This is a genomic window from Mesorhizobium sp. ORM8.1, assembly GCF_053005525.2.
In genome coordinates this window covers 2,464,714-2,580,056 of sequence record NZ_CM132600.1, presented here as the reverse complement: position 1 = coordinate 2,580,056, position 115,343 = coordinate 2,464,714, and the positions used below count along the sequence as shown (strand labels likewise).

General features: G+C 59.2%; 89 protein-coding genes and 25 pseudogenes (2 of these 114 only partly in view). 64 read left to right on the top strand and 50 right to left on the bottom strand.

Annotation, left to right across the window (positions count from 1 at the left end; genetic code table 11):
* Positions 1 to 1,162, bottom strand: the 5' portion of a protein-coding gene (gene nifS / locus ACVDG8_RS13215) for a cysteine desulfurase NifS (protein WP_447257328.1). 56 nt of this gene lie to the left of the window's left edge; the window shows 1,162 of its 1,218 coding nt (coding positions 1-1,162); it begins with the start codon at positions 1,160 to 1,162; its stop codon lies beyond the left edge, outside the window.
* Positions 1,163 to 1,329: 167 nt separating this feature from the next.
* Positions 1,330 to 1,650, bottom strand: a complete 321-nt coding sequence (locus ACVDG8_RS13210; RefSeq protein ID WP_447255048.1) for a HesB/IscA family protein — start codon at positions 1,648 to 1,650, stop codon at positions 1,330 to 1,332.
* Between the two features lie 316 nt (positions 1,651 to 1,966).
* Here ACVDG8_RS13210 and ACVDG8_RS13205 point away from each other — a divergent pair, with 316 nt between their 5' ends.
* Positions 1,967 to 3,028, top strand: a complete 1,062-nt coding sequence (locus ACVDG8_RS13205) for a hemin-degrading factor (protein ID WP_447255047.1) — start codon at positions 1,967 to 1,969, stop codon at positions 3,026 to 3,028.
* Between the two features lie 1,248 nt (positions 3,029 to 4,276).
* On the opposite strand, the gene ACVDG8_RS13200 is transcribed toward ACVDG8_RS13205, so the two are convergent.
* Positions 4,277 to 5,443, bottom strand: a complete 1,167-nt coding sequence (locus ACVDG8_RS13200) for an IS110 family RNA-guided transposase (RefSeq protein ID WP_447255046.1) — start codon at positions 5,441 to 5,443, stop codon at positions 4,277 to 4,279.
* 422 nt (positions 5,444 to 5,865) lie between these two features.
* Between ACVDG8_RS13200 and ACVDG8_RS13195 the strand changes: the two genes are divergently transcribed.
* From ACVDG8_RS13195 to ACVDG8_RS13180, 4 genes and pseudogenes are all read left to right on the top strand, one after another.
* On the top strand, positions 5,866 to 7,083 hold the full coding sequence (locus tag ACVDG8_RS13195) for a cytochrome P450 (RefSeq protein WP_447255045.1): 1,218 nt from the start codon (positions 5,866 to 5,868) through the stop codon (positions 7,081 to 7,083).
* A gap of 32 nt (positions 7,084 to 7,115) precedes the next feature.
* Positions 7,116 to 7,250 (top strand): annotated as a pseudogene (locus tag ACVDG8_RS13190) (ferredoxin); the annotation flags it as partial.
* 159 nt (positions 7,251 to 7,409) lie between these two features.
* Positions 7,410 to 7,979, top strand: coding sequence for a nuclear transport factor 2 family protein (locus ACVDG8_RS13185; RefSeq protein WP_447257327.1), 570 nt, complete (start codon positions 7,410 to 7,412; stop codon positions 7,977 to 7,979).
* A gap of 340 nt (positions 7,980 to 8,319) precedes the next feature.
* The gene (locus ACVDG8_RS13180) at positions 8,320 to 8,961 is read left to right on the top strand and encodes a nitrogen fixation protein NifQ (protein ID WP_447255044.1); all 642 of its coding nucleotides are present in this window, start codon (positions 8,320 to 8,322) and stop codon (positions 8,959 to 8,961) included.
* On the opposite strand, the gene rpoN is transcribed toward ACVDG8_RS13180, so the two are convergent.
* From rpoN to ACVDG8_RS13165, 3 genes and pseudogenes are all read right to left on the bottom strand, one after another.
* On the bottom strand, positions 8,940 to 10,349 hold the full coding sequence (gene rpoN, locus ACVDG8_RS13175) for an RNA polymerase factor sigma-54 (RefSeq protein WP_447257326.1): 1,410 nt from the start codon (positions 10,347 to 10,349) through the stop codon (positions 8,940 to 8,942). The two genes, ACVDG8_RS13180 and rpoN, sit on opposite strands and share 22 nt — an antisense overlap.
* A gap of 181 nt (positions 10,350 to 10,530) precedes the next feature.
* Positions 10,531 to 11,064, bottom strand: coding sequence for a redoxin family protein (locus ACVDG8_RS13170; protein ID WP_447255043.1), 534 nt, complete (start codon positions 11,062 to 11,064; stop codon positions 10,531 to 10,533).
* A 737-nt stretch (positions 11,065 to 11,801) separates the two neighbouring features.
* Positions 11,802 to 13,027, bottom strand: a pseudogene (locus ACVDG8_RS13165) (MFS transporter).
* 623 nt (positions 13,028 to 13,650) lie between these two features.
* Between ACVDG8_RS13165 and nifH the strand changes: the two are divergent.
* The 10 genes from nifH to ACVDG8_RS13115 all read left to right on the top strand — a co-directional run bounded on the left by nifH (position 13,651) and on the right by ACVDG8_RS13115 (position 23,491).
* On the top strand, positions 13,651 to 14,544 hold the full coding sequence (gene nifH / locus ACVDG8_RS13160; protein ID WP_404926324.1) for a nitrogenase iron protein: 894 nt from the start codon (positions 13,651 to 13,653) through the stop codon (positions 14,542 to 14,544).
* 92 nt (positions 14,545 to 14,636) lie between these two features.
* Positions 14,637 to 16,139 carry a nitrogenase molybdenum-iron protein alpha chain gene (gene nifD / locus ACVDG8_RS13155; RefSeq protein WP_447255041.1) on the top strand — a complete coding sequence of 501 codons (1,503 nt, stop codon included), beginning with the start codon at positions 14,637 to 14,639 and terminating at the stop codon, positions 16,137 to 16,139.
* A gap of 125 nt (positions 16,140 to 16,264) precedes the next feature.
* On the top strand, positions 16,265 to 17,806 hold the full coding sequence (gene nifK / locus ACVDG8_RS13150; RefSeq protein WP_447255040.1) for a nitrogenase molybdenum-iron protein subunit beta: 1,542 nt from the start codon (positions 16,265 to 16,267) through the stop codon (positions 17,804 to 17,806).
* 62 nt (positions 17,807 to 17,868) lie between these two features.
* Entirely contained in the window at positions 17,869 to 19,371 is a 1,503-nt protein-coding gene (nifE, locus tag ACVDG8_RS13145; protein ID WP_447255039.1) for a nitrogenase iron-molybdenum cofactor biosynthesis protein NifE, read from the top strand.
* Positions 19,368 to 20,750 carry a nitrogenase iron-molybdenum cofactor biosynthesis protein NifN gene (gene nifN / locus ACVDG8_RS13140; protein WP_455707743.1) on the top strand — a complete coding sequence of 461 codons (1,383 nt, stop codon included), beginning with the start codon at positions 19,368 to 19,370 and terminating at the stop codon, positions 20,748 to 20,750. The genes nifE and nifN overlap by 4 nt, the downstream gene beginning before the upstream one ends.
* Complete coding sequence (gene nifX / locus ACVDG8_RS13135) at positions 20,716 to 21,207, top strand: nitrogen fixation protein NifX (protein ID WP_455707742.1); 492 nt, start codon at positions 20,716 to 20,718, stop codon at positions 21,205 to 21,207. Before nifN ends, nifX begins: the two co-directional genes overlap by 35 nt.
* 14 nt (positions 21,208 to 21,221) lie before the next feature.
* Positions 21,222 to 21,701 carry a NifX-associated nitrogen fixation protein gene (locus ACVDG8_RS13130; RefSeq protein WP_447255037.1) on the top strand — a complete coding sequence of 160 codons (480 nt, stop codon included), beginning with the start codon at positions 21,222 to 21,224 and terminating at the stop codon, positions 21,699 to 21,701.
* Positions 21,701 to 22,051, top strand: coding sequence for a hypothetical protein (locus ACVDG8_RS13125; protein ID WP_455707741.1), 351 nt, complete (start codon positions 21,701 to 21,703; stop codon positions 22,049 to 22,051). Before ACVDG8_RS13130 ends, ACVDG8_RS13125 begins: the two co-directional genes overlap by 1 nt.
* A 62-nt stretch (positions 22,052 to 22,113) precedes the next feature.
* Positions 22,114 to 22,509 carry a winged helix-turn-helix domain-containing protein gene (locus ACVDG8_RS13120; protein ID WP_455707740.1) on the top strand — a complete coding sequence of 132 codons (396 nt, stop codon included), beginning with the start codon at positions 22,114 to 22,116 and terminating at the stop codon, positions 22,507 to 22,509.
* Between the two features lie 97 nt (positions 22,510 to 22,606).
* Entirely contained in the window at positions 22,607 to 23,491 is an 885-nt protein-coding gene (locus ACVDG8_RS13115; protein WP_455707836.1) for a universal stress protein, read from the top strand.
* A 757-nt stretch (positions 23,492 to 24,248) separates the two neighbouring features.
* Here the strand turns inward: ACVDG8_RS13115 and ACVDG8_RS13110 are convergent.
* The 5 genes and pseudogenes from ACVDG8_RS13110 to ACVDG8_RS13090 form a co-directional block, all read right to left on the bottom strand.
* Positions 24,249 to 24,611 carry an SGNH hydrolase domain-containing protein gene (locus ACVDG8_RS13110; RefSeq protein ID WP_447257323.1) on the bottom strand — a complete coding sequence of 121 codons (363 nt, stop codon included), beginning with the start codon at positions 24,609 to 24,611 and terminating at the stop codon, positions 24,249 to 24,251.
* Positions 24,499 to 25,782, bottom strand: a complete 1,284-nt coding sequence (locus ACVDG8_RS13105; protein WP_455707835.1) for an acyltransferase family protein — start codon at positions 25,780 to 25,782, stop codon at positions 24,499 to 24,501. Before ACVDG8_RS13105 ends, ACVDG8_RS13110 begins: the two co-directional genes overlap by 113 nt.
* Positions 25,728 to 26,189 (bottom strand): acyltransferase family protein, encoded by a 462-nt coding sequence (locus ACVDG8_RS13100; protein WP_455707739.1) that lies wholly within the window; start codon positions 26,187 to 26,189, stop codon positions 25,728 to 25,730. Before ACVDG8_RS13100 ends, ACVDG8_RS13105 begins: the two co-directional genes overlap by 55 nt.
* 534 nt (positions 26,190 to 26,723) lie before the next feature.
* Positions 26,724 to 28,879 (bottom strand): annotated as a pseudogene (locus ACVDG8_RS13095) (peptidase domain-containing ABC transporter).
* A 31-nt stretch (positions 28,880 to 28,910) separates the two neighbouring features.
* Positions 28,911 to 29,996, bottom strand: a complete 1,086-nt coding sequence (locus ACVDG8_RS13090) for an HlyD family secretion protein (RefSeq protein WP_447255035.1) — start codon at positions 29,994 to 29,996, stop codon at positions 28,911 to 28,913.
* On the opposite strand from ACVDG8_RS13090, the gene ACVDG8_RS13085 reads away from it, so the two are divergent.
* Complete coding sequence (locus ACVDG8_RS13085; protein ID WP_447255034.1) at positions 29,989 to 30,354, top strand: hypothetical protein; 366 nt, start codon at positions 29,989 to 29,991, stop codon at positions 30,352 to 30,354. The genes ACVDG8_RS13090 and ACVDG8_RS13085 overlap by 8 nt on opposite strands.
* Positions 30,355 to 30,505: 151 nt before the next feature.
* On the opposite strand, the gene ACVDG8_RS13080 is transcribed toward ACVDG8_RS13085, so the two are convergent.
* Complete coding sequence (locus ACVDG8_RS13080) at positions 30,506 to 30,664, bottom strand: hypothetical protein (protein ID WP_447255033.1); 159 nt, start codon at positions 30,662 to 30,664, stop codon at positions 30,506 to 30,508.
* 1,337 nt (positions 30,665 to 32,001) lie between these two features.
* Between ACVDG8_RS13080 and ACVDG8_RS13075 the strand changes: the two genes are divergently transcribed.
* The 9 genes and pseudogenes from ACVDG8_RS13075 to ACVDG8_RS13035 all read left to right on the top strand — a co-directional run bounded on the left by ACVDG8_RS13075 (position 32,002) and on the right by ACVDG8_RS13035 (position 39,869).
* On the top strand, positions 32,002 to 33,306 hold the full coding sequence (locus ACVDG8_RS13075; protein WP_447255032.1) for a lysine N(6)-hydroxylase/L-ornithine N(5)-oxygenase family protein: 1,305 nt from the start codon (positions 32,002 to 32,004) through the stop codon (positions 33,304 to 33,306).
* Between the two features lie 916 nt (positions 33,307 to 34,222).
* Positions 34,223 to 34,540 (top strand): TlpA disulfide reductase family protein, encoded by a 318-nt coding sequence (locus ACVDG8_RS13070; RefSeq protein ID WP_455707738.1) that lies wholly within the window; start codon positions 34,223 to 34,225, stop codon positions 34,538 to 34,540.
* Positions 34,537 to 34,806, top strand: coding sequence for a hypothetical protein (locus ACVDG8_RS13065; RefSeq protein WP_455707737.1), 270 nt, complete (start codon positions 34,537 to 34,539; stop codon positions 34,804 to 34,806). Before ACVDG8_RS13070 ends, ACVDG8_RS13065 begins: the two co-directional genes overlap by 4 nt.
* Entirely contained in the window at positions 34,803 to 35,375 is a 573-nt protein-coding gene (locus ACVDG8_RS13060; protein ID WP_455707736.1) for a hypothetical protein, read from the top strand. Before ACVDG8_RS13065 ends, ACVDG8_RS13060 begins: the two co-directional genes overlap by 4 nt.
* A 799-nt stretch (positions 35,376 to 36,174) precedes the next feature.
* Positions 36,175 to 36,378, top strand: a complete 204-nt coding sequence (locus ACVDG8_RS13055) for a CCE_0567 family metalloprotein (RefSeq protein WP_447255031.1) — start codon at positions 36,175 to 36,177, stop codon at positions 36,376 to 36,378.
* Positions 36,375 to 36,692, top strand: a complete 318-nt coding sequence (fdxB, locus tag ACVDG8_RS13050; RefSeq protein WP_447255030.1) for a ferredoxin III, nif-specific — start codon at positions 36,375 to 36,377, stop codon at positions 36,690 to 36,692. The genes ACVDG8_RS13055 and fdxB overlap by 4 nt, the downstream gene beginning before the upstream one ends.
* Positions 36,693 to 36,739: 47 nt before the next feature.
* Positions 36,740 to 36,841: pseudogene (locus ACVDG8_RS13045) on the top strand (exopolysaccharide production repressor protein); the annotation flags it as partial.
* Positions 36,842 to 37,051: 210 nt separating this feature from the next.
* Positions 37,052 to 37,304, top strand: a pseudogene (locus ACVDG8_RS13040) (ATP-binding protein); the annotation flags it as partial.
* Between the two features lie 1,701 nt (positions 37,305 to 39,005).
* Positions 39,006 to 39,869, top strand: coding sequence for a hypothetical protein (locus ACVDG8_RS13035; RefSeq protein ID WP_447255029.1), 864 nt, complete (start codon positions 39,006 to 39,008; stop codon positions 39,867 to 39,869).
* Here ACVDG8_RS13035 and tnpC (ACVDG8_RS13030) read toward each other — a convergent pair.
* Both tnpC (ACVDG8_RS13030) and tnpB (ACVDG8_RS13025) read right to left on the bottom strand, forming a co-directional pair.
* Positions 39,852 to 41,438, bottom strand: coding sequence for an IS66 family transposase (tnpC, locus tag ACVDG8_RS13030; protein ID WP_447254985.1), 1,587 nt, complete (start codon positions 41,436 to 41,438; stop codon positions 39,852 to 39,854). The genes ACVDG8_RS13035 and tnpC (ACVDG8_RS13030) overlap by 18 nt on opposite strands.
* An 8-nt stretch (positions 41,439 to 41,446) precedes the next feature.
* Positions 41,447 to 41,689: an IS66 family insertion sequence element accessory protein TnpB gene (gene tnpB, locus ACVDG8_RS13025; protein WP_447257321.1), complete on the bottom strand. Its 243-nt coding sequence runs from the start codon at positions 41,687 to 41,689 to the stop codon at positions 41,447 to 41,449.
* A 221-nt stretch (positions 41,690 to 41,910) separates the two neighbouring features.
* Between tnpB (ACVDG8_RS13025) and ACVDG8_RS13020 the strand changes: the two genes are divergently transcribed.
* The 5 genes from ACVDG8_RS13020 to ACVDG8_RS13000 all read left to right on the top strand — a co-directional run bounded on the left by ACVDG8_RS13020 (position 41,911) and on the right by ACVDG8_RS13000 (position 45,081).
* Entirely contained in the window at positions 41,911 to 42,237 is a 327-nt protein-coding gene (locus tag ACVDG8_RS13020) for a hypothetical protein (protein WP_455707735.1), read from the top strand.
* Entirely contained in the window at positions 42,212 to 43,150 is a 939-nt protein-coding gene (locus ACVDG8_RS13015; RefSeq protein WP_455707734.1) for a site-specific integrase, read from the top strand. Before ACVDG8_RS13020 ends, ACVDG8_RS13015 begins: the two co-directional genes overlap by 26 nt.
* On the top strand, positions 43,147 to 44,079 hold the full coding sequence (locus ACVDG8_RS13010) for a tyrosine-type recombinase/integrase (protein ID WP_447255007.1): 933 nt from the start codon (positions 43,147 to 43,149) through the stop codon (positions 44,077 to 44,079). Before ACVDG8_RS13015 ends, ACVDG8_RS13010 begins: the two co-directional genes overlap by 4 nt.
* Positions 44,080 to 44,188: 109 nt before the next feature.
* The gene (locus tag ACVDG8_RS13005; protein ID WP_455707733.1) at positions 44,189 to 44,884 is read left to right on the top strand and encodes a tyrosine-type recombinase/integrase; all 696 of its coding nucleotides are present in this window, start codon (positions 44,189 to 44,191) and stop codon (positions 44,882 to 44,884) included.
* On the top strand, positions 44,881 to 45,081 hold the full coding sequence (locus ACVDG8_RS13000; RefSeq protein ID WP_455707732.1) for a hypothetical protein: 201 nt from the start codon (positions 44,881 to 44,883) through the stop codon (positions 45,079 to 45,081). The genes ACVDG8_RS13005 and ACVDG8_RS13000 overlap by 4 nt, the downstream gene beginning before the upstream one ends.
* A 46-nt stretch (positions 45,082 to 45,127) precedes the next feature.
* Here ACVDG8_RS13000 and ACVDG8_RS12995 read toward each other — a convergent pair whose 3' ends face one another.
* Positions 45,128 to 45,217, bottom strand: coding sequence for a hypothetical protein (locus tag ACVDG8_RS12995; RefSeq protein WP_455707834.1), 90 nt, complete (start codon positions 45,215 to 45,217; stop codon positions 45,128 to 45,130).
* Positions 45,218 to 45,279: 62 nt separating this feature from the next.
* Complete coding sequence (gene tnpA / locus ACVDG8_RS12990) at positions 45,280 to 45,708, bottom strand: IS66-like element accessory protein TnpA (protein ID WP_455707731.1); 429 nt, start codon at positions 45,706 to 45,708, stop codon at positions 45,280 to 45,282.
* On the opposite strand from tnpA (ACVDG8_RS12990), the gene ACVDG8_RS12985 reads away from it, so the two are divergent.
* Together ACVDG8_RS12985 and ACVDG8_RS12980 are read left to right on the top strand one after the other, a co-directional pair.
* Positions 45,679 to 46,341, top strand: a complete 663-nt coding sequence (locus ACVDG8_RS12985; RefSeq protein ID WP_447255025.1) for a S8/S53 family peptidase — start codon at positions 45,679 to 45,681, stop codon at positions 46,339 to 46,341. The genes tnpA (ACVDG8_RS12990) and ACVDG8_RS12985 overlap by 30 nt on opposite strands.
* Before the next feature lie 402 nt (positions 46,342 to 46,743).
* On the top strand, positions 46,744 to 47,757 hold the full coding sequence (locus tag ACVDG8_RS12980; RefSeq protein ID WP_447255024.1) for a 1-aminocyclopropane-1-carboxylate deaminase: 1,014 nt from the start codon (positions 46,744 to 46,746) through the stop codon (positions 47,755 to 47,757).
* Positions 47,758 to 48,674: 917 nt separating this feature from the next.
* On the opposite strand, the gene ACVDG8_RS12975 is transcribed toward ACVDG8_RS12980, so the two are convergent.
* Both ACVDG8_RS12975 and ACVDG8_RS12970 read right to left on the bottom strand, forming a co-directional pair.
* The gene (locus ACVDG8_RS12975) at positions 48,675 to 48,905 is read right to left on the bottom strand and encodes a hypothetical protein (protein WP_455707895.1); all 231 of its coding nucleotides are present in this window, start codon (positions 48,903 to 48,905) and stop codon (positions 48,675 to 48,677) included.
* Between the two features lie 30 nt (positions 48,906 to 48,935).
* Positions 48,936 to 49,379 (bottom strand): substrate-binding domain-containing protein, encoded by a 444-nt coding sequence (locus tag ACVDG8_RS12970; RefSeq protein ID WP_455707730.1) that lies wholly within the window; start codon positions 49,377 to 49,379, stop codon positions 48,936 to 48,938.
* A 111-nt stretch (positions 49,380 to 49,490) separates the two neighbouring features.
* Between ACVDG8_RS12970 and ACVDG8_RS12965 the strand changes: the two genes are divergently transcribed.
* Positions 49,491 to 50,507: a hypothetical protein gene (locus ACVDG8_RS12965; RefSeq protein WP_455707729.1), complete on the top strand. Its 1,017-nt coding sequence runs from the start codon at positions 49,491 to 49,493 to the stop codon at positions 50,505 to 50,507.
* 189 nt (positions 50,508 to 50,696) lie between these two features.
* Here the strand turns inward: ACVDG8_RS12965 and queC are convergent, their stop codons facing one another.
* The 5 genes and pseudogenes from queC to ACVDG8_RS12940 form a co-directional block, all read right to left on the bottom strand.
* Complete coding sequence (queC, locus tag ACVDG8_RS12960) at positions 50,697 to 51,434, bottom strand: 7-cyano-7-deazaguanine synthase QueC (RefSeq protein WP_447255021.1); 738 nt, start codon at positions 51,432 to 51,434, stop codon at positions 50,697 to 50,699.
* Positions 51,435 to 51,438: 4 nt separating this feature from the next.
* A complete protein-coding gene (gene queD / locus ACVDG8_RS12955) occupies positions 51,439 to 51,792 on the bottom strand; it encodes a 6-carboxytetrahydropterin synthase QueD (protein ID WP_447255020.1) in 354 nt (117 codons plus the stop codon).
* Positions 51,789 to 52,424: a 7-carboxy-7-deazaguanine synthase gene (gene queE / locus ACVDG8_RS12950; RefSeq protein ID WP_447255019.1), complete on the bottom strand. Its 636-nt coding sequence runs from the start codon at positions 52,422 to 52,424 to the stop codon at positions 51,789 to 51,791. Before queE ends, queD begins: the two co-directional genes overlap by 4 nt.
* Before the next feature lie 236 nt (positions 52,425 to 52,660).
* Positions 52,661 to 53,122, bottom strand: coding sequence for an iron-sulfur cluster assembly scaffold protein (locus ACVDG8_RS12945; RefSeq protein ID WP_447255018.1), 462 nt, complete (start codon positions 53,120 to 53,122; stop codon positions 52,661 to 52,663).
* 23 nt (positions 53,123 to 53,145) lie between these two features.
* Positions 53,146 to 53,465 (bottom strand): annotated as a pseudogene (locus tag ACVDG8_RS12940) (iron-sulfur cluster assembly accessory protein).
* A 990-nt stretch (positions 53,466 to 54,455) separates the two neighbouring features.
* Here ACVDG8_RS12940 and ectB point away from each other — a divergent pair.
* The 3 genes from ectB to ACVDG8_RS12925 all read left to right on the top strand — a co-directional run bounded on the left by ectB (position 54,456) and on the right by ACVDG8_RS12925 (position 57,961).
* Entirely contained in the window at positions 54,456 to 55,715 is a 1,260-nt protein-coding gene (gene ectB / locus ACVDG8_RS12935) for a diaminobutyrate--2-oxoglutarate transaminase (RefSeq protein WP_447255017.1), read from the top strand.
* On the top strand, positions 55,705 to 56,547 hold the full coding sequence (locus tag ACVDG8_RS12930; protein ID WP_447255016.1) for a 2OG-Fe(II)-dependent halogenase WelO5 family protein: 843 nt from the start codon (positions 55,705 to 55,707) through the stop codon (positions 56,545 to 56,547). Before ectB ends, ACVDG8_RS12930 begins: the two co-directional genes overlap by 11 nt.
* 304 nt (positions 56,548 to 56,851) lie before the next feature.
* Complete coding sequence (locus ACVDG8_RS12925) at positions 56,852 to 57,961, top strand: IS110 family RNA-guided transposase (RefSeq protein ID WP_455707728.1); 1,110 nt, start codon at positions 56,852 to 56,854, stop codon at positions 57,959 to 57,961.
* 32 nt (positions 57,962 to 57,993) lie between these two features.
* Here ACVDG8_RS12925 and ACVDG8_RS12920 read toward each other — a convergent pair whose 3' ends face one another.
* Positions 57,994 to 58,416: a hypothetical protein gene (locus ACVDG8_RS12920; RefSeq protein ID WP_447255015.1), complete on the bottom strand. Its 423-nt coding sequence runs from the start codon at positions 58,414 to 58,416 to the stop codon at positions 57,994 to 57,996.
* A 6-nt stretch (positions 58,417 to 58,422) separates the two neighbouring features.
* On the opposite strand from ACVDG8_RS12920, the gene tnpA (ACVDG8_RS12915) reads away from it, so the two are divergent.
* The 7 genes and pseudogenes from tnpA (ACVDG8_RS12915) to tnpC (ACVDG8_RS12885) all read left to right on the top strand — a co-directional run.
* The gene (gene tnpA / locus ACVDG8_RS12915) at positions 58,423 to 58,767 is read left to right on the top strand and encodes an IS66-like element accessory protein TnpA (protein WP_447255014.1); all 345 of its coding nucleotides are present in this window, start codon (positions 58,423 to 58,425) and stop codon (positions 58,765 to 58,767) included.
* A 26-nt stretch (positions 58,768 to 58,793) separates the two neighbouring features.
* Positions 58,794 to 58,880 (top strand): annotated as a pseudogene (tnpB, locus tag ACVDG8_RS12910) (IS66 family insertion sequence element accessory protein TnpB); the annotation flags it as partial.
* Between the two features lie 141 nt (positions 58,881 to 59,021).
* Positions 59,022 to 60,260: a site-specific integrase gene (locus ACVDG8_RS12905; protein WP_447255008.1), complete on the top strand. Its 1,239-nt coding sequence runs from the start codon at positions 59,022 to 59,024 to the stop codon at positions 60,258 to 60,260.
* A complete protein-coding gene (locus tag ACVDG8_RS12900; protein ID WP_447255007.1) occupies positions 60,257 to 61,189 on the top strand; it encodes a tyrosine-type recombinase/integrase in 933 nt (310 codons plus the stop codon). The genes ACVDG8_RS12905 and ACVDG8_RS12900 overlap by 4 nt, the downstream gene beginning before the upstream one ends.
* Positions 61,186 to 62,193 carry a tyrosine-type recombinase/integrase gene (locus ACVDG8_RS12895; RefSeq protein WP_447255006.1) on the top strand — a complete coding sequence of 336 codons (1,008 nt, stop codon included), beginning with the start codon at positions 61,186 to 61,188 and terminating at the stop codon, positions 62,191 to 62,193. Before ACVDG8_RS12900 ends, ACVDG8_RS12895 begins: the two co-directional genes overlap by 4 nt.
* Positions 62,194 to 62,352: 159 nt before the next feature.
* A complete protein-coding gene (gene tnpB / locus ACVDG8_RS12890; RefSeq protein ID WP_455707833.1) occupies positions 62,353 to 62,550 on the top strand; it encodes an IS66 family insertion sequence element accessory protein TnpB in 198 nt (65 codons plus the stop codon).
* A 69-nt stretch (positions 62,551 to 62,619) separates the two neighbouring features.
* Positions 62,620 to 63,976 (top strand): annotated as a pseudogene (gene tnpC, locus ACVDG8_RS12885) (IS66 family transposase); the annotation flags it as partial.
* Here the strand turns inward: tnpC (ACVDG8_RS12885) and ACVDG8_RS12880 are convergent.
* A pseudogene (locus tag ACVDG8_RS12880) lies at positions 63,956 to 66,024 on the bottom strand (recombinase family protein). The pseudogenes tnpC (ACVDG8_RS12885) and ACVDG8_RS12880 overlap by 21 nt on opposite strands.
* On the bottom strand, positions 66,011 to 66,190 hold the full coding sequence (locus tag ACVDG8_RS12875; RefSeq protein ID WP_447255013.1) for a hypothetical protein: 180 nt from the start codon (positions 66,188 to 66,190) through the stop codon (positions 66,011 to 66,013). Before ACVDG8_RS12875 ends, ACVDG8_RS12880 begins: the two are co-directional and overlap by 14 nt.
* A gap of 302 nt (positions 66,191 to 66,492) precedes the next feature.
* Between ACVDG8_RS12875 and ACVDG8_RS12870 the strand changes: the two are divergent.
* Positions 66,493 to 66,723: pseudogene (locus ACVDG8_RS12870) on the top strand (transposase domain-containing protein); the annotation flags it as partial.
* A 322-nt stretch (positions 66,724 to 67,045) separates the two neighbouring features.
* Here ACVDG8_RS12870 and ACVDG8_RS12865 read toward each other — a convergent pair.
* The 5 genes and pseudogenes from ACVDG8_RS12865 to ACVDG8_RS12845 all read right to left on the bottom strand — a co-directional run.
* Positions 67,046 to 67,816 carry a class I SAM-dependent methyltransferase gene (locus tag ACVDG8_RS12865; RefSeq protein WP_447255012.1) on the bottom strand — a complete coding sequence of 257 codons (771 nt, stop codon included), beginning with the start codon at positions 67,814 to 67,816 and terminating at the stop codon, positions 67,046 to 67,048.
* A 570-nt stretch (positions 67,817 to 68,386) separates the two neighbouring features.
* Complete coding sequence (locus tag ACVDG8_RS12860; RefSeq protein WP_447255011.1) at positions 68,387 to 68,848, bottom strand: Lrp/AsnC family transcriptional regulator; 462 nt, start codon at positions 68,846 to 68,848, stop codon at positions 68,387 to 68,389.
* A gap of 623 nt (positions 68,849 to 69,471) precedes the next feature.
* The gene (locus ACVDG8_RS12855) at positions 69,472 to 70,398 is read right to left on the bottom strand and encodes a 2-oxoglutarate and iron-dependent oxygenase domain-containing protein (protein ID WP_447255001.1); all 927 of its coding nucleotides are present in this window, start codon (positions 70,396 to 70,398) and stop codon (positions 69,472 to 69,474) included.
* 1,050 nt (positions 70,399 to 71,448) lie between these two features.
* A pseudogene (locus ACVDG8_RS12850) lies at positions 71,449 to 71,629 on the bottom strand (IS110 family transposase); the annotation flags it as partial.
* Positions 71,630 to 71,933: 304 nt separating this feature from the next.
* Positions 71,934 to 72,200 (bottom strand): annotated as a pseudogene (locus ACVDG8_RS12845) (helix-turn-helix domain-containing protein); the annotation flags it as partial.
* A 287-nt stretch (positions 72,201 to 72,487) separates the two neighbouring features.
* Between ACVDG8_RS12845 and ACVDG8_RS12840 the strand changes: the two are divergent.
* Positions 72,488 to 73,642 carry an MmgE/PrpD family protein gene (locus tag ACVDG8_RS12840; protein WP_455707727.1) on the top strand — a complete coding sequence of 385 codons (1,155 nt, stop codon included), beginning with the start codon at positions 72,488 to 72,490 and terminating at the stop codon, positions 73,640 to 73,642.
* Positions 73,643 to 74,015: 373 nt separating this feature from the next.
* Positions 74,016 to 75,329: an MmgE/PrpD family protein gene (locus ACVDG8_RS12835; RefSeq protein WP_455707722.1), complete on the top strand. Its 1,314-nt coding sequence runs from the start codon at positions 74,016 to 74,018 to the stop codon at positions 75,327 to 75,329.
* A 187-nt stretch (positions 75,330 to 75,516) separates the two neighbouring features.
* Here ACVDG8_RS12835 and ACVDG8_RS12830 read toward each other — a convergent pair whose 3' ends face one another.
* Together ACVDG8_RS12830 and ACVDG8_RS12825 are read right to left on the bottom strand one after the other, a co-directional pair.
* Entirely contained in the window at positions 75,517 to 75,750 is a 234-nt protein-coding gene (locus ACVDG8_RS12830) for a hypothetical protein (RefSeq protein ID WP_447255009.1), read from the bottom strand.
* A 2-nt stretch (positions 75,751 to 75,752) separates the two neighbouring features.
* Positions 75,753 to 75,989 (bottom strand): annotated as a pseudogene (locus tag ACVDG8_RS12825) (transposase domain-containing protein); the annotation flags it as partial.
* Between the two features lie 306 nt (positions 75,990 to 76,295).
* Here ACVDG8_RS12825 and ACVDG8_RS12820 point away from each other — a divergent pair.
* Both ACVDG8_RS12820 and ACVDG8_RS12815 read left to right on the top strand, forming a co-directional pair.
* Positions 76,296 to 76,475, top strand: a complete 180-nt coding sequence (locus tag ACVDG8_RS12820) for a hypothetical protein (protein ID WP_023703238.1) — start codon at positions 76,296 to 76,298, stop codon at positions 76,473 to 76,475.
* A complete protein-coding gene (locus ACVDG8_RS12815; RefSeq protein WP_455707726.1) occupies positions 76,462 to 78,534 on the top strand; it encodes a recombinase family protein in 2,073 nt (690 codons plus the stop codon). Before ACVDG8_RS12820 ends, ACVDG8_RS12815 begins: the two co-directional genes overlap by 14 nt.
* 24 nt (positions 78,535 to 78,558) lie before the next feature.
* Here ACVDG8_RS12815 and tnpC (ACVDG8_RS12810) read toward each other — a convergent pair.
* Positions 78,559 to 79,919: pseudogene (tnpC, locus tag ACVDG8_RS12810) on the bottom strand (IS66 family transposase); the annotation flags it as partial.
* A 66-nt stretch (positions 79,920 to 79,985) separates the two neighbouring features.
* On the bottom strand, positions 79,986 to 80,165 hold the full coding sequence (gene tnpB, locus ACVDG8_RS12805; RefSeq protein WP_455707832.1) for an IS66 family insertion sequence element accessory protein TnpB: 180 nt from the start codon (positions 80,163 to 80,165) through the stop codon (positions 79,986 to 79,988).
* A 224-nt stretch (positions 80,166 to 80,389) separates the two neighbouring features.
* Between tnpB (ACVDG8_RS12805) and ACVDG8_RS12800 the strand changes: the two genes are divergently transcribed.
* From ACVDG8_RS12800 to ACVDG8_RS12790, 3 genes are read left to right on the top strand one after another with little or no spacing between them, the layout of a single operon-like run.
* On the top strand, positions 80,390 to 81,628 hold the full coding sequence (locus ACVDG8_RS12800) for a site-specific integrase (RefSeq protein WP_447255008.1): 1,239 nt from the start codon (positions 80,390 to 80,392) through the stop codon (positions 81,626 to 81,628).
* Positions 81,625 to 82,557, top strand: coding sequence for a tyrosine-type recombinase/integrase (locus ACVDG8_RS12795; protein ID WP_447255007.1), 933 nt, complete (start codon positions 81,625 to 81,627; stop codon positions 82,555 to 82,557). Before ACVDG8_RS12800 ends, ACVDG8_RS12795 begins: the two co-directional genes overlap by 4 nt.
* Positions 82,554 to 83,561 carry a tyrosine-type recombinase/integrase gene (locus ACVDG8_RS12790; protein ID WP_455707725.1) on the top strand — a complete coding sequence of 336 codons (1,008 nt, stop codon included), beginning with the start codon at positions 82,554 to 82,556 and terminating at the stop codon, positions 83,559 to 83,561. The genes ACVDG8_RS12795 and ACVDG8_RS12790 overlap by 4 nt, the downstream gene beginning before the upstream one ends.
* A 46-nt stretch (positions 83,562 to 83,607) precedes the next feature.
* Here the strand turns inward: ACVDG8_RS12790 and ACVDG8_RS12785 are convergent, their stop codons facing one another.
* The 3 genes from ACVDG8_RS12785 to ACVDG8_RS12775 form a co-directional block, all read right to left on the bottom strand.
* Positions 83,608 to 83,697, bottom strand: a complete 90-nt coding sequence (locus ACVDG8_RS12785; RefSeq protein WP_455707831.1) for a hypothetical protein — start codon at positions 83,695 to 83,697, stop codon at positions 83,608 to 83,610.
* A 62-nt stretch (positions 83,698 to 83,759) separates the two neighbouring features.
* Positions 83,760 to 83,912: a hypothetical protein gene (locus ACVDG8_RS12780; protein WP_447255005.1), complete on the bottom strand. Its 153-nt coding sequence runs from the start codon at positions 83,910 to 83,912 to the stop codon at positions 83,760 to 83,762.
* Between the two features lie 75 nt (positions 83,913 to 83,987).
* Positions 83,988 to 84,113 (bottom strand): transposase, encoded by a 126-nt coding sequence (locus tag ACVDG8_RS12775; protein ID WP_447255004.1) that lies wholly within the window; start codon positions 84,111 to 84,113, stop codon positions 83,988 to 83,990.
* Between the two features lie 107 nt (positions 84,114 to 84,220).
* On the opposite strand from ACVDG8_RS12775, the pseudogene ACVDG8_RS12770 reads away from it, so the two are divergent.
* Together ACVDG8_RS12770 and ACVDG8_RS12765 are read left to right on the top strand one after the other, a co-directional pair.
* Positions 84,221 to 84,545: pseudogene (locus tag ACVDG8_RS12770) on the top strand (IS110 family transposase); the annotation flags it as partial.
* 451 nt (positions 84,546 to 84,996) lie between these two features.
* Complete coding sequence (locus tag ACVDG8_RS12765) at positions 84,997 to 86,241, top strand: ATP-grasp domain-containing protein (RefSeq protein ID WP_447255003.1); 1,245 nt, start codon at positions 84,997 to 84,999, stop codon at positions 86,239 to 86,241.
* Between the two features lie 669 nt (positions 86,242 to 86,910).
* Here ACVDG8_RS12765 and ACVDG8_RS12760 read toward each other — a convergent pair.
* On the bottom strand, positions 86,911 to 88,080 hold the full coding sequence (locus tag ACVDG8_RS12760) for a M24 family metallopeptidase (RefSeq protein WP_447255002.1): 1,170 nt from the start codon (positions 88,078 to 88,080) through the stop codon (positions 86,911 to 86,913).
* A gap of 833 nt (positions 88,081 to 88,913) precedes the next feature.
* On the opposite strand from ACVDG8_RS12760, the gene ACVDG8_RS12755 reads away from it, so the two are divergent.
* The 5 genes and pseudogenes from ACVDG8_RS12755 to ACVDG8_RS12735 all read left to right on the top strand — a co-directional run.
* Positions 88,914 to 89,840, top strand: coding sequence for a 2-oxoglutarate and iron-dependent oxygenase domain-containing protein (locus ACVDG8_RS12755; protein WP_447255001.1), 927 nt, complete (start codon positions 88,914 to 88,916; stop codon positions 89,838 to 89,840).
* 200 nt (positions 89,841 to 90,040) lie between these two features.
* Positions 90,041 to 91,735, top strand: a complete 1,695-nt coding sequence (locus ACVDG8_RS12750; protein WP_447255000.1) for a GMC family oxidoreductase — start codon at positions 90,041 to 90,043, stop codon at positions 91,733 to 91,735.
* Positions 91,736 to 92,259: 524 nt separating this feature from the next.
* A pseudogene (istA, locus tag ACVDG8_RS12745) lies at positions 92,260 to 93,871 on the top strand (IS21 family transposase).
* Between the two features lie 16 nt (positions 93,872 to 93,887).
* Positions 93,888 to 94,670 carry an IS21-like element helper ATPase IstB gene (gene istB, locus ACVDG8_RS12740; RefSeq protein ID WP_447254999.1) on the top strand — a complete coding sequence of 261 codons (783 nt, stop codon included), beginning with the start codon at positions 93,888 to 93,890 and terminating at the stop codon, positions 94,668 to 94,670.
* Positions 94,671 to 94,822: 152 nt separating this feature from the next.
* Positions 94,823 to 95,383, top strand: a pseudogene (locus ACVDG8_RS12735) (transposase); the annotation flags it as partial.
* 181 nt (positions 95,384 to 95,564) lie between these two features.
* Here the strand turns inward: ACVDG8_RS12735 and ACVDG8_RS12730 are convergent.
* From ACVDG8_RS12730 to ACVDG8_RS12715, 4 genes and pseudogenes are all read right to left on the bottom strand, one after another.
* A pseudogene (locus ACVDG8_RS12730) lies at positions 95,565 to 96,215 on the bottom strand (ISNCY family transposase); the annotation flags it as partial.
* Positions 96,189 to 97,133: pseudogene (locus ACVDG8_RS12725) on the bottom strand (IS481 family transposase); the annotation flags it as partial. The pseudogenes ACVDG8_RS12725 and ACVDG8_RS12730, both read right to left, overlap by 27 nt.
* Before the next feature lie 887 nt (positions 97,134 to 98,020).
* Positions 98,021 to 98,626: an amidase family protein gene (locus tag ACVDG8_RS12720; protein ID WP_455707724.1), complete on the bottom strand. Its 606-nt coding sequence runs from the start codon at positions 98,624 to 98,626 to the stop codon at positions 98,021 to 98,023.
* A pseudogene (locus ACVDG8_RS12715) lies at positions 98,614 to 99,523 on the bottom strand (amidase family protein). Before ACVDG8_RS12715 ends, ACVDG8_RS12720 begins: the two are co-directional and overlap by 13 nt.
* 39 nt (positions 99,524 to 99,562) lie before the next feature.
* Here ACVDG8_RS12715 and ACVDG8_RS12710 point away from each other — a divergent pair.
* The gene (locus tag ACVDG8_RS12710; protein ID WP_447257320.1) at positions 99,563 to 100,507 is read left to right on the top strand and encodes a LysR family transcriptional regulator; all 945 of its coding nucleotides are present in this window, start codon (positions 99,563 to 99,565) and stop codon (positions 100,505 to 100,507) included.
* Positions 100,508 to 100,842: 335 nt separating this feature from the next.
* Here the strand turns inward: ACVDG8_RS12710 and ACVDG8_RS12705 are convergent, their stop codons facing one another.
* The 7 genes and pseudogenes from ACVDG8_RS12705 to ACVDG8_RS12675 form a co-directional block, all read right to left on the bottom strand.
* Positions 100,843 to 101,184, bottom strand: coding sequence for a helix-turn-helix domain-containing protein (locus ACVDG8_RS12705; protein ID WP_447254997.1), 342 nt, complete (start codon positions 101,182 to 101,184; stop codon positions 100,843 to 100,845).
* 181 nt (positions 101,185 to 101,365) lie between these two features.
* Positions 101,366 to 101,863, bottom strand: a complete 498-nt coding sequence (locus ACVDG8_RS12700; protein ID WP_447254996.1) for an AraC family transcriptional regulator — start codon at positions 101,861 to 101,863, stop codon at positions 101,366 to 101,368.
* Between the two features lie 327 nt (positions 101,864 to 102,190).
* Positions 102,191 to 103,593, bottom strand: a pseudogene (locus ACVDG8_RS12695) (aminotransferase).
* Positions 103,594 to 103,605: 12 nt separating this feature from the next.
* Positions 103,606 to 105,083: pseudogene (locus ACVDG8_RS12690) on the bottom strand (NAD-dependent succinate-semialdehyde dehydrogenase).
* A gap of 732 nt (positions 105,084 to 105,815) precedes the next feature.
* Positions 105,816 to 106,002 (bottom strand): annotated as a pseudogene (locus ACVDG8_RS12685) (IS110 family transposase); the annotation flags it as partial.
* A gap of 274 nt (positions 106,003 to 106,276) precedes the next feature.
* Complete coding sequence (locus ACVDG8_RS12680) at positions 106,277 to 107,305, bottom strand: IS110 family RNA-guided transposase (protein WP_447254993.1); 1,029 nt, start codon at positions 107,303 to 107,305, stop codon at positions 106,277 to 106,279.
* 40 nt (positions 107,306 to 107,345) lie between these two features.
* A pseudogene (locus tag ACVDG8_RS12675) lies at positions 107,346 to 107,653 on the bottom strand (IS110 family transposase); the annotation flags it as partial.
* Between the two features lie 986 nt (positions 107,654 to 108,639).
* Between ACVDG8_RS12675 and ACVDG8_RS12670 the strand changes: the two are divergent.
* From ACVDG8_RS12670 to ACVDG8_RS12650, 5 genes and pseudogenes are all read left to right on the top strand, one after another.
* Positions 108,640 to 110,693: pseudogene (locus ACVDG8_RS12670) on the top strand (GcvT family protein); the annotation flags it as partial.
* A gap of 177 nt (positions 110,694 to 110,870) precedes the next feature.
* The gene (locus tag ACVDG8_RS12665; protein ID WP_455707830.1) at positions 110,871 to 111,113 is read left to right on the top strand and encodes a glycine cleavage T C-terminal barrel domain-containing protein; all 243 of its coding nucleotides are present in this window, start codon (positions 110,871 to 110,873) and stop codon (positions 111,111 to 111,113) included.
* Between the two features lie 890 nt (positions 111,114 to 112,003).
* A complete protein-coding gene (locus tag ACVDG8_RS12660) occupies positions 112,004 to 113,590 on the top strand; it encodes an ABC transporter substrate-binding protein (protein WP_447254991.1) in 1,587 nt (528 codons plus the stop codon).
* A gap of 287 nt (positions 113,591 to 113,877) precedes the next feature.
* Positions 113,878 to 114,774 carry an alpha/beta fold hydrolase gene (locus tag ACVDG8_RS12655; RefSeq protein WP_447254990.1) on the top strand — a complete coding sequence of 299 codons (897 nt, stop codon included), beginning with the start codon at positions 113,878 to 113,880 and terminating at the stop codon, positions 114,772 to 114,774.
* A 443-nt stretch (positions 114,775 to 115,217) separates the two neighbouring features.
* On the top strand, positions 115,218 to 115,343 hold the beginning of the coding sequence (locus ACVDG8_RS12650; RefSeq protein ID WP_455707723.1) for an aminotransferase class V-fold PLP-dependent enzyme. The gene runs 627 nt beyond the window's last position; the window shows 126 of its 753 coding nt (coding positions 1-126); its start codon is at positions 115,218 to 115,220; the stop codon falls past the right edge of the window.

Sequence of the window (115,343 nt, the reverse complement as noted above, 5' to 3'; positions counted from 1 at the left end):
CGGCGCTCCATCCATTCGACCCGGAACTGTGGGCGTGCCGCAGCCTCTCCACGATCGAAGGCAAGACCTCGAGCACGCGGTCCACGTCTTCTTGTCCGTTGTCACGCGCGAAAGAGAAGCGGACCGCCCCATGTGGCATTTTCATCGCCCTCAGCACATGGCTTGGCTCCGCACCGCCCGATGTGCACGCGGACCCCGAGGAACAGACGACACCCTCGCGGTCCAGGAGATGCAGGATCCCATGGCCGCCCTCAATGTCCTCGAAGGCGATGTTTGCGGTGTTGGGCAAGCGCTCCAGAGGATCGCCGTTGACGAAGCTGTTTGGGACACGCTGGACAAGCCCGTTCTCCAGCCTGTCGCGGAGCCACTTTATCCGCGTGGTCTCACAATCCATGAATTTCAAGGCGAGTTCGGCGGCCGCGCCGAGCCCGACTATGCCGGGCGTGTTTTCGGTGCCGGCGCGCCGATCGCTCTCCTGGTGCCCCCCCTTGATCAGCGGTTGGAACGGCACGCCGCGCTTGACGAAAAGTGCGCCGACCCCTTTTGGCCCATGAAATTTATGGCTGGAGAGCGACAGCATGTCGATGGCGGTGGATTTCAAGTTGATCGGGAGCTTGCCGACCGCCTGCACGGCATCAGTGTGGAAAACCGCGCCGACTTCCTTGGCCAATTCGGCGAGTTTGGCAACGGGGAAGATCGTACCAGTCTCGTTGTTGGCCCACATGATCGAGACGACTGCCACGTTTGGGGTGAGCGCCGCCCGGTAAGCGTCGACGTTCAGCCGGCCATGGCGGTCCACCGGAATCCTGTGCACCTTAGCGCGGCGCGTCTCTTCAAGATGAGCGCACAGGGTCAGCACAGCCGGATGTTCGACAGCGGAAATCACGATCTCTGTTCGGTCAGACATCACCTCAAGCGCCGAGAGAATGGCGGCATTGTCGCTTTCCGTTCCACCCGAGGTGAAGATGATCTCATCGTCGAACTCCGCGCCGACCAGCGCCTGCAACTGGCGCCGAGCCTTTGCCAACGCAGTGCCGGCAAAGGCGCCAAAACCGTGGGCCGACGAAGGGTTGCCGAATTGATCGGTAAGAAACGGCAACATCGCCTTGACGACCGCGGGGTCGACCCGGGTCGTTGCGTTGTTGTCGAGATAGACTGCCATGGGTGGTCTCCAATCGAGCGGGATGACGTTAAGCGGGACTTGGTCTCATCGAGCCTGCGCCGTTGAGAGCGCGATGGTCCCGAGTGGCGCAAGTGCTCCGCAGGTTGGCCCGCACCGGGCGACGGCCGGCCAAGCTCGCTCGCGGCGCCCTCTCTCCTCCTTCGCGATCAGCCGAACGACTTACCGCAGGAGCACTTTTCTCGCGCGTTGGGATTGTCGAAAACAAAGCCGGAGGATTCGATACCGGTGACGAAGTCGACGGCCATGCCGGCAACATGCGGTTGGGAGTCGGCGTCCACGAACACCTTGATCCCATCTGTCTCGACAACGGCGTCGCCCTCGCGCGGTACGCTCTCCAGGCCCATTGAGTATTTGAAGCCGGAGCAACCGCCGGCCTCAACCATGATGCGAAAGCCTTCCGCGGGCTGACTGGCGGCGGACAGAGCGGTCTTGACGGCGGCAACGGCCTTGTCGGTGAGCGTGATCATGGCTCGCTTCTCCTCGATGCGGACTGCGGATGCCCGTGCATGGACCGTGCCAACGGGAAAAAGCCGTTTTCGACCAGTGCGACATCCCCAACACTTCTAAAATTCCGGTTCGGAATTGCCGCAGAAGCGTCGACAATCGACGCGTATTGTCGGGTTCGTCGGGTCCGCGACACCTGGGTGGGCCCGAATTCTCTCTCGGACTGCAGGCAAGCCAGGTTCCCGGATAGGTCCAGGAAATTGGCACGCCTTTTGAGGCTCCTCTTGGCGAGGGCTAAGGCTCCCAACCACACAATATGCGCAAAGCAGGGGTTAAGACATGCACCAGCGCGAGAAACCTTCGCCGGAGACCATCCGGCGAGCACGCGAAGACTGTCCCACCATCCTCAGCCGCGATCTCGCCGGCAAATTGGGCATTTCGGAAGCCGAGCTTTACGCGGCACATTGCGGTTTTGGCGCGCTGCGCATCGAGGCGCGCGTGAATGATGTGCTTACCGGTCTCGAGGCGGTCGGCGAGGTCATAGCGCTGACCCGCAATGACAGTGCCATGCATGAGAAGATAGGCGTCTACGACAAGGTGTTCACCGGCAACCATCGCGCCATGGTGCTCGGCAATGACATTGATTTGCGCATCTTCCCGAAGGAGTGGACGCATGGTTTTGCCGTGGAGACACGCGAAGCCGACGAGATCCGCCGCGGGCTGCTGTTCTTCGACGCGGCAGGCGAGGCCGTGCACAAGATACATCTGAGACCGCGCTCAAACCTCAATGCATATCGAAAACTGATAGACGAGCTCCAATCCTCCAACCAGGAGCCGATCATCTCGGTTGAGACGAGGTCGGCCGAAAACGAGGCAAAGATTTCGGACCAAGCGGCCACGGTCGACGACCTGCGCGAGCACTGGAGTCAGCTGACCGACGTGCACCAGTTCTACGGCATGCTGAAGGCGCTCAACCTCAGCCGCCGCCAGGCGGTGCGCATGGTCGGGGACGACTACGCCTGGCTGCTCGACCATGCTGCGCTTGGATCCATGTTGCAGCGTGCGGCCGAAGACGAGATGCCGATCATGTGTTTCGTCGGCAACCGAGGCTGCATCCAGATCCATTCAGGCCCAATCAAGACGGTCAAGCAGATCGGGCCTTGGATCAATGTGGTCGACGAGACCTTCGGCCTCCATCTCAGGACCCACCACATCCGCGAGGTTTGGGCCGTGCGCAAGCCTACCAGGGACGGCCACGTCACGTCACTTGAAGCCTATGGCGCCGACGGCAAGATGATCATCCAGTTCTTCGGATTGCGCGAGGAAGGCGCACCCGAGCGTGACGACTGGCGGCTCCTGGCCGAGAACCTGCCGCGCATTCCCCGTTCAACCGCTGCTTGAGGCAACGCCGATGCATGTTGATTTCCGTTCTCGGGCGGCGTGCGGGCCGCTACTTTGGACTTTGTTGACCATCGCTTTGCCCGCGGAGGCCAACCAGGGCACAGCTGTCCTCTGCGCCTCACCGCCGATCGCCTCGAGCGTAGGCTCCCCAGGAGCGCTTCCGCGCTTGTCGAGGATCGCCGCCGCTGTTGCGGTGAGCCCCAACCTGAATCCGGCGGTAAAGTTGCTCAATGCAGGCAAACGCGTCCGTTGGCCGCCGGCGGGTATGGTGTCAGTCAATTGTCCGGGGTTACCGCCGTATTACGGGCGGGAGGAATTGGTCCAGGTGAAGTCGATTGGCGGCACCGTAAAAATTCCAGAGGACGGACTCCACAAAGGGCATCCTCGAATTTTCCACGGAGGCAGGGCGCTCGGTGTCTAATACGGAGGAAAGCCCGCGTCCAACACGGATGTAAAGCGCTGTCGCGGCCCAAGGCGCGTCAAAGACGCTATCGCATCCTGTTCGGCGCAATCCGCAATGCGGCTAGATTCTTGCCACGAACAGCAGCACAGCAAGGGTCGGGCTGATGGTGCCACCAGGGCGGTCGAGAATTTCTGCGATTACCAGCAGATCATGGCGAGGCCATCGCCATCGCAGGCCAATGGTGATCTTGTACGCAGACCTGGTGGGGCTGCCGATCCCCGGATTGAGCTATTTGCAGCGCCTTGATGGCGTAGGCGCGGCAGGTCTTCTTCTTGCCGTAGCCGCTTCCGGTCGCGGCCCTGATCTCGGGCCCGCCCAACCGTAGGACGGCAAAGGCAATTATCTCGCACAAGCGATGGCCATCAGAAGGCTTTTCCATGTGCGCACAGGTTCACTATGTCATTGGTCATATAGCCTCCGCCGGATTGGTCTCAGCAACCCGACTTTATGAGCAAGTGTCGATGAAGAGCGCAAAGCCGCTCGCTCGCTTGTATGGGGTGATGTTTGTCAACTTGATCTTTCAGTCGTTCCGTCTCCTTGTTCGTTCAACTGTGGCGCCCATATGTTCCTGCTTTGGCTTCGGGGTCCATTGGGGCGCCGCGCGCAGTGACGGTCAAGGGTGGGCCTTTGGCCCATCGCGAAGCGACTTGCCCTTGATGGTCACGAGCACGGCGGCAGGAAGCCATGTGAGCGACCGGGATCACCACCACCTCGGATCGTTATCGGCAGACGCTATTGCAGCTGCCAAACTTCAATGCTCGTCCTGTCGAACGTTCCTCCATGCTTTATACCGGACGCAGGGCTACTCCCGTCGGGATCTCGCCGGTCGTGACAAGTCGCCAGAATGCAATCAGTAGCTTGCGCGCCAAAGCCACGATCATTGTCTTGCGCGTACCGCCACGGCCATCGGCCGTTCTCGCGCAAAACCAGTGCGCCAGGGCGCTGTCTTTTTGGAATTGGAGGAACCGCCAAGCCAACAGGATCATGCCGTAGCGGACGCGAGCGTTGCCGGCCCGCGCAAGACCTTTCTCGCGCCTGCGTTGGCCGCTCTCATCTGGCGCCCCGGTAAGTCCGGCATAGCGCGCGACGGCTCTCCGATCACGCAGGCCGCGTGACAGAATCTCATGCACCAGCATGTCCGCAGTCTCGATACCGACACCGATGATCCGCGCAAGAAGGCGAACCATCGCGAGCGGACCCTTCTCCGTGTCCAGAGCCACCGAGAGCTGCCGCAGCCGCTCCTGTTCGATCTCGTGGATTTGTTCACGCAACAGGTGAAGCCGTCCGAGATTACGGCGCAACTCGGCTCGGCTTCGTTCTGGCAGGGGCATACCTTCCGCCGTATGCAGAGCTTCCAGTTTCTCGGCAGCCTTGCGCAGATTGGGTTTGAAGGTGCGAATGCCGAAACGAGCGAGGATTGCCTTGATGCGGTTGACGATCCGTGTACGTTCGCGGACGAGATTGTCTCGTTCACGGTTCGGACGGCGGGCCTCCTCCTCATCGATGGTTGGGATGGCTGCCATGCTGCAGTGGCGCTTCTCGCCCCGCAGCCAGCCAAGAAAGGCGCGCATCAGCAGTTCGGTATCGAGGCGATCGGTCTTGGCACGCCGATGTTCGCGGGAAACCGCGACGCTCGATGGATGTATGACATAAGCCTCGACAGCGTGCGCCTGGAGCCAGCGCGCCAACCAAAAGCCGTCGCGTCCAGCCTCATAGGCGACAACCATGCGCCGGACTTCGCGCCCGGCTTCGATGGCTTCGCTGCGCCAGCGGCGCAACAGCCTGAGCACCGAATCCGGGTCGGCATCGAGCTTCTTGAGAGGATTACGTTCAAAGCCAGGGACCGTCGCAGCAATGAGCCACTTTGTCTGGCTCATCTCAATCACTGCGACCAACGTGCTGTCCTGATCAAGGGCGGTAAGGGATTTGCTTGCATCAAAGGATGGTGACATGGGGGCGCTCCTTAGGTAGCTGCTCAACAGCGCCGAGGGTGCCACACGCTCGCCGCCGCCCATAGCATCTACAGCGCTTGTGGAGAGCGCGCAGCGAGCGGCTTTGCTGCCGCCGAGCTGTGTCCGGAGTGGCAGGTGACCTCGGTTCCATACTTGGCCTGCGTGCCAGGCTCCCCATTCGATCTTCATGCAGTGTGTCGTGTCTGGAACGGACAAGAATGTCTGAGGCCTGCCAAAAGGGTAGCCTCATGCGGACCGCTGCAACGCAGAATGACTGGGCCGCCAATGGTGCGCTTGCTCGGCACGCAACTTGCTCGGTTTTATCATCAGAGGCGTGTCGGCGGTGCGTTGCGGAGCCCAGCGGTGACGAACAGCTCAGCGATCTCAGCCGAGCGCGTAAACGCCTGACCCAGGAGAACCAAATGACGACCCACCCGGTTCCAGATCATGTCCCGCCGGAAATGGTGCGCGACTTCAGCCTCTTTTCGTCGCCAGGCATGTCACCGACGCCCAACGGCGACCCGCACGCAGCAGTCGCATGCGTGCATGACGGACCGCGAGTCTTTTATTCGCCCTGGAACACGCGTACGGGGCAAGGTGCTTGGGTCATCACTCGCGCCGCAGATCAGCGCCGGGTGCTGCAGGAGACGGAAAACTTTTCCAGTCATCGCAACATCTTCGCATCCGCACTGGGCGAAGACTGGCCGACGATCCCGCTCGAAATCGATCCCCCTTCGCATGCCGTCTTTCGCTCATTGCTCAATCCGCTCTTTTCGCCCAAGCGCGTAACGGAACTTGAGCCCGCCATCCGCGAGCGGGCGATAGCGCTTATCACGAGGATCGCCTCGTCGGGAACAAGCTGCGATGTCATGAAGGATTTCGCCTTTCCTTTCGCGGTCAGCATCTTCCTTCGTTTCATCGGACTGCCGGAGCACCGTCTTGAGACGTTTGTTGCTTGGGCGAGAGATCTGCTCCACGGCGATGAGGTGAGACGGCCGGCGGCGGCACGGACGATTGTAGCGTTCATAGACGAGCTGGCGGCGAAGCGCCGCAAAAAGCCCGTCGACGATTTCATGAGCTTGATTGTGCAGGCGCAGGTCGAGGGCCGCGGGCTGACAGACCTGGAGGTCCGTGGCATTGGCGTGCTCGTTTTGGTGGCAGGGCTCGACACGGTCGCTACAGCCATCGGCTTTGACTTGGCCTATCTCGCGCGAAACCTGGACGATCAGGAATTGCTCCGAAAAGAACCGGACCGGATCGTGCGCGCAGCCGAAGAACTGCTGCGCGCCTTTCCGACCGTCCATCTGGTCCGCGTCGCACGGAAGGATATCGACTTCGAAGGCGCGCCGATCCGCAAGGGGGACTTTGTTTCCTGCGCCACAATGATTGCAAATCGTGACCCAACGGAATTCGAAGACCCCAACACCGTCGACCTGACCCGAGAAGGCATCCGCCACGCCGCCTTTGGCTATGGCCCCCACCGTTGCCTTGGCTCACATCTTGCCCGCCTCGAAATTGTCATTGGCCTGGAGGAGTGGCTGGCGCGCCTGCCGCCCTTTCGGATCCAGGAGGGAACAGCTCCCATCACCCATGGCGGCCAATTGTTCGGCATTGAAAATCTGATCCTGGACTGGGCCTAAACCTAGCCCGGCCTGAGCCGGGGGCACAGACGTTGGAGGTCGCCTTGCGCATCATCGTTCACAAAGCCAGATGTCAGGGTCATGCGCAATGCTGGGCGCGGGCGCCGGCAGTCTTCAAGCTGGATGAGGCGGGCTACATTCTACCCGGTGACATCGAGGTGGCGGAGGGGGAGCAACTGCTTGCGTCGGATGGCGTGCGATCCTGCCCCGAACTTGCGTTGGAAATCGACGATCCACCCGCTGTGCGACTTGTTTCGGAGGGCGCTTTCAAACCGAAGAGAGCGGTCCCGGAACACGTCAGCACCACGGAGTTTGCGACTGACCCGATCGGACAAGCAAAAATTGCTGAACTGCTCGACCGCGAGGCGATCCGCGACTGCCTTTATCGGTATTGCCGCGGGACAGACCGCGCCGATGAGGCGGTGCTGCGCAGTGCATATTGGCCTGACGCCCACGACAGCCACGGAGCGTATCGCGGCACGGCCGAGGGCTTCATTCGGTTCGCGCTCGATATCTTCAAGACGCGACCGCGCAACATCCATCAGATCACCAACATTCTGATCGAATTCATTGATGCGGCGGAGGCCACGGTCGAGAGCTATTTCACCGCGCTGCAACGTGGACCGGACAAAGACGGAGAGGTACGCCAGACATTTCTATGCGGGCGCTACTGCGATCTGTTTCAAAAGCGGGAAGGGGAATGGCGAATTGCCGAACGGACCGTTGTCTATGATTGGCTCGAGGAGCAGATCCCATCCTCGGTGCTGGAGGCAGAACGCTTCGGCACGCGACAGCCGATTGGGGCGCCGTATCCGGACGATCCGGTCTATGCGTTGGGCAAGCGTTCCATTGCTTCTCACAACACGGATTTCACCGATTCCGAACCGCATCAGTAGGAATACGGACTATGACAACTTTCCAACGCCACTGCGACACCTGCAAGGGAAAGATGGCCGGCAGAGAGCTCGCTACAGCGTGACCGCCACAACTCTCTGCTGCGACCCAGGAGCGCACCGAGGACGCCAGTGTGGGGGCGCATTCCCTTCATTGGTCAATCTTCAACGCCTAGTGATTGCGACGGGTAGCGCGGTCACTTGGAAGGCGAGTTCAACGCGTGCTCATGTCGGTCGAACCACCGCCCGATTACGGTTGAGCCGGCGCGTGCCCAGGGTCGGTCACCATGTTGCTCGCGGGCAGGGCGCCTGCGTCGCGAAAACAAGCCGGGAGAACGGGACCATGTCCGCCGATAAAGACGCATCTGTCGGCGCCGCCCAATGCACCTCTATCGAGCCGGAGAGGAGTTTCGACGAGCATGTCCTTAGCTGCGTTCTGTCGTGTGCGCTCAAGGAGGTCCAGGCTGGCGAAACGACAGCGACGGAGTCGACAGGCCTTTCCCTCGCCGAGCTGCACCAGGTCCTGCCCCCGGCTTTGTCCGCAACCGCTATGGCAGTCTTAGCCTTGGAAGACGTCACCGATCCTGAGCCAGGCATGGAGGAAGAACTTCTGCGCGGGCTGCTGCTGGCGCATGCCCGGCCGAGTGACCCGGCGAGCGCGCGCTTCGCCAAGATCGTCGCCCGGCGCGCCATGCGCGATGACCATCTGTGGCAGGATCTTGGTCTTCTCAATCGGGGCGAGCTCAACCGCCTGCTTGCCACGCATTTTCCGATGCTTGCGGCCGGCAATACCCAGAACATGAAATGGAAGAAGTATTTTTACCGCAAGCTCTGTGAGGCCGAAGGGTTTTCGCTATGCACTGCGCCCAATTGCCGGGAATGCAGCGATTTCGACAGTTGCTTCGGCCCGGAGGAGAGCGAATCTGAAGAAGGCGTCATATTTGATTTGGGGGCCGCTCTTGGTCACGAGGCCTTGAGGCCTTGATCGCCGTCGCGCCACAAGCGCTTTTCCCGGCGCCGCTGTATGGAGGAGGGGATGTTCATCGCCTCGCGATATTTGGCGACCGTGCGGCGAGCGAGATCTATGCCGCATTCCTTGAGCCGGTCAGCGATGTCATCGTCAGAAAGCATGTTATCAAGCGATTCTTCGGCGACCATCGCCTTGATCCGATGGCGGACAGCTTCAGCCGAGTGCGCGTCACCCCCTTCGCAAGAGGCGATCGCGACGGTGAAGAAATATTTGAGTTCGAACACGCCGCGTGGGGTGACCATGTACTTGTTCGACGTCACCCGGCTCACGGTCGACTCGTGCATGTTGATCGCATCAGCGACGGTCCTGAGATTGAGCGGCCGTAGATGGGCGACGCCGTACTCCAGAAAGGCATCCTGTTGGCGCACGATTTCGGTGGCCACCTTAAGGATCGTCTTGGCGCGCTGGTCGAGGCTGCGGATCAACCAGTTCGCGTTTTGCAAGCATTCATTGACAAAATTCATGTCCTTCGATTTTTTGGCGGCTCGGCTCGAAACCTCCGCAACATAGCTTTGATTGATCAGCACCTTGGGCAGCGTGTTCGGATCAAGTTCGATCTGCCATCCACCTCCGGGCGAGCGCAGCACCCATACGTCCGGTATCACGCATTCCGGCGTTCCCGACTGGAATGTGTTTCCAGGCTTTGGGTCGAGCGCACGGATTTCCTGCAGCATCTCGAGAAGATCTTCTTCATCGACGCCGCAACGCTGCTTCAATGTCTGAAAATCGCGTCGCGCAAGCGTCTCAAGGTTAGCAACCAAAACCGCCATTGCCGGGTCGAAGCGGTTTCGCTCGCGCAACTGTATCTCAAGACATTCGCTGAGCGATCGTGCGAAGATTCCAGGAGGATCCAGGCGCTGCAAAACGCCGAGCACCCGTTCCACATGGACCAGCCCGACGTTTAGGGTATCAGCCAAGTCCGAAGGACTTACCCGAACATAGCCGGTGTCATCCAGATGACCGGCCAGCTGATGAGCGATCAGCCGCTCGTGCGGTGTGAAGGGGGTAAGGGAGATCTGACGAGCGACATGGTCGTGCAACGTTTCGGGTAAGGCGACAAACTCCTCGTAGGCAGGTCGCTCGCCCGGCGCGGTGCTGGTTGCATTCGGCAGGGACTTGCCTTGCCTGGGCAGGTCCGGCGGCCCTGCCCAGGCCGGTCCTTCGATCTCGCCATTCAGCCCTTCGTCTTTTGGCGCATGCTCCAGAAGCGGATTTTTCTCGAGCTCCTGGTCCACGAACTGGTGCAGTTCGGCATGCGTCAGCTGCAGCAGGCGAATTGACTCGATGAGTTGAGGCGATGCTGCAAGCGCCTGTTTCTGAAGGAGGCTGAAGGACGATTTCATGGTCAGTCCGGTATTCCTGTCAAACCAGCCCTTGGCCGTGGCCAATTGGATCTCTCACAGGTCGAAGGTTCCAAGCCGCGTCGCGTTCGACCGACCTCAGGGGGCGCGCACGTCAGAGGCTCCCCCTTTGCGTCGCATAGCGTCGTCAAAACGCAGTTGCGCATGGCCGATCTGAACCAGCTCACGCCGCGTCCTTCAACGATTGAAGGACGTTCTGCGGGGATGAGACGCCATAGGGGTCGGTCTCGCAGTTATCGGAGAAACCATCCTCCTCAAACCACTGCTCCACGACGCCATCGTTGAGTAGAGCCGCGTAGCGCCAGGAGCGCATGCCGAAGCCCAGATTGTCCTTGGCAACCAGCATGCCCATTTTGCGCGTGAACTCGCCAGACCCGTCCGGGATCAGCTCGACCTTCTGTAGGCCCAAGGACTTTCCCCATGCATTCATGACAAAGGCATCGTTGACCGAGAGGCAGTAGACCGCGTCGACTCCTTCTTTCTTGAAGTCCTCGTAGAGGTCTTCGAAATTGGGGAGTTGGTAGGTCGAGCAGGTCGGGGTGAAAGCGCCAGGCAGCGAGAACAGGATGACGCGCTTGCCGGCAAAGTAGTCGTCGGACGTTTTTTCTTCCCAACGATATGGATTGGGTCCCTGGATTGAATCATCGCGAACACGCGTAAAAAACGTGACGAAGGGGACCTTCTTTTGACCGGTCATCAACTTGCTCCTTTTGAAAAAACTGGCGCACTGGATTTTACTGAGGCTGGCGCATTGCCGCGCTGGGGTGCTGCCGGGGCGCGAGACGATGCTTACGGGCCTCGCGATTCTTTCCCCGGTCGGGTGTATGGGAAACGGCCCGGCTCCAGATCTTCGGACCTCCAGACCGGGCGATGCGCAGCCTTCATGCACGACAATCAACGCGGCCTTTGTGGGTCGTTTTGTGCTTCGCGTGCCAGCCATGGTTCGGTATCCGCTTAGTCGCGTTCAATGGGCTCTGAGCACGAGGCGCAAAAGGCATGCCATTTGCAATGAAGCTGCTTCTGCACGAAGGTCTCGCTTTCGGGACGACGCCTTTTGTCAAACCGGATGCGCGCCATGAGGTGTGTAGCGTGCCTGGATTGCGCTTCCGCCGGCTGGCAAACGATGCAGGCCACAGCGCAAGCCTACGCCCCGGTGCCACCGCAGCGGTGCGCCGTAGCGGTGTTGGCGAGGCATGACTGAAGCGAACGCACGCCATGGCCGCAAGTCATGGCTGCCGCTCTTCGGCAAATCGCCATGATCCCGCGCCAGCGACAGACCGAATTGGGCTCGGCCAGGATCATGACAAGTTTGGCGTCCCAACCGCTTCGCCGTTGGCACGATCGAAACCACTGTGTCGGAAACGGAACCAAAAATGTGGCAATACCGACGATAGGTCGCCAAGCCGCCGCTGGTTAGCGGGAAGGTCTCTCCCGTCAGGAGGTGTAGGTTGCACCTTTCGGGCCGAATAGGAACACAGTGAGGGCGGCGAGGAACGTGGCTACTGCGCTGTAGGCAAACACGCTGGCGACGCCGGCATTATTGACGAGCAGTCCGCCGAAGATCGCGCCGGCTGCGATGGCTATTTGAAAGGTTGAGGTCATCAGCACACCGGCGCTTTCGGCCTGCTCGGGAACGGCGCGAAGCACCATCCAGGTTTGTACCCCCACCGGCACCGCACCAAAGCCAAAGCTCCATACAGCAACCGCAATCGCCGAGGCGGAGGCCGATGCTCCAGGCATCAGCAATGAGACAGCGGCTATTGCCATGAGCAGGGGCGGCAGCGCCGCGACTGCCTTGAGACTGTACTTGGCCAGGTATGCGCCGGCTACATTGCCGAAGAAGCCGCATACGCCAGAAATGAGCAACAGCAGCGAGATTGTCTCGATACGGAGCGCGGGAATCTTCTCGAGGTAAGCCCGGACATAGGTGAAGCTGGCGAAGTGCCCAGAAGCGACCAGCAGTACCACCAAAAGCGCGACCCTGATGGTTGGCTTCTTGATCACACTCAGCAGACCGCGGACGCCAGCCATTTCAACCGGCGGCAACAACGGGAGCGTTATGAGTTGCACCAGCAATGTAACGGCATTGACGGCTGCGACGATCATGAAGGTGGCTCGCCATCCCCAGATGTCGCCGACATAGGCGCCGATTGAGGCGTGCAAACAATGGCGACCGAAACGCCGGTTAGGATGATTGATAGGGCGCGCGGCAAGAGATGATTTGGAACGAGCCGCAGCGCCAGCGATGCCGAAATCGACCAGAAGCCTCCAAGCGCAATGCCGAGCACGACCCGTGTCGCCAGGAAAACCGGCAGCGACCAAGCGAGCACAGCCAAAAGGTTGGACAGGATCTGAAGCAGCATCATCGCCCAGAGCACCACACTGCGGTCCAGGCGCTTTGTTATGAAGGCGATCGTCGGCGCAGAGATCGCCGCGGCAATCGCCGTCGCTGTCATGGTCTGTCCAGCCGCACCCTCCGTGACATGCAGATCATGGGCGAGCGGCGTCAGCACGCTCGCAGGCAAGAGCTCTGCCGACACCAACCCGAAGGTGCCCAGGGCAAGCGATATGACCGCGCCCCATGCGGGACGAGACCGTTGATCCGGCTTTTCTGGGCCGTGCAGACGAGCCTTCATGGAACCTGTCGCGAATTCAGTCATGAATAAGCTCGCCAGCTTGGGTGCAACTGCAACATGAGTTGGCGCATTGACCCCCATTCATCCCAGGAGCGCCGCCCTCGCCGGCGGCGTTGCACGAGGGGAATGTTGATCGCTGCCCGACTTGTTGTGACAGCGCCGCGTGCAATATCAGTGCCGGTTCTCGAAGCCGGACGAGGATGTGATCGTCGGCAGTCGCCGGATCCGGCATGTTCCATGCCGCGTTGGCGGGCCAAGCTCGAACCAGCCAGGCGCAACCAGCTACCGAGTACGAATCGGATGTCCCGCGGCGGAGGCGCGCCGGTCCTTGCCGCCGCAGGCAGCCAAAACTCGGCTCCAAAGCGAAGGCCCAGCTTCTTCCGCGTAGCCGTTTCGAAGCCGACGCCTCGTGTCGGGCATTGTCGGGTCCGCTACAGGGCTTGTTCGGACAATCGCTTGTTTGGCAGCAAACACATGTTGGAGCTCAGGCTAACTCGCGGGACAGGAATGACAAAATCCCCGTTCGCATCAGCAAGTTCACTTGGCACGAGTCTTGAGACCCTTCCGGTGTGAGGCGGCAAGAGCTGCCCATCGGCATTCATATCGCGGCCAGCCGCGACGGATGGAACGAAGGAAGGAAATCTATAATGTCAGGTCTGCGTCAGATCGCCTTTTACGGAAAGGGCGGCATCGGCAAGTCCACCACCTCCCAAAACACGCTCGCCGCCCTGGTCGACCTCGGGCAGAGAATCCTCATTGTCGGCTGCGATCCGAAAGCCGACTCCACCCGCCTGATCCTGAATTCGAAGGCTCAGGATACTGTCCTGCATCTGGCGGCGCAGGAAGGTTCGGTGGAAGATCTCGAGCTGCAGGACGTGCTCAAGATTGGCTACAGAGGCATCAAGTGCGTGGAGTCCGGCGGCCCGGAGCCGGGTGTTGGCTGCGCCGGCCGCGGCGTCATCACTTCGATCAATTTCCTCGAAGAGAACGGCGCCTATGACGATGTCGACTATGTCTCCTACGACGTGCTCGGCGACGTGGTTTGCGGCGGTTTCGCGATGCCAATCCGCGAGGGCAAGGCGCAGGAAATCTACATCGTTATGTCCGGGGAGATGATGGCGCTCTACGCCGCCAACAACATCGCCAAGGGCATCCTGAAATATGCTCATTCGGGGGGCGTGCGACTCGGAGGCCTGATCTGCAACGAACGTCAAACCGACCGTGAGCTCGACCTCGCTGAAGCCCTGGCTTCCAGGCTCAATTCCAAGCTCATCCACTTCGTGCCGCGCGACAACATCGTCCAGCACGCCGAGCTCAGGAAGATGTCGGTTATCCAGTATGCGCCGGATTCAAAGCAGGCCGGAGAGTACCGCGCGCTGGCCGAGAAAATCCATGCCAATTCTGGCCAGGGCACGATCCCGACGCCGATCACCATGGAGGAGCTCGAAGACATGCTGCTCGACTTCGGCATCATGAAGACCGACGAGCAAATGCTTGCCGAGCTTCAGGCCAAGGAAGCCGCCAAGACGGCCGCGCAGTAACGACCGATATTGGTCGCCTCTCGAGTTGCGGCGCCTTGCAAAGCACGGCGCCTCATCGGTGAGGCGTGATCAGACACCTTGAAAGGGGTCCCATGAGCCTGGAATACGAGAACGATGGTGCTCTCCATGCGAAGCTCATCGAGGAGGTACTATCGCAATATCCCGACAAAGCGGCGAAGCGTCGCAAAAAACACCTCAGCATCGCAAAGAGCGGGGATGAGGCTGGCGGAGAAAGCGAGATCCTTTCCGAATGCGACGTCAAATCGAACATCAAGTCCATCCCTGGGGTGATGACGATCCGCGGCTGCGCCTATGCCGGCTCAAAGGGCGTGGTCTGGGGACCAGTCAAGGATATGGTCCATATCTCGCACGGGCCCGTTGGTTGCGGCCAATATTCCTGGTCACAGCGGCGCAATTACTATGTGGGCACAACGGGCATCGACACGTTCGGGACAATGCAGTTCACCTCCGATTTCCAGGAAAAAGACATTGTCTTCGGCGGTGACAAGAAACTGGAACAGATCATCGACGAGATCGAGGTGATGTTTCCGCTGAACAACGGCATCACCGTGCAATCGGAATGCCCGATCGGTCTCATTGGTGATGACACCGAAGCAGTTTCTCGCAAGAAGGCCAAGGAGTACGAAAAGACCATCGTGCCGGTCCGTTGCGAGGGCTTCCGTGGCGTCTCGCAATCTCTCGGCCACCACATCGCCAATGACGCGATCCGCGACTGGGTCTTCGACAAGAAGGACGTCGAGTTCGAGGCCGGTGCTTACGACGTCAACGTGGTCGGCGACTACAACATTGGCGGCGACGCCTGGGCCTCGCGGATCTTGCTTGAGGAGATAGGATTGCGCGTGGTCGGCAACTGGTCGGGCGACGCGACACTGGCCGAGATCGAGCGCGCGCCAAAGGCCAAGCTCAATCTCATCCACTGTTACCGCTCGATGAATTACATCTGCCGGCATATGGAGGAAAAGTACGGCGTCGCCTGGATGGAGTACAATTTCTTCGGACCGTCCCAGATCGAGACCTCGCTGCGCAACATAGCCAAGTATTTTGGGCCGGAAATCGAGGAGAAGACCGAGAAGGTGATCGCCAAGTACAGGCCACTTGTCGATGCCATCATCTCCAAGTACCGGCCGCGTCTCGAAGGCAATACCGTCATGCTTTACGTCGGTGGCCTGCGCCCCCGCCACGTCATCACAGCTTACGAGGACCTCGGCATGGTCATCGTCGGCACCGGCTACGAGTTCGGCCACAATGACGACTATCAGCGCACCGGTCATTACGTGAAGAACGGCACGCTGATCTATGACGACGTTACCGGCTACGAGTTGGAGAAATTCATCGAGGGCGTTCGCCCCAACCTCGTAGGCTCCGGCATCAAGGAAAAATACCCGGTTCAGAAGATGGGCATCCCGTTCCGCCAAATGCACTCCTGGGACTATTCGGGACCTTATCACGGCTATGACGGCTTTGCCATTTTCGCGCGTGATGTGGATCTTGCCATCAACAATCCCGTCTGGGATCTCTACCACGCGCCTTGGAAAGAACGCCCAGGCAGTGGGCGGGCGATAGCTGCCGAATAGACCCCCTGTCCGGCCGGGTCTCCCCAGGAGACCACGAACCCGGCGGTCTGTGAGCCCCGGATTACCGGAAACGTCTCGACCTATCTGAGCTGCCGATCGCGGCCAGATTCAAAAGAGGAATACCAATGCCGCAGTCGGCCGAAAAGATTCTCGACCACGCTCCCCTGTTCCGTGAGCCGGAATACAGGAAAATGCTCGCCGAGAAGAAGCTGAATTTCGAATGTCCGCACCCGGATCAGATCGTTGCCGATCAAGGCGAATTCACCAAGACCTGGGAATATCGCGAAAAGAACCTCGCCCGGGAAGCGCTTGTGATTAATCCCGCCAAGGCCTGCCAGCCGCTCGGCGCTGTGTTCGCGGCCGCGGGCTTCGAGCGGACCATGTCCTTCGTCCACGGCAGCCAGGGCTGCGTGGCCTATTACCGCTCGCACCTGTCGCGCCATTTCAAGGAACCTGCTTCGGCGGTTTCCTCGTCCATGACCGAGGATGCGGCAGTGTTCGGCGGCCTTAAGAACCTGGTCGACGGGCTCGCCAACACATACCAGCTTTACGACCCCAAGATGATCGCAGTTTCGACGACATGTATGGCCGAGGTCATAGGCGACGATCTGCACAGCTTCATCCAGAACGCCAAGGATGAAAACTCGGTCCCGCGCGACTTTGACGTGCCCTTTGCCCACACGCCGGCCTTCGTCGGCAGCCATATCGACGGCTATGACGGCATGGTCAAGGGTATTCTGGAGCACTTCTGGAAAGGCCAGCAGCGCACGGAAACCAAGGGAAGCATCAACCTCATTCCGGGCTTCGACGGTTTCTGCGTTGGCAACAACCGGGAGCTCAAACGTCTGCTCGATGTGATGGGTGTGTCCTACACCTTCATCCAGGACGCGTCTGACCAGTTCGACACGCCGTCGGACGGTGAATACCGCATGTACGACGGCGGCACTAAGATCGAAGAGGTGAGGGGGGCACTCGACGCCGAGGCAACGCTTTCGCTCCAGCACTACAACACCCGCAAAACGCTGGACTATTGCGGGCAAGTTGGGCAGGCCACGGCTTCCTTCCACTATCCGCTCGGCGTCGAGGCGACGGACGAATTGCTGATGAAGGTGTCGGCGCTTTCCGGCAAGGAAATCCCCGAGGCAATCCGACTAGAGCGCGGCCGACTGGTTGATGCCATGGCGGACAGCCAGTCCTGGCTGCACGGCAAGAAATACGCGATCTACGGCGACCCCGACTTCGTGTACGCCATGGCCCGCTTCGTCATGGAGACCGGCGGCGAGCCGACCCATTGCCTGGCCACCAACGGCTCCTCGGGCTGGCAAGCCGAGTTGCAGGAGCTGCTTGATGCCTCGCCCTTCGGCGCGGATGCCCAGGTCTGGGCCGGCAAGGACCTGTGGGCGATGCGCTCGCTGCTCTTCACCGAGCCAGTGGACCTGCTCATCGGCAATTCCTATGGCAAGTATCTGGAGCGCGACACCGGCACGCCGCTGATCCGGCTCACGTTCCCGATCTTCGACCGGCACCATCACCACCGCTTTCCGCTCATGGGCTATCAAGGCGGATTGCGCGTGCTGACCACGATCCTGGACAAGATCTTCGACAAACTCGATCGCGAGACGAGCCACACGGGCGTGACGGACTATTCCTATGACCTCACCCGGTAGAGACACGTGCCGGCTTTTCGCCCGGGCGGTTCGTTGCCGAATTGGGTTCGGGGCCTGACGCCATGACCGCGCTCAGTGCCAAGATCCAGGACGTTTTCGACGAACCCGCCTGCAATAAGAACCTCGGCAAGGATGCCAAGGTGCGCAAGCAGGGCTGCACAAGGCCGCTGACACCAGGAGCGGCAGCGGGCGGTTGCGCGTTTGACGGGGCCAAGATCGTCCTGCAGCCGATCACAGACGTTGCGCACCTGGTGCATGCGCCGCTCGGCTGCGAGGGCAATTCCTGGGACAACCGCGGTGCAGCTTCGTCGGGGCCAAGTTTGTGGCGCACAAGCTTCACAACCGACCTCACCGAACTCGAGGTGGTGATGGGGCAGGGCGAGCGGAAGCTCTTCAAGGCGATCCGCGAAATCAAGCAGGCATATGCACCGCCCGCAGTCTTTGTCTATTCGACCTGTGTGACGGCGCTCATCGGCGACGATATCGAGGCGGTCTGCAAGCGCGCCGCCGAGAAATTCGGCTTGGCCGTGGTTCCGGTCAATGCGCCGGGTCTGGCCGGCTCAAAGAATCTGGGCAACAAGCTGGCCGCCGAGGCGTTGCTCGACCATGTCATCGGCACGGTTGAACCGGACGACGCCGGGCCGTACGACATCAACATCCTTGGTGAATTTAACCTTTCCGGCGAATTCTGGCTGATAAAGCCGCTCCTCGATCGGCTCGGGATCCGGGTTCGCGCCTGCGTTCCGGGCGACGCGCGCTATCTCGACATTGCCTCTGCACACCGCGCCCGCGCGGCTATGGTGGTGTGCTCGACAGCCCTCATCACTCTAGCCCGCAAGATGGAGGAGCGCTGGGGCATCCCTTTCTTCGAAGGCTCGTTCTACGGGATTTCGGACACTTCGGAGGCGCTTCGCAGAATTGCCAAGCTGCTGGTGAGGAAAGGTGCCGATCCGGAGATCCTGGACCGCACAGAGACGCTGATTGCCGAGCAGGAGGCGATTGCGTGGAAGAAGCTCGAGGCCTACCGAGCCCGCCTTCAAGGCAAGCGCGTGCTGCTCAACACGGGTGGTGTCAAGTCCTGGTCGGTCGTCCACGCGCTGGTAGAGATCGGGATCGAGATCGTCGGCACCTCGGTCAAGAAATCCACGGTCGAAGACAAGGAGCGCATCAAACAGGTCCTCAAGGACGACAAGCACACATTCGAACAGATGCCAGCGCGCGACCTTTACGCCATGCTCTCTGCAGGCAAGGCCGATATCATGCTGTCGGGCGGTCGCACGCAATTCGTCGCGCTCAAGGCCAAGACGCCCTGGCTCGACATCAACCAGGAGCGCCAGCACCCGTATGCCGGTTATGACGGCATGGTGGAACTCGTACGGCAGATCGACCTCGCCGTTCACAACCCCATCTGGCGCCAGGTGCGCGAGCGTGCTCCGTGGGATTGGCCACCCCATGAGAACCACGAACTGGCGGGCACAAGCAAGGAATCCGAGAACCTGCACGCTGTCCAGGAATCCGCCTGCAAAACGCCGACGATTTGCGTGAGTGCTGAGGAGATCCGATGACGCATATCCTTCCCCAGACCAAATCAGCATCGGTCAACCCGCTGAAATTGTCACAGCCGCTTGGTGCAGCCTTGGCCTTTCTCGGCATCGACGGCGCAGTCCCGCTGTTCCATGGGATCCAGGGCTGCACCAGCTTCGCCCTCGTACTGCTCGTGCGGCATTTCAAGGAAACGATCCCCCTACAGACCACCGCGATGGATGAAATAACAACCATCCTCGGCGGGTCGGACAATCTGGAAGAGGCGATCCTCAACCTCAAGACCCGCACGACGCCAAAGTTGATTGGGGTCTGCACGACGGCTCTCGTGGAAACCCGAGGCGAAGATTGCGCAGGCGACGTCGCCGACATCAGGCTGAGACGCGCGAAAGAACTCGCGGGTACGGAAATCGTCCTGGCCAACACGCCTGATTTCGCCGGCGCCCTCGAAGAGGGCTGGGTCAACGCTGTTACCGCGATCATGGAAGGTGTTACGCGACCTGGCGAACGGGCGCGCCAGTCAAAAAAACTTGTAATCTTGCCCGGCTGGAACCTCACCGTGGCTGACCTCGAGCATTTGCACGAGATGGTCGAAAGCTTTGGCCTGCAATCGGTGATGTTGCCAGACCTCTCCGGCTCGCTCGACGGTACCGTGCCAGACCACTGGGTCCCCACCACCTATGGCGGAACGAGCATCGAGGATATCCGCGAGCTCGGCACGGCTGGGCACTGCATCGCCATCGGCGAGCATATGCGCCGCCCGGCCGAGGTTCTCTACAAGGCGACCGGCGTGCCTTACGTGCTGTTTCAGTCGCTGACCGGATTGAAGAGCGCCGACCAGTTCGTTTCGCTGCTGTCGGCTATTTCTGGCCAGCCTGTGCCGGCAAGCGTCCGCCGTCGGCGGGCGCAATTGCAAGATGCGCTACTCGACGGACATTTCCACTTCGGAGGCAAGAAAATTGCGATCGCTGCTGAACCTGACCAACTCTATCAATTCGGAGCGTTCTTCGTCGACATGGGCTCCGAAATCACGGCGGCCGTCACGACGACCGATGTGTCGAAAATTCTGGAAAAGATACCGGCGCAGTCGATTCAGGTCGGCGATCTCGGCGATCTGGAATCACTTGCAAGCGGCGCTGATCTTCTGGTCACCCACTCACATGGACGCCAGGCGTCGCAACGCCTTGGCATTCCACTCATGCGCGTCGGCTTCCCCGTCTTCGACCGGCTCGGCAGCCAGCACAAGCTCTCGATCCTCTATCAAGGAACCCGCGATCTGGTCTTCGAGGTTGCCAACATCTTTCAAGCCGACCGGCGTGCGCCGATGCCCGAGGAGCTTGATCCATTCCGCAGGCGGCAAACGCCAGGTGAGCCCTATGCGTCGCCTCTCACTCGTCACTGACGAGGTTCACCGTCCGATGCGTGAACGACAAGCAGGCGCTTTGCGCGTCGCAATCGCTACTCAGGACGTCAAGCAGCTCAATGCCCATTTCGGGTCGGCCAAGCGCTTTGTCATCTATGATATGACGCGCGAGGAGTGGGAGCTTGTGGAAGTCATCGAGTTCGACGACGTCTCCGACGAAAGTGGGAAACATCGGGCCGAGAGGGATGACCGCATCACACCGAAGGTAGAAGCGCTGAAGGGCTGCCACCTCCTGTTTTGCCTGGCGATCGGTGGACCTTCGGCAGCCAAGCTTGTTTCGGCAAAAATCCATCCGATCAAGGTGCGGCATACTCAGAGCATCCAGGAGGTCCTGTCTCGAACGCAGATGATGCTCAGGACCTGCCCTCCACCTTGGCTGCGCAAGGTCCTGGCTGAGGCAGGCATACAGAAACCGCCCTTTGAAGACGAGGACTGAAATCAGGAGGCAAAATGTCCGACCCTTCGATTAACCCTGCCGTCGCCGGCGACGAGGCGGCGCTTGCCAGCCCGTTTCTCAAATGCCTTGTGCGGCTGATCCGTGCTCAGGATTCCCATGGAGCGTGGGAAGGCCAATCGGAAGTCGAGCTGCTGGCAGACTTCATCGTCAGCAAGGAACAGCGCCGTACGGTTCCAATCATCGGCGATCCCGATCCGGACGTGCTGTGGAGGCTTGATATGTTCTACACCGCCGTTGGGCTGGCGATCGAGGAGCGCTGCGGCCTGATGGCATCGCCGATGATGGAGTTGAGCCATGAGGGCTTTGGGCGCGTGCTTTTCACGGCCGGGCGGTTGGTCGCTCTCTCGAAGACGCTGCGCGACGTCCATCGGTTCGGGTTCGAGACGCTCCGGAAGCTCGCCGAGGCCGGCACGAAACTGGTCGGCGAAGCAATCGCAGCCATCGAAACCTATCCCGAGGTCGCGCGTGCGTAATGGAAGCAGGTTTCGAGCAACGGGTCATGACAGGTCTTGAGCGGCGCGACGGCCTCTACTCAGCCGATCCGGTACAAGCCGATGGGGCTTTTGAGGTAGCGACGATGAAGCCACTCGTCCTGATCTGTTCGCAAGATGCCGAGCTCTATCTGTTCCTCAGCCACATACTGGAGGTGGACGGCTTCGACAGTGAGCCGGCAGGCGGGGCAAAGGAAGCGCTTGCACTGGCGGACGAACGGGAATTTCAGGCCGTGGTGCTGGACTGCGGGCCAGCGAGCATATCCGGCCCCCAATCTGCTCTCGGCTCAAACAGGAACCCCGGACCGGCGGGCTGCCCGTTGTCGCCCTGATCGCGCCCGGTGCCGAGGACCAGCACCTCAGCCTCCTCAAGGCTGGCATAGACGAGAGCTTTGTGCGGCCGATCGCGCCGGCCAAGCTGCTGGACTGTCTGCGGGCGAAGCTGGGGCTGCCCAGGCGGGGTGAAAATGGTCTTGAAAATGGCGGCTGGCTGTCCTGTGGCGGCCTCGAGATGAAGCTCGACGCCCACCAGGTTCGCGGTAATGGTCACGACATCCATCTCGGACCCATCGAGTTCAACGTGCTGCGGCTTTTGATTGAAGCCCCCGGGAAGGTCTTCAGCCGGGACGAACTTATCCGCGCGGCTTGGCCGCCCAACATCCATGTCGGGGCACGCACCGTCGATGTCCATATCAGCCGGATCAGAAAAGCCCTTCAGGCGGCTTTGCCCGGCAGCGTCATTCGCACGGTCAGGTCGGCCGGCTACTCGCTCGATAAGCCGGACGGCTGAATCAAGTGCCGGGTGTGGTGGCCCCCCGCCATCGCGCTGTGAGCCGGTCTTGCAGCCAGAACGGCACAAAACGAACGCCCAGAACAAAGGCAGGCAAATGGGTTTTAGAAGCATCCTCTGCGTGACCGGCGCTGACCATTCCGATCAGGACGTCACAACTGCCGCCGGCTTGTGTGCCGAAGCCGGCGCGCATCTTTCCGTACTGATCCTACCGCCTCCGATGCTCATCATGTCGTATCCGATCGGAAATGGTGTCCCCGAATGGCCTGTGGGACGTGGACTGGCAATTGCCAGATTGTACGATCGTTTTCGGGAAATCGAACGATTTACACAGGACGTGGCCAAACTGGAAAGACGCTCCAAAGATCTCCAGAACCTGCTGAGATCCATGTCGCTCTCGTTTGACATTGATACCGACTGCTGCGATCCGGCTAGCCTGGGTGAATTGGCACGACAGCGGGCGCGCTGTTCCGACCTCACGATCATCGGGCCGGGCCTTCTCAATGACGAGACTCTCGGACCTCCTGTCGTCAACGGCTGCTTGTTCGATACGGGAAAGCCGGTGCTCGTTGTGCCCAAGGGGGCTGAGGCAACACTGTGGCCACGGCGCGTCCTGGTCGGTTGGGATCCGCGCGTCGAGGCTTCCCGTGCGGTTCGCGAAGCGCTGGGTCTCCTCTGCGTTGCTGAGGACGTTCGTGTGGCCCTGGTCGACCCGAAGGCGAACTACAACGGGAAGGGCGCGGAGCCTGGAGCCGACATTGCTGCCTATCTCACTCGACACGGTGTTCGGGTGTCGGTTGACCTACTGCCAAGTGCCGGCAAATCGGCCGCCACGGTGCTTGCCCAGCACGCAATCGACACGTCTGCCGAATTGATGGTCATGGGCGCTTATGGCAGCCGCCGACTACGGGAGCGGCTCTTTGGCGGTGTGACGCGATGGATATTCGAGAAGCCGACATTGCCGCTGTTTTTGGCGCGCTGACTCGTCGGGAGTTGCAAATATGCTGTTCAACGCTCTGCTTCTTCCCGGTGACCTATTCTGATGCCAGTTGGAGAAGAAAGGGGACGGCGAGAAGCCCCTTGCAGCCATCTGACGCGGTGCTACCGCGAATATTTCCCCCTTCAATTGCGCCTGGGTTCCGCCAACCCGAGATGACGCCGCACGCGCATACCGAGCGCCGCGCAGGGACGCTGCTCCCGCAACCACGGTTTCTAGGTTGAGAGAAAGAGGCGTTTCAGCGCGGCGGCCGAGTTCCGACCCCTCGCCGCCGGCCAGCACCGCCGTGGCAGACCATGTCCGCCGACAATACCGCGCGCGACGCGTCGAAGATCAGGGGCGGGGGCGCCACTGTTCCCCGACTGGCCTGGTTGTCGAGGCAATAGCGCCACGGCGTGATCCACATCCTGAAGCCGCGTGAGTTCGAGCAGCTCAGCGTTGCACTCCGCCCGTTAGGGGCGGCCACGGGAATATTTGCTTGTCCGCGCCCGCTTTCTCCGGGCGCCGGGGAAAGCCGAACCATACCCGCCCACAACAGAATGCTGCTAGCGGTTGGCATGGATCAGTGCGGCGGTGAGGGTGCTGTGAACCGCATAACTCGACCGGCAGGACCCGATAAGGCCCGGGATCGTGATGCCTTTGCACTGACGGCAGACAGCCATGCGGAAACTTCGCTGCAATCCTCGCCGAGGCTTAGCCCGCTTTCCACCGCGCCATGCGCGCGATCCGCTTCTCCGGAAGCTTAGTGCAGATTCATGACTGACGAAGAGATGAGCTTGGCAAAAATTGGAGCAAGGACATGCCGGCTCGCCCGCGAAAGGTGAATCGCGTCAAGGTAGAAGACGTCTTCTGATCTCAGCGGGCAGTTTTGCTGCCCGCACAAAGCTGGGACTATGGGAATGAACCGTACGGTTCGTGGCAGGAGATCCGCGAGGATTGATTGTTCTGCCAAGACCTCTCGGCCGGCATGGTAGAGCACGGCGCGTTGCCCTTCATGAAGTCCGCAAAGGAGGCAAGTCAGCACATCGCTGGACGCTTCTGGTGATGGTCCAACGACGGCGGTTTGGATGCCATGGGTCGCCAGTGCGGCAGCGGTCTCTTTTATGGCGGACGTGAAGTTGGCATTGGAAGTCTCCTGGCGAAGGCCAGCTTCCGTCTTTCGAGAGGAAGCTGCCTCCATGCCCCGAGTAGGCGTTCCAGCGGCCTGCCAGGATCACGAGTGTGATGTTGGGATCGGCAAGCACCGATTGGAGCGCGGACGAATTGAAGGCCGGGCAATCCGCTCTTAGCGGACTGGCGGGTAGCATCCTCATGTCGGGAAAAGGAGCGCACCCCGCTTTTGTGATCTGTCTGACGCGCACGCCTGTCGTGCGGGCGGCTTCGTCCAATGCAGAGGCAAGATGGGCAGCCTGAGAATCGCCCCACAAAACGATCCTTGGAGCGACAATGCCGGAGCCGAGGATGCATTCGCCTGCCTTGGTGATGAGCCCACCACGCTGGAGGCAGGAAGACGCTTGGAAGTTGGCTCTTTCCGCTCTGAGCGCTTGCACAGTCGGGCTGCCGGCAGGACCCCGACTGGGGAAGACGGAGCTGTTGATGATCACCAGAGACAGGCAGCACACGGCAGCCACCGAGCCGGCCGTCGCTGCCATCCACTTCCAACCAGTGGCTCTCCGGCGAAACGGGCGCTCGACAAAGCGCCATGAGAGTGCAGAAACGAGCAGAGCGGCCATCACGATGGCGACACGTTCAGAGACGAACAATTCGCGATTTCGATAGATGCCAGCAAAGACCAGCAGCGGCCAGTGCCGGAGGTAGAGCGAGTAGGATGTGAGGCCGATGAAGGCGGCAGGCCCGATCGACAGCGCTCTTGAGACTAATGTTTGGCGGTGAAAGCCGGCTCCGATGATGAGCGCCGCTCCAACACAGGGAGCAAGCGCGTAGAGGCCGGGAAATGGCGTATCCTGATCGAGCAGGAAGATGGAAGCGGTGATGAGCGTCAGACCTGAGGCATCGAGGAGTTCCGCAATCGTTTGGGTTGGCCTCATTGCCTTAGCAACAGGCAGTGCGATCAGCCCGCCCGTGAGCAGTTCCCAAGCGCGTGTCGGAAGCATGTAGAAAACAAAGGGCGGATCGCTCTGGAGCCAGTGCTCAGCGGCGTAGATGGACATCACGCACAGCGCCGCGACAATGATTGCCGCCCACGGTCTCAGCCACCTCATCATGAGTACAACCGCAAAGGGCCACAGGAAATAAAACTGCTCCTCGACGGCCAGCGACCATGTGTGCAGGAGCGGCAGCGAGGTCGCGCCTTCAGTGAAATAGTTGGTGTTGCTGTAAAAAAGAAGTTGCTGGCGGAAATCGCTGCGGCGATGGCGCTGTTAGCCAAGCCAATGAACTCTCCCGGCGGCAGCACAAACCACCCCATCGCAAAACAGGCGGCGAGCATCGCGAACAGGGCAGGGAAGATCCGTCCAACACGGCGGTGATAGAAGTCCAGCAGCGAGAATTCGCCTCTGTCTGTCCGCTCGATGATGTCGGAGGTTATCAGGAATCCGGAGATCACAAAGAAGATGTCGACCCCAACGAACCCGCCGCTGACCGCTGAAAACCCAGCATGATATAGGACAACCGGAACAACGGCGACGGCCCGTAGACCGCTAATATCCGCTCGGTAGTTCATGCAGCTGATTGTCCTCAGAAGGTCACGAGCAGCGTTTTTCATGTTCGTTGCTGTTCGTAAAATCGATCGTTTCGATGAAGCGCATCTACGGTATGAATGCGGCCATCAACTGCGACTAAGAACTCGACGCTAGACCGATCCCGACGCGAATTCAGGTTCTACCTTCAGAAAGCGCTTTTAAGAACGGGCCTTCCAGCCGACTTGCTGGGCGAAAAGAGCTTTCGCGGACAGTGCGAGGCGTGGATCACAACCAACATTGCCCACATTGCGAAATCGACAAGACCGTCCTGGGGCTTCAATAATCTGGTCTGATCATCCCATCAAACTGCGAAGTGCCATCCGCGTTGGCCGCGGCTGCGCAATCCTGACCAGCTCCGCGCGGCAAAGGCAGACCGCCCGCATGATACAAAGATCTCATGAGAGGACGGGCGGCCGCTGATTTGGAGTGCGCTCCTGAGGCCGGACAGCAACAACATTACGCCACCCTAGCTTACGGTCTTGGGAGATTCTGCGATCAAACCCCACCCCAGCCTGTTAGCTGGATTCACTTTGCGCTCGCCACAAGCGGGCGTAGGCGCCTTCGCTTGTCACCAGATCAGCATGCTTTCCCTCCGCAACGACGCGCCCCTTGTCCAAGACCACTATTTTGTCGGCTCCACGTATGGTGCTCAGTCGATGAGAGATGACGACGATAGTCTTGCCGTCCCGACGCAGATCCTCAACCACCCGCAGGACAAACGCCTCGGCGACGGAGTCGAGCGAGGACGTCGCTTCATCGAGGATCAGGATCTCCGGATCCCGGTACAAAGCACGAGCCAACGCTAGGCGCTGCTTCTCGCCCCCGGAGAGGCGCACGCCGCCCTCGCCGAGATAGGCCTGGAAGCCACCGGGCCAGCGCTCGATCACATCCTTCAGCCCTGTTTGATCGCAGATTCGATGGATCTTCTCGATGTCAGGCTCGAATTCGCCAAGGGCGATGTTGTCGATGACCGAGCCCGAGAACACGTCGATCGATTGCGGCACCGCAGCGACAACCTTACGCAGGGATACGGTCGAGAGGTCTTGGATGGCATAGGGGCCGATCCGGATGTGCCCACCCTCGAGGGGGTAGACATTCTGCAGCAGCGCCGCAAGGGTGCTCTTGCCCGAGCCGCTTTCACCCACAACCGCAGTCATTCCTCCGCGGGGCAAGGTGACGCTAAGATCCTGGAAAAGGTCCAACTGCCCGCCATAGCGGAATGTGACATTCCCCAGGTGGATGTCGCCAATGCCGCATTTGGTGGCGTCGATGTCGCCACCGCTTTCCGGCTCCAGGTCGAATATATCGAACAGGCGATCTGCCGCGATAAAAGCTTCCTGAACGACCCGGTTGGTCTGAATGAGGGTGGCAACCGGCCGGGTGACATAGCCCAGCAAGGTATAGCAGGACAGTAATTCGCCGGGCGTGACGGTTTGATCCAGGGCAAGCGTCGTTCCGTACCACATCAGCACGATGGTGAAGAGAGTTGCGAGGAAAGTCGAGGTGCTGTTTCCGAAGATCGAGATCAGGCCGGAGCTGTAGACGGAGTGAAGCATTTTGATGAAGCGGGTCTCCATCCTAAAGTTGGCGAAGCTCTCCATGCCGGAGATCTTGATCGTGGAGACAGCTCCGAGTGATTCCACCAGTTGCGTCTCCAGTTCGGCAGCGTTCTCCATCATAGCGCGCTGGCGGCCCCTATTCAGCCGGTTGATGGTCCAATAGACTGAAAGGTACAAGGGGATGGAGACCGCCACGACCAAGGCGATCTGCCACGAGTAGATGAACATCAGCCCTAACGAGAACAGTATCGTTAGCACGTCGACGAACATGTTGATCGAGACGTCGTTCAGGAAGCTCCTGATCTTCACCGCGTCATTCATGCGGGAGACGATTTCGCCCATGCGCATGCTATCGAAGAACTTCTGAGGCAAGCTCAGGATGTGATTGTAGTAGCCGAGGATCAGCTGGACGTCGATCTTCTGCCCCGTTTGCAGGACGAGCCGGTTTCTGAGAAGATCGATTAGGATCTGCACAACCAAGATCAGCAGCATGGCGACGCTCATGAGGTTGAGCAGATTGCGGTTGCCCCCTGTAATCACATGGTCGACGATCTTCTGGACATAAATGGCCGTCGAGAGGCCAAGGATCGTCGTCACCAGCGCCCCCACGAGAGCCTGCGACATCGCAGCCTTGTGTGACGCAAGCAGACGCGCGAACCGAAGCAGGGGGAGGTGGTCTCGTCGCCGCGCTTGAAGGTGTCTGCCGGAACCAGGAGCACCAGGGCGCCAGTCCATTGCTTTTTGAATTCCTCGTGCGCTAGTTTGCGGATTTCACCATAGGCTGGGTCCATGATAGTGACCCACCTAGCATCAATCGACTGGATGACGACGAAGTGGTGCAGGACCTCGTTGACGATTACGTGCGCGATGGCGGGCTTGGGGATCTTGTATAGGCTGTCGAAGCCACCCTTCACCCCCTTGGCAACAAAGCCAAGCTTCCGGGCCGCTTCCATTAGGCCCAGCACAGTCGTGCCGGAGCGACCGGTCGAGGCATACTGCCGGATCCGCGGCAATGGCAGCTTGTACCCATAGAAGGCCGCCACAGAAGCAAGGCTGGTGGCTCCACAATCCGTGATGTCGCGCTGCTTGAACTTGATGACTTTGCTCGACATGGTGGCTCGCTGGCTGTTTGGAATGTCGGATTCAGTGTCCCGCCAAGAGCGGATTGAGCCAAACATCAACCTCATTGTAGAGGAGTTGCAGGAGAGTGTGGTCGCCCAGGAGGAAGCGGGCTCGCACGGTCATCCCTTTCTTCAGGTGACCGATTGCCCCGTGCTTGAGGGCCAGATGGCGACGAGAGAGCGCGCAGCGGACTAGGAAAACCGGTCTCCCGTCATGGAGAGAAAAGTCCTGCGCCACGTTCAGCACTCTCGCGTCTATGAGACCCCATTGATTGGGGTTGAATGCATCCACTTGGAGATGCACCGACTGGCCTGGGCGCACGAAACCGATATCGTTGGGCGAAACGTAGATTTCCGCCACCAATTCCCCGTCGGGAGAAACCCAAGCGACCGTTTGCCCAGCCTGGACATAGCTGCCTGGACTGAGAGCTGTGAACTGCTGGAGAGCGCCTGCCACGGGGGCTCGAATGCGTGTCAGATCCCGTTCGTTCTCCAATTGATGCAAGTCGGCCGTAAGCTCACTGCGCCGTAGGTTGACATCAAAAAGCTGCTGGTTCCATTCGGCGGATTTGCGCCGCGCGAGGATCTCGCCCTGAACCTCAATTGTCTGAAGGGCGAAAGCCTTTTCCTCAACGGCCTTTGCGGGTCCTACAGCAGAGGAGAGCAGTCGCTGAGCACGCTCGAGTTCCGCGACGGCATTACTGCGGGCGTAACTGTTCTCCCGCAGCAGGTTGAGGAAATGTGCGTGCTCGGCTGTGGCGGACGCGGTCCAGAGGCGGATCGGGTCGTCGGCTTGCGTACCGGAGGAGATCAGGGTTTCGAGGTCACGGGCAAGATCGCTCTTTGCGCGAAGATCGCCTGTAACTGCCCTGAGCTTTTCCTGAATAACCTTATCATCGAGGGCGAGGATCTCTTGCCCCTGGGCAACCGGATCGTTTTCAATTGCAAGAATACGGGAGATGCGTCCGGAGACGGGTGCGACTAGGGGCGTCTTCTCGACGGTCGGCCGAATAATACCGGCACTTTGGAAAGACACGGTTACTGTGATGAAAGGCAGAGACGCCAAGGCCGCAGCTACAGAGAGCACAATGATCTTGTAGATGAGCAAAGCTCTCTCTGATCCTCGAGAAAGGATGCTCTCTGCAGTGCAGTTGGCGAGTTCAGGATTAAGTGAGATATTGATGACGATCTCGCTGGTTACAATGATATTGATCTATGATGATGAAAATCATCCGCCATGTTTTCGGCGCGTACTACGCCAACGAAATCCTACGGCAGAAACTGAGGCTATGAACCAAAGACCACCGGAAGTTGATGATCCCGCTCTCGGGTCAACGCGGTCAAGCCGTATACTGATGTCGGTATTCATCGTTTTTCATTTTCAGAAATATTCAACGATGAATGTCGGCGATCATTCTGCCGCTTGGCAGCACTCCCCCGCGCCGAAGGCGATGCCGACCACGTAAATAGAGGCCAAAAAGGCGCTCTATATCTTTTCCCAACCCAACTGAGAGTGCGTCGGCCGAACATCACGCTGTCTAATGCGACAAACCAGGCCACAGCTGCCTGGAGCTGACCGAGGTCAACCCCAGAGCAGCGCGAACATTATGGGTCGTCCTAATGATGCTTAAGATATGTTATCACGGCTGCTATACTCAGTACTAACGAGGCAACTCCGCTAAATGCTGCCAGCGGCAGCCAGAAACCTCCGGACGTTGCACATGCTTCTTCGCGCGTTAACTCGGTCACGCCATAGGCCTGCATATTGGTCTTCATTTTTTTCTCCTTTCCTAGAGCTTGAAATCACGGGATGAAGCAATAGCTGCACCGTAGCAGCGTGTGCCGCCGCACAAGGAGATCATCAAAGGTCGTGCCAACTGCACAGGAGACCCCAAACAGCGCTTATGCATCGTTAGAGGCTTAGCTGCGAGCGCGGCCGCACACCGGGCCGAACATCACCATGTCGCGAATTCGACAAACGCGACAAATCTGACAACAGCCTACCAAAGGTCGTTCTGATCGTCTGAAGGATGCTCTCTCTTCCGTATATGTCGGCCTCATTGTTCTCCATAGAGAACAGGCAGATCAGTCAACGATCCTGTCGGCCGGCAGATCGCCGGTCGTCCTTTCATAGAGCCCAAGAGAGAATGAATCCGTGATGCCAGTCGTCAGCGTGTGGTGCCAGGCAAAGAGAACCTCAAAAGGCATCCCAATCCCACGGGGAGCGTCTCAGAACCCTGTTCAGCGCATTCAAGGGCTACATGGAGTGCGCGCTTGTCACCGGCAAAGTATCGCGAATGGCGGTCCCGACAACCGGAAACCTACAAGCAGGACTAAGTCCATCAGGTTGGGTTGCCGATGAGGTCAGGACCCGTATGTCGGATAGTGGTCGGACGGCCTAAGCTACCGAGGCTGTGTCCTCTGGGGCGCAGTTGACTGCCACAAGACTCGACCGGATCGGCCGCTTGGGGCCTTAGGACTCGATCCACAGGGTGGGTCAACTCAGCGCCCGCGGAGCACGATACAGCTGTGTTGCGCGTTGTTGCCTCGGCATTTTGGTGCTGAGCTCGCCTTTAAACAGTCTGCCGGCGAGAGGACGGCGACCTGCAAACTTGCGCGGCCCGGCGTACGGTTTCCTCACTGTCCGACATCAGTCGATCTCCTTGTGGCACGCTCGATGCAGGGAATCTTTTGAACACATTAGCGGATGTCCTCCTACGATTAGGCTCACGGAAAAATGCTGTCGCCGCATTCGAGACCAAGCTCTGGTGCACCTCAAGCCGGTCAAAGACGGCCGCATCGTGTTGGAGGTGGGCTGTTGATTAGAGCACAGCATACGGTTGGAAGTATGTCCCTGACCGAGATGCGATCATGAAAGCGGGCGCAACAAAGTTGATCCCGCCGCACGCCTCACAATTTACCACACGAGTGGAGATCACCTGACTTTGCTTGGATTTTTGCACTTAACAGCCGAACACGAAGTTGGGGACAAACTCTAGCAGATCGGGTGGCACCGAGGTCGACACCGCCAACGCGGAGTGTGAGCCCAATGACCATGGCCGAAATTCGCCGCGAACATAGCCTGATCGGAACGGCCAATAGGAGCAGGACCAGTGGAGCTCTCTTGCATTGGAGTGGGTGCCGGGCCGTCTAATTTGAGCCTGGCATGTCAGATACACGAGCAAGTTGGTCAAGGGGCGCTCTTCCTGGACCGGCAAGTCGCCTTCCGCTGGCACCCAGGCAGCGCATTTGATTCATCGGAGCTCCAGGTCAGCTGCTTCCAGGATCTGGTCACATTGGTGAATCCGCGCTCAGCTTACACGTTCATCAACTACCTGCACGAGAACGGGCGTCTGTACCACTTCCTGAATGCACAGTTCGAGGCCGTGCTCAAAGCTGAGTTCGAGCAATATCTGAACTGGGCCTTTCACAGGAACCCGCTTGTCCGCGGCGGCGAAGCGGTGCGCGAAATCCGCTTTGACGGTGAGTTTCGGGTGCGGACGGTGAACGCGGTTCTCGGCGCCAGAAACGTTGTCGTGGGCATTGGCAGGCAGCCGCGAATTCCGCCTGAGTTTCAGGGCTGGACTGGACGCAACCTGTTCCATTCATCTGAAATGGTGCACATCAATCCTGAGGTGCATAACAAGCATGTCTGCGTAGTCGGTGGGGGACAGTCGGGAGCCGAGATGCTGTTGCATCTGGTCGGCCGTCCCGAAGAATGGCGGCCTGCCACGATCACCTGGATCTCGCAAAGCGAAAACTACCTGCCCGTCGACAACACCCCGTTCACAAACGAGCTGTTCACGCCGTGCCTTTCGGATCGTTTCGTGGCGATGAGCGAGCCGCAGCGGACCCTTTTGCTTCGGCGCTTCATCCTTGCCTCGGAGGCTATTTCGGAAGACACCCTACGGACTGTCTATCAGGCGCTGTACCGCCACGCATTTCTCGAGGCAAACCGATGCAAAATCACACTGCGGCCGGGCTGCACCATCTCGCAGTGTATCAACGCCGGCGCCGGTCACAGGCTGACCCTGCAGCACGGCATGGGAGAGGCCGAAGAAGTCACGGCCGAGGTCGTCATCCTGGCCAGCGGTTACGAGAACGCGGTGCCAGGCTTCTTGGAACCGATGGCGGACCGGCTAGAACGGATAGACGATCAGTTCGTCATTCGCGAGGATTTCTCGGTGTGCTGGGACGGACCGCCTGACAGACGCATCTTTGTACAGAACGCGAGCCTTGGGCAGCGCGGGCCGGCTGATCCGATTCCAAGTCTGCTGGCCTGGCGAGCGCGCCGCATCCTCGACAGCCTTCTGGGCCGAGCACCCCACGCGAACACCGAGTGTCCCGGCTTCATCAGCCCTAACTCCGTCGAGGACTGGTCCCAAAATGTCGCAGAAGAAATGGGCAGCGGGATATGACCCGGTGACTACTCGTCACCGACGGCGGCATCTATGGAATGTTCTGTCGTTCGCTTCAGCGAGGGCCGAAGCCTTCTCCCGAGTCATCGTGGCTGAGCCGGCGCACTGCCATCCTGCCAGGGTGCGCTTGCCCTACGGCCGTAAAGATCGTGTTACGTCGTTCACTCCGAATTGCGCAGTGGTCTTGACGCCCATCCATGAGCCGGCGGAGTAAAGGGCTCCCGCCCGTTGCAACGCGTGTCGTGGCTGGATCGGGTGAGGCAATGATTGGGGGCCTCAAGGAAAGCCGCGACCCGGCTCGGGCCGCTGACTGTCCCTGCGGAGCAGAGGCGAATACCTGCACGGCATACCCACAGCAAGCTTCCAAGCTCAGTCACGAAAATATCGGACGTGCAAGCCGCCTCCGACGTCTGGCAAACAGCACGCGCAGCACCCGTGGCAGCGACTCGGCCCTGGCCCCAATGGCCGCGCTCGAGGAGCAGAGGTCAGCATGAGTCGGCCGGCAGGCAGTCGCGCGCGCGACCAGTGGTCGGGTTACCAGCTCTCGACTCGGCGCCGCAGTGCTGCTGCTCGACGAGCTGAGGCCAATTTGTCGCCGACGATACAGTGAAATGTCTTCGCTGTCCTGGCGAGCGATGCATGAGTGATGCGTGTCCAAAAGCTTACAGCCGGCAGAAAACATGTCGGGTTCGAAACACCGGCCTCTTGGACCCGTTGGACTTTTGAAGCCAATAAAGCATTTGCTGCGCGCCAAGCGCGCTGGCACGGCCTTTGCGAGTTGAGGTGCGGCGATGGTGACTGAGCTGACCCGCATGAGAAGAGGCAACAGGAGCGATGGCCTCCGGTGTGTTCCGTTCTAAGCCGGATCGGTCATCGACGCCAACAAGGTGGGGAACAAGCTTTGGAGACCAACATAATGTTGCGGATTGAGTCCCCGGCTCCTGCGATCAAAGTCAACGACTGGCTGCGTGGGAAGCCACTCGCGACCTTTCAACCCGGCATGGTGTACCTTGTTGAGTTTTGGGCGACTGGGTGCGGACCTTGTGTGGCGGCGATGCCCCTTCTGATGCAGCTGCAAGAGAAATATCAGGACAGTGGATTTGAGGTCGTCGGAGTCGCAGCAAGCGAAGAGGGTCCAACCGCGGCGGAGACGCGGACGAGCTTGATGCTTGGCTGCTTCAGAGGTTCCCCAATCTCAATTATCGGGTCGCGTTCGATTACACAGGCGAAATGAACAGACTTTGGATGAAGGCGAGTTCTTCTCTCGGAATTCCTACCTCGTTCCTGGTGGACCGCGACGGCCGCATCGCATTCATCGGACACCCGGCGGATCTCGATGACGTTTTACCGAAAGTTATATATGGCAGCTGGCGCGGCAGCTATGAAGCGAAAGCCGCCGACAAGGGGCGGATCGATAGGAACCAACGCACTGCGCGCGAGCTGGCGCTGACCGAACCGATATACGCCAAACTCCAGCCGGCGATGCAGGCGGAGGATTGAAGGCGGCACTCTCGGCCGTCGAAGGTGGCCTCGCCTTAATGCCAGACAATTACGGGTTCCGGCATACCCATGCGGATATTCTGCTTCATAAGCTGCGCGACATGGAGACCGGCTTGCCAGTTATGCGCCAATTGGTCGAGGACGCCATCGACAAGAAGTTTGAGGCCGTGTCCTGGATGGCAATGGCCCTGAAGCAACTCTTCGATTCAGCGAGGAACAACTCGCATCTTCCCCATGCTGAGCGCTTCGCGATGGGCAAGGAGCTTTCTGAAGAGATCTTGGCACTGAGTTCCCCACAAAGCGACGGCCCCCTCAAATTCGTTTGGTACGTTCCGGTCGCTCAGTACTACTACGAGTGCGGCAACAAGGTTCGCGCGATCGAGCTGATCGACGTCGCGCTGAAATCGCTCGATCTTCCGGAGCCAATGCCGGACCACATCAAAAAATACTACCTTACCCCCTTGCTCCAATCCTTGGCCAACTACACGGGTGAGAATGCCTCTTACGCGGGTCTCTGCATGGTTCCGCAAAAAAATAAGGCTCCGGAAAGTCAAACCGCAGCCGCCTAATGAGCAAAGATCACAAGGAACTCGTGGAATTGAACCCGGTCGATTTTCTGCGGCGGCGCGCCGGCGGGAAGTATGCCCCAGGCAGTAGAGGCGGGACCGTTTCGTGCATGTAAAGGCTCAGACATTAGACACCGATAAGCGGACACGGCGCAGAAGAGAAGTTAGAGCCGAACCGGGGATGTCTTTGAAAGCATCACAGTCCAGGACGTGTTCGAGATCGTCCCTGAAGACCTCAGTTGCGTGGAATCGGGCTCCCCCAGCCGCCGGTTGCGCAGGTGTGCCCGAACTCGGCGTACACGAAAGCAGGAATCCTCCGTTGTGGACGAGGACTGGAATTTGAGGAAACGAAATCTCTCACGGCGCCTGACCTGCCGTCAAAAAGGAGCGACTTGCCCCTGTTTGACCAATGCCTGCTGCGGCTTATCCGATGCTCAGGACTCCCAGGGCTCATGCAAGGGTAATCGGGGACCGAGCTGCCGGCCGGCTTCATCGTCCAACGGACTGCGCCGGGAGATCCGATCATTCGCGATCCGGATCCGGATGTGGAGGCCCAATGTTTTCACCGCAGCGGAGATAGGGATCGAGGTGAGCTCAGGCGTGATGAAACGCGACAAGAAGCCTTGAACGTTTCTGGGCCTCTGACTCGTGCTTTTCGCGGACGGCGGTTGTTCGTTCTGTCGAGGCGTCCGCCGGTTGGGCTTCGAGACTTTCCGGGAAGTCGCGGATTCCGGCACCAAACTGGATGCGTCCGCCCGCGATGTCGTGCGGGCGTGAAACGATCGATTTTCAAGGAAGGATCATGTCAAACTTGGATGAGATGGTGAAAAAGGTCCGAAAGCTTCAACTGCGTGCAGCAATTGCTAAGACGAACCTGCGCGACCTTGCCGAGGGTCTTCCCGTGAAATGGACTGAGATAGAGGAAGTGGCCGATAAAGCGCACGCCGTTTATGCGGAGTTGCATGGTGCCAGGAGAGAGCTTGCGAAAATGAAGACTTTACGATGAGCAGTGAATTCATCACCCGCGACGGCTCCGTATGGATGCCGGAATATCTGATCGCTATAGATGGCAAGATCTGCATCGGCTGCGGCCGCTGTTTCAAAGTCTGCTCGCGCGAGATCATGCATCTTTACGGCGTCGACGACGCGGGTGAAATCCTCGGCGCCTGCGACGGCGGTGACGACGACTTCGATGGTGAGCTCAATCGCATGATCATGGTTGTCGACCATGGCGGCCGCTGCATTGGCTGCGGAGCCTGCGGCCGCGTCTGCCCAAAGAACTGCCAGACCCATGTCGCGGCCGACCAGATCGCAGCATGAGTTGCATGATTTGACGAGACAAAATCAGGAGAACGGCATTGCGCTTCATGATTTTTTGTCGGCTCCTCGGGCTGGTCCTGTGCGGCAACGCTGTGACGGTTTACTTCGCCTCGCATTCGTTCCGTCTAGCATTCGTCACGACGCTGGGCTGTTCGCTACTTCTTCAGCTGGGCTATTTCGCAAGTGTGCTCTTTCTGATTTGGCGATCCAGATGCGCTGGCAAAGCCGGGCAAGGGGCTGAGCTTGTCGATAGGTCCCAGCAAGTTCAGTACCAGTCGCGCGACGATGAGCATAGGAATGAAACCCAAGATGTGCACAGCGCAATCAAACGCTCGGCATATCGCTGCTCCTTCCTTGATGACTTCGTCGTCCTCGACGAACTCGGCTATCTCCCCTTCGCCCAAGCCGGCGGGCATTCTCTCTTCCATCTCATCAGTCGGCTCTACGAACGCACCTCCATCATCGTCACCACCAACCTGGCAATTTCGGCGAATGACCGAGTTCTTTGCCAGCGACGCAAAGATTGCGACGGCGCTGCTCGACCGGCTCACCCATCACTGCAAGACCATTAAGACCGGAGACGAGTCCTGGCGCTTCAAGAACCGCGCCTGACGCGCCCACCGTCCAAACAATCCGCGCTCGCCGGGGCTGCGCAACCCGACCAGCTCCGCCCGGCGAGCGCTCCTCGTCGCGCTTATACAAGCGGGGGGCAATAAGTGGACGCAATCCAATCAGGGGTAAAGTTCGGCGCCGATTGGCAGGTCTCCGCTATGGTGCGTCCCAGAACAGCTGTCCGCATCCTCGGTGACACGCCGTAGCGCCTACGAGCTCTCGGCTTTGCCAGGTCGTGCGACTGTCCTGCTGTCGCTCGCTCGCCGTCTCAGGCGCGGATATCTTGCACCCTATTCACCTCCGTGCCGGGGCGACCTGGCCCGCGATGTTTTCGAAGCACCGCCTGAGGTGCGCTCGAGTGCCTCAATGCTCTAAGTCTGGGCCAAGCCGGAAAGACGCGTCTAACCTTCGTTCTTCGTGCGCTCGACGGCTCACTTGCTGGGGCGTCACATCGGCGAGCTCGCCGAAGGGCTGATTGCCTACGGCGCGTCCATGCCGATTGTGGCGATCCTCGCGATAATCTGCCCGACCGCATTTCGCCGCGCCGTCTCTCATAGCCGCGCCGTTTTGAATTGAAGGTACAGACAGTTCCTCTTTAAAGAACGACATCCCCGCCCTGTCCGTCAGCCGGCGAACAGTTCGGGGCTAAAAACCCGGTCACCACCGGTTCGCCAGGTCGAAATGGCAGCGAACACCCTTGCGGGTGCGCTCTGGTTCAGGCGCAGGTCGATGCCGAGAGGCACGTTCGGCGTTGTCCGATAGCCGACAATGTCGGGTACGCAATGTAGAGGAAGCTGACTCTCGGGTGTTTTTTAACGCTTTTGGCTTGGCACGGTACATGCTCGCTATTGCGCGAAACGCACGGATTGAGTGGTCCCACCGCCACGAAAGTCGCTAGCTTACGCCTCCTCCCAAGGCGAACCCGGCCCGGCAGGGAGCTCCGTCTCTGCCGGGCATGCCTTTTCAGACGACTCGCGTTTAGAACTTCAAATTGGGCGGCGCAATGCCCGGCTGAAGAGGATTGCGCCGAATTGGAATATGGAGGCCGTTTCGAGGGCTCTCCGATGTATGGCCGGAGCGCGAGGGGAGTGTTCCTGTGCCCATGCGGTGGGTTCACGCTGAGCGTGTTCGTCGACATCGTCAATTGTGTCGGCTTTGTCGGTTTGACGACACAGCCTTGGTTGGCCGGCATCTTGGAGCTTTTGGCTAAGCCGCTGAAAGAAAACATACAATGCCCCCGCCGCCGTCATCTAGATTGGCATGAACTTTGCGAGATTCCGTTGGAGGACAGGAGCTGCTTGCCAGAAGAGCGAAGAGATGGCTCGGCAAAATTGAAGCACGGGGGATCACTGATTTGTTGCGAATGAACACATTGCCCGCTGGCAGCCATGCATGGGGCTAGAGCATCTGGATGGTTTGAAGATGCGGCCAGGGACTGCAGTACGCGTGTCGTTCGCATGATTTGCTGGCGGGTCCAACAATGGGTGTTGCAGATGTGCATACGGTTGGCGAGTTACGTCCTGTCCGTGATGGCATTCTTCTCAGCGCTATGACTGCGAACGGACAGGAGACCAGCCTTGTCGGCATTTACCAGGGTTCAGAGCTAACCGCGGCCGCCAACCGTCTGGGACAAGGCGGATACGAGCTGTCGGGTGGTACCAAGTGTCTTTCGATAAGTGATACCATAGCAACTGGATCGACATGCGATTTGAAATGTTGACGCAGATGTCGGATGATTTCGGTCTCCTGTGGGGCGCGAGCACCGGCCAACGCGCCGAAAAGGTCCGAATCGACCCAGGTGTGAAACTCGGATTTATTCTGCAAAAGCGACCGACGCCGGCCACGGCGCTTTCTCTCACCGTCGGTTCGATTTTGGGCGGGAACCTGACGGAACAACCTTGCACGGCTGACTATGGCGCCATCGGCGGCTTCCAGACAGCGAATTGTCGTCTGGCCGCGTCGCAACTCCGGCCTGCGGACACGTTGAAATACATGACAAACATCAATCCAAGCCGATTGAAACTCGATCTCCGGTTCAGGGGTAATTCTAGCGATGGTGAAAGGCATAGGCGGTACATTTCGTTGATGAAGAACAATCCAGACAGGAAGTCTATTATGCACAAAACACAATTGTTCCCAGTAGGACTCGTTGCCAGTCTTTTCATGTGCCTGCTGACGGCATCCGGTTTTGCTGGTGATCTCGATGCGGGCGTCAGCGCTAAAGGAACGATCGGAACGCCAACCACGGAAAGCAGTAGCTCAGGCTGCCCACAAAATGCCGACGGCACCTTTTGCTGGATGAGCCCGGATATTGGTGAAGCATGGGCATCGGGCTATACCGGTTCCGGCGTATCGGTGACCGTCGCAGACGACTTCACCAGTGAAATGACACAGTTTGGGGATCTCGGTCATGGCCCCCAATGGCGGCAACATGGGCAATGGGTCACTCAAGTAGCCGGCATGGTCGCGCCTGGCGCAAAGATGATCGAGCTTGACTATTTAGAACCAGTTCCGCTGACGCTGGAGGGTAAGCGCCTCGCCGATTGCCTATGGATTTGGGCTTGACGTTTTCCGGAATCGCCAGGGCATGAGTTCCTCGATCTGGCTCTGCGGATGGCCGTTGATGATGGCGTCGAGAGTTTCGGCGATGTAGGCGACGGGATTGACGTCGTTGAGCCTGCAGGTGGCCACGACGGATGAGAGCAGTGCCCAGTTTTCGGCCCCGACTTCATGGCCAGCAAACAGAGCATTTTTTCTGGTCAAGCATACTGGACGGATGGCGTTTTCGACTGGGTTGGTGTCGAGCTCGAGCCGGCCGTCGTCGAGGAAGCGGGTGAGCCCCTCCCAGTGAGCGAGCCCATAGCGGATGTCTTCGGCCAACCTGGAGCCGGAGGAGATCATCGACAGTTGCTTTTCGAACCATGGTTTCAGGGCGGCGATGATCGGCCTGGAATAATCTTGTCGAGCGGCAAGCCGGACTTGAGGCGATGCGCCGCGCACTGTTGCCTCGATGGCGTAGAGCGCTGCGATCTGGCGTATCGCCGCTTCGGCGATCGGGGACTTGGTGTTGCGCGCCAGCTTCACAAACCGTCGGCGCAGGTGGCTCCAGCAATGGACGAGCAGCCACGGTCCTTGCGGCCGTTCCAGGCGTGTCAGCCGGTCATAGCCCTCATAGGCGTCAACTTGCAGGAACTGTCCGCCGAAGCCTTGAAGGAAGCGTTCGGCATGCTCGCCGCCGCGCCCGGGCGCATAGTGGAACAGCACGATGGGTGGGCCTTGGCCACCATGGCCGCGGTCATCGGAGGCGATTGCCCAGAAGAAGCCCTTCTTGACCTTGCCGCGTCCGGGATCGAGCACCGGCGCGGTGGTCTCGTCCATGAACAGGCGATCCGCGCCGGCCAGATGCCTGCGCATGTGCTCGGCTATCGGCTTGAGATGGAAGCAGGCCCGGCCTGCCCAATTGCCCAGTGTGGCGCGATCCAGTTGGATGCCCTGGCGGGCGTAGATCTCGGCCTGCCGGTAGAACGGCAAATGATCACCGAACTTGGCGACGATGACCTGGGCGATCAGCGCCTCGGTCGGCAGGCCGCCGGGCACGATATGCTCGGGCGCATGCGCCTGCACGACCGCGCTCGAGCAGCGCCGGCAAGCGTATTTCGGGCGGCGCGTGACCAGCACGCGCAACTGCGCCGGGATCACGTCCAGCCGTTCGCTGACGTCCTCGCCGATCCTGGCCATCTCGCCGCAGCCGCACGGGCACAGCGTGCTCTTGGGCTCGATGATCCGTTCCACTCGCGGCAGATGAGCCGGCAAGTGACCACGGTTGCGCAGGCGTGAACCGGACGCGCCGTCCGAACGACCCTGGATGACCCGCTGCGCCTTTTCCTGCGCGGCATCGAGCACGCCCTGCGCGATCTCCACGTCTTCGAGCGGCAGGTGGTATTGATTGGGATGCAGCTTCTCGGACCTGGCGCCGAACTTCTCGTGATTGAGTTGACCGACGATGGTCTCCAGGCGACGCCGCGCCTCTTCGGCCTCAGCCAAGGCAGCCTGGTGCTCGGCCAGGGCCGCTTGCGTCTGGGCCAGGAGCGCCTTCAAACGCTCGTTCTCTTCCTGGAGAACCGTCAGATTCATGCGCTAAATCAAGCACATGAACACCGAGAACGCCATCGAAGACAACGCAGCTGAGTCACTGTGCCACACTCATCCGCCAAGCTGCGGACGCCGTGCCCGCTCGGGGCGAACCAGTCTCCAATCCAGCCCTTCGAACAAGGCCGCGAACATCGCCGGCGACATGCGCATCGGCGAACCTGCGGCCAAACGAACTTCGAACCCTCGAGCCGCTTGTGCACCAGCACCAGTCCGGTGCGATCCCAGACTAAAATCTTGATCCTGTCAGCCCTTTTGGCCCGGAAGACGAAGGCCGCCCCGCAATGCGGTTATGTGGCGCGCCACATAACCGTTCTTATGTGTCGGGTGAGATTATGTGGCGGAGCCGCCCTGACCCCTTTCGGGCCGGCCAAACCCAGCTTGCCTCCGCCACATAATATTTCATGCCTCTCTCATGGCGCGGGATTCCCCTGTGCCACAACGCCGGAGGGGCAGAATGCTCGAGTTCTATTTTTCCTATTGTGGGGTGCTCAAGCGCCTGCGTAGCGGTGCACTCGGTGGCGAGATGGATCGCCTCGCGGAGCATTTTTTCACCCTCGGTTATAAGCGAGCGTCCGCCAAGATTTACTTGAGCCGGATTGCGCGCTTTAGCCAGTTTGCCGCAACGCGCTGTGGTCGGATGCCGATCCATCAAGATGTCGTCGACAGCTATTTATGCACGTTTACTACGGATTCTCCACGCATTGGGGCAGCATCGGCGCTGGGACATGCACGGCGAGTGGCTCCGGAGCGCTTCATTGCTTCCCCTGCCCAAGGTAGATGATGATCCGGATACTCCGCTTCTGGCCTCATTTTCCGACTATTTGCGCAAGGTGCGAGGACTTGAGCCGAAGACCCGCGAAGGCGTTCTTCTGGGAGGCCGCCGCTTTCTGGATTGGTTCCGCCATCACCATCCCGGTCAAGACCTCGAGGCGTTGACGGCTGAGCACGTACTCGCTGCTGTCGAGCATCGGCTGTCGCTATCGGCGACCACCGGCACCCGCACGGCAGCGACTTCTCACATCCGAACATTTCTTCAGTTTTTATGTTGGGCTGGCCACCATGATCAGGATCTCGACCGCGTCGTCCCAAGGACGCCTCATTGGCGTTTGGCGCATTTGCCGCCGCGCCTTGCATGGGATGACGTTCGGCGGGCAATCGATGCGATCGGTGCAACGACGCCGGTCGACATCCGCGATCGAGCCGTCCTGCTGCTACTCGCCACCACGGGCATTCGCAACGGTGAGCTACGCGCCATTCAGCTGCAGGATATCGACTGGCGTGCTGGCGAGGTTTCTGTCCGGCGCACCAAGGGCAAGCGGGATCGGGTGGCGCCGCTGCTCGAGGAGACTGGCGCTGCGCTCGCCGACTACGTCCTGCGCGCTCGACCGAAAGTGGATAGTCCGTATCTGTTCCTGTCCTTCACGCCGCCCGTGGCACCGTTCAAAGGCGCGTCGCCTGTTTCGAGGATCGTGCGGAAGCGGTTGCGACATGGCGGGGTTGAACTCGGGCAGGTCGCAGGTGCGCATCTCCTGCGCCACAGTCTCGCCACCCAGCTCGTCAAGCAGCGAAGGCTGATCAACGAGGTCGCCGATCTCCTGGGACACCGCAGCATCAATACAACGGCGCTGTACGTAAAGGTCGCGACCTCGCAACTTGCCGAGGTCGCACTCCCCTTTCCGGGAGGCGTGGCATGACCGCCTTTGCCCGATTCCTCCGCGAGAAGGCCGAGTGTTACATCGAGCTACGCCACTCCCTCGGCTATGCCTTCAGCAAGCAAGCCGGCACGTTGCGGGCCTTCGTGAGGTACGTTGAGCGCGCTCAGTTCGATGGGCCCGCCACTCGAACGTTGGCGCTGGATTTCGCGCTGTCGTTCAGCGGCGCCGCCAACAGCCGCGTCACTCGTCACGGCGTGCTCCGCCGGTTTTACGAGTATCTCGCCGTCTACGACGCGCGAACCGAAGTCTTGGAGCGCAGGGCTTTCCCCAGATCCAGAGCGATCCCGCCTCCGCGTATTCTCAGCGAGGCCGAGTTGGCATCACTCATCGACGCATGCGCCCGCATTTCGCCTAGCATTCCTCTGCGAGGGCGGACGATGGCGACGCTGATCGGATTGTTGGCGAGTTCGGGGCTGCGATCGGGCGAAGTAGTCGGGCTTGATCGATCCGACGTTGATCTCACCAACGGGGTTCTCCTCGTTCGGAAGACAAAGTTCCGCAAGGATCGTCTCGTTCCAGTTCACACGACAACCCAGGCTGCCCTTGGGTGCTATGCCCGTGAGCGCGACGCCGCTTTCCCCATACCCAAGGATCAGGGCTTCTTCCTCAGTTCCCGGGGCAATCGCCTCTCGGCGACCGGCCTGCAAAACGGCTTTGCCGAGGTCCGTAAACTCGCCGACTTTGATCGCGGTAAGCCGTTAAGGCCGCACGATCTCAGGCACCGATTTGCCGTGACCCGCCTCAGCCTCTGGCACCAACAGCGCTTAGACGTTCAGGCGCTATTGCCTTTGCTCGCCACATATCTCGGCCACGCCAGTTACAGCGACACGGCCTACTACCTCACGGGCTCGGCGGAACTCCTCGCCATCGCGGCTGAGCGTGCCGCCCTCGATGGAGGCGCAGCATGAGCGAAGACCTGCTCCTAGCGCCGCTCCTGGAGTCGTATTTCCGCCGGCGCCTGACCAAGCAGCGGAACGCGACTCCGCGACCGTGGCCAGCTATCGGGACGCCTTGCGCATGCTGATCCTCTTTGCCGCCGCCCGATTGCGGAAGAAGCCCGCCGCCTTGGCGCTCGAAGAGCTTGATCGAGACCTCGTTCTCGCTTTTCTCGACGAACTCGAGGAGAAGCGGAACAATTCCGTCACCACGCGCAACGCCCGCTTGGCCGCGATCCGATCTTTCTTCCACCACGTCGCTGCCGCCGACCCGGCGTCCTTCGGCGTCGCCCAACGCGTGCTGACGATTCCCATTAAACGGACGCACATTGAGGTGACGTACCACCTCACCAAGGCCGAAGTGGACACCCTCATCGCGGCGCCCGATCCAAAGACGCCCCGTGGTCGGCGCGACCGAGCCTTTCTGCTCTTCTTGGCACGGACCGGCGCCCGGGTCTCCGAAGCCACCGGCGTCAACGCAAACGACCTTCAGTTGGAGCGGCCGCACCCACAAGTGCTGCTGCGCGGCAAGGGGCGCAGAGACCGCGTCGTCCCCATTGCTAAGGACCTGGCGCGGGCGCTGACATCCTTGTTGAGCGAGCGCGGGATCGCCCATCACGAGCCGCGACCGATATTCGTCGGCGCCCGCAACGAGCGTCTGACTCGTTTCGGAGCGACCCATATCGTGCGGCGTGCGGCCACCGAGGCCGTGCCTACCAAACCGGCCTTGGCCGACAAGCCCATATCGCCGCACATCTTCCGGCACTCCTCGCCATGAAGCTTCTTCAGTCCGGCGTGGACCTTTTGACGATCCAAGCCTGGCTCGGGCACGCACAGGTCGCCACGACCCACCGCTATGCCACAGCGGATGTCGAGATGATGCGCAATGGACTCGAGAAGGCGGGCATCGAGGGCAATTACGGGGCGCGCTTCCGGCCCACCGATGCCGTTCTCCAACTGCTGAACTCCATCTGAATATTATGTGGCGGAGGCAAGCTGGGTTTGGCCGGCCCGAAAGGGGTCAGGGCGGCTCCGCCACATAATCTCGCCCGACACATAAGAACGGGTCGAGGCCTAGCATCTCCTGCACAGCCAATGCCAATCCGTCCATGCCGCGCCGGAAGTCAACCGGCCGGGTCGCCACGTAGATCTTCAGATCGGCGCCCGGTGCAATCATCGCGAGGCCCGAACCGCTCGGATCACCTGCGACAGCTGCTCGAGGTCAACCGTCGTTCGGATCACCATGTCGTCGATCACGATTTCCACCTTCGCCGGCGCCGATTTCGGTGGCCTCATCGTCCGCTGAGGCGCCGACGATTCTTCCACCATCAGCGGCGCGAACATCGGCGCCATGCTTTCTGGCAGTGCCAGTTGTCCCTGACGAAGGCGACGCCGCCAATCGTAGATCTGCCAGCGGGTCGCGCCATGCTTGCGGGCGACCGCCGCCACCTGCACCCCCGGCATCAGGCTCTCGGCCGCAATCCGGGCTCTGTCGGCCTCCGAGCGAACCCGCCGTCCTGGACCTTCCAGAACCTCGAGCCGGCCTGCGTAGCCAGCTGTTGAGACGTCCAAATGGACGTCGATTTTGCCGTCTGCTCCCATGTAGGCCCTCCGTCTCTCGCGATCGGGGGGATTCTTGGCACATTCACCTCATGCGCCGCACGAGGGGAGCGGCGTGGCGCTTACGAGGGCCTCAATGTCATTAATCTGAGCTATGCCCTTGACGGACCAGCGAGCGGGTACCGGCTCGAACAGTCGATTGTCGATGCGGCTTGGGCGGGTGCTGCGGTCTTCACAAAGGCAGCCGGCAACGGGTCCGTAGCGGTAGGTACCCCGACCGAAGGGAATATTGATTTCCTAGCTCTCGAGCTGACTGGTACGCAATCGACAATCTTTGTGGGTGCGCTCGAGCACAATGGCAGTCCCGAAAACAAGGTAAAGCTCGCCTCCTATTCGAATTACGCCGGTTCAGATTCGGAGGTGCAGAACCACTTCCTCACGGTGGGGGTCGATAGTGACCTAATTGGACTATCCGGGACGTCTATCGCGGCACCCGTGGTTGCAGGCTATGCCGCCATCCTTGGCAGCAAGTTCACGTCCGCAACACCGACACAAATCACCAATCAGCTGCTGGATACAGCCAGGACCGACACGCTCGTCAACTATGATGCGGCGACTTACGGACGCGGGGAGGCCAGCCTTTCGAGGGCATTGGCACCTGTCTCGATCAGGTAGACGAGCACTTCGATCGAGCAGCTGAAACTTCTGTGAGGCGTTGAGCACCACAAAATCGCCTCGCAGAATTCGCCTCAGCAACTGTGCGGTTCCTGCTGGTCCAATCGCAAACAAGAGCCATTGCGTCTTTATCGAAGTCTGTTGGTTTGGCAGTCTGGCTGCTCTCGCAAAGCCGGAAAAAACGCAGATGCCGACCGCGTGTCATCGTAGGTTTCCGAGACGATGGTCGCCTCATTGCAGCATGTCGACATGTGGATCGCTTCGTCTCAATCGCAAAGAAAGCGCTGGAAATCCCCAAGGCTCTGATGGGTGGTCAGAGAGCGCGGCCGACCAATTCAAGCGGCGCTTATGGAACGAGTTTTGTTTGGCTATTTCAGCTGAATGATCGTCGCCGGAGAGAATATGCTGGAAAATTTCGAGCGTTACCCGCTCACCTTTGGACCCACACCCATCGAGAAGCTCGACCGGCTCGGCAAGCATCTGGGCGGCAAGGTGGAGATCTACGCCAAGCGCGAGGACTGCAACTCCGGTCTCGCGTTCGGCGGAAACAAGCTCCGCAAGCTCGAATACATAATCCCCGACGCGATCGCGTCTGATGCCGATACGCTCGTCACAGTCGGCGGCGTGCAGTCCAACCATACGCGCATGGTCGCCGCGGTCGCCGCCAAGATCGGCATGAAATGTCTCCTGGTTCAGGAGAGCTGGGTTCCACATGAGGATGTCGTCTACGACCGGGTCGGCAACATTCTGTTGAGCCGCATCTTGGGCGCGGAGGTGCGCCTGGTTGACGAGGGCTTTGACATCGGCATCCGGCACAGTTGGGAAAAAGCGCTCTATGAGGTCAAGGCGAGGGGCGGCAGACCTTACGCGATACCAGCCGGCGCATCTGTTCACCCGAATGGCGGCCTCGGCTATGTTGGGTTCGCCGAGGAGGTGCGCGCCCAAGAGAAACAGCTTGGGTTTGCCTTCGACTACATTGTCGTTTGCACTGTTACCGGTTCAACGCATGCCGGCATGATCGTCGGGTTCGCCAAGGATGGTCGACAGCGCAACGTGATCGGTATCGATGCCTCTGCCACGCCTGCAAAAACCAAGGCGCAGGTGCTTAGCATTGCCCGGCGTACAGCGACCCTCGTCGAGCTCGGAACGGAACCTGTCGAGGATGACGTGGTGCTGCTCGAAGACTACGCATATCCGCGTTATGGCATTCCATCCGAGGAAACCAAGGAGGCGATCCGCCTGTGCGCTCGGCTCGAGGGCATGATTACCGATCCCGTCTATGAGGGCAAATCGATGCAAGGAATGATCGACCTCGTCCAGAGAGGTTTCTTTCCAGAGGGATCGCGCGTCCTCTATGCCCATCTCGGCGGCGCGCCGGCGATCAACGGTTACGGCTACACTTTTCGCGACGGCTGATGCTCGACAGATCTCCACGTGCTGTGCCTGCCGTAACAGCGCTGCGCCAAGTTTGACCGGAGGCCCGTTGGCAAACCTCAGCGGCCAGCTGTTAACTGCCGCCACGAGGTGGGTCGTGGTCTGGCATGCTTGGCAGTATTTGCCTGTGCTCAATGTGTCCTGGAGCCGCATAAGAAGGGAGAAGACATGGCCGTTTGAGTCATTTTGCGGTGCGGCGATAACCGCCGTAAATTTGATAAATTGTAAGCCACCGAAGCTCTCGCTCCGATGCGGAGGTATCTTCTTGGTCAGGTGTCGAAGCTGTGACCCAAGCGTGCTCGATCTGGTCGTCGGCGAGCACATAGCGGGACCCCCGGCGCAGTGGTGAGCTGGGCCAAGCATGGGCGAGGGAAGAGGCCGCGAGCGTGACAGCGGGCAGATCGGTATCCGACTTAATGAGGCCTTGCCTCATACCTGTAGCGAGCGTCGACGAGACTGTCGTCCCTTCGGCAATTTTGCCCGAAACGGGCGTTCAGCGGCGCGTTGCCTTCGGGCGGGTTCGTCCACCTGGCGCTGTTTTAGACTAGCACTTCGTGCGTGAGGGCTACGACGTAGCTGAGCCGCTGTATACGGGGGTGCGCGCGAGGCGACGATGAGGTCGAGTTGTCCCCCGATCGCCTCTACGTAGCTGTAAGTGTCGATAGATACATATCGGCCTGGTTCTCGATCTTCGAAACAGGGGCTTGCTTGACTTGAGGTCGAGGCAATCTCTGCCTGGCTGCCTGGCTGCCTGGCTGCCTGGCTGCTTGGCTTCCCGGCCGCACGGCGCAGCTCGCCGAGGCTCTCGACGTCCGTCCTTTGACTCTTCGAAACGTGCGTCGACACGCTCCCGGCGCTGCTCAGGGAGGCTGCGATCACGTCATCAAGCTTGCGTTCCATCATTTTCTTCTCTTCTTCGCCGCCGCCGGGCGGGTGAGATCTCCTCTGAAAGCGACCTGATAGCATTTGTTCGATGGCGTGCTGATTTGGTGGCCCGGAATGGGAAGTCGCATCTGGCCATTGCCATCGCCCGCGCGCTCATTCGTGACGGCGGGCGCGGCCGCTTCTTCAGCGCGACCGCACTGCTCGATTATCTCACCCATTATTGCGAGATCATCGAATTCGGACATGAATCCTGGCGCTTTAAGAACCGCGCCTGATCACCACATCGCCCAAGACGATCCGCGCTCGCCGGGCTTCGCAACCCGGACCAGCTCCGCCCTGCGAGCGCTAAGCGCGATGCGCTGCGGCCAAGTTTTACCGGGATAGGAGCGAAAGCTCGCATCCGAGATGTCTTGGAACTGATAACGGTTGCTGCCGATGAGAGCAAAGACCTTGCCGGGCCGACCGGACGTCTGGCTGAGAAACCATGCGGCGGTGCGGCCGGCCTTCCAGTCGTCGGTTCCCACAAAGCCGGTCCGGCTGGCAGCGCATACGTCGCTGACGTAGGCGATCACCGGAACGCCCTTGACGCGCAACTCGTCAATCACCTGGCCGACGAGCGGGTGATCGGCCGATATCACCGCGATTGCATCGGCGCTCTCGCCTATCTTGAGCAGATTGGCAGCGACCGCTTCGGGGGAAGGGTCCTCCTCGAAGAGCACGTCTGGCTCAATAACCGCCTCTGTGCGTCGCGCGGAGGCACCGAGAAGCGCCTCGGCCCAGATCTGACAGAGCGGCCGGTGCGATTGCTACATGAGAAGGCTCAAGTGCCGATGCGGGAGATTGTCCCGCCTGCGTTCGTGCAGCGGCCCCGAACTGCGGAAGCCGATCTGCTGCGCTGCGCTCAAGATGAGGTCGGCCGTCTGCGGTCGCAGTTGCCAGTTCCGTGCAAGAGCCGATTGACCGTGGAAACATTTACGCCCGCGGCTTTCGCCAGATCGGCGATCGTTGGCCTGTTCACCAGCCGCCTCCCATTTTCATTCGTGAATGACGTCTTCCAAGTGCAAATGCATGTCAGCGCAAAAGAGGCGTACGTTTCCGGATCCTTCGAGGAGAGGCCTGACATGTTGCAAGAAATCTCCGCGCCGCCTGACGCCCTATCGGCAAGATTGTTCGGCCGCGGCCGTTTTTCCCGATCGCACCACGCGCTGCGGCTGTGCGATCCGAAGCCGCGCGGCGCGCTGCAACGCGAAGGCGCCAATCTGGCTGACCTCAACGGACAGCGCTTTCGGGACCTCAACAACACTTTCGCCATCCTGATGCATAGGGATGGCTTTGCCCCGGCGCTTGATGCGGTTGCGCGCATGCTTCTTGACGGCAGCCGTCTTTTGAATTCGACGGCACATGACATCGACCTTGCTGAGCTACCTGCTCGATTGTTTTCCGGCGGTCGAGCAGATCCATTTCGTCAACATCGATACTGGGGCTGTGACGATCGCCATCAGAGCGGCGCGCGCATTCATTGGACGCACGAGTATTGCCAGATCGAAGGCGCTTACCAGGAATCCTTTGATCGGGCCAAGGCAGGCCAGCGAGGGATATCCGCAACATCGCTTCGCCGCAGGGTGCCTGCGCCGTGCCGGCTTACGCAGGCGCCGGCATCGATTACCAATGAGGTCGTCATTCGTCGCTTCAATGAGGCCGATGGTGCGGCCATGCTGATTAGGACGTGCATGGACGATCTCCACATAAGGGCGGGCTCGGGCATCAACTGCCTCTCGTCGAAACCACAACCTCTCCGTTTTCTTGGCAGTCCGCTCCACGGTCAATCCGACCGGGATCAAGGATAACAACCGCAGCCTGCTCGCCATTGCGGTGCCAAAACAGCACCACGCGAACGGCGAAGATCATCAAGGTCGATGGTATGGAACAGCCCTTCAAAACGGCATCGAGGGCGTGTACCTTGATCGTGCTTAACACCCAAAGAGAAGGAAGCGATCTATGGAACAGATTGCCACCTTCGGTCTGGATCTGGGCGCTCACGTTCTTTCATGGGCGGTCACGGGTGCCTCTTTGGAGGATCGGAATTGCTCCCATCCTGCTGCGCGAAGATTACACTCGACGCAGGTCCCGCAACCGAAACCCCAGCTATGTCTATGCTCGCGGTTTCCGCTATAGCAGGTGTGGCTTGCTTCGCAGATGAGCTCCACTAGCGCCTCGCCGCCCAACCAATCCGCCAGCGCCCAGGTCTGCGCTTTGTCGCGCCGCATGAGGGGTGTGTGAATGACGAAACGCGTCTCCATTGCATGGTTCAGGGCAAGTTGCATCGCTTTAATTGCGTCATCTCGACAATCCGGGTAGCTGAAACGATCCGTCTCGGACACGCCGATCACGAGGTGTTTCGCGCCGATCCGGTAAGCTGTCGCGGCCGCAAAGCCGAGGAACAAAAGGTTGCGACCAGGGACGAAGGTATTTGTTATCCCGTTCGCGTTCAATGCGATCTCGACGTCGCGCGTGAGCGCGCTATCACTGATTTGACCGAGCACGGTCATGTCAATCATGTGGTCCTCGCCTAGTCGACCACGCCAGGTCGGAAAGTCTGTTCGAATGCGCTCGATCAAGTAAGGCCGCACATCGAGCTCGATCCGATGCCGCTGCCCATAGTCGAAGCCGATTGTCTCGACGCGCTCTAAGTTCTCCAGCGCCCAAGCCAGGCAGGTTGTCGAATCCTGACCGCCGGAGAAAAGGACGAGTGCGGTTCCCGGATCTCGTTGCATCGGGTCAACCCTCGTATTCAGCCCAACACTGCGGTGTCTCATACACTGTCACCGAGCACATTTGGCCAAGAAGCGGCTTGGTTTGGTTCCAGATCCATACCGCAATGTTTTCCGCTGTCGGATTGTCGAGACCCTCAACCTCATTCAGGTACTGATGGTCGAGACGTAGCAGAAGTGGTCCGAACACAGCCTCGACATCGAAAAAATCGATGACAAAGCCCGTGTTTGGGTCGACCGGCCCTTCCAGACGCAGTTCCACACGGTATGAGTGGCCATGCATGCGGTGACAGCGGTGGGTGTCTGGAACGCGCGGAAGACGGTGCGCTGCCTCGAAGGTGAAAGCTTGCGTAATTTTCATGGGATCCCAAGAAGCTTGTGGGTTTGAAGGCTCAAGCGCCAACGTGGGTTGGCAAGACAATAGGCCACTGCGGCGGCAGTATTCGCCTCGCGCTCGGGCCCATCCATCGGCTGAAGCAAAAGGTGCTCAAACTCGAGAACTTCGAAATGTTCGGGCTCCACGCCAATCTGAGGATATACAAGCTTCAGCTCGTCCCCTGCCATGACCACGAGGTGTGCATTGCATTTCGGACTGACGCACAGCCAGTCGATGCCGGCGGGTGTGGAGATGGTACCGTTGGTCTCCACGGCAATTTCAAACCCCAAGGAATGCAGCGCTTCCAGGAGTTCTTCATCGATCTGGAGAAGGGGTTCCCCTCCGGTGAGCACCACAAGACGCTGCCCAGTTCCCGACCCGCGCCAGGCTTGCTCGACCGCCAACGCAAGCTCCCGTGCGGTGGAAAAATGTCCGCCAGCTGGGCCATCTACCCCAACGAAGTCGGTGTCGCAGAATCCGCAGAATGAGCTTTCCCGGTCGCCTTCACGTCCCGACCAAAGGTTACAGCCGGCGAAACGACAGAATATGGCAGCCCGCCCGGCATTTCGTCCTTCACCTTGAAGAGTGTAGAAAATTTCCTTGACGGCATATGACATTGCTTAAGCGGCCTTCGAGTGAGCAAGGGAGCATCTCTGCTGGCTTACGAGACACGGCAATAGGTGGGAAATCTTCCACTGCACGTTTTGCAGGTCGTTCCACCTTCGAGGGCCGTTACCGAAAACCCACTGGCCCGAACTACACGCAGAATCAGGTTGCACCGGGTGGACGCTGCGGGGAAGGCTCTCTGGTTCGTCGAGGCCTACCACCACGGGAAACGCCGCTATCGCGTCGCTCATGGCGATGATGCCTTCACGAGGACGAGGCGTGAGAAGCCCGGCGTCTCCTCGAAAGCCTGCCTCACAGCACGGAAGAACTCGCTCATCAGCCGCAAGCCGCGTTCCAGGATGAGGCGGTCGAGCGATGAGTATGTCGTCTGCGGCGGCAAGGCCCCGAGAAAATCCGCCATGTCCTGGTCGGTGATCTGAAGGGCTTCATCGATGGTCTTGCCGACGATGAATTCGGCAAGCGGCGAGGAAGCGGTTATGGCCGAGCCGCGGCCGAAGGTCTGGAACGTTGCGGCGGAGATCGTCTGCGTCTTACGGTCGAAAGCCATCATCAATTTAAGCCCATCGCCGTAGGCGACCGCGCCGACCTTGCCGGCCGCTTTAGGGATGTCTAAGGCGCCGACATTGTTCGGGTTGATGAAATAGACCTTGTCACTGAACAGGTAGTCGTTGTCGGTGTCACTCCGCATGGCTCCGATCCCTATGATGGCGGCTAGCCGAAGGATTTGCCGCAGGCGTATTTGTCCCGCGCGTTAGGATTGTCGAAGAGAAAGCCCGAGGACTTCAGGTCCGTGACGAAGTCAACGATCATGCCGGCGAGATGGGGCTGGGAGCTTGGGTCGACGAACACCTTGACCCCGTCCGTCTCCATGACCGCTTCCTCCTCGCGCGAGACACTTTCCAGACCCATCAGGTATTTGGGGCCGGCGCAGCGCTCGCATCGACTATGATGCGAAAGTCTTCCGCCGGTTCGTCGGCGCGGGAAAGCGCGGCCTTGACGGCGGCGACGGCGTTTTCAGTGAGTGTGATCATGGGACTATTTTCTTGCTGACACGTTCGCAAGCCACGCTGCACAGAACGTGCCAGCAGGAAAATTCGATTAAAATCTGGGCTAGCGGATTTGGCACCCTGTCTCACATCCAACAATTGTCGGATGTCGGACAGAGCCAAACCTTGTGTACCAAAAAGCGGCATCGGACACATCGCCAGTGTCGTCGCCTGAGCCAGCGCTTTCGATCATGTGAATTTTGACCAGTTTGAGGGTGAGAACTCTTAGTCGTGCTGCGCTCAAAAGCCGCGCCGTCGTCACCACACAGTGCGGTGGCGAACACCGGGGTCGTCGATACCGCTTCGATCGCGCCTTCTCGAAACAGGCGCCATCTGCGTCAGCTCGTGGGTGCCGAACACCACTCGCGTGCTCGGCCCGTGGCCTACAGTGCGGCCGTCACCTCGCGAGGGCCGACTGAGACATTGTAAATGCCGTCAAGCCAGGGGTGGGCCAACGCGCCGCCCTGCGAACGGCGCTATCACCGCCACCGCGGCCACGGCCGCGATTAGAGGCCGCGGCCAGTTCCAGTTCTGTCGCCAGTCGCGGTCTGCTCGTCCGCATCCCAAAACGAAACTCGAGCGAGGTCCGGTCTCGCCGTCACATCGAAGGAGAGAAATCGCTATCTGTCACAGCCACTCGTCGGTAAGGATCCCGTCACGGCCGGCGTAGAGAAATGCCAACGCCTCGTGGTTGCAGGCATGCTGAAAAACCGGTGCGGCTGTGTCAGTCGCCCAGCCAACAACGCCGCCGATGGCGTTTCCGCAAAGGCGGGTACCGACTGTCCCGCTATCCAAAGCGTTGCAACAGATTCGTCAAACAAGTTTACAGACTCTTTGCGAATGCAAGTCGCTGACCATGATACCTTCCCTTTAAGGCAGAGATTGGTCGCAGCTAATCGTCGAAGTCAATCTTTTGGAATGCGTGAATAGAGAACCTGCAGCGTTGATCGCCAGCCGCATACAGCGAGGCCCTTAATGGAAACTGACATTTTCGAAGCTTACGAGTCTAACGTCCGTCGCTATGGGCGATCGTTTCCGACAGTCTTTAAAAAGTCACTTGGGGCGACAATCTGGGACGAGTCCGGCAAACCATTTATCGATTTCCTTGTAGGGTCCGGCGCGCTCAATTACGGTCATAACAACCCGGATATTATTGGGCCGGCAATTAAATATCTCACGGATAAAAATATTATTTTGTCGCTCGATATGTATACAACTGCAAAGCGTGATTTCATCGAAGTGTTCGTCGAGTCGATCCTGAAGCCCCGAGGACTTTCTTACAAGATACAGTTTCCTGGGCCAACCGGGACGAACGCCAACGAAGCGGCGTTGGCGCTGGCGCGAAAATATACCGGCCGCTCGAGTGTCATGGCCTTCACAAATTCGTACCATGGCATGTCGCTCGGCTCCTTGGCGGTGTCGGGTTCAGCGTCAACCAGACAGCTTGGCGGCGTTGCTCGCCACGATGTGATCCGTGTCCCTTACGAGAACTATCCGAACCAAACTTTCGATTCCGCGAGTTACATTGATCACGTGTTGGGCGACCCAGGCAGCGGTATAGAAAAGCCGGCCGCAATCATCCTGGAGCCCATCCAGGCGGAAGGCGGCATGAACACCGCATCCGCACCTTGGCTCTCAGAAATTCAGCGCATTTGCCGTAAGCATGACATTGTTTTCATCATCGATGACATTCAGGCAGGTTCGGGACGAACGGGCGATTTCTTCTCGTTCGAGTTCGCGAAAATCGAGCCCGACATCGTGTGTCTTTCGAAATCGCTAAGCGGTTCAGGTAATCCGTTGTCCATAGTTCTGATTCGCCCCGACATCGACATATGGAAACCGGGAGAACATAGCGGGACCTTTAGAGGCAATAATCTCGCTTTTGTGACTTCCGCGGCCATGTGCAAAATGTGGTCCGATAGGCAGTTTACTAAAGCTGTCGACGGGACGGCCGTCAAACTGCAAGAACACCTCGATCGCCTCGTTGCGAAATTCCCCGAGTGCATCGAACAAAAGCGCGGCCGTGGTCTGATGGCCGGCCTCAAGTGCCGTTCACAGGCCGTTGTTGGCCGTGTGCACGAAGTCGCGTTCGAAAACGGCCTTCTGATCGAGTCCTCGGGGCCAAATCGCGACGTCATCAAGGTCCTTCCGCCGATAACCATCTCAGATGACGAACTCGATCACGGCATTGCCATCCTCGATCTGGCACTTCAGGAGAAAACCAATGGCGACTAACCAAGTACCTCAAACGCCGGCCATCTCGCCTCTTACGATCAAGGAACGAACCGGCTCGATCAGCACTGCGGACATCATATCGGTCCTTAAAGGTGAGATCACGGCTCTTCACATCAAGCAAGGTTTCAGCACCGTAGTAGCTGAGGAGATCACCACGAAGTTTTTTGGCAGCCCCGGTCTCAACGAGCGCAAAGATGGCGTCCCCGGACAATATGTCGGCGCATCCCACTACAGGAAGGATGCAGCCACCTATTTCAAGGAGGCGGAAAATGCGCGGCCGCACGTTGACGCCCTTTTTGGCAATTTAGTTGACCCGGTCCGAGCCCTATTCGACGCGTTGAAGCGCGAGCTTCACAACCAAGGCATTGAATTGCGGCTGGCGCGCTCAGAACACGGTCAGGCGAACGTTTGTCGGGCTCTCAGTTGGACCGGAAGCGGCACATTTTCCTTGGACCCCCACGACGATGTCGCTCAAGTGTTACGTGCTGGGAACGATTACGAGCTTTCTGCGGTGGCGCACAACACCGTCGCAGCACTCAACTTTTATCCCAGCATGCCTGAGGAAGGTGGAAACTTGAGGCTATGGAGTCACAAGCCGACAGTCGCAGATCGAAAGGCGCAGGGTGTGGAGACCACGGGATATCCCTACTCCGCAGCTTATCTCGAGGCCGTGCCTAGTCGCGAAATCCAGCTCAAGGCCGGGGATATCGCGCTACTTGACGGCGGTTTCGTTCATGGGGTTACCGGTCAATCAGACAACGGAAAGCCTCGCGTGCTGCTGAATTGCTTTTTCGGGTTTGCTCGTCCGGATCTTGTTCTCTGGTGGACCTGAATTCGTAATGTATTGGTGGGCCGCGCCAGCGGCAAATTTGTTCGCCAAACGTAGTTCGATGCAAATGCAGGACCCCCCGTTGACGAGGTCCCAACAGCCCTGCCTTTCCATTCGCAGAGATCAGTGACCTTTGAGGCTCTGTCGATGCTCCGCCTGGAAGTGGCCTCTTAGTCACACCAAGCGGGGCACAGTCTTACCGTAAGACCGTATGTCCGCTTCTGCCGGTGAGGTGGCTCGCCCTACACTGCGCGTCCGAGGGTTGCTCGGGCGGGCCGAGCCGATCCTCATCACAGGAGGACGAGCCGTGTCAGATTATAGGGAAGCATTTGTCGGAATCGATGTCGCAAAGCTGAGGAACGCCATCGCGATTGCGGATGCCGGCCGGGAGGGAGAAGTTCGCTTCTTCGGCGAGGTCGACGCCTCGGATGAAAGCATGCGCCGAGTTATCCAGCGGATCGCCAACAGGTTCGATGGAGTCCATTTCTGCTACGAGGCCGGCCCGACCGGCTATGGTCTCTATCGGCTGATCCGTTCGCTAGGTCACGAATGCACCGTAGTCGCTCCGTCGCTGATTCCGAGGAAGCCCAGCGATCGCGTGAAGACAAACCGCCGGGATGCCCTCGGATTGGCCAGGTTGCTGCGCGCTGGCGAACTGACGGCGGTATGGGTTCCCGATGAAGGCCACGAAGCCATGCGGGATCTCGTCCGCGCCCGGGCGGCCGCAGTTGAGACACTTCGGGTCCACCGGCAGCATGTGAGCGCCTTCATGCTCAAGCACGGACGTATCTTTCCGCGCAAAAAGGGCTGGACTATGCGCTATCTCTGCTGGCTGCAGGCGCAGCAGTTCGATCATCCCGCACATCAGATCGCGCTCCAGGAGATGGTCGAGGCGGTTCGCATCTCGAAAGAACGGGCCGAGCGGCTTGAGAGTGTGATCGAGGAGTTCGTTCCAGCCTGGTCGCTGGCGCCGATCGTGCGGGCGCTGCAGACATTACGTGGTGTGGATCTGATCGTTGCCGTGACGTTTGCTACCGAGATTGGCGACGTGCGCCGTTTCGAAAGCCCGCGCCAGCTCATGGGCTATCTTGGCCTTGTTCCTGGTGAGCGGTCGACCGGAGAGACAGTCAGACGGGGCGGTATCACCAAGGCAGGGAATGGCCGCGTTCGTCATATGCTGGTCGAGAGCGCATGGACCTATAGGCATGCGCCGAAGGTCGGCGCGAAGAAGCTGTATCGACTGGAGCAGGCGCCGCCACGGGTGAGAGAGATCGCCTGGAAGGCGCAGGCCCGACTGACGGCCCGCTATCGAATGTTGAGCGGACGAGGCAAGAAGACGACAGTGGTCTGCACCGCGATAGCCCGCGAACTGGTCGGCTTCATGTGGGCTGTTGCCAGGGAGGCGCACGCAACCTGATCTAGTCGCCGCACGCGACACACATCCTTCGCTCATGGGCGGGGGCGGGACCACGGCAGGGGAATGCCCGTCAGACGCTTTGTGGCCGGCAAATCGACCGACCGACGCCCGCAGTAAGATAGGAACAGCCCCGGACGCACAATCGGGAATGCGGCAACCAATCCGCGCATCAGAGCTTGATCACCGACGTCCTTCAGTTCCGCCTCCACCCATGCGCGATCATCAGAATGAACAGCCGACCTCTCGATCGGCCGGACCCGCACGTTCCAAACCTTGACAGCGGACATCAGAGCGGTGTTTCCGGACCACCTTTCGGGAGTGGCCGCGATCTGTGAGGTTGCCGATCCTGTATTGGGATCGGAGATCGGCTTGTGTCTGGACTTGACCTTACGCTTGACCCGGAGCGGCAGCTTCGGCGTTTCGAGGTGATCAACGGTGCTGGCGGTCGGCGTCATTGGTCGGTGGATGACAAGGCGCGGATCATCGCGGAGACGCTGGAGCCGAACGCAATCATTTCCGAGGTCGCCCGTCGGTATGGCCTTAGGCCGCAGCAGGTCTTCGCCTGGCGCCGCGAAGCGCGCAAACAGGCCGCTTCGGTGCAGCAAGATTCTCCTGCCTTTGTGCCGGCGGTTTTGGCGGCGGCGGAACCTGTAGCCAGCCGTTCACCGAAGCAGCGAAAACGGCAAGCCACCCGAGATGCCGGCCTGATCGAGCTTGAGATCGACGGCATCGCGATGCGCGTCGGCCGGGGCGCCGATACCAAGACGGTGGCCGCAGTGATCCGCGCGCTGAAGGCGCCGTCGTGATCGGGCCGACGGGTACGGTCAAGGTCATGGTGGCGACGAAGCCGGTCGACTTCCGCAAGGGTGCGGAGGGATTGGCGGCGCTGGTGCGAGAGACGATGGGGGCCGATCCGTTCTTATGTGTCGGGTGAGATTATGTGGCGGAGCCGCCCTGACCCCTTTCGGGCCGGCCAAACCCAGCTTGCCTCCGCCACATAATATTTCATGCCTCTCTCATGGCGCGGGATTCCCCTGTGCCACAACGCCGGAGGGGCAGAATGCTCGAGTTCTATTTTTCCTATTGTGGGGTGCTCAAGCGCCTGCGTAGCGGTGCACTCGGTGGCGAGATGGATCGCCTCGCGGAGCATTTTTTCACCCTCGGTTATAAGCGAGCGTCCGCCAAGATTTACTTGAGCCGGATTGCGCGCTTTAGCCAGTTTGCCGCAACGCGCTGTGGTCGGATGCCGATCCATCAAGATGTCGTCGACAGCTATTTATGCACGTTTACTACGGATTCTCCACGCATTGGGGCAGCATCGGCGCTGGGACATGCACGGCGAGTGGCTCCGGAGCGCTTCATTGCTTCCCCTCCCAAGGTAGATGATGATCCGGATACTCCGCTTCTGGCCTCATTTTCCGACTATTTGCGCAAGGTGCGAGGACTTGAGCCGAAGACCCGCGAAGGCGTTCTTCTGGGAGGCCGCCGCTTTCTGGATTGGTTCCGCCATCACCATCCCGGTCAAGACCTCGAGGCGTTGACGGCTGAGCACGTACTCGCTGCTGTCGAGCATCGGCTGTCGCTATCGGCGACCACCGGCACCCGCACGGCAGCGACTTCTCACATCCGAACATTTCTTCAGTTTTTATGTTGGGCTGGCCACCATGATCAGGATCTCGACCGCGTCGTCCCAAGGACGCCTCATTGGCGTTTGGCGCATTTGCCGCCGCGCCTTGCATGGGATGACGTTCGGCGGGCAATCGATGCGATCGGTGCAACGACGCCGGTCGACATCCGCGATCGAGCCGTCCTGCTGCTACTCGCCACCACGGGCATTCGCAACGGTGAGCTACGCGCCATTCAGCTGCAGGATATCGACTGGCGTGCTGGCGAGGTTTCTGTCCGGCGCACCAAGGGCAAGCGGGATCGGGTGGCGCCGCTGCTCGAGGAGACTGGCGCTGCGCTCGCCGACTACGTCCTGCGCGCTCGACCGAAAGTGGATAGTCCGTATCTGTTCCTGTCCTTCACGCCGCCCGTGGCACCGTTCAAATGCGCGTCGCCTGTTTCGAGGATCGTGCGGAAGCGGTTGCGACATGGCGGGGTTGAACTCGGGCAGGTCGCAGGTGCGCATCTCCTGCGCCACAGTCTCGCCACCCAGCTCGTCAAGCAGCGAAGGCTGATCAACGAGGTCGCCGATCTCCTGGGACACCGCAGCATCAATACAACGGCGCTGTACGTAAAGGTCGCGACCTCGCAACTTGCCGAGGTCGCACTCCCCTTTCCGGGAGGCGTGGCATGACCGCCTTTGCCCGATTCCTCCGCGAGAAGGCCGAGTGTTACATCGAGCTACGCCACTCCCTCGGCTATGCCTTCAGCAAGCAAGCCGGCACGTTGCGGGCCTTCGTGAGGTACGTTGAGCGCGCTCAGTTCGATGGGCCCGCCACTCGAACGTTGGCGCTGGATTTCGCGCTGTCGTTCAGCGGCGCCGCCAACAGCCGCGTCACTCGTCACGGCGTGCTCCGCCGGTTTTACGAGTATCTCGCCGTCTACGACGCGCGAACCGAAGTCTTGGAGCGCAGGGCTTTCCCCAGATCCAGAGCGATCCCGCCTCCGCGTATTCTCAGCGAGGCCGAGTTGGCATCACTCATCGACGCATGCGCCCGCATTTCGCCTAGCATTCCTCTGCGAGGGCGGACGATGGCGACGCTGATCGGATTGTTGGCGAGTTCGGGGCTGCGATCGGGCGAAGTAGTCGGGCTTGATCGATCCGACGTTGATCTCACCAACGGGGTTCTCCTCGTTCGGAAGACAAAGTTCCGCAAGGATCGTCTCGTTCCAGTTCACACGACAACCCAGGCTGCCCTTGGGTGCTATGCCCGTGAGCGCGACGCCGCTTTCCCCATACCCAAGGATCAGGGCTTCTTCCTCAGTTCCCGGGGCAATCGCCTCTCGGCGACCGGCCTGCAAAACGGCTTTGCCGAGGTCCGTAAACTCGCCGACTTTGATCGCGGTAAGCCGTTAAGGCCGCACGATCTCAGGCACCGATTTGCCGTGACCCGCCTCAGCCTCTGGCACCAACAGCGCTTAGACGTTCAGGCGCTATTGCCTTTGCTCGCCACATATCTCGGCCACGCCAGTTACAGCGACACGGCCTACTACCTCACGGGCTCGGCGGAACTCCTCGCCATCGCGGCTGAGCGTGCCGCCCTCGATGGAGGCGCAGCATGAGCGAAGACCTGCTCCTAGCGCCGCTCCTGGAGTCGTATTTCCGCCGGCGCCTGACCAAGCAGCGGAACGCGACTCCCGCGACCGTGGCCAGCTATCGGGACGCCTTGCGCATGCTGATCCTCTTTGCCGCCGCCCGATTGCGGAAGAAGCCCGCCGCCTTGGCGCTCGAAGAGCTTGATCGAGACCTCGTTCTCGCTTTTCTCGACGAACTCGAGGAGAAGCGGAACAATTCCGTCACCACGCGCAACGCCCGCTTGGCCGCGATCCGATCTTTCTTCCACCACGTCGCTGCCGCCGACCCGGCGTCCTTCGGCGTCGCCCAACGCGTGCTGACGATTCCCATTAAACGGACGCACATTGAGGTGACGTACCACCTCACCAAGGCCGAAGTGGACACCCTCATCGCGGCGCCCGATCCAAAGACGCCCCGTGGTCGGCGCGACCGAGCCTTTCTGCTCTTCTTGGCACGGACCGGCGCCCGGGTCTCCGAAGCCACCGGCGTCAACGCAAACGACCTTCAGTTGGAGCGGCCGCACCCACAAGTGCTGCTGCGCGGCAAGGGGCGCAGAGACCGCGTCGTCCCCATTGCTAAGGACCTGGCGCGGGCGCTGACATCCTTGTTGAGCGAGCGCGGGATCGCCCATCACGAGCCGCGACCGATATTCGTCGGCGCCCGCAACGAGCGTCTGACTCGTTTCGGAGCGACCCATATCGTGCGGCGTGCGGCCACCGAGGCCGTGCCTACCAAATCGGCCTTGGCCGACAAGCCCATATCGCCGCACATCTTCCGGCACTCCCTCGCCATGAAGCTTCTTCAGTCCGGCGTGGACCTTTTGACGATCCAAGCCTGGCTCGGGCACGCACAGGTCGCCACGACCCACCGCTATGCCACAGCGGATGTCGAGATGATGCGCAATGGACTCGAGAAGGCGGGCATCGAGGGCAATTACGGGGCGCGCTTCCGGCCCACCGATGCCGTTCTCCAACTGCTGAACTCCATCTGAATATTATGTGGCGGAGGCAAGCTGGGTTTGGCCGGCCCGAAAGGGGTCAGGGCGGCTCCGCCACATAATCTCGCCCGACACATAAATGCGGTTATGTGGCGCGCCACATAACCGTTCAGCGGGGCCGTTTACGTCTTCCGGGCGAAGCGGACTGACCGGATCAAGCTGATCTTCTGGGATGGCACCGGGGTCTGCCTCTATGCCAAGCGTTTGGAGGATGGGGAGTTCCGCTGGCCGAAAGTGCATGACGGCATGATGCGGCTCACGGCCGCGCAGCTCTCGGCGCTGCTTGAACGGCTTGACTGGCGGCGGGTCCACGAGGCGCGCCGGACCCGCGTTCCAGCCCAGGCCGGCTGACCCGCGACGAAGTGAATCAGCCTGGATTCCGCTGTCGCGGGCTGTCGGTGAATATGGTCTGATCCTGTCATGGCGATGACTGCTGACCAGCTTCCCGACGATCCGGACGCGCTGAAGGCGATGGTCCTGGCGCGCGACGTCGAGAATGCCCGTCTGATCCAGATCATCAAGGAATTGCAGCGTCACCGCTTCGGCCGGCGTGCCGAGACGCTGCCGGAAGACCAGCTTCTGCTGGGGCTTGAGGAAGCCGAGCAGATCGAGGCCGCCGGCGAGGAGGAGAACGAGCAGGCCGCTCCCACGGAACGTCGGGCAAAGACTGCCAAGCGTCGGGCCAACCGTGGCTCGCTGCCGGCGCATCTTCCTCGCGTGGAGATGGTCGTCGACATCGAGGACCATGCCTGTCCGTGCTGCCGCAACGACTTGCATCGGATCGGCGAGGACGTGAGCGAGCGGCTCGACATCGTTCCGGCGCAGCTGCGTGTGATCGTCGTGCGCCGCGCCAAATATGCCTGCCGCGCCTGCGAGGATGTGGTGGTTCAGGCTCCGGCGCCCGCCCGGCTGATCGAGGGCGGTCTGCCAACCGAGGCGACGGTCGCTCAGATGCTGGTGTCCAAATATGCTGACCACCTGCCGCTTTATCGTCAGGCGCAGATCTATGCCCGGCAGGGCATCAATCTCGACCGGTCCACGCTCGCCGACTGGGTCGGCCGCGCCGCCTGGCACCTGCGTCCGGTGCACGAGCGGCTGCTTGGCAAGCTGAAGTCCTCGCCAAAACTCTTCGCCGACGAGACGACCGCGCCGGTGCTCGATCCGGGCCGCGGCAAGACGAAGACAGGCCAACTCTGGGCCTATGCCCGAGATGACCGACCATGGGAGGAGCGACCCGCCGGGCGTTGCCTACGTCTATGCGCCCGACCGGAAGGCCGAGCGTCCAATCGCCCATCTCGCTGGCTTTGGCGGAATCCTGCAGGTCGACGGCTATGGCGGCTATCGCGTGCTGGCCGAAAAGAGTGGCGTCACGCTCGCCTTCTGCTGGGCACATGTCCGCCGACGCTTCTATGAACTGGCAGCAGCCGGTCCCGCGCCGATCGCCAGCGAGGCGCTGAGACGGATTGCCGAACTCTACAAGATCGAGGACGCCATCCGCGGCCGATCGGCTGACGAGCGCCGCGTGATGCGCCAGGAAAATAGCCGCGCTATTATCGCCGATCTCGAACCCTGGCTGCGCGAGAAGCTCGGTCTGATCAGCCAGAAGACAAAGCTCGCCGAGGCGATCCGCTACACGCTCTCACGCTGGGAAGGCCTCTCGCGCTTCCTTGACGACGGCCGCATCGAGATCGACAGCAACACCGTCGAACGCTCGATCCGTCCGATCGCGATGCGTGAGTCATTATGCACTCCCTCGTCAAGTATCTGTAAACATTGGAATCGTGTCCACGTCGGCAACGCGACACGGGCGACCTTTTCGGGCCACCGCCGTTTTGATCGACCCCGATGCCAAGTCGTCGGCACGGATTTGATAGGGTGCGCCAGGAACAACCTGTGCAGCAGGAAGAACGCCGGTTTTGATAAGGCGCCGTATCGCGTGATTTGTGACGCCTAAAGCCTTTGCTGCTTCGGTCATCGTGAGCCATTCACCGTCTTTTTCAGCGGATCGATAGGCATGGATTCCACGCACGCGCCGAACAGAAGAGACGCGGTGCGCCGTCCACGTTTTTCCTTGTCCAGTGGGTAATCCCATTCGATTGAGCGAGGCGGCGATATGCTCGTCAGACCAGCGACCGGCCATGCTGCGCATCACCGCCAAAGCGTCTTCGGTCGTCGCGCAACCGTGCTCGCCAGCTCGAGGCTTGCGAACCCGCAGTTCTGAGTGCTGGCCGCCCCGCCAATGGATCATGAGCACGACGTCCCGTACCGCGTCGTCGACATCGACGATGATGTCGGCGATCAAGGTTCGTAGCAGCTGCTGGCGCGCACGCATCGTCACATCAGGTCCATTCCAGGCTGCTGACAGGTTTTCTGCCATATTGGCGAAGGCACTGGGATCGACCTCAATGGCCGGTGGCCTGCCAGTAGGCTGGCGGGTTTCAAGATCTCGCAAGCGGCGCAGCGTGGTCTCCCAGCTTTTCTCCGCTGCGCGCTTCGGCGATTATCAGGATCACAGGCAGCGTAGCGACGCTCAGCAAGATTGGCCTCGTAACGGGCCTGCTGAAGTTCCAGGTCGAGGATCTGGCGTTGATCATCTTGTCGTTCCCGGTGCATCCGCTCCGCCTCGAATGCGGCCTCGATCGCCAAGGGTTCTACCGCTCGCAACAGCTCACGCGCAACAGCCACGTCAACCCGTGGGCCGCCGAAGGTCATGCACCTGGGCAAGCCCATCATCAGGTTTGGCTTGTCGCAGCGATAGACAGGTCGACTTTGCGGATTTCCGGTATAGGAAACGCTCAGTCGCCGCCCGCACCGTGCACACGTCATGATGCCTGACAGCAGCGCTTTCCCGCCGCGGCCGGATTTTACACCGCCGGCGCGACCGTAGTTGTTGAGTGCCAGCTGCTTCTGGTTTCGCTCGTACTCATCCCAGCTGATATATACCCTCGTGGTGATCCTTGATCATCACCTCCCAGGTTCCGATAGGCTTGCCATGCCCGTAGCTTCGCCGCGCTCGCCCGTCGATAATGGAGGTTCGCTTTTCGCTTTTGCCGTAAACGTAAACACCTGCGTAAAAGGGGTTTTTGAGAACGGCGATCACATTGCGATAACGGATCGGCAACCAGACGAAGCTGGTCATGCGGCCCTCATCAGAAGGTCGAGGGAAGTGGATCTGATCCGCCGTCATCGACAACAATACCTGGCGCGCGCTGCCGAGTTCACGGAAGCGCGCGAAGATCAGCCTGACTACCTCCTGCAGCCGTATATCTGGGTCGAGCCCAAGCCCAGCTTCGCGATGCCAAATATAACCGAACGGTACTGACAGGCGCAGCTCCCCCCGGCGCGCCTTGATCTGGCGGCGTCGAGCATCCGTGCCTTAAGCACGCCCAGTTCGAACTCGCTGATGCTTCCCTTCATGCCCAAGAGCAGACGATCATTAGGCAGGCAGGGGTTGTAGACGCCATCGTGGTCGATGACGCGGGCTTCGACAAGTCCACACAACTCGAGCAGATGATGCCAGTCCCGCCCATTGCGTGCGAGCCTCGATGCGTCCAGGCACAACACGGCGCCGATCTTGCCCGCACACAACCATGCAACCAGCCGATCGAAGCCGGGGCGCGCCACTGTTCCGCTTGCCGATCGGCCGAGATCGTCGTCGATGACTTCGATATCGGCGAAGCCGCGCTGTCGCGCAATGTCGACCAGATCATATTGCCGTCGCTGGCTCTCCAGGTTGGTCATGACCTGGGACTGCGTCGACTGGCGCACATAGACGACAGCCTTTCGCTTCAAGAGCGCAGCTGGGATCAGATCAGTGCTGATCATCATCGAGCTCCTCGACGACCAGACCGGCCGCCTGCATGAGGATTTGGGCGAGCGTCAGCAAGGCCTTCGCCCGCTCCACTTTGCTCATCCCCTCCAGCCTGTGGGGTTCGAATATCAGGCTCATCTGCCTGCCCGAGGTCGGTGCAGGCACGTTGTGCTGTTTCATCGACTTTCTCCCGTGCGATTCCATTCTCGCTCGGGAAGTTTGTGGAAACAGCGGCCGGCGTGACCAGCCTCTTCAGATCAGATAAGGCGGTGAGATCAACCTGTGGCGGGCCAAATGTCATGCCCGCGCAAGCGGCCGAATCATCCAGCCTGGAATCGATACGACAATGCCCGATGGGTATTGCACCTTGAGAAACTGGCCAGTTACCCGCTGCTCCACACGCCGCACGCTGACCTTTCGGCCAAAATATGGATGACAGCGATAATGAACTTCCACTTCGTCCCCGACATGGGCACAATGAACGGGTGATGGCGCTCAACCGCAAGAATGCGCTCTTCGCCGGTTCCGACGGCGGTGGAGAGCACTGGGCGACGATCGCCTCGCTCGTAGAAACCGCGAAACTCAACGGCCTCGACCCGTACGCCTACCTCACCGACGTCATCACCCGCATCGTCGCCGGCCATCCGCAAAGCCAGATCGACGACCTGCTGCCCTGGGCCTACACCCCCGCACCACTCAAGGCCGTGGCCTGAGAACAGCGGTTACCCGAGAGCGAGGTCTTGCCGATCTTCAGCCGCTCTGCCACCTGGCGCAGAGACAGGCCTGTTCACGGGTCAGCGCAGAATCGTCCGGATGTCCCTCACGCTCGTCGGTCTCGCTTGCTTCCGTCTTGGCAGGGCCCTCTCAACGTCTTCGTGAGACGCCAAAGTGGCTGCGAACTCGACGGATCCGAATGGACGCCGCACCACCCGATAGGCACCGGCAGATGTACTTTGAGAGCGAGTACGCTGCTGTTGTTAGCCATTTATGCGCGGCAAGAGGCACCAGCCGCTACAACTGAACTCTATTCAGAGTCTAAGTCTTACCTGCGGCGGGAGCCACCGGGCGACGTGCTCCTCGGCGATAGACCGAGATGTGACGTTGGGAACGTTCGGTGAAGGCGCCTCTGTCCCAATCTTCCCACCGCTCCACTAGCTCCAACCCAACGCATTCGGCCATGGTATCGAGTTCCTGGTGATAAACGTAGCGAATTCGCTGCGGCAAACGTCTCACCGAGTTGCCGGAGAACCAGAGAAGGGTTGAAACTAAGCTCTGCTCCAGCGGGTTGTGCACAGACACATTGAGGATTGTATTATCACGATCCACTAGCCGCACCGTTGTCGTGTTCTGGCCTCGGACGCGAGGATCCAAGTTTGGGACATCCAATTCAATTATTAAAACCCCATCATCATCTAGCGCTGCAACGGCAGATCGAAGGCAGGCTAACTGGTGTTCGCGCTTGAAGAGCAACGTGAAAGTGAAATAAACGCAATACACGACTCGGTAACGGTTCTCTGTTCTGAAATGGGCGATATCTCCCTGCCATGCCTCAACTAGCTTGGTACGCTTGGCAAGAAGTTCCAACATGCTGCATGAATTATCGATACCTTCAACCTTCACGCCCCGCTCACTCAACGGCACAGCCACTCGGCCGTCACCTATTCCGAGCTCGAGAGCATGGCCTCCCCCACAATACTGCTCAATTAGAGAAACGGTCTGATTTACCTCCGCCAGTTTCCCCTGTAGCCGAGTGTATTCCTTGTAAATCGGAGCGTAAAGGTCCCCGTATGTCGTCTCATCGATCATCTTATTTCTCTGCTCCGTTGGGTAATTTCTCGTCAGACCGCACGTCAATAAGTGTTCGTGGACTCTGCCTCGCATTCCAGAACGAAATCACTCCTGCATTGCCTTGATGATGTTATCAACTGGTAGAGAAAAATTTCCAAGAGAAAGCATCAATACGGACATTGCGCGATGTCCCCGCTGAAGGAACATCGAACTTCAAAGAGCAAAAAGCTTGCCAAGTCGAAAACGGTGTAGAATCAAATAGATATGGCTTTCGCTGCAACTGCCTGTTCTGTTTGTGACAAACATCGTCGCGCTTCCAACTGTTCGAGGGGGAGGCGAGCTGCGACGAGCTTGACCTACTGCGCTTGAAAGATTGGTTCATCCACTGCAGCAGCATGAGGCTCAGCTATCCGCGCCCGACTCAAAAGACCGCTCGACTATGCGCTAAGCGCTCCTTCGCGCCGAGGTCTCCAGAGCAATGAGCCACATGTGGAGAATGGTGACAAAGCTTGCGCATTCGTGCGCGGAATGCGCTTTGCAATGCAGACTTGAGAGACGCGCCTGACCACTTGCCCGGTGTCCACTTTTTCAGTCGATAGGAAGAGCCAGCGAGACCTTCGTCCGGTCCATGACGATCATCGTGCTAGATTTCTTTATTTCGGGATGTCCGAAAAGAAAGCGACGGGTGAATGCCTCGTAGTCCCCGATGTCTCGCACAGAAATCATGAGAACGAAATCGAAATCACCTGTCACACAGTAGGCGCTGATGATCTCAGGCGTGCGCCGAATCGCCTTTTTGAAGCGATCAATGACCTTTAGGCGATCGCGCTCCAGACTGACAAACACCAGCATGAGCATGGGCCGACCGACGGCCTCTGGCGACAGTATGGCTACATCAGCCTCAATTACACCAGCATCCCGCAGGCGTTTCAATCGGCGCTGACATGCGGTTGCTGAAACGCCTACAAGTTTGCTCAATGTTTCAGTGGTAAGGCGATTGTTGCGTTGCATGGCGACAAGAATCTTGCGGTCAACGCGGTCCAGGCTCATTGAATGATCTCTGCCGTGCATTGCTCAGGTGCCTGTACGCGGGCGCCGTACTCTGGTGGGCCTTGGCCATAGCGGAGCATCCCGTACGTCAGATGGGGCAGCGGAAGCTGAACAGCCACCGAACGTGTTGAGGGCGCCATAGTCGTTTCGCATAGAGAAAGATATAGGACTAATGCAAACTGCTGATTCACCAGTTCGCCGCCAAAGCGTGTTTACAAAATGTGCAACATAAAAGAAAAAGTCATGTTAAGTCATGTTATAAATTTGTGCCGTGTAGAACATCAGCCGCCGTAACGCCGTTGCCGAAAGCGGTCGTTTCAACAGCCGGTGAGCGTGCCCTCTACAAGGGCCAGAGAAGGTATAGAGCGAACGCCGAGCGGTGGCATCTTCTGCCGTTGGCGGAAACGTATACCGGCGGAGTACCCGAACTCTTTTGATGCGAGCAGCCCTCACGTCTCTGCAGCATGCTAATCCTGGACTCGCCGTCTGCATGCGCACCTAAGGGACGTGCATCGTTGAACACAGCTGGGCTGGGCGCCTGCCCCTGTCACCGAAGCCCCTGAGTTAATTGTCGCTGAACGGTTCCAAGCACGTCCTGATCTGTTTCTCGAAAAACGGGGCGACTACTGCAACTCTCGAGCGCGGCCCGCGCCATTTCCTGTTTCGACGGACTCCATATTGCGCAGCATCATTTCCGCGACATTCAAGGCGCGCCCTCCTTGCCTCGATGCCAGGCGAGCGTCGACGTCGGGATAGATAAAGAAGGGAAGGGAAATTCGGTCAGTCGGACCACTGTGCTCGACCTGGTGGGGGGTACTCTTGAAGCGGTCGTCGCTCAAGGCCTGAAACATGTCGCCCAAATTGACGACTAGACTGTCAGGCAGGCTCGGCACTGGAATCCAGCGCTCGTGGAACCACACCTGCAAGGAGAGCGTGGGGAGTTCTTCCTGCAGCAGCAGCGTGAAGAAGCCGCCATCGGTGTGCTTGCCGGCTACGCCGCCCGATGGATAACGGATCACGCGTTGCCCAAGCGTCGGTGGGCTGAAGTGTCGCTGGAACCATCCCTGTTCCATACCGATTAGGTTGGCGAGCGCCTCTCCGAGCTGCGGAACAACCCCGTTGACCATCTCAGCCTGCAAAGCAAGCAGGCTGCGCGCGAACCCGGGAGCCAAGGCGTCGTCCGGCAAGAGCGTGCATCCCGCAAAGGGACGCCGGTCGCTCTCATTCTCGATTCCAAGGTCAAATATTTCCTTGGGATCAGAGCCGGTCTGTGGATGCAGCACCTCACCGTGCAACGGACTATAGCCACGGGCGATCCTAGGGTAGACCTCCTGAAACCCGTGACCAAAACGTTCTTTGACCGAGTCTGGCAAAGCGAAAAAATCTCGGGAACTCTGGATTGATTGTGAGATTCTTTCTTTTGGGATGCCGTGCTCGATGAGATAGAAGAATCCGTACTCCTGGCATGCCGTGCAGAGTCGCGTGCGCTCTTCAATTCGAGTTGCGTCATCTGCCAATTTCGCCAGGGATATTTGCGGAAGGGTGGTCATAGCATTCATCCTATTCTTTCGGCATTGCGGACATCTAAGTGGCGCCCCCACCGTCTTCAATCACAGCAGATACGCGGCCTTGCTTGCCAGTAACTTCGCCTGGGCACCTTCCGTTTTCTTCTGCCAGACCCGAAGCATAACAATTCCAAATACCAGTTGTGTGAAATAATTATGAAATTGTCAGGGCACGTTTCACACCCGTACGAGGATCTTGCACTCTGGCCGTCAAACCCACCAACAAAACGCACACCACTGCTGAATTCGGTAGCCACCAATGAAACGAAACTTTCTGCACCATGGGACAACATCGCTTCGTCGGATGGGGAGGAAAATCCACTTGCGAGCGATGGGTTGCTTCGCCGCCGCGTTGGAAGGAAGCTTGTCAGTTGAAGATTTCAGCCGGCCGTGCTCTGCGGCTACGTCCCGTTCGTGATTGCCTTGCACGAGAAGGCGACCCTATTGCCGTCGCTCGCCGCCGAAAATTGCCCGCTGACCAGCCGAAGGCGCATTCCCCAAGCCACGGCTCCGAAACAAATGTAAGCGGGCCTCAGCATGTCGCGATGCCCCAAGCTGGTCGGGCACCACGACGGTCCGACGAGCGCTTGAGCCTCACGGCTGGCCGCACGCCTGGCGAGGATCATTGCGTGCGCAATGTCACGGTCACCGGGAAGCTAATCGGCCGCATCGGTCATCGCGCGAGGGAATCCTATTGGCCCTCGCCATGCCAGCGGTTTGCTCGCCGAGCCTGCCGCCCGCGGAAACAGCACAACTGGCCGCTGTTCGGATCCCGCTAGAAGATCTTCTGCACCATCAGCGCGAGGCCGTAAGCATTGCGCATGTCCAATCACATCTTGGGACCGGGATCATCGCCGCTCCAGCACATCGTCAAGCTCTGATGCGCGATTGTCTGTCCGGGGCTGCACCTATCTTACTGCGGGCGTCGGCGGTTCGCCGGCCACAAAGCGTCTGACATACCCCTGCCGTGGTCCCGCCTCCGCCGATGCGCGAGATATGCGCCGTCGCGGCGAGCGATTAAGCGACGCGCGCCTCCTCCTCGAGTGCGATCTGATGCGCGGGATGATCGAACCGCTGTTTCCTGAAGCCAGCGTAGATAGCGCATCGTCCAGCTCTTCTTTCGGGGATAGCTACGGCCGTGCTTGAGCATGAATGCGCTCACCTGCTGGCCGTGGACGCGCAGCGTCTCAACTGTCGCAGCTCGGGCTCGGATGAGATATAACGACCGGATTGTGGCAAACCGCGTTCCGGGTCCGTGCGCCCGTTGCCCCGATGACGCTCGGGGCGTCGAGCAAGTCGCCACACATGTCATTGGACTCCAGCCTGGAAGACAGAGCATATTGGCGCCCTGACGCACAAATACGGTCCCCCTTGGGCGGTCCCGGCACGCGCCCGCGCAGATAGGACCGCCGCAGTTTCGGCCGAGACGAAGCGACTTGCGGACCTTCTGCCACCGCATGTCAGCGGTGCCTATGTGGGGCTCGCGTGATCGAAGTATATGTGGCCGTAGTCTCGCGGCAAGGCCTCCCTGGCCGGGGTTCGTCCAGTAGACTCTCCACGCGATCCTTGAGGAAGCGGCGCCTCCACTTACCGACCGTATATTCGTGCACCCCCAGCTCAGCTGCGACCGCCTTGCTGGGAATGCCGTCGGCGCAACGAAGAATGATCCGGCACCGCTCGGACATGGATCGCGCCACACGCTGCCGACGCACCTGTCGTTCCAGATACTCGCGTTCTTCTCGCACCAGAACCAGAGGCGCCGTCGGTCGGCCTGTCGCGTTCGCCATCGCTGCACTCTCCATCGAATACGCGAATTGACGCAGGCGGCTCCTAGATTTCAGGCATGTAGAGCAGCAGTTTCTGCATTCCTGCGTCGGCGCCGCTGACTGAAACGCGGAAAGCGAACTCTCTTCTACCCTACTTTTCAGGGCAGTATCGCGGGTGCGGCCTCCTGTGCGAGTATGCACCAAGGGCTCGCCCAGGGTGCCGGTTTGGTTTGCATGAGCGATGAGCAACCTGCTCGCCTAAAAAGGGGCCCCAAGTGGCTCTCCATGGAGGTGGTTTGGCGATGGATATGACAACGAAACTCATCAGGCATGTTCTCGATTCTCGCTTAGAGACGATACCTGACGGCGCGCTTGAACGCGCTAAACTTTCCATCCTCGACACCATTGCGTGCGCGATTGGTGGATCGAACGATCCGATCGCGCGCAACGCCCGCCGACTGGGTGGGCTTTTCGGTGGCGAGCCAGAATGCACAGTGTGGATTTCCGGAGAGAAGGCTCCATCTGCCTTAGCGGCTCTTATCAACGCCACGACAGCCCGGGCCCTGGATTTTGACGAGACCTACGAGCTCTGCATCAATGGATGTCATGCCAGCGCCTATGACGTGCCACCGGCGTTGGCCCTTGCCGAACGTGACCCTTCTATAAGCGGAAGCGAACTACTGTCAGCCATCGCGACCGCTATGGATTTGCATATACGCCTAACTCTTAGCCTCACAAGCCAATCGATAGATACAGGTCGGGACAATATGGTCGCCGTATGGGGCACCACTGCGGTTAGCACCAAGTTGCTGCGGCTCGATGAAGAAAAAACTCGGAATGCGTTCGGGATTGCTTATGCGCATGCTGCCGGTGAAGCCCAAATGTACGCAGAATCTGCGCACAGTGTGTCGCTTCAGCAGGGACTTCGAGCTCGCTCCGGGATTGAGTCGGCTCTTGCGGCCATGGTCGGATTTACCGGTCCTCAGGATCCGTTCTTGGGGAAGTATGGGTTCTACAAGGCGTTCGAACCTGAACACGATTTCCATATGCTCACGGATGCCCTCGGATCCGAGTATGTAAACGCTTCGATTAGCTTTAAGCCTTGGCCGTCTTGCAGGGCTACACATCATGGGATTGACGGGCTGCTGGAACTGCGCCAGAAGCACAATTTTGCCGGGGACGACATTGTTTCTATTGAGCTTGGATTAAATCACCTGGCTGACCAATGTGTCGCCCAACCGCGAAACAAAAAGTGGGATCCAAAGGACCCTGTCGTGGCGCGCTTCAGTTTGCCTTACGTCGTTGCTGTCGCTGCACAATACGGAAGAGTCGGGATCGGGGACATGCTTCCAGAAGCATTTAGTGACACGGCGGTGCGTAGAGTCATGGCTGCCACAACGGTCAAAGTTGATCCGGAGATCGACCGCACTAACGGTCGGCATGGGAACTCGCCGACAATGTAAAGGTGAAGCTAAGTGGCGGGAGAGAGCATGTCCTTCGTGTCGACAAACCCTTCGGACATCCGGAAAAACCCGCATCGCTTGTCGACGGAATGCGAAAGCTCAAGGACTGCGCAGAGATGTCAGCATATTCGTTTTCCGACAAGAAGCTGGAATTAATCGGGGAGTTCATCGACGAGCTTCATAAGCAGCCTACGTTGGCACCGCTATTCAAGCTGCTGGTTGGCGATAATTAGCACTCGGCGCGAGTGAACCGCAACGGTCTAGTTTTACAAATTAAGGGGGCGGTTTCATGTGCTCAGCTCAGTCAAAGCCCGCCGTCGGGTCGACTTCACACGACTTTGGGCTCTTCGTCAGCGAGCTCGACTTTGGAGCCTTGTCGTCCGCAGACGTCAGCACTCTCAAGTTGGCAGTAATGGATTGTCTCGGTGGCGCCATTGCGGGTGCGCGGGAGCCTGTAACGAAGATCGTTGTCGAGAAGCTCCTATCTCAGTACAGCGGCAACAAAGCGACAGTTCTCGGCCATTCGGTTCAAAGTTCAGCGCTGGGTGCAGCGCTCGCCAACGGCGTCATGGCGCACGCTTGCGATTTTGACGACTTCAGCGAACCGATGTGTGGCCACCCTTCAGCGCCCGCGCTTCCTGCGATTTTAGCAGCCGGCGAACTTGTACGAAGTTCAGGCCAAGATATCCTTCTCGCATACGCCGCCGCTATCGAAGTGATGGCAAAACTGGGCCGCGCTTCGGGCTATGAACTTTACCTGGCAGGTTGGCACGCAACCTCTGCTCTCGGGGTTTTTGGCGCTGCTGCCGGCGCCTCGAAGATTCTGGGCCTTGACCCCGAACGCACAGCTGCCGCTATTGGAATCGCCGCTTCCCGTGCTGCTGGTATACGCGTGAATATTGGGACCATGGTAAAGCCGATGCACTGTGGTTTCGCAGCAAGGGATGGGTTAGAGGCTTCGCTTTTAGCTGCCGCAGGAGCCACCGCAAGCCCGGACGCGCTTGCCGGCACAACAGGGTTTTTTAACACCTTCGTGTCAAAGCTGTTGCATTCGAAAGACTTGGCTTCACTTCTAGGCAACCCGCTTGATGTCCGACAGCCGGGTATTATCTTCAAGAAGTATCCTTCGTGCTTGGATACTCATTCGGCCATTGATGCCATTCTCGACCTGCGCGCCAACTACGAAATCCGACCCGAACACATTCACCAAGTTCGTTGTGTGCTCGCTCCAGGCGTCGGTGGCGACCTAAGCTACAGTGCTCCCAAGGCCCCTTTGGAGGGCAAGTTCAGCATGGAATTTTGTGCTGCGGTCGCTTTGGTGCACGGGCGCGTTTCTTTAGCTGAATTCGCGCAAGAAGTGGTCAGGGATCCGGTCATCCAGCGGCTGATCAGCATCTCAAGGCTTGACTACGATCCTGCCCTAACCAATCAAGATCCGAGAAGCGCCTGTGCCGCCGCACGCGTTGAGATCACTCTCCAAGATGGACGCGTCGTGCAGAAAACCGTACATCACATGCGAGGTCATCCAGATAATCCCATGGCGAAATCTGAGTTTGTGTCCAAATTCGAGGACTGTGCGAAAGGAGTGCTCAGCCCCGACCGCACAACTCGAGCGCTTGCGATGATCCAGCAGTTGGACCAATTGCCAGATGTGTCCCTCCTCATGTCGGAACTAGTCGCTGAGTGAGTAGGGGCAGATAGACGCTGCGTCCTCGGGCGGGCCGAGCCGATCCTCGCCACAGGAGGACGAGCCGTGGCGGATTATGGAGAAGCATATGTCGGAGGCGATGTTTAGATGTTTCGTACCCATCCGGTGAAGACCGCAGACATACGTATCTGGTGGCCATGAGGACCTGAGCACCGGATTGCTGGGGTCAAGCTTTCGGTGGGGAGACGCGATGACATTCTTCGAGGAGGAGTTTGAGCTCCTCGAAGCCTTCATCGGTGAAGGCCAAGATCCCGTCGTCATCGTTGGCCCCGTACACCCAGATGACGCCGTCCTCGGGCTCGAGACCCAGGGTCAGGTCCTGGATGAGCGCTTCGCTGACGCCGAGTGCGCTGGCGACACGTTCGACGGTGTAGACGTGATGCACCTTATTGCGCTGCATGATCAGGCCGCCGCTGGTTGGGTCCGCAGTTTTGCGGACCTCCAATTCCATGGCAGCAGATCATCGATTTGATGGGCCGGATAGGCGGGCAGTCGGGCGAGGACGTCGGCGAGCCAGGCCTGCGGGTCGATATCGTTCATCTTGGCGCTGACGATCAGGCTGTAGAGAACGGCAGCGCGCTGTCCGCCGCGATCGGAACCGCAGAACAGCCAGGACTTTCTGCCGAGAGCCATCACCCGTTCATTGTGCCCATGTCGGGGACGAAGTGGAAGTTCATTATCGCTGTCATCCATATTTTGGCCGAAAGGTCAGCGTGCGGCGTGTGGAGCAGCGGGTAACTGGCCAGTTTCTCAAGGTGCAATACCCATCGGGCATTGTCGTATCGATTCCAGGCTGGATGGTGGATTCGGCCGCTTGCGCGGGCATGACATTTGGCCCGCCACAGGTTGATCTCACGGCCTTGTCTGATCTGAAGAGGCTGGTCATGCCGGTCGCTGTTTCCACAAACTTCCCAAGCGAGAATGGAATCGCACGGGAGAAAGTCGATGAAACAGCACAACGTGCCTGCACCGACCTCGGGCAGGCAGATGAGCCTGATATTCGAACCCCACAGGCTGGAGGGAATGAACGAAGTGGAGCGGGCGAAGGCCTTGCTGACGCTCGCTCAAATCCTCATGCAGGCCGCCGGTCTGATCGTCGAGGAGCTCGATGATGACCAGCACTGATCTGATCCCAACTGCGCTCTTGAAGCGCAAGGCCGTCGTCTATGTACGCCAGTCGACGCAGTCCCAGGTCATGACCAACCTGGAGAGCCAGCGACGGCAATATGATCTGGTCGACATTGCGCGACAGCGCGGCTTCGCCGATATCGAAGTCATCGACGACGATCTCGGCCGATCAGCAAGCGGAACAGTGGCGCGCCCCGGCTTCGATCGGCTGGTTGCATGGTTGTGCGCGGGCAAGATCGGCGCCGTATTGTGCCTGGACGCATCGAGGCTCGCACGCAATGGGCGGGACTGGCATCATCTGCTCGAGTTGTGTGGACTTGTCGAAGCCCGCGTCATCGACCACGATGGCATCTACAACCCCTGCCTGCCTAATGATCGTCTGCTCTTGGGCATGAAGGGAAGCATCAGCGAGTTCGAACTGGGCGTGCTGAAGGCACGGATGCTCGAGGCCGCCAGGTCGAAGGCGCGCCGGGGGGAGCTGCGCCTGTCGGTACCGTTCGGGTACATCTGGCATCGCGAAGCTGGGCTTGGGCTCGACCCAGATATACGGCTGCAGGAGGTAATCCGGCTCATCTTCGCGCGCTTCCGTGAACTCGGCAGTGCGCGCCAGGTGTTGTTGTCGATAACGGCAGATCAAATCCACTTCCCTCGACCTTCTGATGAGGGCCGCATGACCAGCTTCGTCTGGCTGCCGATCCGTTATCGCAATGTCATCGCCGTTCTCAAAAACCCATTTTACGCAGGTGTTTACGTCTACGGTAAAAGCGAAAAGCGAACCTCCATTGTCGACGGACGAGCGCGGCGAAGCTACGGGCATGGCAAGCCTGTCGGAACCTGGGAGGTGATGATCAAGGGTCATCACGAGGGTTATATCAGCTGGGATGAGTACGAGCGAAACCAGAAGCAGCTAGCACTCAACAACTACGGTCGCGCCGGCGGCGTAAAATCGGGCCGCGGCGGGAAAGCGCTGCTGTCAGGCATCATGACGTGTGCACGGTGCGGGCGGCGACTGAGCGTTGCCTATACCGGAAATCCGCAAAGTCGACCGGTCTATCGCTGCGACAAGCCAAACCTGATGATGGGCTTGCCCAGGTGCATGACCTTCGGCGGCCCACGGGTTGACGCGGCTGTTGCGCGTGAGCTGTTGCGAGCGATAGAACCCTTGGCGATCGAGGCCGCGTTCGAGGCGGAGCGGATGCACCGGGAACGACAAGATGATCAACGCCAGATCCTCGATCTGGAACTTCAGCAGGCCCGTTACGAGGCCAATCTTGCTGAGCGCCGCTACGCCGCCTGTGATCCCGACAATCGCTTGATAGCTGCACAGCTGGAGAAAAACTGGGAGACGACGCTGCGCCGCTTGCGGGATCTTGAAACCCGCCAGCCTACTGGCAGGCCACCGGCCATTGAGGTCGATCGCAGTGCCTTCGCCAATATGGCAGAAAACCTGTCAGCAGCCTGGAATGGACCTGACGTGACGATGCGTGCGCGCCAGCAGCTGCTACGAACCTTGATCGCCGACATCATCGTCGATGTCGACGACGCGGTACGGGACGTCGTGCTCATGATCCATTGGCGGGGCGGCCAGCACTCAGAACTGCGGGTTCGCAAGCCTCGAGCTGGCGAGCACGGTTGCGCGACGACCGAAGACGCTTTGGCGGTGATGCGCAGCATGGCCGGTCGCTGGTCTGACGAGCATATCGCCGCCTCGCTCAATCGAATGGGATTACCCACTGGACAAGGAAAAACGTGGACGGCGCACCGCGTCTCTTCTGTTCGGCGCGTGCGTGGAATCCATGCCTATCGATCCGCTGAAAAAGACGGTGAATGGCTCACGATGACCGAAGCAGCAAAGGCTTTAGGCGTCACAAATCACGCGATACGGCGCCTTATCAAAACCGGCGTTCTTCCTGCTGCACAGGTTGTTCCTGGCGCACCCTATCAAATCCGTGCCGACGACTTGGCATCGGGGTCGATCAAAACGGCGGTGGCCCGAAAAGGTCGCCCGTGTCGCGTTGCCGACGTGGACACGATTCCAATGTTTACAGATACTTGACGAGGGAGTGCATAATGACTCACGCATCGCGATGCCGCGCAGGGCTCGCTCGGCTGCATTGTTCGACAGGCAGATCCGCCCATCAGCGAGGAAGCGGGTGAAGGATGACCAGCGGCGCAGCATGTAGTTGAAGGCCTTGCTCAGATCGTGTCCGCGCGAAAGCTTGTCGCGCGTCTCGATCATCCAGCGCTCAAGCTCGGTGACTAAGCGCGCGCTCCGCTCCTGGCGCACGGCGTGGCGTTGGGCCGGCGACAGGCCGTTGATCGCGCGCTCGATATCGAACAGGGCATCGATGCGCTTCACGGCTTCAACCGCCAGCGGATAGACCAGGTTGGGTTTCTCGCTGCGCGCCTTCTTGCGCGCCGCCGCTTCGATATCGGCCAGCTCGAACACTTTGCGCCGGCTGTGAGCCCAGCAGCTGGCTTCCATAACAGGCGCCGGCTGACGACCCGTCGCATAGAGATCGCCATAACCGCCATAGGCATCGGCCTGCAGAATGCCGCTCCAGCCGGCGAGATGCGCCGCGGGATGTTCGCCTCGGCGATCGCGGGAATAGTAGAACACCGCCGCCGGCGGATCGGCGCCGCCGAACGGTCGGTCATCGCGCACATAGATCCATAATCGGCCGGTGTCGGTCTTGCCCTTGGCCAGGACCGGAACGGTCGTATCGTCGCCGTGCAGACGTGAAGCGGACAGCACATGGGCTTCGAGCCGCTTGAACAGCGGTATCAGCGCCGCGGCGCCGGCGCCGACCTGGTCGGCGAGCGTCGACAGGCTGAGCGGCACGCCTTCGCGGGCATAGCGTTCAGCTTGGCGATTGAGCGGCTGATGCTGGCCGAACTTCTCGAACAGGATCATCGCCAGCAGGCCGGGACCGGCCCAGCCGCGCGAGGTGGCGTGGAACGGCGCCGGAGCCTGGCTGATCGCCTCGCAGTCGCGGCAGGTGAACTTCTCCCGCACGTGCTGGATCACCTTCCATTGCCGCGGCACCACCTCCAGCGTCTCGGTGATATCCTCACCCAACTTGCGCAGCCGATGACCGCCGCAGCAGTGACAAGCGGTCGGCGCCGGCTCGACCATGCGTTCGCGCGGCAGATGCTCGGGAAATGGCTGCCGCGTAGGTCGCTTGCGCGCATAAGGCGCCACCTCGGTGGTCCGGGCCGCGGCCTGCTCGGCGGCGATCTCGTCTTCCGTCGCGGTGCTCTCGAGTTCCTCGAAGGTGAGCTCCATCTGGTCGTGCAGGCGGGCTGAGCGTTCAGAACTCTGACCATGGAGCGCCCGCTGCAGCTTCCGGCCTCATCTTCGGCTCTGGCCAGCGCCGCGCTCAGCGCCGCTCTCACCGCGCCAATATCGTCGGGAACAGCATCCTGGGCGGTGGCAACCATGCCCTGGAGTGAATCATAAAACGAGTCCGCTGACTCGCGGAAAATGGCGCAAACTCAAAGAAAAACTCAGCCCGCGCGCTGCGGTCGGAACGTGTGGCGCGGGTTGCGCCAATCGATCCCGTCGAGCAAGTAGGCAAGCTGCGCCGGTGATATCGAAACCGTGCCGTCGGCCGGCGACGGCCATAAAAACCGGCCCTTCTCGAGCCGTTTTGCATACAGCGACATGCCGAGCCCATCATGCCAGATAATCTTGATCAGATTGCCGCTGCGGCCGCGGAAGACATAAAGATCGCCGGCATGCGGTTATGTGGCGCGCCACATAACCGTTCTTATGTGTCGGGCGAGATTATGTGGCGGAGCCGCCCTGACCCCTTTCGGGCCGGCCAAACCCAGCTTGCCTCCGCCACATAATATTTCATGCCTCTCTCATGGCGCGGGATTCCCCTGTGCCACAACGCCGGAGGGGCAGAATGCTCGAGTTCTATTTTTCCTATTGTGGGGTGCTCAAGCGCCTGCGTAGCGGTGCACTCGGTGGCGAGATGGATCGCCTCGCGGAGCATTTTTTCACCCTCGGTTATAAGCGAGCGTCCGCCAAGATTTACCTGAGCCGGATTGCGCGCTTTAGCCAGTTTGCCGCAACGCGCTGTGGTCGGATGCCGATCCATCAAGATGTCGTCGACAGCTATTTATGCACGTTTACTACGGATTCTCCACGCATTGGGGCAGCATCGGCGCTGGGACATGCACGGCGAGTGGCTCCGGAGCGCTTCATTGCTTCCCCTCCCAAGGTAGATGATGATCCGGATACTCCGCTTCTGGCCTCATTTTCCGACTATTTGCGCAAGGTGCGAGGACTTGAGCCGAAGACCCGCGAAGGCGTTCTTCTGGGAGGCCGCCGCTTTCTGGATTGGTTCCGCCATCACCATCCCGGTCAAGACCTCGAGGCGTTGACGGCTGAGCACGTACTCGCTGCTGTCGAGCATCGGCTGTCGCTATCGGCGACCACCGGCACCCGCACGGCAGCGACTTCTCACATCCGAACATTTCTTCAGTTTTTATGTTGGGCTGGCCACCATGATCAGGATCTCGACCGCGTCGTCCCAAGGACGCCTCATTGGCGTTTGGCGCATTTGCCGCCGCGCCTTGCATGGGATGACGTTCGGCGGGCAATCGATGCGATCGGTGCAACGACGCCGGTCGACATCCGCGATCGAGCCGTCCTGCTGCTACTCGCCACCACGGGCATTCGCAACGGTGAGCTACGCGCCATTCAGCTGCAGGATATCGACTGGCGTGCTGGCGAGGTTTCTGTCCGGCGCACCAAGGGCAAGCGGGATCGGGTGGCGCCGCTGCTCGAGGAGACTGGCGCTGCGCTCGCCGACTACGTCCTGCGCGCTCGACCGAAAGTGGATAGTCCGTATCTGTTCCTGTCCTTCACGCCGCCCGTGGCACCGTTCAAATGCGCGTCGCCTGTTTCGAGGATCGTGCGGAAGCGGTTGCGACATGGCGGGGTTGAACTCGGGCAGGTCGCAGGTGCGCATCTCCTGCGCCACAGTCTCGCCACCCAGCTCGTCAAGCAGCGAAGGCTGATCAACGAGGTCGCCGATCTCCTGGGACACCGCAGCATCAATACAACGGCGCTGTACGTAAAGGTCGCGACCTCGCAACTTGCCGAGGTCGCACTCCCCTTTCCGGGAGGCGTGGCATGACCGCCTTTGCCCGATTCCTCCGCGAGAAGGCCGAGTGTTACATCGAGCTACGCCACTCCCTCGGCTATGCCTTCAGCAAGCAAGCCGGCACGTTGCGGGCCTTCGTGAGGTACGTTGAGCGCGCTCAGTTCGATGGGCCCGCCACTCGAACGTTGGCGCTGGATTTCGCGCTGTCGTTCAGCGGCGCCGCCAACAGCCGCGTCACTCGTCACGGCGTGCTCCGCCGGTTTTACGAGTATCTCGCCGTCTACGACGCGCGAACCGAAGTCTTGGAGCGCAGGGCTTTCCCCAGATCCAGAGCGATCCCGCCTCCGCGTATTCTCAGCGAGGCCGAGTTGGCATCACTCATCGACGCATGCGCCCGCATTTCGCCTAGCATTCCTCTGCGAGGGCGGACGATGGCGACGCTGATCGGATTGTTGGCGAGTTCGGGGCTGCGATCGGGCGAAGTAGTCGGGCTTGATCGATCCGACGTTGATCTCACCAACGGGGTTCTCCTCGTTCGGAAGACAAAGTTCCGCAAGGATCGTCTCGTTCCAGTTCACACGACAACCCAGGCTGCCCTTGGGTGCTATGCCCGTGAGCGCGACGCCGCTTTCCCCATACCCAAGGATCAGGGCTTCTTCCTCAGTTCCCGGGGCAATCGCCTCTCGGCGACCGGCCTGCAAAACGGCTTTGCCGAGGTCCGTAAACTCGCCGACTTTGATCGCGGTAAGCCGTTAAGGCCGCACGATCTCAGGCACCGATTTGCCGTGACCCGCCTCAGCCTCTGGCACCAACAGCGCTTAGACGTTCAGGCGCTATTGCCTTTGCTCGCCACATATCTCGGCCACGCCAGTTACAGCGACACGGCCTACTACCTCACGGGCTCGGCGGAACTCCTCGCCATCGCGGCTGAGCGTGCCGCCCTCGATGGAGGCGCAGCATGAGCGAAGACCTGCTCCTAGCGCCGCTCCTGGAGTCGTATTTCCGCCGGCGCCTGACCAAGCAGCGGAACGCGACTCCCGCGACCGTGGCCAGCTATCGGGACGCCTTGCGCATGCTGATCCTCTTTGCCGCCGCCCGATTGCGGAAGAAGCCCGCCGCCTTGGCGCTCGAAGAGCTTGATCGAGACCTCGTTCTCGCTTTTCTCGACGAACTCGAGGAGAAGCGGAACAATTCCGTCACCACGCGCAACGCCCGCTTGGCCGCGATCCGATCTTTCTTCCACCACGTCGCTGCCGCCGACCCGGCGTCCTTCGGCGTCGCCCAACGCGTGCTGACGATTCCCATTAAACGGACGCACATTGAGGTGACGTACCACCTCACCAAGGCCGAAGTGGACACCCTCATCGCGGCGCCCGATCCAAAGACGCCCCGTGGTCGGCGCGACCGAGCCTTTCTGCTCTTCTTGGCACGGACCGGCGCCCGGGTCTCCGAAGCCACCGGCGTCAACGCAAACGACCTTCAGTTGGAGCGGCCGCACCCACAAGTGCTGCTGCGCGGCAGAGGGCGCAGAGACCGCGTCGTCCCCATTGCTAAGGACCTGGCGCGGGCGCTGACATCCTTGTTGAGCGAGCGCGGGATCGCCCATCACGAGCCGCGACCGATATTCGTCGGCGCCCGCAACGAGCGTCTGACTCGTTTCGGAGCGACCCATATCGTGCGGCGTGCGGCCACCGAGGCCGTGCCTACCAAATCGGCCTTGGCCGACAAGCCCATATCGCCGCACATCTTCCGGCACTCCCTCGCCATGAAGCTTCTTCAGTCCGGCGTGGACCTTTTGACGATCCAAGCCTGGCTCGGGCACGCACAGGTCGCCACGACCCACCGCTATGCCACAGCGGATGTCGAGATGATGCGCAATGGACTCGAGAAGGCGGGCATCGAGGGCAATTACGGGGCGCGCTTCCGGCCCACCGATGCCGTTCTCCAACTGCTGAACTCCATCTGAATATTATGTGGCGGAGGCAAGCTGGGTTTGGCCGGCCCGAAAGGGGTCAGGGCGGCTCCGCCACATAATCTCGCCCGACACATAAATGCGGATCCCGGCCCAACGTCTCCTGAACCTGCAGAGCGAGCCCTTGCATTCCGCGACGCATATCGGTCCGGCCGACCGCCAACCAGATCCGCACCTGGCTCGGAACCGGGATCATGAAACGCCCAGCGCCTTCACCATCGCAGCCGCCAGTGTCGGCGGCGTGGTCAGCGGAATCCGCAGCCGCACCTTGCCGGCGATCTCCAGCTCGATCACCGCTGGTGGCGCCGCCGGCACCGAAGCGGCGACGGGCTTATCGGGAACCACGACAACTTCGGCAAAGCCCGTCTCGCGGGCTCTGACCGTGCGGCGCCACTTATAGATCAGGCTGGTCGCGACATCTTACTGACGCGCCACCGCCGCCACTGTGGCACCGGGCGCGAATGCCGCGGCCAGTATCCGGCACCGATCTTCTTCACTCCAACGGCGCCGCCGCTCCGGCCCGGTCAATAACGTCACATGGCTCATGCTGTGCTGCTAACTACGCTCGTAAGGACGACCTTAAGAGCGCAGCCTCGCTACCGTGCCATCCTCCCGCAAGGCGGCCTTCGCCGGAGGCGTACGATGTTTCGAAGCTGAAGAACGCTATTGCGATAGCGGAGGCACGCCGGGAATTAGAGATTCGGTTCTTCGGTGAGGTCGACGCGTCGGCCACCAGCTTGCGGCGGGTTATAGGCCGGATCGCCAGCCGATTTGATCACGTGCATTTCTGCTACGAGGTTGGCCCAACCGGGTATGGCCTTTATCGCCTGATCCGGTCGCTCGGGCACGAGCGCACCGTGGTTGCGCCACCATTTGGTGAAGATGAACCGCCGAGGCGCCATTCCCTTGCCCGGCTATTGCGCCGGCGAGCTGACCTCCGTGTGGGTTCCCGATGAAGGGCACGAGTCCATGCGGGAGTTCCAATTCGCAGCCTTCGTTACCTAGCACACCGCGACGATCGAACGGGTGCTCGCTTTCCGCGAAGCTCTTTGAGCGAAGGCTTGTGACATCCCCGACGGGAGGAGCAAGCTGATGCGGTGCTGCCTTCATGCGGTGGGCCTTTCGGGCATCGGCAAGCCGACGGTGAAAGGGATTACCGAAACAAGATTGCTCCCTTTGGGGGCCCCGCCCACTCGTTTGGCGACATATCCGAGGAGCCACAGCACCGTGAGCCCGATAGACGGTTCAAGCGAACGGGATGAGCACTACACTGCCGATTTAACCGACCATCCATAAAATTCACAACATCTTCACAACTGAAATCGCTCGACGATGGTACCTTCATCGCAAGTCGACCATCAGGCACGACAAAAAAGCTGTTGCCTGTTACACTCCGATCACAGACCAGAAAACTTGGGAGGTTGCACCGATGGCAAGAAGAGCGCTCATCCTAATCGAAGGAGATACTGGTAACGGACCGCTATATCTTCAAGCGGCCCAGCGCCTTGGCCTTCATCCGATTACCCTGTCAGCCGATCCTGCTAGATACGACTATCTTGCATTTGACGGAGCTGAGGTAATCACTGTTGACACGGATAATATCGATGCGCTCATACGCGAATGTTGTCGGATTCGTGCGGGCTATCATATTGCTGGCATTACCGGCTTTGTGGGCGACGACGAGTTGGTCTATGCGACCGTTGGCAAGCTCTGCCAGTACTTCGATCTACCGGGTCCGAACCCAGCAGCGGTTGAACGGTGCTGCGACAAATTCGTTCAACGTCAACTGCTCGGGAAAGCCGGCGTTCCAATGCCTGCGTATCGACTGGCAGCGAACGCGACGGATGTAGAAAACGCCGCTGCTGAGATCGGTCTACCGGTGATTGTTAAGCCAACCGTAGGTTGCGGCAGCATCGGTGTCCGACTTTGCCGGAACTTCTATGAGCTAGCCGAACACGCGGCCCACCTTTTGCGTGGGAAGCATTCTTCGCCGAGGATATTGGTTGAAGAATTCGCAGAGGGTCCGTATTACGTGGCTGACATAATGGGGTATAACGTTATTGCGATTGCGGCTGGCGAGTTTTTGCCTCCACCACACTTCGTGTGGCGTGAGGAGACTTTGCCGGCCCAGCTGACCAATGATCAGCATGAGCGTATTGCCGACGTTTCACTGAGAAGTTTGCGTGCTCTCGGCCTCGGTTGGGGCCCAACGAACATCGGGTTCCGATGGACGAAGAGTGGCCCAGTGGTCATTGAAGCCAATCCGCGTATTTCTGGCGCGCCCGATCCTCAATTGGTCCAACTAGCTTTCGGCATGGATCCGATTACCGAGCATGTCAAACTTGTCATCGGCATGGAATGGGACATAAGCAAGCGGAAGTCGCACATTGCTGCTATGCGTTACTTAGTTCCTGATCGTGATGGAATACTCGATTGGACGGATGCGGATACCGATGAGGCAAGCCGTGCGGCCGCTGCATCCGGTGCAGTGGTCGAGTTCAAAAAATACCTCGAAAGCAAGACTGCGATCGTCAGGAAAGGCGATTACCGAGACGCGATCGGACATATCATTTGCGCCTCGTCCACCCATGCCCAAACCGCGAGGATACTTCAGGGTGCCGCCGACTCATTTAGCTGGTCAATTGCACCATTTCCCGACTCCTGCATCCGCTGACGCGGCATTTGGCGGGTGTTTGCAGGGCAGGTTTTGTATCGAAGGATTGTGGCTGTTAAGCAATCTTGAGAACGGAAGCACCTGAGTTGGCCGAGATGAGGATCGTGGTCGAGTAGCTCAGCCATTCGGCTTTCGCCCTCCCAGATCCGGGCGGGCGGATTTCCCGCACCCGGCTCTTCCCGAGGGTAACCCGCGCCATATCCGTGCTTGCGCCCAAGTTCGAGTGATGCGCGGAGTTGGCAGGGGGAAGCGCGCCGTCAAGTTCGAACTCCGGCCAGCCCATGCACCGGCTTTTTTGGCTGTGCCGTCTCAGGATAGGCGGGGCCTGTCTATCGCACCAGGGGCAGTCCAAATGGTTGAATGTTGCGAGAAATCTCTCAAGCATCTTGAGCTTACACGTGCGCCCGAGGCGCTGATGGCGTGGAGCGGCTCGCCAGTCGTGCTCTTCTTACTTGATCATTGAGGAAGGTCATGCATCGCCTCTTGAGAAGACTGACTGGCCTACGGTCCTCTGAATAGTGCTTCGGCCGGAGCTGCCGGAACCGCACACAGCGCCGGCACCGCCGTTGCCTGCAGCGCGTGGCTCGGCCTGAGCACGATGCGCGCTCAAGCGCCTTCGCCCAGTGCGTGGGCTATACCTGAGAACAGCCGCCGGATGCCATTTGGAAGTCAGCCGAGTTCGAAGAGTTGGCGCGGCGCTTTTGTGAGTACCTCGACTCCGTGTTCGGTGACGCGAATGCTCTCGCTAAGGACGTATCCGAAACCTTCATCAACCCAGGAGCCAAGATGCAAATGGAAAGTCATGTTCGGCTCGAGAACTGTCGTACCTCCCAACTTGAGGCTGGTCGTCGTCTCCATCCAGTTTATTCCGATGGAATATCCGGCGCGCGAGCGTTTTGGGAATCCGTGCTTCTCCGTCGTAGTGTGAATAATTTTGGCCACTTCGCCGCTAACGGCGCCGGCTCGGATTACACTCAGCCCCGCCTCAAGGCCGGCGAGCTGCGCTTGATGAATGCGCAACAATCGGTCAGAAGGTTTGCCAATGATGTACGTGCGGCCGATCGGAGCGTGGTAGTCATGCCGGACACCAGCGATCTCCAGATTGATTTGCGAATTCTTCCGAAGAGTGTCTTCGCTCCAGGCCGTATGAGGGTTTCCGATCCGCGAGGTGGCACAGAGAAAAGGCGTTGCGATCCAAGTTCCGGGCTTACCATTGGCTCCGCGAGCTAACGTCCCTACAATTTCGGCGATTGCGTCTGCCTCCCGCATGCCGGGGCGCATGACTTCAGCAGCCCTGAACACACCAGCATCCGAAATCGCAGCCGCTTCGCGCATGATGATAATCTCGAGATCGGATTTGAGTGTGCGTATCCGGGTTACCACGTTCGAGAAATCTCTAATATTCGCGTGTCTTAGCCTGCGCATGTACTTTCCAGCCGAGTCAGCCCTCAAATTGCACAGCTCGATTCCTATCCTGCTCTGCCCAAGCCCCTGATCGAACATAAAGTCAATCACCGCGTCGTGACCATTGACATCGGAATCGCCCATCAACTCTTCTGGGTAGCCCAAGACGCTCTCGCGTCCCATGAAGGTTTCCTGCACGGCTGCGCCAACGTCCATCCAACGCAAGATGAAGATAGGCTCTTCCCGTGAGGCGATGACGACAAGGGCTCGCGTGTCATAGGAGTGAGCGACTGATCCCGATAGGTAAGTAATGTGTGCGTCGTCAGTAATCACAACCGCGGCGAGATCACGGGCAGCCATCATCGCTTTAACTGCGGCAATTCTACGTAGATATTCCGAACGCGGGAATACCTGCGGCCCTTTAATGACTAACATAAAAAAGCTCCCTCGGATGTGTCTCAGATTGGGGTCGGCCAAGCTCTCCAACAAGCAGCTTTCAACCGAAGTTGTCATACAAGAAGTCGAACGCCAAATAAGGCTGCAGTCGCCGAGGACTAAGCAAGTCGCTCACACGGCAAACTGGTGGGACAAAGTACGAGTACCACGGTTCTCAGCGCAATCCGCAGGTGCTTCGACACTTCCATAGGAAGATCCGAGCTCGGGTAGTTGATCACCAGGCGTATCATTGTTGTCATTGCGCCGACCTCGACAGCTTGCAGCAGGATGTGGACCGTCGGCCTGACTAAAGGAGGCGCGTCCGAAATTCCGAATGGATTTTGTGGGATTGTTTTCTCCCCTCCTCAACCTTGCTAAGAACCGCAAATCGGGAACGCAGCCGATGCAGATCACAACGCCACGCACTAGACCCGACCCGCACCAACTGACAGAATGCTATTTCAAAGCTCAAATTTTCCTGAGGCAGTGCAAGCTTTGACCTCCTCATTTCCACGACGGAACTCTCGTGTTCTTAGACAACTATACCCTACAATCAACCGCCTGATACCTATCGCTGTTGGTGGGGTGCTCGTGGAGCCGACACACCTGCAAGCCGCGTGCTGAGAATCAGAACGTTTTGGGGTTGCCCTGACAATTTCATAATTATTTCACACAACTGGTATTTGGAATTGTTATGCTTCGGGTCTGGCAGAAGAAAACGGAAGGTGCCCACGGCGAAGTTACTGGCAAGCAAGGCCGCGTATCTGCTGTGATTGAAGACGGTGGGGGCGCCACTTAGATGTCCGCAATGCCGAAAGAATAGGATGAATGCTATGACCACCCTTCCGCAAATATCCCTGGCGAAATTGGCAGATGACGCAACTCGAATTGAAGAGCGCACGCGACTCTGCACGGCATGCCAGGAGTACGGATTCTTCTATCTCATCGAGCACGGCATCCCAAAAGAAAGAATCTCACAATCAATCCAGAGTTCCCGAGATTTTTTCGCTTTGCCAGACTCGGTCAAAGAACGTTTTGGTCACGGGTTTCAGGAGGTCTACCCTAGGATCGCCCGTGGCTATAGTCCGTTGCACGGTGAGGTGCTGCATCCACAGACCGGCTCTGATCCCAAGGAAATATTTGACCTTGGAATCGAGAATGAGAGCGACCGGCGTCCCTTTGCGGGATGCACGCTCTTGCCGGACGACGCCTTGGCTCCCGGGTTCGCGCGCAGCCTGCTTGCTTTGCAGGCTGAGATGGTCAACGGGGTTGTTCCGCAGCTCGGAGAGGCGCTCGCCAACCTAATCGGTATGGAACAGGGATGGTTCCAGCGACACTTCAGCCCACCGACGCTTGGGCAACGCGTGATCCGTTATCCATCGGGCGGCGTAGCCGGCAAGCACACCGATGGCGGCTTCTTCACGCTGCTGCTGCAGGAAGAACTCCCCACGCTCTCCTTGCAGGTGTGGTTCCACGAGCGCTGGATTCCAGTGCCGAGCCTGCCTGACAGTCTAGTCGTCAATTTGGGCGACATGTTTCAGGCCTTGAGCGACGACCGCTTCAAGAGTACCCCCCACCAGGTCGAGCACAGTGGTCCGACTGACCGAATTTCCCTTCCCTTCTTTATCTATCCCGACGTCGACGCTCGCCTGGCATCGAGGCAAGGAGGGCGCGCCTTGAATGTCGCGGAAATGATGCTGCGCAATATGGAGTCCGTCGAAACAGGAAATGGCGCGGGCCGCGCTCGAGAGTTGCAGTAGTCGCCCCGTTTTTCGAGAAACAGATCAGGACGTGCTTGGAACCGTTCAGCGACAATTAACTCAGGGGCTTCGGTGACAGGGGCAGGCGCCCAGCCCAGCTGTGTTCAACGATGCACGTCCCTTAGGTGCGCATGCAGACGGCGAGTCCAGGATTAGCATGCTGCAGAGAACAGTTCAGGTATGTGAGGAGGGCTTGGGCATTGCTTTACGACTACATCGTCGTCGGAGGGGGCTCATCTGGATGCGTGATGGCGAACAGGCTATCCGCTGGCAAAGAACGCGTGCTGCTCATCGAGGCTGGGCCAGACACCCCGCCGAACGCCATTCCTAGCGACATCCTAAACGGCGATCCGACCCGAGCTTACCTTAATCCATGCTACCAATGGCAGTCGCTTTACGCCACGACAATGCGCGATGGCCGCAAGCCCATTCATTACGAGCAGGCTCGGGTTATGGGCGGCGGATCCAGCATCAATGGCCAAGTGGCAAACCGCGGCGGTCCGGAAGACTATAATGAATGGGCCTCAATCGGTGCCGAAGGCTGGGGTTGGGACGACGTTTTGCCCTACTTCCGCCGGCTCGAACGCGATTTAGACTTCGAAGACGAATTTCACGGCAAAGACGGCCCCCTGCCAATAAAACGGGTCCGGCAATCAGATTGGTCTGGCTTTGTCCGAGCGGTCTCAGAAGCGTGCGACGCTTTGGGCCTTCATTTCAAGCCAGACTTCAACGCCGCGTTCGGTGACGGCTACTCCGTCGTCCCGTTGACCAATTGCAACAATCATCGTGTTTCCTGCGCAATGGCCTATTTGTCCGAAAGCGTCCGCTCTCGGCCCAATTTGACAATCTTGTCGGAAACGACGGTTGTCCGGCTAATTCTTTCAGGAAACGCAATCACAGGCATCGAGTCGGAGAACACTTTAGGGCGGCAGCTACATCGCGCTTCGACCGTGATCCTCTGTGCCGGAGCGATCCACTCTCCTGCCATTCTGATGCGCTCTGGGATTGGACCGGCCGAGGAATTGACGAGGATCGGTATTCCAGCTGTAATAGATTTGAAGGGAGTGGGTCAGAACCTGCAGGAACACCCGGCGATCTGCGTTTCGGCCTACCTACGGCCGGAGCATTGCATGTTGCCAAGTGCCAACGGGCATATTCAGATGCATGCCCGCTATTCGTCTGGGTATGATGGTTGCCCCCCAACGGACATGGCAATGTCTGTTCTCGCTAGGTCAACGTGGCACCCGGTTGGGCAGCGCCTCGGAACATTGGCCTTATGGGTAAATCGAAGTTATTCTACAGGAGCCATAACCCTCAGGGATCGCTCTCACAATGTAGAGCCCAAAGTGGATTTTAACTGGTTGAGCGACACGCGGGATGTCGAGCGTTTGAAGCAGGGCTTCCGTTTCATCGCCCGTTTGGTGCAACAAAATTCACTGTCCTCGGCAGCGTTCAACTTGTTTCCCTCGGCTTGGAACACACGAGCGAAGCGGGTGAGCAGGCTCAATCGCACAAATTTTGTTCTCACTTCTGTTCTGGCGCGGATCATGGACAGATCTCCGTTCCTGCGCCGCGCGCTGATCAGGCGCGTCATAACAGATGGCCATAGCATTGCCGATCTCACTAATGATGAAGAACAGTTGGACCGATTCGTCCGTAAGAACGTCGTCGCAAGTTTTCATCCAACATCGACCTGCAGGATGGGCGCGACTTCGGATCTTAGGGCCGTGACTGATTCGTGGGGCCGCGTGCGCGGTCTTTCCGGCTTGAGGATCGCTGATGCTTCGGTGATGCCATTCTGCCCCCGAGCGAACACGAACATTCCTACGATCATGGTGGCTGAGAAGATCGCTGACGCAATCCTGCAGCATAAGCAAGGGCCGCTTCACCAATGATCCACGTGAGTTGCGAAGTTTCACGCACTCGACAGCGCAAAACGGGCGTTCTAACCCGTTTCTCCAATTCCGGTTCTTTCCTCGCCGGCAAATTCGCGGATCGGGTCCGCGACCTTCGATGACAGTCGGGAGCTGCGAGACATCATACAGGGCGCGGTCAGGAACTTCGCGAGCACTTCACGGTGCTGCGCGAAAAACCTGTTGTCATCGTGAAGTGTAACCCGGTTGTTGATTACTGTGCCGGGCGTTGGCCCTTTGGTTGCTCCGGCTGGCAACGCCCTCTGGCCCCCTGAGGAACTCGAAGGTCCTAGCAGGCTGTTGAAAAAGGGCTCGCGACGGTCCCAGGTTGCGCGTTCCGGTAATTCCCGGACAGGCATTCCAGTAATGTCGGGACAGCAATTCCAGTAATTCCCGGACAGTGATTCCACTAAATCCCGGACAGTTTTGCGGGGTGGATTTGGCGACCGGTTCTCGACGGCGCCGTTCTGGCAATTTGGTCTCTCACGCGTGTGTTGAGAGGACCGATGCCAAGACGGAAGCAAGCGAGACGAACGACAGTGAGGGATATCCGCTCGATCCTACGCCTGACCCATGACCAGGGCCTTTCAGTGCGTGAGGTGGCCGAACGGCTGAAGATCAGCAAGACCTCGGTTTCAACCTATCTGCTTCGGGCGCGGGAGGCCGGTTTAACGGGCTGGCCGCTGTTGCCCGGCTATGACGACGACGCCAAGCTCGAACGACTGCTCTTCGGCCGCGCGGGCCGTCCTCCCCTTGATCTGAGTGAGCCGGACTGGGCGGCGATCGCCCGGGAACTCAAGCGCAAAGGGGTGACACTGGCCCTGGTGTGGCATGAATATCGGGCTGCCCATCCCGACGGCTATGGCTACAGCTGGTTCTGCGACCGGTTCGCCCTCTTCGAACAGCGTACGAGCGCTGTGTTCCGTCATCGGCACGCGGCTGGCGCTGTGATGCAGACCGACTATGCCGGGCAGACGGTGCCGGTGATCGATCCGATCACTGGCGTCATTGCGCCGGCGCAGATCTTCGTGGCGGTGCTGGGAGCCTCCAATCTCACCTTCGCCCATGCCAGCCTCAGCCAGAAGCTGCCGGATTGGATCGAAGGACAGGTGCAGGCCCTGAGCTTTTTTGGTGGGGTCACCAAAGCGATCGTCTGCGACAATCTGAAGGCTGGTGTCGTCAAGGCCCTGTGGTTCGAGCCGACCTTGAACGCGACGTTTGCGGCCATGGCCGAGCATTACGACACCACGATCCTGCCGACCCGACCAGCTAAGCCGCGCGACAAAGGCAAGGTCGAGGGCGCAGTTCTCATCGTCGAGCGCTGGATTCTGGCGCGACTGCGCAACCTGTAGCGCGACAATCTGGGAGAGAAGCGCTCTACGTTGATTGTCGCGCCGCAGCAACCGCCAATTCTTCTCGCTAGCCCAGCTCAATGCGGCGATCGCCGAGCTTCTCGAGGAACTAAACAACCGGCCCATGCGTCATGTCGGCCATAGCCGGCGCGAACTGTTCGATGAGCTCGAGAAGGCGGCGCTCGCGCCTCTGCCGGCCACGCCGTTCGAATATGCCGAGTGGAAAGCGGCCAAGGTCCATCCTGATTATCATGTCGAAGTCGACAAGACTTTCTATTCCGTGCCCCATCAGCTGATCGGCCGCACCGTCGAGGTCCGGCTCACCCACCGGGTGATCGAGATCTTCCATGATCACCAGCGCGTCGCCTGCCATGTTCGCCGATCGCAGCGCTGCGGCCATGTCACCATCGACGTTCACATGCCCAAGGCGCATCAGCGCTACGCCAACACCACGCCCGCCAACCTGATCGGCCGAGCGGCTGTCATCGGCCCGAACACCGCGATCCTGGTCGAACGCATGATGCGCGACAGGCCCCATCCCGAGCAGGGCTATCGTTCGGCCATGGGCATCTTATCGCTATCGCCCCGCTATGGACCCACGCGCCTGGACGCCGCTTGCGAGCGCGCGCTTACCATCAACGCGATCACCTATTCCTCCGTCAACGCCATCCTCAAAGCCGGCCTCGATCGCATGGGATCGCAGGCCGAACCGGCGAAGCCGACACCAGCCCACGCCAATATCCGCGGTCGCACCTACTATCAGTGAAGCAAAGGACGAAAGAATGCTGACAAACCCAACCCTCGATCAAATGCAGGCCCTCGGGCTCCCTGGCATGGCTACCGCCTGGCGCGAACTGGCCGCAGCTGAACAGAGCAGCGCCAATGAGTTGAGCCGCGACGAATGGCTCGGCCTGATGCTCGACCGGGAGATCGCCATGCGGGCCGACAAGCGTGTCAGGAACAAGCTCGCCTCGGCCAAGCTGCGCTTCCCCGAAGCATGCATCGAAGACATCGACTTCGCGCCCGCGCGCGGCCTCGACCGCCGCAACACCATGGCGCTCGCCCAAGGCCATTGGCTCAAGGCCCAGGAGAATTTGATCCTCACCGGCCAGACCGGAACTGGAAAATCATGGTTGGCCTGCGCCTTCGGACGGCAGGCGGCCCGGCTCGACCATTCCGTTCTCTATGTGCGCGTACCGCGCATGTTCGAGGATCTGGCGCTCGCCCGCCTCGACGGGCGCTTCCCCCGGCTCATCGAAAAACTTACCCGAGTGCATTTGCTCATCCTCGACGATTTTGGCTCCCACAGCCTCTCGGACCAGCAGCGCTTCCATCTCTTCGAAATCGTCGAGGAGAGATATCGCCGCCGCTCAACCATCATCGCCGCTCAGACCACCGTGGACAAATGGCATGACCTGATCAATGACCCCACCGTCGCCGACGCCATTCTCGACAGGATCGTTCACAATGCTCACCGCATTGCCCTGCAAGGCGACAGTCTGCGAAAGCAAAAAACGAGGCCCCTCTTGACCGGCGCCGAAAACACCGAAATCAATCAACCCTGAACTCAACGAGGCTATCGAGAACCAGCGACCCCAGGCTGTCCCGACATTACCGGAACGCCTGTCCCGTATTTAGCGGAATCGCTGTCCCGAGTTGGCGGAATGCGCACCCAGGTTCGTGATTCACTCTGACCACGAAGAGGTGGGAGTGAATCGTGCGGGGCGAAGACGAACAGACAGGCGAACTGTTCAGCTACGTGGACCTTGGAGCGCGGGTACGGCGTGATCATCCGTTGCGCGCAATCCGGCTGATTGTGAGCGAGGCGCTGTCGGCGCTGGAGCGGGAGTTCGCGGCGCTGTATTCGCCGATCGGACGGCCATCGATCCCGCCGGAGAAGCTGCTGCGGGCGATGCTGCTGCAGGCGTTCTATTCAATCCGCTCGGAGCGGCTGTTGATGGAACGGCTGGAATACGATCTTCTGTTCCGCTGGTTCGTCGGCATCGGTGTCGACGAGGCGGCGTGGAACCATTCGGTGTTCTCCAAGAACCGCGACCGGCTGCTGGAAGGCGACATCGCCGCAAAGTTCCTGGCGGCGGTGCTGGCGCAGCCCAAGGTCAGGAGGCTTCTGTCGACGGATCACTTCTCGGTCGACGGGACGCTGATCGAGGCCTGGGCGTCGATGAAGAGCGTCAAGCCGAAAGACGGCTCGGGCGAGCCGCCAACTCAAGGCGGCGGGCGCAACGCCGAAGCGGATTTCCATGCCCAGAAGCGGTCGTGTAGCGCGACAATCTGGGAGAGAAGCCGTATTGCCTCACGTAATGATGTTCCTCGAGATTCGAGCGTTGCCTCATCCATTTTGCTCCCGGCTTGGGGCTAAGGAGGCCGGGCGCGGAGATGGCCAGGGTTTCGCAGCGCCCGGCCTCCTTAGCGAGCGCCACGGCCGCAAGCAACTGCCCTTCGCGCAATTCTGTGAGCACCGTGCTCAACAGCGTCTGTTCGCGAACCAGCAGCGGCGCACATTCCGTCCAGCCGATCGCAATGTCGGTGAGCACGAGGGTTTGGATGAAGCTGCCGCGAGCCGAAGGGCCGCTATGGGCCACGAGGTCCGCCTCAACGAAGCCTGGCGCTGGATCGTCCCAATCCGCCGACGCTCTAATGGGAATGCTCCGTCGCAGGGCATGCGCTGCGGGCCGTCGTCGAGGACGTCCCAAGCCTTCTCGGATCGGTCCCAGCGTCCTATCGATCGTGGCCGCGCTCATCGCCAGCAATTTGCCCCGGATTTCGGGCGCTAGGTCAAAATGACCGTGCCGTTCCATCGCCTCGAGAAGGATGGGCAGCAACGCCTTCAGCCGCTTGCCGCAGACGCGGTCGGACGCCTCCCAGAGCAATATGAGCGCATTGCGTTCCGCTTCATCATAAATCCGCGGCCGCGCTCGCCGGCGTGCAAACGGCCCCTCACCGCGTCGTAGCAGCCGCATCGCGTGCTTGCGGTGAAAGCCCGTGACGACGACGAACTCATCCAAAATTCTCGCCTTCTCCGCTCGCGTCGAAGCACGATAACGCTCTGAAACCGCCGTCGTGTGGAGCCTCAACAGGTTGTCCTCGATTAGAGCCAGGCGACTGATAGGCGTTTTGGACTTTAGGCTGCCGTGGGGCCGGTGCCAATTGTAACGATGCAGCCAGACGGGCAGTTCTGCGGCGCGGTGATTTGATGTCGGATAGGCAAAGGCGTAGGCCCATTCGCGCAGCGCCGTCTGGATGAAGCGCTCGGCCTTGCCCATTGGTCTTGGGCGTATAGGGCCTTGTCCTGACATGCTTGAGGCCGAGATCGCGGCAGGCATTGGCGAAGGCCCTCGATCTGTAGCAGGAGCCGTTATCGGTCATGACGCGCGCTATCTCGACGCCGAGGCTGGCGTAATAGGCCACCGCCGCCTTGAGGAAGGCGATGGCGCTTTTTTCTCGTCGGGCAGGATCCGCGAGAAAGCGATGCGGGAAGCATCGTCGATGCAGACATGGACGAACTCCCAGCCGGCGCCGCGCGACTTGCCCTTTTGCGGATCGCCCGTGATGCGATGGCCGACTTGACCGAAGCGGCCGAGCTTCTTGATGTCGATATGGATCATCTCGCCGGGATGCTCGCGCTCGTAGCGCCGGACCGGTTCGGCCGGTTCGATGTCGCTCAACCGCGACAATCCAGCACGCTTGAGCACCCGGCTGACGGTGGCGGGCGAGACGCCGACCTCATGGGCGATATGGTTGCCGGTCCAACGTTGCCGCCGCAGCGCCACGATGCGCTCGGCGATCGACGCAGCGGTGGCCTGTGGCATATGGGCGGGCCGCGAGGAACGGTCGACCATGCCGGCCCGCCCTTCGGCCTTGTAGCGTTCGACCCAGCGCGCCACGATCTTGGCCAACACGCCATAGACGCGCGCCGCATGGGCTTTGGAAAAGACGCCTTCTATCACCGACAGCGCCATCTCCTCTCGACGCAGCGGTGTGAGACGGGCATTCTTGTGGATGTTCATTCGGACCCTCCGACGGATGCTGAAGCCTGGTAACTCCAGTCTCCTCGGTCCGGTCCGAATGGACAACCTCCCGAAAGCTCACACCTCGGCGGACCCGCAACCATTACCATTGGAGCCGACAATCACGGCGAAATCGCCTTTGGCGCCCTGCAAGCCGGCCTCGATCTCCGCTACAGTCCCTCGATGGTCTTCTTCGCATGGGGTGGCTGCGAGGAGATGAATGAAGTCACCGGCGACGGCTCCGCCGAACTGCTCGACGACGGCTCGATCGAGATCACATTCGCCTATCACAACGGCGACGAAGCCATCCTCAAAGCCAAACGGGATACTTCTTCAACAGCCTGCTGGGCCGTTCTCAGATTGATGCCCCTTCACCTCAACAAGGCGAGGATGATGGCGTCAGGCGTGCCTTCATGTGTTCCGCGAAAGTGCTCAAGCTTTGTAACCCCAGTTTCGTTTAGTTGTGTGCGCCAAGTTCTGCAAGATGGCTTGGTGGTACATGTGGCTGTTCAGCGCATTCCCGATGGTCAGTTGCGCCGTCCCCGCCATTTGGACCCGCTCGACCAGCGCTTTTCCTCGCTCCGAGCCTTCGGTGATCCGCAGACAGTCTGCGGGCATTGCCAGTGGAGGTCCACGAGACCTGCCTGTAGAGGCCATCCGCGACCCCGGCCGCTACCGTCGCACAGAGGCGCTGCTCGTTCTACCGACTAACGGAGCCCTCTCATTGTTGAGGGCAGCCTGTTATTTGCGGCGATGATTGTCGGTAGGGGAACATTTGAAGGCATTTTTTGGGAGGCAACTCCCGAACGATTAACACATTTTCGTGGGTTGGGCGGCTACTTAATGAGTAGCATTTACACCGCTGCTGGCGGAATGGCGATGTCGATTCAGGCACCTACCAGCCTTGGCGAATTCAGGAAGCGGTGTGGGTACATCTCTTCGTAGGAGAGAGCGGCGCTCAGGACGTCGCTGTCTGCACCACGCGCCCCGATAATCTGCATACCGATTGGCAGTCCTCTTTCCGTTAACCCGCACGGGACTGTGCAGGCAGGCTGCTGGCTAAGATTGATCGGAAAACTGAATGAGGACCATTCAACCCAGCTCTGCAAAGCGCTTCCCGGCGGGACATCGTGGCCTGCCTCGAAGGGGAGGATCGGCACTGCCGGCGATATGATGAAATCAAATTCGGCGAGCAGGGCGTCCATACTCGTTCCAAATCTGGCGCGGGACATTTCGGCAGCCACGTGTTCCACACCGGTATAGCCTTGGCCAATGCGCGCCGCATTGAGAAGTCCGGGATCGAGAGCGGACCATTTGGTGGGGTCGATCAGGGACAGCCTGTTTGCCGCTCCGACATACCAGTGAGCATAAAAGATTTCGAGAAGAGCTTCCTGGTTCGGCAGGCGGATCTCCACTATCGTTGCACCTGCTTGTTCAAGATCCTTTAGAACGCTTTCGATTGACGCGATCACCGAAGCGTCTACTTTGCCCACACACGGGACTTTCCAGTAAGCAATCCGCTTACCTTTCCACCCGAGGGGGCGACCGTTAAACTGGGAATAGGAAAGGGCGATTGAGTCCAGTCTCGAGGGTCTCTTCCGGACATGACGTCCAGCATGGCCGCAGCATCGCCTACCGTGCGGGTCATCGGACCGATATGGGCGACGGTACCAAACGAACTTAGGGGATAGGCTGCAACTCGCCCGTAGCTTGGTTTGTGGCCGACGATCCCAGTAAAAGAGGCGGGAATCCTTATTGAGCCCCCCGTCGGTGCCAAGATGAAGCACACCTGCCCCGCAGGCTGCGGCAACCGCTGCTCCGCCGGACGAGCCCCCGGGGGTGCGCGCCGGATCCCATGGATTGCGGGTGACGCCGAATGCCGGACTATCGGTGACCGCTTTCCAACCAAATTCGGGCGTGGTCGTCTGGCCGATGAAAATCGCACCTGCCATGCGCAATCGAGCGACTGAAGGAGCATCCTGTTGAACAGGAGCAGCATCTGTCGCAGTGCTCCCATAGCGCACTGCCCATCCTTCTACGTGGACAATGTCTTTCAGCGTAGTAGGAATTCCGTCTATTGGCGAGAGCTGCTGTCCCTTCCTCCAGCGCCGTTCAGCGACACGGGCTTGGTTTAGAGCATTTTGAGAATCAAGGAAGCTGAAGGGATTTAGGAACTCCTGGATTTCAGCTGCTCGGTTGAGGGCTGCTTGGGTTAACTCTACCGGCGAAAGCTGCCCTTTTCTATAGGCGGCAGTCAGCGATTGCACGTCGAACCTGTTGAGTTCAGACGACAGAGGCGAGATGCCGCGGGCACTGAGTGAGCTACTCAAATCTGGTTCCTCCGCTTGCTTCCCTAGTATGCCGCGAACAGAAAAGCCTATAAAATGCATTATTTGATGTGCGTTGATATATGGAGTGTGACATTGAATATGACCCTCCGCCAGATCCGATACATTGCGAGTATCGCTGAAACTGGCTCCATCGCTGCTGCGGCACGACAATGTAGGATCTCACAATCATCGGTAATGTCGGCACTGGATGTAGCTGAGATCGGGATGGGAGCGCGGCTTTTCGACCGGCGGCCCTCCCGCGGCGCGGAAACGACGCCCGCAGGCGAGCGCTTTTTGGCGGCTGCACGGCATCTGCTGACCGCTGAGGTTGAATTCGAACGCGCGATGGACAGGCATAGCGATGGCGCACCCGCGGTTCTTCGAATCGGTTGTTTCGAACCCTTCGGGGCGCTCTTCATGCCAGAACTTCTCAGAATGTATATAGGCCGAGGCGAGGTCGAGGTTCAACTGTTTGAGGGCGAGCAGCCACAACTTCTAAAGTGGCTGGAAACAAATGCGGTGGATGCCATAGTCACCTACGACCTTGGCACCGGACTTCCCGACGATGCAGCCGTGTTAGCGCACATTCCGCCGCATGCCCTGCTGCACATTGATAGTGACCTTGCGAAGCAGCCCGCAGTTAGCCTTTCTGAACTGTCTCAACTCCCCTTAGTACTTCTGGATTTACCGCAGACGTCTGCCTATTTGTTGACGCTGTTTGATATCGCCCGGCAGCGGCCAAAGGTGGCGTTCAGGACGCGGAGTTATGAGGGGGTGCGGGCTGCAGTCGCATGCGGCTTCGGCTTTGCGATCCTCAATATGATGCCCCTCGGTCGAGGCAGTCCCGATACCGCTCAACTTACACGTCGGCCTCTGATTGAAGACCTACCTGCGCCGAGACTGGTGATCGCAGATCGTTATGGGCCATTGAAGCCGCCGTTCCTGAGGCGCTTCACTGATGTGGCGCAGTCGTTCTTCAAAGGATCGGAGCTGAACGGGCAACGCACCGAACTGAGTCTAACATCAGAGCCTAAGGGGCTCTAAGTGAACTCTCACAATCACGCAGGAGCCAGTGAGTCGCCTCTCACCGCTCAAAACCGCCGACAATACCCGCTCGCGAACATGATGGGCAAGAGGAGACGAGTTGGCAGACCGCAGGGTCAATGTGGCGAAGCGTACCGTCGAGAACTTGTCGCCACAATGTAACCATCGAACCCGGCGAATGCGACAACTACGCAAGCCGGATACGCTTCCGTCAAAACCTGAAAGACTCTAGAGCGAGAAGTTACCCGGAAAGTGCCAGCCAGACCATCATCGTGTGCAGCCGGCAACGAGTGTTTCCGTCTGCCTCCGCGGTGCATTCTTGCGTTGGTTGCTCTTCAATTGATTTGCAGGGCTCGCTCTGCTTCAGGGCGGTTCATTTGCTGGCGTGGTAACCGCGACTGATGCGGCGCGCATCCGTAGACGTCGCGGTACACTTTTGAGAAATGCGATGCAGAGACAAAGCCGCAACCCATCGCAATTTCTACAACAGGCAGCTGCGAACTGATGAGTAGCAGGTGCGCACGTTCCAAACGAAGGTTCAAATAGTAGCGGCTCGGAGAGCAGCCCAGTTCCCGCCTAAACAGGCGTTCGATTTGACGGCGGGATAGACCGGCTGACTCCGCAAGTTCGTCCAGTAGCAATGGCTCCGTAAGGTTTGACTCCATCTCTTCGATCACCTTGATGACGGCCTGATGGTTTATGTGGACTCGAGAATGAAGAGGTAGACGTTGGCGGTCACCCGCTAAACGTTTCCTGCACACGAGGGCTTTTTCGCAAATCCTGTTGACGACGATGCTCCCATGATGGCGGTCAACCAAGTCCAGAAAGAGGTCGAAGGGGGCGTCCCCCTGCGCAGGTTTAGAGGTCCCGGTCTCGCTCGAAGGTGGTTTGGGTGGCTATCACCCCTCGGAACCGCTCAAAGAATATAGGAAATTGCTCCCAGTGAACCGCACAACGCCGTCCTTCTGCAAGCCCGGCGCGAGCAAGCACGATTGTACCGCTACCGACCCCTACTAGGCTGCCCCGGCGATTACGACACTCTCTTAGCCAGGCATCGAGCTGTTTGTGCGGACTGGGAGCATTGCGGCTGCCGACGATCACCACCGTCGCTGCCGAGATCGATCCCCGAGTCCTTTCACGTTCGAAGGACAACGACAAATCGGCGCAGACCAACGAGCCACAACTCGCGGTAGTCGGTTCCCCGTCGTTCGAAATGACCTGCCAGCTATATACGCTCTGCCCCAACACCTCGTTAGCGAGCCTCAGCACTTCTACTGCCGACGAAAATGCCTGGAGTGAAAAGCCCGGTAGGAGGTAAAAGTAAAAACTTCGGCACTTGGATTGTGAGTCCAGCATCCCGGATTTCCCTTTTCCCAGCCTGATCTCTCGTTTCTTCTCGCCGTGTTGAGATGAGCGTCGGCTTCGTAGTCCAGACATGGGTTATGTGCGAACTGCTCTCTGCGTAACGAGTGTAGTCGGCAGCATCCTGCCCGAGCCTGCTCGCTGCCGGCCGGAGCTCGATCGTTCGGAATCCCAAACACAAACTAAGGCAGTTGGCCCAGTGCGCTCGCACCGATTGCTATCGCGTTTTTTTGTCGGCCCCATAACGTCGGCCGGATCGTTATACGGACGCTGCTTGACCCGCTCATAGAGCGGGTCAAAAAGGCCCGTTGCGGCTTCCACTTATATGTTAAGCCCCTCTCGCGTGAGCTCATCCATGACAAAGCGCACAGCACTTTCAGCAATTGCGACAATTTCTTCGACTTCGGCCTTGGTTGTCACCAGGGGAGGGGCAAAGCCTAGAATGTCACCGTGTGGCATGGCGCGAGCGATAAGGCCACGATCACGGGCAGCCTTCGAGATTCGCACGCCGACTTTGAGCATCGGATCGAAGCCCTTCCGATTGTCCCGGTCGGCAACGAACTCGATTGCGCCCATCAACCCAACACCGCGCACCTCGCCGACGATTGGCAACTGCGAGAATTTCTCCTTCAGCTGCGCTTGGAAAAACGCGCCAACGTCACGGGCGTTACCTGGGAGGTCTTCTTTTTCGACGATGTCGAGCACCGCATTGGCCGCGGCGGCTCCTATCGGATGGCCTGAATAAGTGTAGCCGTGCGAGAAAGCGCCAACTCTTTCTGCGCCAGCCTCCAAAACGTCATAGACCTTCTTACCGACAATTGCCGCGGAGAGCGGGAAATAGGCCGACGTTAGACCCTTTGCGATCGTGATGAGGTCTGGCTCGATCCCATAGTGCTGCGAGCCGAACATGGAGCCCGTCCGGCCAAAACCGGTGATGACTTCATCGGCAATGAGCAGCACATCATGCTTTCGGAGTACGGCCTGGATCGCTTCCCAGTAACGTTCCGGGGAGGGGTGATGCCACCGGTGCCGAGCACGGGCTCGCCAATGAAGGCGCCGACGTTGTCCGGGCCCAGGCGTTCGATCAACTGGTCAAGCTCGACGGCGCGGCGAGCGGAAAATTCGCGTTCGGTCTCGCCCGGGGTCGCGCCCCAATAATGATGCGGAACACCGGTGTGAACAATCTGCGGCAGCGGCAGGTCCATGTGATCGTGGTAAAAGCTCATGCCGGTCATCGAACCAGACACAACGGAGCAACCGTGATATCCGCGCTCGCGCGAGATGATCTTTTTCTTGTTCGGCTTGCCACGCAGGTTGTTGTAGTACCAGACAAGCTTGGCCTGGGTCTCGTTGGCATCCGAGCCGGACATGCCATAGAAGACCTTGCTCATTTTGCCCGGTGCCATGTTCACAAGGCGATCAGAGAGGATAGCGAGCTCATCGGTTGTGTGTGCCGCATACGAATGGTAGTAAGCAAGGCGAAAGGCCTGACGGGAGATCGCTTCAGCTATTTCGGTGCGGCCGTAGCCGACATTCACGCAGTACAGGCCGGCAAAACCATCGATATATTTGTTGCCATGCGCGTCTTGAATTCGGATTCCTTTCCCGGTCTCGACGATCGTCGGCTCGCCGAGCTTACCGGTGGCGAAGTCCTTGAGTTGCGTGAAGGGATGCAGGACCGAGTTACGGTCCTTTTCGCTGATATCCTTGATGTTGATCGTCACAGATGCTTCCTTTCAGGCTGCAATGTTTCCGATACAAACGTATTTGGGTTCGAGATATTCGGCGAGCCCATGCTTTGAGCCCTCGCGCCCCAGCCCGGACTGTTTCCATCCGCCGAAGGGAATTGGCGCGCCCGTGAATTTAGGCGTATTGACGGCGACCATGCCGTATTCCAACCGGTCAGTGAGCCGCATGGCGCGGTTGAGATCACGAGTATAGACGTAGGCTGCGAGGCCCATCTCGGAATTGTTGGCTCGCAAGAGCACTTCCTTCTCGGCATCGAAGGGCAGGATCGCGGCGATGGGGCCGAAGGTTTCCTCCTGGCGATCAGCATGTCATCGGTGACATCTGCGAGGACCGTCGGTGTCACGAAGTTGGCGCCAAGGGGGCTGTGTTGGCCGCCAAATACAACGCGAGCTCCTGCAGAAACCGCCTGTGAAATCTGCTGGCGACACTTTTCGGCAACAGATGGCAGTGTCATCGGCCCAATATCCGTTCCCTCTTCAAGGCCGTGGCCGACCTTGAGTTTTCCTGTTGCCTTTGCGAATTCCTCGACGAATCGGTCATAGATGCCGCGCTGGACGTAAATTCGATTTGCCGCCAAGCAGTCTTGGCCCGATGTAGCGAATTTCGCACTGACACACCCTGCAATTGCAGCATCCAATGGAGCGTCTTCGAAAAGCAGGAATGGCGCATTGCCTCCCAGTTCCATCGACGCCTTCTTGATCGTACTTGCGGACTGCGCGAGGAGGAGCCGACCAATCTCGGTGGAACCGGTGAAAGAAAATGCCCGCACATCGGCGTGCTCCAGCAGCCGCTTTGCAAGCGGCGGTGCTTCGCCTGTGATCACCTGGAACACGCCAGGAGGGATACCGGCATCTTCGGCGAGACAGGCAAGCGCAAGAGCCGACAAAGGGGTTTCTGGTGCCGGCTTGACGATCATAGTGCAGCCCGCGGCCAGCGCGGCTCCAGCCTTTCTGGTGATCATGGCTGATGGAAAATTCCAGGGCGTGATTGCGACGGTTACCCCAACCGGCTGCATCCGCACCGCAAGCTGAAATCCGGACAGATGACTAGGGATGGTCTCGCCGTGGGCCCGCTCTCCTTCGGCTGCAAACCAGTCAAGAAAGCTGGCGGCGTATGAAATCTCACCACGCGCCTCGGCCAGAGGTTTGCCTTGCTCAGCGGTCATGATTGTGGCTAGGTCCTCAGCGTTCTCGCGCATACCTGCGGCCCATTTCCGGAGGAACATACCGCGATCTAAAGGAAGAACATCACGCCACGTAAGGAATGCGGTTCTCGCGCACGCAATCGCATCGTCCACGTCGGTCATGCCACAGGCTATAACCTGAGCCAATTCCTCGCCAGTAGCCGGGTCCACAACCGGTAATGTTTCAGCTCTAGAGAGCCAACCGCCGTTCACATATGCGCGATTTGTTATAAGATCCTTCCGTTTGAGACCCCTTATTGCGACGGCGGCTGAACCTTTCATGCGCTAAACCTCAAGTAGAATATTCGATTTTCGGCAAAACTAGCCTCTTATAAGAGTCGCTAGGCAGCGCAATCCAGGCGCAGCAAGTCGCCTTCCTGCGAAAGGCGGCCTTCTGGTGAGGATTTCTCCATCTCAGCGTTTCTCGCCATCAAGCAACGACACGACCTCAGCGGCTACGCGGTGTATGTCCATGGTTCCCTCCATCGTCTGGTCACGAACAGGGAGCCAGCGGGCAACAAGACAACCAATACGGATCCGCGCTCGCAGCGCATCCGGGCGAGACGACAGCCTGCTCGGACTTGCGTGCTCCCGGTGCCCGGTGCCCCGTGGCCCAGATCCGCCAAACTTAGCCTGACGACCGAAACAAACGATGGCACCGAGAACAACATGCCTAAGACTCTGCGCCTCCGCCGGTTGCCCAACCCGCGCCAAGAGGTGTAACAGAAACTGCCGAGGCTCTAATCGCCACTGGATGACAGTTCAGTGGCATGTATGGACGGCCTCCGCGTGGCAAGGGCTTTCTGACATTGATGACAGGTTGGTCGGGTGCAGGCCGATCCCTACATCCGTCGCCTTCTTGTTGTGGGAGCCCATGCCGTGCTTCGTGCACCTCACGCAATTGCTGTACCAAAAGAAAGAGGGCCGATCGGGCAAGCGGGGGAATGAGGTCGTGCCCCTCGTCCTCAACCAACGCGACGAGCTTGCTCAGCCCTGTAGCACCCTGACGAGTGATGATGCCCAACTCCGCCAAGTGGCCGCGCAAGGCGTTCACCAGCATTGTCCGCTGCCGGATCAAAAGCTCGCGGACGCGATGCAGCATCAACACGCTCTGCTGCTCCTCGCTCTTTGTCGGAACAAAGCGCATCGTCGGTCGCGTGACCGCCTCGCAGATTGCCTCGGCATCCGAAGCATCATTCTTCTCTGGTTGCCGCCCTCGATGCAAGAAGCCTTCCAACCTGATGTGCCCGGTGATCGAGTGCGTTCTTCTCTCAGGCCTTTCGTTGCGACCTTTCAAGAAGCCGCGGGCCGGTATGGTGATCTGCGGATCGGGTCCAAATCTTCTGCAAGAGCTTTCAAGCTCGCGAACGATGTCTGGTTTTCCTGATCCAGATCTTTTCGATCATTGTGCCCATTCAGGTCATCGACTTCCTACACCTCCTTCACCGGCGCCAGTTTGTGTGGTGATGCATCCGTCATGCAGCCACAACTCGCGCCGGATTTCGATAATCCTCTTTCTTTGTCATCATCGCCCAGATCGCCCGCGCCATCTTGTTCGCAAGCGCGATTGCGACCAGCATGAGCGGCTTGCGACGCAGCATCCGTGCCAGCCATGATCCCTCGACGATCGATTTGCGGGCCAGCACTGTCAGGCGTGACATGGCACCGATGATCAACAAAGACCGGATATCAGTCTGGCCAGCCTTCGACACGCGTCCAAGTCGCTCCTTGCCGCCGGAGGTGTATTGACGTGGGACGAGCCCAAGCCAGGCCGCAAAGTCTCGCCCGCGTTTGAAGCTCTCCATCGGCGGAGCAAAGCCGCTGATGGCCAACGCGGTCTGGGGCCCGACACCAGGCATTGTCTGCAGCCGCCGCGCTGTATCGGTCGCCAGGGAAAGGGCTTTGGCCTTTGCCGTTTTGATGTCGATCCGAGCTGTCTTCTCGGCAATCTGCTCAATCAGGTCGCGGCATTCCTCGCGTACCAATTCGGGCAGGTCACTGTTGGGTGCCTCCAGGATGCCCTCGATCCGCTTAATGTGGGCGATCCCTTTCGGAATGATGTGACCATATTCGTACAGCACCGAACGCAGAGCATTCACAAGCTCGGTGCGCTGATGGAGGAGGCGCTCCCGACCTCGGAACAAAACAGCGCATGCCTGTTGATCTTCCGACTTCGGCTGTACAAAACGCATCTCCGGACGCTGTGCTGCAACGACGATTGCTTCAGCATCGGCAGCATCGTTTTTCTGCCGTTTGACAAAGGGCCGCACATATTGAGGTGCGATCAGCTTCACCTCGTGGCCAAGCTTGACCATTTCTCGGGCCCAGTAGCTCGCGCTGCCGCATGCTTCCATCACAACCACGGCAGGCGGCTCGCTTGCCATAAACTGCAGGAACCGTGACCGCGTCAGCTTCTTACGGAATCTCAGATGCCCCGTCATTGTCGCGCCGTGAAGCTGGAAAACGTTTTTTGCCAGGTCCACCCCGATCATAGTATCGTTCATTTGCCGTCCTCTCCTTCTCGTGGCGTTGAACACCACGACCTTGGCACATTGCGATGCCGTCTGGGGAGGGCGGCAACCATCCCATCTTCTGCCGCTTCACGTATGGCTTGAGTATGACGCAGGCATCAGGCGAACCTCATGCCCCAGAGCCGTGAGGACACGAGCCCAGTGATGGCTCGTTGCGCAGGCTTCGATGCCGATCAAGCACGCCGGCAAGGACGTAAAGAATGCGACTACATCCTCGCGACGCAATTTCCGGCGGACAACCACTGCGCCCTGCGCGTCAACGCCGTGCACCTGAAACACGTGCTTGGCGACACCCAGACCGATTGTGCTAACCTTCTCCATGGACGGCTCTCCCTCATGTGACTTTCGACAGCCACACTTTGGCACATTGCGATGCCGGGAGCGGAGGCCGTCCACCTCATCAGGTCATGGCAAGGCGCGCTCGCGGAGCGAGGTCTGGACGAGGCGCTCGGCTTCGCCGCTGTTTTTGGGGTAAAGCGTTTTGGTCCGATGGGCTTGACGCTCTCCTTGCGCCTCGCTGGCAAAGGCCCTGGGGTCTGTATCAGGAGCCGTTTGTGTTCATGAGCGGCTGACCGCGATGAAAGCGGCATAAGAGGCATAACAGCGAGCGCCGCCTCGAGGAAGCGATGCCGCTCGGCTTTCTTTCATCGGCTGCATCCGGAGAGAAGGCGATACACGAGGCGTGGTCGATCGCGACGTGGACGAATTCCGCAGGGGGCGCCGCGCGACCTGTCCGTTGCGGATCGTCGGTGAGGACTCGCCTGAAGTGGGCCGAGCTGTTTGGTGTCAATGTTGATCATTCCATGGCTCCTCGCGTTGGTAGCGCACCTCCTGCTTGGCCGGCTCCAAGTACCGTCAATCGGAAAGCCCGCGCGCAAGCACCTGGCTCACCGTCGCCGGCGAAAAAGAACCTGGTGGGCCATGTGCTGGCCGGTGAAGCGCTGGCCTCAGTATGCGTCATGCCACAAGAGTATGCCCACACCCTCTTAGGCGCGAACCCGCAAAAGCGGCTCGAACTGCGGTGAAGAGAGGTCGCTGCCTGAAGCCCCCTTTGGGCGTAGCAGCTCACTGGGTCACGGTGCAATTCGCTTATCGCGGCGCTGCGAGTTAGCGCGTGGGTTCGGCGACCAGCACGGCAAATATGCAGAATAACATCGTTCTTCGGCCCAAGTAGCCCGATCCCTGCGGGATACGTCCCTTAGAGTCAGTTCCTGAATGATCGTCTCTGGCCGTGCGGTGCATAAATCCCGAGGCACAAACGATCGAAATACCTTGGTGCGGCGCCGCCTAAACTGGACAGGACAGTTATGATCACTAACTCACCCCTACGCCCTCATGAACAATCCATTCGCAGTCACGAGATCCTCGTCATTGGGGGAGGAATCGCTGGGACCAGTGTCGCCTATCACCTCGCTAAAGCCGGCAAGAAGGACGTTGCACTTCTGGAGCGAAACACCCTGACCTCTGGCACCACTTGGCATGCTGCCGGGTTGATTATGCAGACGCGCGGTACTCACGCGCTCACCGAAATCGCGAAGTACAATGCGGAACTCTACTCAACTCTGGAGTCCACGACTGGTCAAGCGACTGGATTCAAACGAAATGGCACCCTTGGAGTTGCTAGAACAAAAGAACGCCTTTTTGAAACCGCGCGAAACGCGTCCATCGCTAAGAGTTTCGGGCTTGACGCGCATGTGATCTCGCCGAACGAGGCAAAGAGACTGTATCCGGCCCTCAATTCGTCCATCATCGAGGGAGCAGTTTTTATTCCTGGAGATGGTCAAACAAGTCCTGTCGACACGTGCATGGCGCTGGCAACTGGTGCCAAGCAAAACGGTGTAACGATTTTTGAGAATTCCGAGGTCTTGGACCTCTGGCGCACATCAGAAGGCGATTATCAAGTCCGAACCAAAGAAGGGGTTATTGAAGCCGAAATTCTTGTGCTTACGTGTGGACTTTGGACCCGAGATCTAGCTTCCAAATTGGGTGCGCGGATCCCGTTGTATGCGGCAGAGCATTTCTACGCAGTCACTGAAATGATGGATTTTGTCACGCCGACCTTGCCCGTGCTGCGCGACACAGACGGCCACGTCTATTTGAAAGAGGACACAAGAAAGCTCCTTGTCGGCGCGTTCGAACCCTGGGGCAAGCCGCTTCCGATGGAAAAGCTTCCGAAAAGGTCAGCCTTCATTGAGCTTCCCGAAGATTGGGATCACTTTGAGCTGCCGATGACCAAGGCGATAGAGCTTGTTCCCGCGCTCGCGAATGCCGGGATTGCCAAGTTTTTCAACGGTCCCGAGAGTTTCACGCCAGATCTTCTCTTTATGATCGGTGAGGTTCCAGGATCGAAAAATCTCTACGTTTCAGCGGGCTACAATTCGGAAGGTATCGAATACGGGGCGGGAGCAGGGCGAGCTCTGGCGGAGTGGATCATTGCCGGCGAGCCCCAGATGGATATCAGCTTCGTCGATGTCGCGCGGTTTCATCCCTTCCAGATCAATAAAAAATATTTGCACGATCGTACCGCTGAAGTATTGGGTCTCCACTACAAAATGCACTGGCCGGCCCACCAGCCGGAGACGTCTCGCGGTGTTAGGAAGAGCGCTCTTCACGATCGATGGGCCAGGCTTGGAGCAAGTTTTGGTGAAGGCATGGGCTGGGAGCGTCCCATGTGGTTCGCCGGGGAAGGAGAGCCGACCAAAAACGTCTACTCCTATCACGAGCCGAACTGGTTCAAATATACGAGTCAGGAGTGTAAGGCCGCCCGTAACGACGCCATTCTGCTAGATCAAAGTTCATTCGGCAAGCATCTGGTTCAAGGTCGTGACGCGTGTCGCTTCCTTCAGCGGCTTTGCGCAGGAAATGTTAATGTACCTGTTGGAAAGCTCGTGTACACACATATGCTCAATCAAAAGGTGGGATCGAGACAGACGTTACCGTGAATCGTCTGTCGCACACAGAGTTTCTGATTATCTCCTCAGCGACTGTCCACCCGAGAGATAAGGCGTGGATTACAAAACATATTACCGAGGACTGGCATGTCACCCTCACTGATGTCACGTCGGCTTATGCGGTCTTGTCGTTGCAAGGACCGAAATCCAGGAAGATACTGTCTCAAGTCACTGACACAAATCTAGAAAATGCAGAATTTCCATTTGCCACGAGCCAAGAAATAGATATCGGCTATTGTCGTGTAATCGCCAACAGGCTGACGTATGTCGGAGAGCTTGGCTGGGAGCTTCACATTCCAACCGAGATGGCGCAGCATGTTTTCGATACTGTTTGGGAGGCTGGTCAGGCCTTCTGCCTCAAGGCCGCAGGATACCATGCGCTTGAGCACCTACGATCCGAACGCGCGTACCGCGAATATCAGCTCGATCTTACGCCCGTCGATACTTTGCTTGAGGCAGGCCTCGGATTTACAGTTGACTGGGATAAGGAAGGCGGGTTCATAGGAAAAGACGCGTTGATTTTCCAGAAGAATGGTGGGCCTCTAAAAAAACGCCTTGTATCGTTCAAGCTTCGTGACCCGAATCCTGTGCTCTTCAAAGAAGAGCTTATCCGATGCGACGGCAAGATTGTCGGCTATGTATCGTCGGGCGTGAAGAGTTTTACTCTTGGTACTTCACTCGGAATGGGGTATGTAAACCATCCTGCCGGTGTCACAAAGGATTTGATCGAAACCGGACGATGGGAAATCGAGATAGCCGGTGAACTTTACGAAGCCGATGCATCGCTTCGGGCATTCTTCGACCCAAATGGAGATCGAGCTAAGCAATAATTTGCGCCGCTAGAGGCAGAAGGCAAAATTGCATTTCCGTTCCTAACTGAAATGAACCAGTTCAGCCGACGATCCTGACAGCGCAAGTCAGTAGTGGGTAGTCAGTCAGCGCTCATTTAAATACGCGGGGCGAAGTCTGTTGCGTTATCTTTTGGTCTCCCTCAACTGTCAGCCGCGTGTTTGACCGTAGCCGAGCGAGCGTCGCACCACGCGCGAATGAGGAGGACTGGGCATAGAGTGCTGGATACTACTCCAGCCGGCGCCGAGCGGGAAATCGAATATTCATGTCTTCACTCTGGGGGTTGATCGCTATTCCATTCGGGCGAGAAGGATATGGCCCCAAGCGATCGAGCGTGTTCAACCGCTTTCTTCACGACGGCCAGCTCGATCCCGACAAGCCTGGCTGAGCGGGTTATGTTCGGCCAGCCGAAATTGGGCAACTCCGCCGCGGGAGCTGCCTGCGGTCGTACTCACCTTATCGAGACCTGAAAGCTCCATAGCTTCGATGCCGAAGCCCGCATTGCCATGTCACTAAGTCGAAGGAATGTGCGGAGTTCGAAGCCTAGCGGCAGCCTACGTGTGTCTTCCACCGCACTCCGGGAAAACGGTTACGATTAATGACGAACAGGCCGCAGAAGGGCCTCAAGAGCTGGGGGGCAGGGCGGATTCAGCCAAAGGCCTGCGACGGGCCGGACTGGCTAATGCCGCTTCGCGGCCACTGTCCAAGAAATCCCAGCCAACCGTCGGCCGTCATTGCATTTCTGCGTGTGGCATTGAAAAAACGTCGCTTTCCTGCTCTTCGAGGTGAACGATTTGCGGAAGGCAGCGTAGTGCGCTTGGTATTGTGAAGAAAGGGAAAAGACCATTCTTGATACTGGGAGGAACATACAATGTCGCAGGAGTTGGAGTACCTCAGCCGCTGCGCTGCTGCGGGATGGTTGAGCCGACGTGAATTTCTCGGCCGTGTGACGGCGCTCGGCGTCTCAGCGGCGTTCGCGAGTTCGCTCCTGGCGAGCGCCGCGCGAGCCCAGGGGCCGATTTGGGGGGGCGCGCTCAAAGCCGGCCTCGGTAAGGGCCAAGCGACCGACAGTCTGGATCCGGCGGCCATTGGCAGCAACATCCCTATCGTGTTCAGCAAATGTTGGGGCGAGATGCTGCTCGAGATGACTCCCGACGGAGCCATTGAGTACCGGATCGCCGAGGAAATCGGCGCGTCAAAAGATGCGAAGACCTGGACGATGAAGATCCGCAGAGGCATCCAGTTCCACAATGGCAAGGAAGTGACTGCGCAGGATGTCGTCGCTACCCTCGGGCGGCATGCGGACAAGAAGTCGAAATCCGGCGCGCTCGGCGTCTTGAAAGGGCTTGAATCGTTCAAGGCTGATGGCGGCGAGGTCGTGATCACGCTCAAAGAGCCCAACGTCGATCTGCCCTACCTGTTGACAGACTATCACCTGATCATCCAGCCCAATGGCGGCAAGGATGATCCTGCCGCTGGTATCAGCGCCGGCCCTTACAAGGTCACCGTCAACGAGCCGGGTGTGCGGCACGGCGGCGAAAAATTCAAAGACTACTGGCAAGGCGACAAGCTCGGCCATGCCGATCAGGTCGAGATCATCGTCATCAATGACGCTACCGCGCGTATGGCTGCCCTGCAAGCCAACCAGGTCCACATGATCGATCAGGTCTCCCCGAAGGTCGTCGACCTTGTGAAGCGGGTGCCCGGTGTGACCATCCAGAACGTTTCGGGGCGTGGCTACTGTAGCTTCAACATGTTCTGCGACACCGCGCCCTTCGACAACAACGATCTCAGAATGGCCCTCAAGCTCGCCATGAACCGCGAGGAAATGGTCGACAAGATTCTGCGCGGCTACGGGACAGTCGGCAACGACTTCCCGATCAATGCCTCCTACCAGCTCTTCCCCGAGGACATCGAGCAGCGCGCCTTCGACCCGGATAAGGCCAAGTTCCACTATCAGAAATCGGGCCACAGCGGGCCGATCCGGCTCAGGACGTCCGAGGCGGGCTTCCCCGGCGCCGTCGATGCTGCCCAGCTGTTTCAGCAGAGCTGTGCCTTGGCGGGCATCACCATCGAGGTGAAGCGGGAGCCGGTCGACGGCTATGATTCGGAGATCTGGAACAAACAGCCCTTCTTGACGAATTTCTGGAACGGTCGACCGACGCAGGACCAGATATACTCGACCGTCTATTCGTCGACAGCGCCCTGGAACGACACGCACTTTTTCAACGATAAGTTTGACAAGCTGCTCATCGAGGCGCGCGCCGAATTCGACCAGAGCAAGCGCAAGGATCTGTATCGCGAGATGGCCCTCATCGTTCGCGACGAGGGCGGCGTGATCGTGCCGATGTTCAATCATTCCATCGACGCGACAGGGCCGGGAGTGAAGGGGTTCGTCAAGGATCCCGTGTTTGACAGTATGAGTAGAGCATTGACACATTGCTGGCTGGCAGCGTGAGCGGAGTGCCTAGGTTCAACCGTTCTGCGGCCGGTTGCCTCCCTGGGCATTCTCTCTTCGCGGTCGCCGTCCTGGCACAAGCGGTAGAAGAGTTTCTCACCGAGGGCGCAAGCTCAAAGATCATCAATTCGGGACGAGTGCGGCCTGATAAGCCGAAGTTCAACCCGTGCACATCAGTGGAATAGGGCCGGGCGTGAAAAGGATTAATCAGGATGGTTTGTCTGATATTACATTCTCAGCGATAGAGCTCAGAATGCCTCGTCCAGCACACAGTTTACGGGAATATAATGATCGCTGAACAACATATATCTGTTAGCGGCACCGCAACCTCATACTACGAGAACGGACTCGGCGCGCCGCTTCTGTTGATACACGGTGCAGGCCCGTTTGCCGACGCAAAGAGCTCTTTCATTCGGCAGCTGAATGGGCTGCACGATCGATTTAGAGTGATTGCATTGGATCAGCTCCACTTTGGTGGGACGGATTATCCTTCCGATCACAAATATATAAATCGCATCAATCGTGTGGACCATGTGGTCGGTTTTATCGATGCGCTTGGGCTAAAGCAAATAACGTTGGTTGGCCATTCAGAGGGATCATTCGTCGCCGCTCGAATTGCGATTGTCCGTCCCGATGTTGTTTCTAGGCTTATACTGCTGACCGCCAGCGCCTTATCACCAGCGTTTGGAGACGACCGCGATGAAGTTTGGATGCAGGCCTGCCGGCAGCAGTACGACGTCTCCTGTCCGATGCCGAGTGAAGAGGAGTATATCAGAGCGTGGCGGAAGAGCAGCATGGCCCATGGACGGGATTTGGAAGACGTAAAGCGAGAGGCTTATCGCCGAGCCGCGGAGCGCGGCCAATACGAGTTGTTCCAACATGCCCCGGAGGAGGAACACGATCCGCGTCTCTACGTACAACTTCAGCAGAAATACATCTTCCCGTATATAGAGCGACTTCGAGCGCAGACGCTGATCATCTGGTCTAAGAACGATCCTACTGTACCGCCGGAGCGCGGCTTGATGCTGGCAAAACTGATCGGGAATTCGGACTTCCATCTTTTGAACAAAGCAGGGCACGCCGTCCAGAGCGACCGTAGCGAAGCCGTGAATGAACTCATCCAGCAGTGGTGCGGCCAGACAAAGCGCAACGGAAAAACTAAGTTGCTCGCCAATTATAGGTAACCTGCGGGAGGTATCAATAATGTAATTTGCAGTTCGGACTATGGAGCGCTGGTCGGAAAAACTCGCTTATCCCATCTCAAGGAGTTTAAGTCGAAACGCCGGTTCCCGTTCCGGCCGAGTGACGTCAAATCTATCTTCTTACACGGATTGATATTTATCATGAAACCTCATGTGACTTCCTTAGATCATCTTCGGCCTGAATTTCCGGCCACTGCGAGCGTCATCTACATGGACGTAGCAAATCAGGGCCTCATATCAATAACAACTCGCAATTCCATAAATCAACATCTCGAAAATCGGCTTAGTGGCCTGAATGACGAAGGGGTCATGCTGGAAATGGTCGAGCAAACTCGTTCCAGATTTGCTGACCTGATAGGCGCCGGCAAAAAGAAGTTGCAGTCACGAAGAACGCATCCGAAGGCATCAACATTATTGGCAATGCTATGGAATGGAAGTTAGGAGACAATATCGTTCTATGTCAGAAATTGGAACATGCGAACAACATTCTCCCTTGGCTACAAATCAGAGACAAGCATAAGATTGAACTTCGGGTGGTGGAGCCGGCCAAT

Coding starts and splice junctions, on each gene's coding strand:
- ACVDG8_RS13210 (WP_447255048.1), bottom strand. CDS start 1,650: ATGATCACGCTCACCGACAAGGCCGTTGCCGCCGTCAAGACCGCTCTG.
- ACVDG8_RS13205 (WP_447255047.1), top strand. CDS start 1,967: ATGCACCAGCGCGAGAAACCTTCGCCGGAGACCATCCGGCGAGCACGC.
- ACVDG8_RS13200 (WP_447255046.1), bottom strand. CDS start 5,443: ATGTCACCATCCTTTGATGCAAGCAAATCCCTTACCGCCCTTGATCAG.
- ACVDG8_RS13195 (WP_447255045.1), top strand. CDS start 5,866: ATGACGACCCACCCGGTTCCAGATCATGTCCCGCCGGAAATGGTGCGC.
- ACVDG8_RS13180 (WP_447255044.1), top strand. CDS start 8,320: ATGTCCGCCGATAAAGACGCATCTGTCGGCGCCGCCCAATGCACCTCT.
- rpoN (WP_447257326.1), bottom strand. CDS start 10,349: ATGAAATCGTCCTTCAGCCTCCTTCAGAAACAGGCGCTTGCAGCATCG.
- ACVDG8_RS13170 (WP_447255043.1), bottom strand. CDS start 11,064: ATGACCGGTCAAAAGAAGGTCCCCTTCGTCACGTTTTTTACGCGTGTT.
- nifH (WP_404926324.1), top strand. CDS start 13,651: ATGTCAGGTCTGCGTCAGATCGCCTTTTACGGAAAGGGCGGCATCGGC.
- nifD (WP_447255041.1), top strand. CDS start 14,637: ATGAGCCTGGAATACGAGAACGATGGTGCTCTCCATGCGAAGCTCATC.
- nifK (WP_447255040.1), top strand. CDS start 16,265: ATGCCGCAGTCGGCCGAAAAGATTCTCGACCACGCTCCCCTGTTCCGT.
- nifE (WP_447255039.1), top strand. CDS start 17,869: ATGACCGCGCTCAGTGCCAAGATCCAGGACGTTTTCGACGAACCCGCC.
- nifN (WP_455707743.1), top strand. CDS start 19,368: ATGACGCATATCCTTCCCCAGACCAAATCAGCATCGGTCAACCCGCTG.
- ACVDG8_RS13130 (WP_447255037.1), top strand. CDS start 21,222: ATGTCCGACCCTTCGATTAACCCTGCCGTCGCCGGCGACGAGGCGGCG.
- ACVDG8_RS13125 (WP_455707741.1), top strand. CDS start 21,701: ATGGAAGCAGGTTTCGAGCAACGGGTCATGACAGGTCTTGAGCGGCGC.
- ACVDG8_RS13115 (WP_455707836.1), top strand. CDS start 22,607: ATGGGTTTTAGAAGCATCCTCTGCGTGACCGGCGCTGACCATTCCGAT.
- ACVDG8_RS13100 (WP_455707739.1), bottom strand. CDS start 26,189: ATGAACTACCGAGCGGATATTAGCGGTCTACGGGCCGTCGCCGTTGTT.
- ACVDG8_RS13085 (WP_447255034.1), top strand. CDS start 29,989: ATGAGCAAAGCTCTCTCTGATCCTCGAGAAAGGATGCTCTCTGCAGTG.
- ACVDG8_RS13080 (WP_447255033.1), bottom strand. CDS start 30,664: ATGAAGACCAATATGCAGGCCTATGGCGTGACCGAGTTAACGCGCGAA.
- ACVDG8_RS13070 (WP_455707738.1), top strand. CDS start 34,223: ATGTTGCGGATTGAGTCCCCGGCTCCTGCGATCAAAGTCAACGACTGG.
- ACVDG8_RS13065 (WP_455707737.1), top strand. CDS start 34,537: ATGAACAGACTTTGGATGAAGGCGAGTTCTTCTCTCGGAATTCCTACC.
- ACVDG8_RS13055 (WP_447255031.1), top strand. CDS start 36,175: ATGTCAAACTTGGATGAGATGGTGAAAAAGGTCCGAAAGCTTCAACTG.
- fdxB (WP_447255030.1), top strand. CDS start 36,375: ATGAGCAGTGAATTCATCACCCGCGACGGCTCCGTATGGATGCCGGAA.
- ACVDG8_RS13035 (WP_447255029.1), top strand. CDS start 39,006: ATGCGATTTGAAATGTTGACGCAGATGTCGGATGATTTCGGTCTCCTG.
- tnpC (WP_447254985.1), bottom strand. CDS start 41,438: ATGAATCTGACGGTTCTCCAGGAAGAGAACGAGCGTTTGAAGGCGCTC.
- ACVDG8_RS13020 (WP_455707735.1), top strand. CDS start 41,911: ATGCTCGAGTTCTATTTTTCCTATTGTGGGGTGCTCAAGCGCCTGCGT.
- ACVDG8_RS13010 (WP_447255007.1), top strand. CDS start 43,147: ATGACCGCCTTTGCCCGATTCCTCCGCGAGAAGGCCGAGTGTTACATC.
- ACVDG8_RS13005 (WP_455707733.1), top strand. CDS start 44,189: ATGCTGATCCTCTTTGCCGCCGCCCGATTGCGGAAGAAGCCCGCCGCC.
- ACVDG8_RS13000 (WP_455707732.1), top strand. CDS start 44,881: ATGAAGCTTCTTCAGTCCGGCGTGGACCTTTTGACGATCCAAGCCTGG.
- ACVDG8_RS12995 (WP_455707834.1), bottom strand. CDS start 45,217: ATGGACGGATTGGCATTGGCTGTGCAGGAGATGCTAGGCCTCGACCCG.
- ACVDG8_RS12985 (WP_447255025.1), top strand. CDS start 45,679: ATGGACGTCGATTTTGCCGTCTGCTCCCATGTAGGCCCTCCGTCTCTC.
- tnpA (WP_455707731.1), bottom strand. CDS start 45,708: ATGGGAGCAGACGGCAAAATCGACGTCCATTTGGACGTCTCAACAGCT.
- ACVDG8_RS12980 (WP_447255024.1), top strand. CDS start 46,744: ATGCTGGAAAATTTCGAGCGTTACCCGCTCACCTTTGGACCCACACCC.
- ACVDG8_RS12975 (WP_455707895.1), bottom strand. CDS start 48,905: ATGTCCGAATTCGATGATCTCGCAATAATGGGTGAGATAATCGAGCAG.
- ACVDG8_RS12965 (WP_455707729.1), top strand. CDS start 49,491: ATGCGGGAGATTGTCCCGCCTGCGTTCGTGCAGCGGCCCCGAACTGCG.
- queC (WP_447255021.1), bottom strand. CDS start 51,434: ATGCAACGAGATCCGGGAACCGCACTCGTCCTTTTCTCCGGCGGTCAG.
- queD (WP_447255020.1), bottom strand. CDS start 51,792: ATGAAAATTACGCAAGCTTTCACCTTCGAGGCAGCGCACCGTCTTCCG.
- queE (WP_447255019.1), bottom strand. CDS start 52,424: ATGTCATATGCCGTCAAGGAAATTTTCTACACTCTTCAAGGTGAAGGA.
- ACVDG8_RS12945 (WP_447255018.1), bottom strand. CDS start 53,122: ATGCGGAGTGACACCGACAACGACTACCTGTTCAGTGACAAGGTCTAT.
- ectB (WP_447255017.1), top strand. CDS start 54,456: ATGGAAACTGACATTTTCGAAGCTTACGAGTCTAACGTCCGTCGCTAT.
- ACVDG8_RS12930 (WP_447255016.1), top strand. CDS start 55,705: ATGGCGACTAACCAAGTACCTCAAACGCCGGCCATCTCGCCTCTTACG.
- ACVDG8_RS12920 (WP_447255015.1), bottom strand. CDS start 58,416: ATGACGCCGACCGCCAGCACCGTTGATCACCTCGAAACGCCGAAGCTG.
- ACVDG8_RS12905 (WP_447255008.1), top strand. CDS start 59,022: ATGCTCGAGTTCTATTTTTCCTATTGTGGGGTGCTCAAGCGCCTGCGT.
- ACVDG8_RS12900 (WP_447255007.1), top strand. CDS start 60,257: ATGACCGCCTTTGCCCGATTCCTCCGCGAGAAGGCCGAGTGTTACATC.
- ACVDG8_RS12895 (WP_447255006.1), top strand. CDS start 61,186: ATGAGCGAAGACCTGCTCCTAGCGCCGCTCCTGGAGTCGTATTTCCGC.
- ACVDG8_RS12875 (WP_447255013.1), bottom strand. CDS start 66,190: ATGAAACAGCACAACGTGCCTGCACCGACCTCGGGCAGGCAGATGAGC.
- ACVDG8_RS12865 (WP_447255012.1), bottom strand. CDS start 67,816: ATGATCGATGAGACGACATACGGGGACCTTTACGCTCCGATTTACAAG.
- ACVDG8_RS12860 (WP_447255011.1), bottom strand. CDS start 68,848: ATGAGCCTGGACCGCGTTGACCGCAAGATTCTTGTCGCCATGCAACGC.
- ACVDG8_RS12855 (WP_447255001.1), bottom strand. CDS start 70,398: ATGACCACCCTTCCGCAAATATCCCTGGCGAAATTGGCAGATGACGCA.
- ACVDG8_RS12840 (WP_455707727.1), top strand. CDS start 72,488: ATGACAACGAAACTCATCAGGCATGTTCTCGATTCTCGCTTAGAGACG.
- ACVDG8_RS12830 (WP_447255009.1), bottom strand. CDS start 75,750: ATGCAGCGCAATAAGGTGCATCACGTCTACACCGTCGAACGTGTCGCC.
- ACVDG8_RS12820 (WP_023703238.1), top strand. CDS start 76,296: ATGAAACAGCACAACGTGCCTGCACCGACCTCGGGCAGGCAGATGAGC.
- ACVDG8_RS12815 (WP_455707726.1), top strand. CDS start 76,462: ATGACCAGCACTGATCTGATCCCAACTGCGCTCTTGAAGCGCAAGGCC.
- ACVDG8_RS12800 (WP_447255008.1), top strand. CDS start 80,390: ATGCTCGAGTTCTATTTTTCCTATTGTGGGGTGCTCAAGCGCCTGCGT.
- ACVDG8_RS12795 (WP_447255007.1), top strand. CDS start 81,625: ATGACCGCCTTTGCCCGATTCCTCCGCGAGAAGGCCGAGTGTTACATC.
- ACVDG8_RS12790 (WP_455707725.1), top strand. CDS start 82,554: ATGAGCGAAGACCTGCTCCTAGCGCCGCTCCTGGAGTCGTATTTCCGC.
- ACVDG8_RS12785 (WP_455707831.1), bottom strand. CDS start 83,697: ATGCAAGGGCTCGCTCTGCAGGTTCAGGAGACGTTGGGCCGGGATCCG.
- ACVDG8_RS12775 (WP_447255004.1), bottom strand. CDS start 84,113: ATGAGCCATGTGACGTTATTGACCGGGCCGGAGCGGCGGCGCCGTTGG.
- ACVDG8_RS12765 (WP_447255003.1), top strand. CDS start 84,997: ATGGCAAGAAGAGCGCTCATCCTAATCGAAGGAGATACTGGTAACGGA.
- ACVDG8_RS12760 (WP_447255002.1), bottom strand. CDS start 88,080: ATGTTAGTCATTAAAGGGCCGCAGGTATTCCCGCGTTCGGAATATCTA.
- ACVDG8_RS12755 (WP_447255001.1), top strand. CDS start 88,914: ATGACCACCCTTCCGCAAATATCCCTGGCGAAATTGGCAGATGACGCA.
- istB (WP_447254999.1), top strand. CDS start 93,888: ATGCTGACAAACCCAACCCTCGATCAAATGCAGGCCCTCGGGCTCCCT.
- ACVDG8_RS12710 (WP_447257320.1), top strand. CDS start 99,563: ATGACCCTCCGCCAGATCCGATACATTGCGAGTATCGCTGAAACTGGC.
- ACVDG8_RS12700 (WP_447254996.1), bottom strand. CDS start 101,863: ATGCTGGACTCACAATCCAAGTGCCGAAGTTTTTACTTTTACCTCCTA.
- ACVDG8_RS12680 (WP_447254993.1), bottom strand. CDS start 107,305: ATGAACGATACTATGATCGGGGTGGACCTGGCAAAAAACGTTTTCCAG.
- ACVDG8_RS12660 (WP_447254991.1), top strand. CDS start 112,004: ATGTCGCAGGAGTTGGAGTACCTCAGCCGCTGCGCTGCTGCGGGATGG.
- ACVDG8_RS12655 (WP_447254990.1), top strand. CDS start 113,878: ATGATCGCTGAACAACATATATCTGTTAGCGGCACCGCAACCTCATAC.